This is a genomic window from Haladaptatus sp. R4, assembly GCF_001625445.1.
In the GTDB taxonomy this organism is placed as follows: Archaea; Halobacteriota; Halobacteria; order Halobacteriales; family Haladaptataceae; genus Haladaptatus.
Map to the genome: position 1 here is coordinate 335,498 of NZ_LWHG01000028.1, position 114,175 is coordinate 449,672.

Here is a 114,175-nt window from a genome sequence, read left to right on the forward strand (position 1 = left end):
GCTCGACAAGGGCGTCGTCATCAACGCCGATATCGTGGTCACGGTCGGCGAGACGGAACTGCTCGGCGTGAAACTCCGGGCCGCCATCGCGTCGTTCGAGACGGCGGCACAGTACGGTCTCGAATTTCCGGAAGGAACCGACATGAAGCGCGTCGAGGAGGCCGCAGGCGTCGAGGAACTGCCCGAATCCGAAACCGTGACGGTCGGCGTCTCCCCCGACGGGGAAGAGGACGACGAAGCGGCGGCCAGTGACGAGGAAGGGGACGACGAAGCGGAAGCCAGTGACGAGGACGACGAAGCGGACGGGGAGGAAGAAAAAGCGGAGGCGAAAGCCGAAGCGGAGGCGGAGCATGACGGCGATTGAAGTGGACGGCGACGACGCCGGGAAGGGACTCGTCGCGCTCGTCATCACGGTGGTCGAACTGCTCGTCGAGGCGATGGAGCGCGAGGCGGTTCGACGGATGGAGTACGACGACCTCACGCCCGAGGAAATCGAGCGGCTCGGGACGCAGTTGGCGGCCATCGAGGACGAGTTGGAGCGACTGAAGGAGTCCGAGGGGATCGAGGAGGGCGTCGATACCCTCCGCGACGATCTGGACGACCTGATTTCGGACGCGCTGATAGACCTCGCGGACCGCGAACCCGGCATGGAGGAGTACGGTGGCTGATTCCGAGTTCGAGGAGGGGCGATACCTCTACTGCGTCGTGGATGCGGGAACGGACGAAGACGCGACCGGTTTTTCGGAGGCGGGTATCGACGGCGGTTCCGTCTCGGTGATCGTTCACGACGGACTGGGTGCGGTCGTCCAGTCCTGTGATTCGCCGTTCGATTCGGACGACCTCGGGCGGGTTCGGGAGTGGTTGCTCACCCATCAGTCCGTGGTGGACGCCGCCGGTGAACGGTTCGGAACCCCGCTTCCGTTCCGCTTCGATACGATTCTCAAGGGCGACGACGACGCGGTGATGGAGTGGCTGTCCGACCAGTCCGAGACCCTCGAAACCCATCTCGACGACTTCGCGGGACACTGGGAGTACCGCGTCGGCGTCGCGTGGGACGAGGACCGCGTGCAGGACGAACTCGAAGCCGACGACGAAAAGCTGGCCGAACTGCGTGGGAAGGTCGATGAGGCGGGCGAGGGGACCGCGTTCCTGCTCGAAAAGCAGTACGATAATCGGCTTCGTGACCTCCGACGGGCGCGGCAGAAGGAACTGACCGCGCGGCTTAGCGACGGACTCGACCCCCTCGTGCGCGAGTTCGAGGTGTTGGATTCGAACCGCGGGGTTCTCGACTCGGACGACTCGAACACGCCGGACGAAGTCGTCCAGGTCGCGTTCGTGGCCCACGAGGACCGCGAGGAGGAAATCGGCGAGCTATTGGACGAGGTGGCGGCGGACCCGGGTATCGAGATCAGGTTCACCGGGCCGTGGCCGCCGTACTCGTTCGCACCGGAGTTGGACGCATGAAACTCCCACTGGTGGTGAACAAATGAAACCGACGAAAGACGACCACGCCGTCGTGGACTTGCTCGACGTGATCCTACGGGACGGCGTCATTCTACAAGCGGACGTGGTCATCACAGTAGCGGACATCCCGCTCGTCGGCCTGAGCCTTCGGGCGGCCCTCGCGGGCATGTCCACGATGACTGATTACGGCTATTTCGAGGAATGGGATGCCGTCCAACGGGAACTCGCACGTGCGCCGGACGACCATCCATTGCTTCCCGACGACGGGTGAGACATCTATTGCTTCCCGACGACGGGTGACGCCCCCGAAATCGTGGAAGCGGATAAGGCCCTTGAACTCGCAACCAGCGACGGTTCCCGGCGAACCGACGAGTTACGAACGCGATGACAACGCAAATCACCGACGACGACGAGGGGAAGAAAGTCGTGGACAACTCCGGCGACCAAGTCGGTATCGTCTCCGACGTACAGCACGGTACCGCGCACGTGGACCCCGACCCCGGCATCACCGACAAGGTGAAGTCGAAACTCGGGTGGGGCGACCGGGACGAAGACACCTATCCGCTCCAGGAAGAGATGGTTTCGTCGGTCACCGACGACGAAATCCGACTCCAAGCGTAGACGAATTCCGTTCGGACATCCTCGTTCATTTTCGTTCGTCTTTTTCGTCCGACCGCGCTTCGTCCGGGGGATTCGACCCGATGGAGAGCGACGAGGTCGGCGTCACGCGTCGGCCGTGGACCAAGTCACCGAAGACGATGTCGGCGAACTGCACGACGAGCACCAGCACCAGCGGCCCCAGAAAGATGCCGTACCAGCCGAACAGAACGCCGCCCAGAATGTAGGCGAACATCACGAGTCCCGTGTGCGTCGTCCGGCCGGAGATGTACGGTCGGACGACCGTCTGTGGGAGAAGGTCGAGCAGCACCAGCGAGACGAGGAAGAACGCGAGCGGAAACCAGAGCAGTTTGGAATCGACTTCGAACGCCTCCCATCCGAAGTACAGCGTGAGCGGGACGTACACCAGTTTCCCGACGACGATGGGGACGAACGTGGCGAGGCCGGTCAACAGGGCGAAGACGGTCGGCAGGGGAAATGCGACCCCGTCGGGGGAAATCGCGGCGAACCAGTTGTACAGAAGCGTCGCCGCGACGCCGACGAGGAGGACGGTGAGGACGTTCCCGAAGTACACGATTGCGAGGTCGCTATCGACCGCCGAAACGTACGCCACGACGGCGCTGTCCTCGCCCATCTCGCCGCGGAACCAATCCGCCAGTCGGTTCCCGTCCCGGAGCGCGAAGAAGGCGAAGGAGACGGAGAGAAACAGGGTGAGCAGGCCACGGGAAACGATGCCGAGCGATTCGATGGCGGTCGTGAAATCGCTCCACAGGCTCCGGAAATCGGACGTGAGCAGTCGTTGTGGATGGGCGAGGAGATCGGGAACGGACGTCGCCCCGGGGAACAGGTGGGAGTAATACGTCCCGATGGCGGCCCCGGTGTACGCGCTGAGTTCGCGCACGCCGACGGCGACGGTGTAACCGACGAGCGCCAGCGCCGGAAGCGAGAGCAAGAAGATGGTCCCCGCGGCCGCGAGCGTCTTCGATTCGACGTGTCTCGTCACCCGTCGATAGATCGGGCGTGATCCGTAGTAGATGAACAACCCGAGGACGAGCGTGCCGACGAACGCGTAGGCGACGAAGGCGAGCGCGGCCGCCAGCGCGATGGCGAGTGCCCACCACCCGACGCGCGAACGCTCTTCGGAGAACTCCATCGTCACCCACACACGACGGCCGTACAGAAGGGTCTGTCTGCCGCGAGAAGGGTCTGTCTTCCGAGGGTACCGTGTCAGAACGAGTCGTTCGGTCGATTATCGCGTCTGGAGGTCGTCCTCGTCCTTGATGATTTGCGTCTCGGCCTCGCCGCTCGTGTTCTCGTTCACGAGGTCGTAAAACTCGTTCTGCATCCCCGCGGGGAAGGTCATCACGCCGACCCACGAGCCGTCGTTCTGCCACTCCTCGCGCTCCAGTTCGCCGAACTGTCGAATTCGGGCCTGTGCGCTCCCGGCGTAGTTGGCGGGTACCTGCACCGCGATGGTCACCTCGTCGAACCGGATCGGGATGACCGGGCGCAGCGCGTCGAGTGCGTCGTCGACCTGCTGGTCAGCGGGCTCCATCGGGTCCACCGAGAATCCGGCCTGCTCCAGCGCGCTCTCGATGCGGTCCGGCGGGTGCGGTGCGTTGTCCATCTGCGGGTTGACCGCGTTGCGCGCGATTTGGGTGACCAACTGCTTGTGCTTCTGTTCCTGCATCTCCTTTCGCTGTTCGGCCGTGATCTGGATCTCCCCGCGCTCGATGACTTCGGGGATGATTTCGAGCGGGTCCGTCGTCTCGAAGACCGTCTCCAAATCCTCTTCGGCCGGTCGATCCCCTCGGCTCGCGTTCTCGAACACGTCCTCGGCGGCGATGATGTCCTCGATGTCCCCATCGAACTCGCCGCGTTTCATCGCCAGCGCCGCGTCCGGATCCACGAGGACTTCGAAGCGCGCACCGTGCGATTCGAGACGCGCCGTCACCGCCTCTTCGAGTGATATCATACCCGAAGGTAAACGCGCCCACCTAAAAGATGTTTCCCGCAAAAAACGTCGAAATTACTCTTCCGGCTCTTCGTCGTCCTCGGTTTCGAGGAGGTCGAGTTCGTCGAGGTAGCCCTCGACTTCGTCGTCGTCGAGCATACGGAACTGCTCGGTCTCGACGTCGACGGTGGCGAGGCCGACACCCGTCGGCGAAAGTGCGTCGTCGTTGACGGTGCCGAGGCCGCTCAGGGCGAGGTCGATACCGCTGTCCAGATCCATTCCTTCGCTGTAGTTCGATTCGAGGTAGTCCTGAATCTCGCCGCGGTCGGAACCGACGGCGAGCGCCTTCCATTCGTACGGCGTTCCGGACGGGTCGGTCTCGTAGAGACGCGGTTCGCCGTTCTCGATGCCGCCGATGATGAGCGCGACGCCGAACGGTCGTGCGCCGCCGACCTGCGTGTACTGCTGGATGTGGTCGGTGACTTCCTTCGTCAGCGTCTCGACGCCGATTGGCTCGCCGTAGCGCAGGCGGTTGACCTGCGACTGACGGCGGGCGAAGTCGATGAGTTGTCGGGCGTCGGCGACGTGGCCCGCGCTGGCGATACCGATGTGGTCGTCGGACTTGTGGAGTTTTTCGACGCTCGTCTGCTCCATGAGCGGCGACCGGGTGTGTTTGTCTACTGCGAGGACGACGCCACCTTCGGTCCGGACACCGATGCTGGCGCTTCCTCGTTTGACGGCCTCTCGTGCGTATTCGACTTGGTAGAGACGGCCGTCCGGGGAGAAGATCGTAATCCCTCGGTCGTACGCCTGCTGTTGGGCTTGTCCCTGCATAGTATCACTCGAAATCGAGTTCCGTCGCGCCTACGAACGAGTCGTCGACCTGAATGTCGAAGACGCCGTCCCGAACGACAGCGGGTCGTTGCTCGTCCGCGAACACGACGCTTCTCTCGCCCGAAAGTTCCCTGCGGCGACCTAAATACTTTTCTTCACAACCTCGGACCGTCCCGCTTATACCACGGACGAACACGCCGACGGAATCGCCCTGTATCTCTTCGATACAGGCCAACACCGCCCGCGCCTCGTCGGTGTGTCCGCGCCGAGCGCGCACCAGCGCTTCACCCTCGCCGTCCTCGAACTCGAAACTGTAGACGGTCAGGTCGGCGTCGGCGCTCCCGGCGTCCCCGAGGAAGTTCTGGGCGGCGAACCAGATGCTCCGCTGGAACGAACGACGGTCGATGTCCGCGTCGGGCCACCCTTCGAGGCCGACCGCGAGATAGCGCCAATGCGGCCTGATGTGCTTCGGGAGATGTTTCATTCGGGCTTCTGCTGTGGGTTGGGGATGGACGAATTTGAATGATTTGAATGGGGACGTTCTCGTGTCGAAAGTCGGTTCGTATCGCTCAGTTCTTTCAGTCGGATGGCGCAACAAGCGGCTCGGCTACTGTCGTCTCGGAAAATGGAACTTCCCTCGAAAAGTCGATCACACGGACCGGAACCTACGATCACGAAAAAACCTGACCCGCTCGAAATTTGCAGCTATTCCGTCAGGCCGTAGCCGCGGCGGAACAGGAACACGTCGATTGCCACCACGATGATCGTGAGCCCCGTCAGGACGCCCAGCGAGAGGTTGGGGTCGAGTTCGGACGCGCCGAGGAAGCCGTAGCGGACGCCGTCCACCATGTACACCATCGGGTTGAGCATGGTGAGCGTCCGGAGGAGTTCCGACTTGAGGCTGTCCAGCGTGTAGAACACGCCGCCGAAGAAGACGAGCGGGCGGACGATGAACTGGTTCATCATCGTCAGGTTGTCCCAGTCGTCGGCCCAGAGGCCGCCAACGACGCCGAAGCTCGAAAACAGCAGCGTGATGACGACCGCGAAGGCGAGCAGGTAGAACGGTCTGGCGACCCCGACGGACGTGAAGAACGCGCCGAGGACGGCGATGAGCGCGCCGACGAGCAACCCGCGCGTCGCCCCGGAGACGATGTAGGAGGCGACCATCCGCGAGTAGGACATCGGCGAGGTGAGCGTCTCCTCGATGTAGCGATTCCATCTCCCGTGGAAGATGGAGAAACAGGAGTTCTCGAAGGCGTTCGAGATGGCTCCCAGCACGACCAGTCCCGGGAGGATGAAGACGATGTACGGGACGGCGTGGCCGTCGAACTGCATCTTCCCGACGCGGCTACCGAGAATGACCCCGAACACGGAGAAGTACAGCACGTTCGTGACGAACGGCGGGACGAACGTGTTCCGCGGCCGCCGCAGGAACCGCAGGATTTCGCGGCGCGTCAGCGTGATGAACCCGGTCAGTCCCTCGTTCGCGTTGCTCACGCGTCGTCACCTCCGGCGATGGCGGCGAGTTCGGAATCGTCGCGGTCGAAGTCGTCCGTCTTCCCGTCTCCATCGCCCGCCCCTCCGTTTCCATCGCTGGTGCTCTCGTTCGCCCGCGTCATCTCCACGAACACCTCTTCGAGCGAGGTGCGCGAGATGTCGAAGTGGATGATCTCGAACCCTTTCCGGTCGAGTTCGCGCACGAGTTCGGGAGCGAGCAGTCCGGCCTCCGGAGCGGTAATGACGAGTTCGTCGCCCGATAGCTCCACCTCCTCGATCTTGCCCCGACCGGCGGAGAGCTGCGGCGCGGATTCGGGCGGGTTGCGGAGCGAAATCGTGATCTTGTCCGGGCCGCGACCCATCAGTTCCTCCGGGCTCGCCACCTCGACGATACGGCCCGAGTCGAGGATGGCGACCTCGTCACAGAGGCGTTCGGCCTCCTCGATGTAGTGGGTCGTGAGCAGAATCGTGGTCCCGGCTTCGTTGAGTTCGGTGATGAGGTCCCACAGGTCGTGGCGCAACTGCACGTCCACCCCGGCCGTCGGTTCGTCGAGAATGAGAAGATCCGGTTCCGTGATGAGTGCTCGCGCGAGGACGAACCGCCGCTTCATCCCGCCCGAGAGCCAGTCGAAGCGCGTGTCGCGCTTGTCGTAAATTCCCACGCGCCGAAGCACTTCGTCGGCGCGTTCGCCCGCTTCCTTCCGCGAAATTCCGTGGTAGCCCGCCTTGTGCTCCAGTACCTCCCGGATCGGGAAGAAGCGGTCCACGTTGAACTCCTGAGGCGCGAGGCCGATTCGGTCGCGCGCCTCGCGGTAGTCGTCCTCCACGTCCGCGCCGAACACCTCCGCCGAGCCGCCCGAGTTCTTCACCAGTCCGACGAGGATGTTGATGAACGTCGTCTTTCCCGCCCCGTTCGGCCCGAGCAGGCCGAAAAACGAGCCCTTCGGAACGTCGAGGTCGATTCCCTTGAGCGCTCGTACCTCCCCGTATTCTTTCTCCAAATCACGTATGCGTATCGCAGAATCCATCGGACGACCCGTAACAGTCGGGCACGGTTAAGGGTGCTGAACCCGGTCAAAGGTTCCCAAACACGTCGTCCGCGGCGTCGAGATATGCGGCGAGGTTCCCCTCGTCGTGGGCGAACGAGAGGTGATGGCGCTTGTACGGGTTCGGCGTGAAGAAGTGACCCCGGTTCCGCATGCCCGCGGCGAACTCGTGGAACCGCTCCTCGTCCAGTCCGAGGATGTCCTCGTAGTTTTCGGGGTCGCCCGTCACGCCGAACTGGACGCTGAAGATGCTCCGGTGACCGACGACCCTGCCGTCGATTCCGTGATCCGCCAGCAGATCGCGGAGTCCGGCCCTGTACTCGTCGCCGAGGTCCGAGACGTGGCCCTGGACGTCCTCCGCCACGATGGTGTCGATGGTCTCGCTCGCCGCGGCGAGTCCGGGGAGGTTGCCCGAGTACGTCCCGCTGATGACGACGCCGGATTTGTTGTCGCCGCCCGCCTGCGAGAGCAGGTCCTCGCGGCCGCCGACCGCGGCGACCGGATAGCCGTTCCCGAGCGCTTTGGCCACGCACGTCAGGTCGGGCGTGACGCCGAACTCGCCCTGTGCACCGTTGGGCGAGTGACGGAACCCGGTGATGACCTCGTCGAAGATGAGCGGCACGTCCGCATCCGCGGTGACGTCCCGGACCGTTTCGAGGAACTCCTGCCGGGGGAGGAGACACCCGACCGAGTGCGGCACGGGTTCGAGGATGACGGCCGCGAGGTCGTCGCCGTGTTCGCGGAGTATCTCCTCGACGGCCTCGCCGTCGTTGAACGGGGCGACGAGCGTGTTTTCCACGGCGGCCGGGAGCATTCCCGCTGATTCGGGGTGTCCCTCGCCGAGTCCGTCCTCCGGCGGGTAGACGCTCACGTCCACGTAGTCGTGCCACCCGTGATAGCAGCCCTCGAATTTCAGGATCTTGTCGTTCCCCGTGTACGCCCTGGCGAGACGAATCGCGTGGTAGGTCGCCTCGCTTCCGCTGTTACAGAAGTTCACCTGCTCGACGCTCGGCAGGAGGTCGACCAGTCGCTCGGCCACTTCGACTTCGAGCGGGGCCGTTCCGGTTCCGTACAGCACGCCGTCGTCGATGGCGTTCCGCGCCGCCTCGTCCACCGCCTCGTGGCCGTGTCCGAGAATGATGGGACCGAATCCGAGATGATAATCGGTGTACTCGTCGCCGTCGACCGTGGTGAGCGTCGCGCCTTTCGACCGTTCGAAGGCGACTTCTCCGGTGTCGTACGCTTGCGCCCGAAGTCCGGTCTGTGCGCCGCCCGGAATCACCTCGCGGGCGCGCTCGACGATTCGTTCGCTTTCAGTCGTCTCGTTCGTCGTTTCGGAGTTCATAAAATATGTGTCGTGTCTGTCGCGTTGGTCGAGTCAGTGTCGTGTCTGTCGCGTTAGTAGCGTCAATCGTCGGTTTTCGCCGCCGTTGGGACGTCTCCCATTCCGGCGTCACCGTCGGTCCAGACACCGGTGCTGAAGTCGATAGCGTCGTTCCACTTGGCGACGAGCGTCGTCACCGCGAGGTCGCCGGTGACGTTGTTCATCGTCCGCAGACGGTCGAGGAGCGGATCGACCCCCGCGACATCGCGATGGGTGCCAGCGGCAGACCGACCTGCTGGAACACGACGGTCATCATGATGAGACTCGCGCCCGGAACGCCAGCGGTACCGACGCTGGCGAGCAGTGCCGTCAGGAGGACGCTCAGTTGTTCCGTGAACGTCAGCGATTTCCCGACCACGTTGGCCGCGAAGATGGCGGCGATGCCGAGATACATGGCCGTTCCGTCCATGTTGATGGTCGCGCCGAGCGGCAGCGAGAAACTGTACACGTCGTCCTCGATGCCGAGGTTCTCGTCCGCGTTCGACATCGTCACCGGGAGCGTCCCACTCGAAGAACGAATGCTGAGCGCCGTCATCATGGCGTCCCGACTCCCTTCCACGAAGTCGAACGGGGACTTCCGAACGAGTCCCATGAGGATGATGAGGAAGTACACCACAGACATCTGAACGGCGACGGCGATGGCGAGCGCGGCACAGAGCTTGAACAGCGAGGCGATGGCGTCGATACCGATTTCGCCGAAGAGGGCGGCCATCAGCGCGAACACGCCGATGACACCGTACTCCATCACGCCCCAGACGACCTTGAACATCACCTCGGTACACACCTCGACGCGTCGAAGATGTCCCCGACGCCGCTTTCCAAGGTCGAGCCCGGTTCGGCCTCGTCACGAACGACGGTCAATCCGACGCCGAAGACGAGGGCGAAGAAGATGATGCCGAGCATCTGCCCCTCGGCCATCGCGTTGATCGGGTTCTCCGGAACGATGTTGAGGAGAACGTCCATGAGCGGCGGTGCCTGTCCGGGATCGACGTGTGCGTTTTGCGGGAGATGGATGCCGACGCCGGGGTTGATGAGGTTGGCCACGCCGAGACCGACGGCGATGGCGATCATCGTCGTCAGCAGATACAGTGCGACCACCTCGCCCCCGATCTTCCCGAGGTTTGTCGGCGAGAGGTGCCGCGCCGCCATCACGAGGGTGAAGACGACGATTGGGACGATGACCATCTTCAACAGTCGGACGAAGAGGTCGCCGAGCGGTTGAAGATTCGTCGCCGGTTCCCCGACCACGAGGCCGACGATGGACCCGAGGACGAACGCCGCAGCGATACGATAGATGATGGGGACGGAGCGATAGCTTCCCCATGCCCGTTGTACAGTTCCTGCCATACGTCCCGGACATGACTCAAAAATACCGTAAAAAGTCTTTGGCCTCCGAAAGATATGTTCGGAAGATAGTAATATTCTAAAATGAATTGGATATGTTATGGAATTCTGCAATCAATAAAAAGTATCGTCTCGGCGCGTCCCGTCTCCGACCCCGCTCGAAGGGGAGTTACTCCCGTTTCACGCCGGGGTTCGTCACGGCACCGTTCGCCGCCGAACCGAACGCGGAGCCGTATTTCGCCAGCACCCCGGAGGTGTACTGCGGCTTTTTGGGTTCCCAATCGTCCAATCGCCCGTCGAGTTCGTCGTCCGAAAGGTCCACTGAGAGTTCGCGGTTGGGGATGTCGACGGTGATTTCGTCGCCGTCCTCCACGACCGCGATTGGACCGCCAGCGCGCGCCTCCGGAGCGACGTGACCGACCATCGGGCCGCGGGTCGCACCAGAAAAGCGGCCGTCCGTCAGGAGCGCCACGTCGTCCTCGTGCCCCTGTCCGACGACGGCCGCCGTCACGCCGAGCATTTCGCGCATGCCGGGACCGCCGCGCGGACCTTCGTTCCTGATGACGATGACATCTCCCGATTCGATGCCACCTTCCTGCACGTACTCCATCGCGTCCTCCTCGTTCTCGAAGACGCGGGCCGGGCCGGTGTGGTGGAACTTGTCCTCCCCCGTCACCTTCAGCACAGAGCCGTCGGGCGAGAGATTCCCTTTGAGGATTTTGATGGCTCCCTCCTCGTGGAACGGGTCGTCCACCGGACTGAGGAAGTCGACGTCCGCCTCCCCGGAGACCCCCAGATGGTCGAGTTCCCCCTCGATGGTGCGGCCCGTCACGGTCATCGTGTCCCCGTGAATCAGGTCGGCGTCGAGCAGGCGGCGAAGGATGACGGGGATACCACCGATGTCGTGGAGGTCCTTCATCACCCGCGTGCCGCCGGGTTGGAGGTTGGCGATTTTGGGCGTCCGACGCGAAATCTCGTCGAAGTCGTCGATGTCGAGTTCGATACCGGCCTCCGCCGCGAGTGCGAGCAGGTGGAGGACAGCGTTGGTCGACCCACCCATCGCCACCTGCACCGCGATGGCGTTCTCGAAGGACTCTCGGGTGAGGATGTCGGAGGGCTTGCGGTCGTTCTTCACCGCGTCCAGCGCGATTTCCCCGGCCTGTTCGGCGACCGTGTACCGCTCCGGTGATTCGGCCGGTGGGCTGGCGGAACCGAGCGGGGCGAAGCCGAGGACCTCGCTCATGGTCGCCATCGTGTTCGCGGTGAACATCCCGCCGCAAGACCCCGCGCCGGGACAGGCGTCGTGTTCGAGTTCGACCAATTCCTCCTCGGTCATGTCGCCGTGGGAGACCGCACCGACGCCCTCGAAGACGTTCTGGACGGTGACTTCCCGCCCCTCGTGTTCGCCGGGCATGATGGAACCGCCGTACAGAAACACGCTCGGAAGGTCGGTTCGGATGGCCGCCAGCATCATGCCGGGGAGGTTCTTGTCACAACCCGCGACCGTGACGAGGGCGTCCATCCGCTCGCCGAAGGCGACGAGTTCCACGCTGTCGGCGATGACCTCGCGCGAGATGAGGCTGGCCTTCATCCCCTCGGTCCCCATCGAAATCGCGTCCGAGACGGTGATGGTGCCGAACTCGATCGGCATGCCGCCCGCCGCGTTCACGCCGTCGATGGCCGACCCCGCGACGTCGTTCAGGTGAACGTTACAGGGCGTCACGTCGGCCGCCGGGTTCGCCACGCCGACCATCGGCGAGGAGAGGTCCTCGTCGTCGAACCCCATCGCACGAAACATCGCCCGGTGCGGGGCGCGTTCCGGCCCTTCGGTGACTTCTCGGCTTCGTAACGACTCGTCTTTCTCCGTGCTGTTTTCCATGGCTGTGAGTATGGGTAACGAGGTGTGTTAAAGCCTCCCGAATCGACAGACCTTGCTGTCGAATCCGCGAGGGGGATTCGACGGGGTTCACGACCGATGCTGAGCGCGGGAGACCGACGATCCGGTCGGTTTGAGCACGCGCCACGCGGTTGATGGACGGAACAGCGACGTCGGCGGTCGCTCCATCATCATCACACGAAGGAACCGATGACCGCCGATACTGATGACGGATCGTTCACCGTACTTCCGATAGCACCTCGTCCACCACCTCTCGCGCCCGTTCGACGTGTTCGTCCGCTTCCTCGCTCCCGGTTTCATCGACGTGCGAGAGCAGTAAAGCGGCTTGTGAGACGCGCTTTTCCACGACCGGTTCGGGCGCGCCTCTGGCGTCTCCGACGATCGCTTGCGCTTCCCCGAGGTACTGACTCGGGCGTGTGGCGACCGGCAGGGATGCCGTCGCTTCCAGATGATGGTACAGGTCCTCGACAAGTTCGTGACGGTCGGTGATGGTCTGTTTTCGTCGCCGCCGAAAAAGAAGCTACTCCTCGCCGGTCTCGATGGGTGCGCGTACCAAGTTCCCCCACTCGGTCCACGACCCGTCGTAGTTGCGTACGTCGTCGAACCCGAGCAAGTCGTGGAGCGCGAACCACTCGATGGCGGATCGTTCCCCGACGCGGCAGTAGGCGATGACGGATTCCTCGCCGTCCACGTCGTGGTCGGCGTACAACTCGCGCAGTTCGTCGGCGGACTTGAACCGGCCGTCTTCCTCGAACACTTCGGCGACCGGGATATTACTCGCACCGGGGACGTGGCCGCCCCGTTGTGCGGTTTCCTTCTGCCCTTCCGGTGCGAGGATTTCACCGGTGAACTCCTCGGGGGAACGCACGTCCACCAGCGGAAGACCGGAGTCCATCGCCTTCTCCACGTCGTCCCGGTAGGCCCGAATGCTCTCGAACGGTCCTTTGGCGGTGTAGTTCACTGACGGATGGTTCGGCGAGTCCGTGGTCATCGGGTAGTCGTTCTCGACCCAGTAGTCCTTCCCGCCGTTCAACACGCGGGCGTCCTCGTGACCGTAATATTTGAACTCCCAGTAGGCGTACGTGGCGAACCAGTTCGGAATCCAGCCGTCACCGTAGAACACGACGGTCGAGTCCTCGCCGATTCCGTACTCGCCGACCACCTCTTCGAAGTCCTCCTTTTTGAGGATATCCCGTTCGGTTTCGTCCGAGAGGTCCTCGTCCCAATGCATGCCGATAGCCCCGGGGATGTGCCCGTCGTCGTACCGCGACGGGAAGTCGGTATCGGGAATCTCGGGGCTGTTCACCTCCACGAGTCGGTACTCGGGGTCGTCGCTTTCGAACGCCTCGATGTTGTCCTCCACCCAATCCGCCGAAACGAGAACGTCGGTTGCGTACTCTGACATCGAACTCTGGACGACGCCCGTCGGCAAAACTGTCCCGGCCAAGGTCGCACCGAATGGATTGCAGGACGACAGCCAGCAGTACTACTTTCGTCGACGGCGTTGGGGGAGGTATGTCACTGGAGTCGATACGCGAGACGGTCTCGACGCTTCGGGAATCGCGCGAAGCGATTCACGACGGCCGAATCGCCATCGAGGAGGCCAAAGTCGACCTTCACGCCCGCTACGACCGAGCCAAGCGCCGCATCGAGCGAATCGACCGTGCTATCGACGTGCTTCGGCGGGACGGACCGGACGCCGACCTCCGGGAACTGCTCGACACGCTCGACGGTGATGTCGGGATGACGGAAATTCCGATCGGTTCCCGATGATCCGAAACGGGACTCCCTGACGACCGGTACGAACGTGCAGTCGTCTCCGTCCGTTGGCCGGTACGCTCATACTCCATCTATACGTTCAGTGATGTATCACGTGGTTCTACCACGATCACGAACCGGAAAGCGTAGAACGAAGGGAAACAAACGGGGTTTCTCACCGACACCGCGGGAGAATAAGTGTCGAATTTTACATGTCATATTGCCTCTCGGAGTTCACCATCGGAGAAAATTATTTACTTAGATGGAAACTTGAGAGGGTAGTTATGAAAGTGAAGGAAGAGAATAGACAACATAAGCGGCAAATTTATAAACAATACCTCTCATATCCCACGTACAGGAGAGCCAGTTAATGTCCGAGGATACAGCCAAATACGGCAACAGAAAATCTGATTACGAGACGCACGGCGTCGAGAAGCCGACGCTGACCACGAACGGGGGAATCTCCCGATGACGCGTCAGACCGACCGCGATTGGTGGCCGAACCAATTGAACGTGGAACTCCTCGATCAGAACGCTCGGGACGTCAGCCCGATGGACGAGGAATTCGACTACGGCGAGGCGTTCGAGTCGCTCGACTTCGAGGAAGTGAAGTCGGATATCGAGGACGTGATGACGTCGTCTCAAGACTGGTGGCCAGCGGACTACGGCCACTACGGACCGCTGTTCATCCGGATGGCGTGGCACAGCGCAGGGACGTACCGTACCAAGGACGGCCGCGGCGGTGCGTCCGGCGGACGCCAGCGTCTCCCGCCGATCAATAGCTGGCCGGACAACGTGAACCTCGACAAAGCACGTCGGCTGCTTTGGCCGGTAAAGCAGAAGTACGGCCGCGCGCTCTCGTGGGGGGACCTGATCGTCCTGACCGGGAACGTCGCGCTTGAGTCGATGGGATTCGAGACGTTCGGCTTCGCGGGCGGACGGGAGGATTCGTTCGAGCCGGACGAGGCCGTCGACTGGGGACCGGAGAACGAGTGGGAGACGACGTCCCCCGACCGGTTCGACGAGGGAGGCGACTTGGAGAATCCGCTCGGTAACACCGTGATGGGTCTCATCTACGTGAACCCGGAAGGCCCGTACGGCGAGCCGGACACCGAGGGATCGGCGCACAACATCCGAGAGACGTTCGACCACATGGCGATGAACGACGAGGAGACCGTCGCACTCATCGCTGGCGGGCACACGTTCGGGAAGGTCCACGGCGCGGCCGATCCCGAGGAGCACATTGGCCCCGAGCCGGAAGCGGCCCCCATCGACGAACAGGGCCTCGGATGGGAGAACGGCTACGGCGAAGGCGTAGGGACCGACGCGATTACCAGCGGCATCGAAGGGCCGTGGACCAGCGCACCGGTCCAGTGGGACATGGGTTACATCAACAACCTGCTCGACTACGAGTGGGAAGCCCACAAGGGTCCCGGCGGCGCGTGGCAGTGGCGACCGGTCGACGACGAGGCCAAGGAAACCGTCCCGGACGCTCACAACTCCGACGATTCGGTCGACCCGATGATGCTCACGACCGACATCGCGCTCAAAAAGGACCCGGACTACCGCGAGGTCTTGGAGCGCTTCCAAGACGACCCATCCCTGTTCCAGGAATCCTTCGCGAAGGCGTGGTACAAACTCATCCACCGCGACATGGGCCCGCCGACCCGTTTCCTCGGTCCCGAGGTCCCGGACGAGACGATGCTCTGGCAGGACCCCATCCCCGACGCCGACTACGACCTGATCGGCGAGGACGATATCACCGCTCTCAAACAGGAAATCCTCGACTCGGACCTATCCGTCTTCGAACTGGTCAAAACCGCTTGGGCGTCCGCATCGACGTTCCGCCACAGCGACAAGCGCGGCGGCGCGAACGGCGCGCGTATCCGCCTCGAACCGCAGAAGAGCTGGGAGGTCAATGAACCGGAACAGTTGGAGAGCGTGCTGGACACCCTCGAAGGCATCCAAGAGGAGTTCAACGGCTCGCAGTCCGACGGAACGAAGGTGTCGCTCGCCGACCTGATCGTTCTCGGCGGCACGGCGGCCGTCGAACAGGCGGCGGCCGACGCTGGATACGACGTGGATATCCCGTTCGAACCGGGACGGACGGACGCCACGCAGGAGCAGACCGACGTCGAATCCTTCGAAGTCCTCGAACCGGACGCCGACGGATTCCGCAACTACCTCGGCAGCGAGAACGACCGCAAGCTCGAAGAAATCCTGATCGACGAGGCCGAACTGCTGAGCTTGACCGCTCCCGAGATGACGGTCCTCGTCGGCGGCATGCGAACGCTCGGTGCGAACTACGAGGACAGCGACCTCGGCGTCTTCACCGACGAGAAGGAAACGCTGACCAACGACTTCTTCGTGAACCTGCTCGGCATGGACCACGAGTGGGAACCGGTCTCGGACGACGAACAGGTCTTCGAGCTCCGTGACCGCGAGACGGGTGACGTCGAGTGGGAGGCGACCCGCTTCGACCTCATCTTCGGATCGAACTCCCGACTCCGCGCCGTCTCGGAAGTCTACGGTGCCGAGGACGGCGAGGAGAAGTTCGTGCGTGACTTCGCCGACACGTGGAGCAAAGTGATGAAGCTCGACCGCTTCGACCTCGAGTAATCGCGGCGCTATCCAGAACCGACGCATCGACGGACGGTTTTTTCTTTTTCGTGGAAACGGACACTGCTTCGAGTGCCGACGATACTTTTCCAGAATTGCAATAGTAAAAACAGAAGCGGAATTCGGGAAACATTGATGTCCCGACACACCAAAGTCTACTTCGATGACAGGAATTTTCTCGCTCGAAGCCCTCGCACGTCTGCCCGAGTTCAACAGTCCGGTGGCCTCGCCCGACGGCGAACACGTCGCCGTCTACTACGACGGCACCGGGAGGAACGAACTCCACCTCATAGACGTTTCGACGGGAGAAATGCGGCAGGTGAGCGACGGCGAGGTTCCCCGAAACGCCCGGCATCCGCTCGAATGGGGACCCGACAGTGACCGGATTTACTTCCACTTGGACGACGCGGGCGACGAACAGAACGACATCTGGGAGATGGACCTCGACGGCAACGCCGCACCCGTCGTCGAGGACTCCGGGCAGTGTCGTCTCACCGACGTTCACGACGGGACACTGCTCTACACGAGCAGTGTTGGCGGGCAGATGAACCTCTATCGGTACGACCGCGAGACGGGAACGAGCGAACGACTCACGAGTACGACTTCGGGGCGTACTCCGGGTTGTCCGCCCCCGACGGCGACCGAATCGTCTATATGACGAACGAGTCGGACGATATGGCCAACGTAGACGTGTACGTCGCCGACGCGGACGGATCGAATCCCCGTACTCTCGAAATCGGCGTCGACGGCAGCGAGAGTTACGCGGTGGACTGGTCCCCCGATGGGAAGAAGCTCCTCGTCGCCGACAATGCACCGGACAAGACGCACTGTGGCGTCTACGACCTCGAAACGGAGTCGGTCGAATGGTTCGGCGACGGCGAGTACGTCGAAGATGCCATCGCGTTCCTCCCGGACGAAAACGGCTTCCTCGCGCTTCGCAGACGACGTGCCGCCGTCGTTCCGCTGGTGTACGACTTCGACGGAACCGCGACGGAACTCGACATGCCGACGGGTGTCGCCTCGTTCACCAGTTACGGGGACGCCGCGCTCGTCGGCGACGAACGCGTCTTAGTCCACGGAACGACGCCGACGCAGCGACCCGCGCTGCTCGTCCACGACCTCGAATCGGGGGCGACGGAGACGCTCATCGAACCCGTCTACGGCGATATCGACCCCGAGACGTTCATCGGCGCCGAATACGTGACGTTCGAGTCCCACGACGGAACCGAAATCGGCGGACTGCTGTACGATTCCGGCGAACGCCCGTCCAAAGCGGTCGTGAAGGTTCACGGCGGTCCGGCATCACAGGACGTACGGAGCTTCAAACGGCGAACGCAGTTTTTCCTCGACCGGGGCTACACGGTGCTGGAGATCAACTATCGTGGCTCCACCGGACGCGGCCGTGAGTTCAAAAACAGCCTCATCGGCGACTGGGGCGGTGCCGAACAGGACGACGTCGCCGAAGGGGCACGATGGCTCCGTAACAAGGATTGGGTCGACGAGGACGAAGTCGTCGTGTACGGAGGGTCCTACGGCGGGTACAGCGCGTACTGGCAGATGGTTCGATATCCCGAACTGTACGCGGCGGGCATCGCGTGGGTCGGCGTCACCGACCTCCACGACATGCACGAGAACACGATGCCACACTTCCAGACCGGCCTGATGGAGAAGTACATGGGCGACCCGGAGGAGAACCACGACCTCTATCGGGAGCGCAGTCCGGTCGAGTACACGGAGAACCTCAGTTCCCCGTTACTCATGGTCCACGGCGTGAACGACCGTCGCGTCCCTGTCTCGCAGGCGAGACTGTTCCGTGACGCGTTGGAGGAGGACGGCTTCGTCGAAGGCGAGGACGAAGACTTCGAATACGTCGAACTGGGCGAGGAGGGACACGGAAGCACCGACATCGAACAGAAGATCCGCTCGATGGAACTCGTGGCCGACTTCCTCGACCGGCGAGTTGCGGCGAACTGAGTATCACTTCACCGTTCGCCCACGACCGCCAACCCGCGTGCCGTCATCCGTTCGAATTCGGTCGGCCACTCCGCGACGATTCCTTGCCACGTCGTTCCCGCGTTCTCCGTTTTGAAGGGGCCGCGGTTGTTGACGGCGAACACTTCGCCGCCGGACGTCCCGCGCGCGAACACGGTTCGTGTCACTCCTTCGCCCGTCGGGAGGCCGTCCAGTCGCTCCCACTGCTCGCCGTCGTGCTTTCGATAGACGGCCGAATCCGCGGAATCGACGTTGTGTGCGCTTCGCGGACCGGTCGCGCTGGAGAGCAGGACGGTGCTCGGGTCGTCGGGCGCGAGTGCGACGCTCCAGCAGTACCGACGGTCGAGACCCTCCTGCGGGTACTCCCACGTATCGCCGCCGTTTTCGGATTCGGCGTAGCCGTCCCCGGCGGCCGACCAAACTCGCCCCGGTGCCTCCGGGTGCGTCGTGAGCGAGTGGTTGTCCACGCGGGCGGTCGGTACTTTGTCCTCCCACGTCTCGCCCGCGTCGTACGTCTGAACGAGCGCTCCGGCCTCGATTCCGACGTAGAGGTGGTCAGGGTCGTACGGATCCGGTTCGATCCAGCGGACGTGGTGCGTGTGGGGACGCGGCGGGAACGACCAGTTCGGTTCGGAGGGGAGGTCGGTCAACCCCTCCCGCTTCTCCCACGAATCACCGCCGTCCGTGCTTCGGTAGACGGCGCTCGGTTCCGTACCGACCCACACGGTGTCCGGGTCCGTCGGATCGATGGCGAGCGACATCACCGACTCCCGGATCGTCCCGTCGCCGACCGAGTGGAACGACTCGCCGCCGTCCTCGCTCCGGAAGAGACCGGCGTCGAACGTGCCACAGAAGACCCGCTCTCCGGTCGCGGCGACGCACTCCAGGTCGTGGTCCGTCAACCGCACCGCCGCCGTTTCGGTCCCGTCCGTGACGAACAGTCCGTTTCGCATCGCGGCATACAGTCGCATACGTTGAACGACGGGTCCGAACCGCCTGAATCTACCCCTAAATCGTAAGTAATCCTACTTGATTGTGTTTCAGGAAACCCTTTATCCACTCCCTTTCGTACTCGAATTCGGACACGATGTTGCGCGGGTCGCGGCCGTCGGCGGTTTACAAATACTACTGCTATCAGGCCACCGTTTCGTTCGGGTTCTTCTCGCCGATCTTCACCCTCTTTCTGCTCTACCGAAACCTCGATTACACACAGATCGCCCTTCTGAGCACGCTCTATTCGTCGTTGACGATCCTCGGTGAGGTTCCGACCGGCTACGTCGGCGACCGAATCGGCTGGCGAAACAGCCTCGTCGTCAGTTCGATCTGCATGACCTGTTCCGTCCTCGGCTTCGTCGTCGCTCGGTCCTTTCTCGCGCTCGCCGGACTGTACGTCCTGTGGACGCTCGCGCTCGTCTTCCGGTCGGGAAGCGGCGATGCGTGGCTCTACGAGTTCCTCCGCGACGAACTCGGGACCGACCAGTTCGCGCGGGTTCGCGGGCGGGGCATGGCGGTCAACCGTGCCGTCACCGTCGTGACGACCCTCGCCGGTGGCGTGCTGTACGGATTCGATCCGGAACTGCCGTTTTTGGCGTCCGGAATCCTGAACGGAGCGGGCGTGCTCGTCCTCCTTTCGTTCCCGCGAAACGAGGCGTTCGTCGATGGCGACCGCGACGCGTTGGGGCCGCTCGATGCGGTTCGCGTCGTCCGTCGTCGTCTCTCGAAACCGCCGCTTCGGTCGTTCGTTGCGTACGTCGCACTGTTTTTCGCCGCGACGAACGCCGTCGAGAGCTACGTGCAACCCATCGCGACCGGAACGCTCTCCATTCCCGTCGAGTTCATGGGGCCGCTGTACGCCGGATTCACGCTCGTCTCCGTCGGACTGAGCTACTACACCGGAACGATAGCGGACCGGTTCGGCCTCCGTGCGACGGCGGTCTTCGTCCCGCTGATTCTCGGCGCCTCCCTGGTCGCACCCGTGTTCGCGCCCATCCTCGCGTTCCCCATGTTCTTCGTCCGAACAGGCTCGAACACGCTCCTTCACCCGCTGGTCAACCAATACATCAACGACAACTCCGAAACCGTCGGGCGCGCAACCGTTCTCTCCGCCGCGTCGATGGTGTACGCGCTGGTCAGGCTTCCGCTCGTTCTCGTCGGCGGCGTTCTCGCCGACGCCTATTCGCCCATCTTCACCGTCGCGGTCGTCGGTGGCGTCGTCCTCGTCGGACTCACGTCGATCTATCTCTGGGAGTCACCTGTCGAGAGCGATGCCGAAACGCCCAGTTCGTCGTAGGTCACTCGACGGTGCGTGGTGGCTCCCCATCCCGCCTCGTGATGTATCCCGCGATCTTGTTTCGAACGCTCTTCGAGTCCACGTTCGTCAGCGCCGTCACGCTCTCCTTGTTCCGGTCGAAGTCGTCGGTAAACGCTTCGGGGTATCGTTCCAAGAGGACGGTCGCTACTTTTTTGACGTAATCGGGTTGGACTGGCATTGGGAGGTCGTCAACCTACGCCGGGAAAACCGTTGGGGAGGCGGGACGATTCGTAGCCAACCCGTCGTCTTTTGGTGGTCGGCCGAAAAGAAGACCTCATGAACGCAGACGATGTCGCGGAACTCATCGAAGCAGGACTGGAAGATGCGGACGTCACGGTCACCCATCCGCGCGGTGTGCACGACGAGGATCACCTCGCTGCGACGGTCATCTCACCGGCGTTCGACGGGAAAACGCTGGTCGAACAGCACCAGATGGTGTACGACACGCTCGGGGAGCACATGACGACGGACATCCACGCGCTCGAACTGAAGACGTACACGCCCGAAGAGTACGACGAGTAAATCGGTAGCCCCGACCGGTCGCGGCGTTCGAACGACGCAACTAACGGATCGGACGAGTAGTGACCATCCCCGCCGCTGTTAGAAGGGAACGAACCGACTGAAACAACGAGAAACGAAAAACTGGGTTAGCGGTTCGGAAGCGTCGCTTCCTGATCGAGGCGGCGGTTACGAAGCGCCGCTCCTGTTTCTGTGTCGAACAGGTGTATCGCGTCCTCCGGGATTCGGGCCACGACTTCCTGGCCCTCCTCGATGCTTCGCATGCCGCTCAGCGTGGCGACGAACGTCTGGCGTTCCTCCATCGTTTTCGATTCGTCGGCATCGGCAAATCGGAGGTAGACGTTGTTCTCGTTCCCCATCGGTTCCACGACGTCCACGACCGTTTCGAAATCGTGTTCGTCGCTGCCGTTGGAGACGAGTTCCACGTCCTCCGGCCGAACGCCGAGCGTCACGCGCGTCGAATCGCCGAGTTCGTTCGCCGTCTCGGCCGACAGCGCGTATTCGAACTGCTCACCGACGAGTTTCGACCCGTCCAGATCCATCTCGAAGAAGTTCATCGACGGCTCGCCGATGAATCCCGCGACGAAGAGATTCGCCGGTTGGTGGTACGCCTCTATCGGCGTGGCGACCTGCTGGAGTTTCCCGTCGTTCAGGATGGCGATTCGGTCGCCCATCGTCATCGCTTCCGTTTGATCGTGGGTGACGTACACCGTCGTCACGCCGAGGTCCTCCTGAAGTCGCTGGAGTTCGGTCCGCATCTGCGAGCGAAGTTTGGCGTCCAGATTCGACAGCGGTTCGTCCATCAGGAACACTTCCGGGTCGCGGACGATGGCGCGGCCGAGTGCGACGCGCTGTTGTTGCCCGCCGGAGAGTTCGCCCGGTTTCCGGTCGAGCAGATCAGGCATGCCGAGCATTTCGGCCGTCTCCTCGACGAGCGAGTTCATCTCGGCTTTTCCCATGTCGGTGGACTCTTCGAGTCCGAACCGCATGTTCTCCCGCACGGTCATGTGCGGATACAGCGCGTAGGACTGGAACACCATCGCGATGTCCCGTTCGCCCGGCTTTTTCTCGTTCATTCGCTCCCCACCGAGGCGCATCTCGCCGCTGGTTATCGTCTCCAAGCCCGCAACCATGCGGAGCGTGGTCGATTTCCCACAGCCGGATGGGCCGACGAGTACGAGAAACTCGCCGTCGTCGATATCCACCGTGAAATCGGAGACCGCGACGATTTCGCCGCCACCGCCCTCACGGAACACCTTCGTCACACCGTCCATTTCGAGGTTCGTCATTGTGTAATCACCCTGTTGTGCGAACTGCTATCTGTTACTCGAACGTTCAGTACTCGCTTCACAAGTACGTTCATGTTGCGACCCCCTCCGCGAACTGGTCGCCGAACATGATGTACACCAGCAACGTCGGGAAGGCGGCGATGAACGCACCCGCCATTCGGATACCGAACCCGACGTTCGTGAGGCTCGCGCCGAGCTGTGCCAGCGGAATCGTCACCGGAGACGCCGGTCCCGGACCCATTATCACCAGCGCGAACAGGAGGTCGTTCCAGACCTGCGTGAACTGGTAGATGAGCGTCACCGCGAACATCGGGCCGGACAGCGGCAGGATGATTCGACGATAGATGCCGAACGCGCTCGCACCGTCGAGTTCCGCCGCCTCCAACATTTCCGTCGGGATGTCCTTGTAGTACGTCCGGAACAGGAGCAGCGTGATGGGTATCCCGTAGGCGACGTGTGAGATTATCAGTTCGATCAGTTGACCGTACGTCCCGAACAGGTTGTGAATCGGGAAGTAGATCGCCCAGAACTGCGAGAGCGGAATCAACACCGCCTGATACGGGATGAAAATCCCGGCGATGAACAGCGTCAGAAACGCCGCTTTGTACCGCCACGTGAGGTTCGTCAACCCGTACGCCGTGATGCTTCCGATGAACGCCGATAACACCGTCGCGGGAATCGCGAGGATGAAGCTGTTGATGAGACCGGAGGCGAGTTGGGAGAACGCGTCGCTCCAGTGAACGAACGTGAATCCCGACGGTCCGGGCGGGAAGTACGGGAGTGAACCGAGAGCGTCGGATTTGAGCGACGTCATGAGGCCCGTCTCTATCGGGAGGAGATACAGTAACACCAGCGCGACCACCGTCGCGTAGAGGAGGATACGGGAGTATCCCATCCTCGACAGATTGCTTACATCGAATACGGACGTGTCGCTCGAATCAGTTGCCATGGTTATAGCTCACCTCGTTTGTACTGGTACGTGAGATACGGCGCGATGACGACGAGCGCGAGCAGGAACAGCATGATGCCGATAGCCGCCGCGTACGCCGTGTTGTTCGGCGAACCGAACGCCTGTCGCACCATCATCGTCGCCAGAATGTCCGACCCCTTCGGCGGGTAGTACGACCCGGTCAGCGAGTAGAGGAAGTCGAACGCCTTCAGCCCGAACACCATCAGAACGACCGAGGCGCTGATCGTTGCGCCTTTCAGTTGTGGGATCACGACCCGTCGATACAGCCGATACGTCGATGCACCGTCGACCCGTGCGGCCTCGAAGTGATCGTTCGGAATCGCGCGCAGTCCGGCGAGATAGACGACCATCGCGTAGCCGCTGAACTGCCAGACGAGCGCCAAAATCACCGAACCGAGAACGATACTCGGGTCGCTGATCCAGTGCGGTGGGTTCTGGATTCCGATCCCGCGTATGATGACGTTGATCGGTCCGTCGCTGTAGTTGTACATCCAGAGCCAGAACTGTGCGGTGACGACGAACGAGAGGCTCATCGGGAGCAGATAGATGGTTCGGAACGTGTTCTCGAACCGTATCTTCTGGTCGATGAGTATCGCCAGCCCGAGCCCGACGAGTAGGCAGAAGACGGTGAACACGACGAGTAACACGAACGTGTTCTTCGTAGCTGCGATGAACGTCGGGTCGCTGAACGCACGCGTGTACATCTCGAAGTCGAGATGCGAGTAAGTCGGCGGGACGAAACTGTTGTAATCGGTCAACGAGACGAGGAAATTCCAGCCGATCGCTCCGTAAACGAAAAAGCCCATCACCAGAAACGGCGGTAGCCAAAACGGGAGCGACCTGAGGAAATCCGGACCCATGTCGAACCGACTGGACGTGCGCTCCGTCGCGGTTCCGCCGTCCGTCCGGAGGTCGTCGGTATTCCCGGTCAGTTTTCGGTATGTGTCTCTCAATTGTTCTATCATAATAACAACGTAAGATGTGGAAAGCTGTCGTTCAGTTCGACGAGGACGAAATCGCGTCCTTCCACTGCTGCGCGACTTTGTCCGCCGACGAAGCCTTGTACGACGAGAAGTTCTGCGAAACGGCGCTTTCGAGCTTCGCCTGAACGGTCGGGATGACCGCGAGGCCGTGTGCGACCGACGGCGGCTGTGCCTTCGATTTCTTGAAGGCCGCGTATTGGTCGGACTGGAACTCGGGGAACTTCTTCATCGACACGTCGGTTCGTGGCGGAATCGAGCCTTTCTTCGAGTTGAACCGGACCTGTGCGTCCTTGGTTCCGGCGTATCGGAGCCACTTCTTGGCGGCATCAGGTGCGGGCGTGTTCTTCGGGTACACCCACGAGTCCATGTTCATCGCGTAGTAGCCCTCGGTACCGGGGAATGCGACGTAGTCCCAGTCCTTCTTGTACTCGAAACTGTCGTCGGCGGCGTACATGCCAGCCACCCAGTCACCCTGCTGGATGAACGCCGCGTTTCCGTTCATCACTTTCTTGTTGCCTTCTTTGAAGCCGATGGTGCCCGCGTCGTCCGAGAAGTACTTGCTGTAGTCAGCGAGCGTCTTGAACGCGTTGGCGATGGGTTCCTTGCCGATGGAGCCGTCCATGAACTTCTGGTAGCCGTCCCAGCCCTGCTGGCCGAGGAACACCGCTCCCCAGAGTTGAAGCGTCGTCCACGGGCTCTTGGTCGATTGCGCCATCCCGACGGCGTCCGTGTTCTTGTCGACCTTCTTCATCGCGTCGGTCAGATCTTTCGGACTCTTGAGGTCTCCCGGACTGACACCCGCCTGCTTGAGGACCTTCTTGTTGTAGAAGACGTTGTTCATCCGGTGAATGTTCGTCGGAACACAGATGTACGTCCCATCCGGCTTTCCGGCGTTACGCGGCCCTTTCGCGTAGGCCTTCTTCATCTTGTTCTTGCTCCAGACGGAGTCACCGATGTCACCGAGGATGTTACCGTCCTTCGACTGGAACTGGAGCAGGTTCTTGCCCGGCCAGTCGGCCCAGCTTCCCGGCGGGTTCTGTTTCTTCAGCCGGTTGTTGATGACGGTGTTCAGGGTCGTGTTTCCGCCGCCGCTGATGCCCTTGAGTTTCGAATCGACATCGGGGTACTCCTTCTCGAACCCCTGGTACATGTTCTTGATAGCACTGAGTCCGTCCCCGGGACTCCAGCCGTGCATGAGCAACAACTGCTTGTTGCCGCCGCCACCCATGAAACTCGAACAGCCGGAGAGACCAGCCAGACCGGCAGTTCCGGCCAGTCCGGTTGCTTTCATATAGCTACGCCGCGATAGGTTGTTGGATTTTTTACCTGTCATATCTGCGCATCATCCACGTCTACCTTTACCATTTGTCACGGGGTACTTAATCATTTTTGGATTACTTCGTCACCGAGTGAATTTTTCTGTGACAATTCTTGTGGAATCAATGCCTCCTTATCCTTCCGAAACCAAATCAGTCCCGTTTCGGTGGGTTTTACGCCCGCCCACATCGACCCTCCAAACGCATGAGCGACGAGGATTATCGAATCGAAGAGGACAGCCTCGGGGAGATGCAGGTACCGACCGACGCTTACTGGGGTGCACAGACCCAGCGTGCGGTCGAGAACTTCCCTATTTCGGGGATCACGTTCGGGCGACGGTTCATTCGCGCGCTCGGCATCGTCAAGAAGGCGGCCGCGCAGGCGAACCGCGACCTCGGAATGATCGAGGAGGACGAAGCGGACGCCATCATCGAGGCCGCGGACGAGGTCATCGCGGGCGAACTCGACGACCAGTTCCCGGTGGACGTGTTCCAGACCGGGTCCGGCACGTCCTCGAACATGAACGCGAACGAAGTCATCGCCAACCGCGCCGCCGAGATTTACGGGGCGGAAATCGGGGACCGCGTGATCCACCCGAACGACCACGTCAACTTCGGGCAGTCGAGCAACGACGTGATTCCGACCGCGATGCACGTTTCGGCGCTCGAAGCCGTCGAGAAGGACGTGCTCCCGGCGCTCGACACCCTCCGCGAAGCCCTCGCCGAGAAGGAAGAGGAGTACGACGGGGTGGTGAAGACCGGCCGCACGCACCTACAGGACGCGACGCCCGTGCGCGTCGGACAGGAGTTCGGCGGCTACCGCTCGCAGATCGAAAAGGGACTCGCGCGCGTTGACTACGTCCGGGAGCATCTCAGCGAACTCGCGCTCGGCGGAACGGCGGTCGGGACCGGGCTGAACACCCACCCCGAGTTCCCCGGCCTCGCCGCCGAGTACATCAGCGAGGAGACCGGCATCGAGTTCCGCGAGGCGGACAACCACTTCGAAGCCCAGGCCGCCCACGACGCGATGGCCGAAGCACACGGCGCACTCCGCACCGTCGCTGGCTCGCTCAACAAGATCGCAAACGACCTGCGACTGCTGGCGTCCGGCCCGCGCAACGGACTCGGGGAGATCGACCAGCCGGAGAACCAGCCCGGCAGTTCCATCATGCCCGGCAAGATCAACCCCGTCGTCGCCGAGGCGGTCAATCAGGTTCACAAGCAGGTCGTCGGCAACGACACCACGGTCGAGTACGGCGCGGCGGAGGGACAGATCGACCTCAACCTCTACAAACCCGTTCTCGCCCACAACTTCCTCGAATCGGCCGAACTCGTCTCCAATGCCAGCCAAGCGTTCGCGGACAAGTTCGTCGACAAGCTAGAGGTCGACGCCGAGCACTGCGAGGAGAAAGTCGAGCAAAGCATGGCCCTCGCCACCGCTCTCAACCCGCACATCGGCTACGACAAGGCCTCGAAAGCGGCGAAGGAAGCGCTCAAGGAAGGAAAGACCGTCCGGCAGGTCGTCGTCGAGAAGGGCTACCTGAGCGAGGAGGAGGCGGACGAAATCATCGACCCCGAAGCGATGACTCACACCGGTATCCTCGGACGGGAAGAATAAGTCGGATCTTCTTTTCGAGTAGCCAGTCGAAAGCGTGGTATCGACTCGAAACGCGGCCTAGAACAGACTGGTGAAGAACGACACCACCGATTCTATCAGCGAGGCGAAGCCGCTCCAGAGCTTTCCGAAGAACCCTTTGCTTCCGCTGGACGGTGGAGTGGTCGTCGTCGTCGAGGACGTGGTCGAGCCACCGGTGGTGGTGTTCTCCGTCGTTTTCTGGGTCGTCGTTTGAGTCGTCGTCTCGGCCTTACACGACTGCGAGCTGATGGTTACCGGCTTGTTCATGTTCAGCTTCGTACGGGTGGGGTTGTTCACGTCTCCCGACAACACCTCCCACTTCTTGATTTTCCCTTGGTACACGCCGTTCTGTTCCGACTCTCCCGCGAGAACGGCTTTCTCGTTGAACTGTGGGTTGATGGTGATGTTGAAGTCGTTTCCGATGCCGCGATAGGCCATCCCGTCCGCGCGACCTTCCTGCCAGGTCCAACTGACGTTCGCGCTCGCGGTTTCCTTACCGTTCCAGTCGCGATGTTTCGAGTAGTCGAACGTGTCGAGGTTCGTCTGGGCGTCGTAGGAGTCGTCCTCGACCACGAACTTCCCGTTCACGGGAAGGTTCGTGATGCGGAACGTCACCGCGCCCCCTTTCCCGGCATCTATCTTGTCGTGAATTGCGACGAGGCTGAGTCCTTGTGGACCCTTGTAGAGGAAGAGGATGCTGGTGTCTTCTCGTTGGAGGTTCTGGGTCCCGAAGGAGGCGTACTTGTACGACGACGGGTCCGTATCGGGCGTGCGGTAGTCGTAAAATTCCTTGATCGGCAGCCCCTGCATCGAGAGGGGTGTGATAGGGATACACTTACCGTCCTGTTCGAGGGAGTACTGCGGGGTATTCCCGGACTGTTGCGCATCTGCCGACGAGATGCCACCGAGTATGGCGGTCGAGGCGACTGTCGCCTGAACGAATCGGCGGCGGTTGATAGTGGGCGAGTTCTCGGTCATGCTGTCCACGAAGGGTACGATTTCCCGGCGTCTTTGTTCCACGCCGACTGACTGAAATCAGTGCCAACCGAACGAAACGGTAGGAAGACCATTCTTTCCCGGTAGGGGTGCTATGCCGGGACGATAGGGAAGACATTCTCTATCAGGATCGAAGGCCGGTTCTTGGAGGCGATTTTCCGCGAAATCCATGCGTACGCCACACCTACTTATATACAGTCTCCGTTCGGTCATGTGCGTATGGAGACACTCAACCCCCGTGTTCGTCTCGGTTGGCTTGCGGGCGTCCTCGTCGCTGCAGCACTCGTTGGGGGACTCCTCGTCGGGGTGCGGCGGTTCGTCGTCGCGTTCTCGCTCCCCCTCGTCGTCGCCGGGATTCTCGTCGTCGCCGTTCTCGGAATCGTCTATGTCGTACTCAACTATCGGGCGTGGCGCTTCGAGATCCGCGACGACGACCTCTATCTCGAACACGGCGTTTTCACCCGTGTTACCACCGTCGTCCCCTTCGTCAGGGTCCAACACGTCGATACGCAGCGAGGTCCCGTCGAACGCCTGCTCGGTCTGGGAAGCGTCGTCATCTACACCGCCGGTTCGCGCGGGGCCGACGTGACGATTCCCGGCCTCACCCCGGAACGGGCGAGCGAACTACAGGGACGTCTTCGGAACCTCGCGGTCGAGAGCGAGTACGAGGATGCGGTATGAAACTTCACCCGCTCTCGCTCCCCTACCGAATCGTCACGCGCGGTGTGCAGATTCTCTCGACCGTACTGTTCGCCGGACTCGCCGCCGTCGGCGCAGTGAAGGCGCTGACACTCGGACTGTTCGCGCTCATCGTCGTCGTCGTTTTGCTCGGCATACTCGGGTGGGAGTTCGCCTATCACCGGCGATTCGAATACGAACTCACGAACGACTCGCTCGACATCGATTCGGGGGTCATCTCGCGCCGTCGCCGGGAGATTCCCCTCCGCAGGATTCAGAACGTGGACATCCACCGAAACGTGATTCAACGGGTCGCCGGAATCGCGTCGGTCGGATTGGAGACCGCGGGTGGCGGCGATACCGAGGCGAGCCTCGAATACGTCGCCTACGAGGAAGCGAGACGGCTCCAGCGGGAGATTCAACGCCGGAAGAACGGCGATACGGAGGCGGCGTCTCCGAACGAGTCGGAGACGCGGCACCCGGAGGACGTCCTGTACGAGATCAGCGCCGAGGAACTGCTGTTGCTTTCGGCCGTCTCGATCGAACCGCGGGCCATCGGTCTCGTCTTCCTCGTCATCCCGTTCGTGATGGACACGATGGATTCGTTCGGGAGCGTGGTGTTCCTGTTCGGCTTCGTACAGATCGTGTTCTCCGCGCTCGTCCTGTGGGTGAGTAGCGGGGCGATCACCTTCGCGCGTTACTACGACTTTCGGCTGACACGCGTCGGCGACGAACTCCGGTACGAACGCGGCTTGCTCCAGCGCTACGACGGAAGCATCCCGCTCGACAAGATCCAGACGCTCACGATGCAGGAAAACCCGATCATGCGCCGATTGGGATACGCCACGCTGTCGGTCGAAACGGCTGGATACAGTCCCGGAAACGGGTCGTCCGGCGGTTCCGAGGCGGCGATCCCACTCGCCGTCCGTGAGCGCGTTCTCGTCCTCGCACACTCGCTCGAATCGTTCGAGGACCCGACGTTCGAGCGTCCACCGCGTCGGGTCCGGCGGCGCTACGTCCTTCGCTACGCCATCGTGGTCGTCGTGCTCACCGGCGTCACGTACGGCTTCGACCGCATCACGGGACTCCTCGGGTTCTGGTACGTGCCGCTCGTGCTTCTCGTGGTGACACCCCTCGCCGGTCACTATCGATGGAAACATCGCGGGTATCACGCCGGGGACGACCACGTCGTGACGCGCGACGGGTTCTGGCGGCGGACGACCCACGTCGTTCCCTACTACCGGGTACAGACGGTCGTTCAACGGGAGACGATCTTTCAGCGTCGATGGTCGGTCGCCACGGTTATCATCGACACCGCCGGTTCCATCGGTTTTCGAACGAGGGATCCACACGCGACGGACATCGAGACATCCGATGCGAACGAACTCCGCGAACTCGTCGCCCGTCGTCTCGGTCGGCAGGTAAAACGAAACCGGCGGGAACGACGCCGGAAGCGAACACTGGCGGAATCGGCGTCGGGAAACGATCCGTGAGAAATCATTCGCCGTCGGATTCGGTCGTATCTTCGATGATCGAGACCATCCGTTCGACGTCACCCTCCTCGGAGTACACCGGTGCCCCGTTGACCGAGAATTGACGCCACTCCCCGTCGGGACGTCGATACCGAATCGTAGCATCGCGAACGGTCGTTTCGTCCTCGAAGACGCTTCTCATCGGATGGTCATCCTCCGAAAGCGCGGTACCGTTCTCGTCCGTGATCTCCCACTCGCGGGAGTTGTAGTTACGGTTCATGATCGCTTCCTCCGACAAACCCAGCATCTCGACCGACCGTTCGTTGGCCCGCTGGATTTCCCCGTCCGTTCCGAGGATCACGATACCGACGGGACTCGTCTCGAACACCCGTTCGAGCAGTTCGCGCTCCCGGCGGTGTTCCTTTCGAATCCGCGTCTCGTCGGTGATGTCACGGAAGTAAACCGACAACCCCTCCGTCGAAGGGTAGGCGTGCACCTCGAACAACGTTTTCAGCGGGTCGAAGTAGGCTTCGAACGTCGTCGATTCCTGTGTTTCCATCGCCGCTCGATACTCGTCCTCGAACGCCGAATCGATCGATTCGGGAAACACGTCCCAGACGGAGTTGCCGAGCAGTGCCGATTCCGGCCGGTTCAACAACTCCTCGCCCCGCTCGTTGACGAAGGTGAACCGCCAGTCAGTGTTCAGCGCGAAGAACGCGTCTGTCACTCGGTCGTAGACGGCGGCCATCCGTCGCTGGTACGCTCGTGCTTCCCGCTCCGCGTGATATCGATGGACCACGTTTTCGATACGGTTCGCCAACACGGCGTATCCGTCCGGACCGCCTTTCTGGAGGTATTCGGTGACGCCCGCGGAGATGGCCTCGCTGGCGATTTCCTCGCTCCCTTTGCCGGTAAAGAGGATGAAGGGAAGTTCCGGGAGGCGGATCCGGACGGCCTCCAGAAACTCCAAGCCGTCCATCGCTCCCATGTCGAAATCGCTGACGATACAATCGGCGGTGAAGTCGTCGAGTCGCTCGATAGCGTTCGACGGTTTCGTCTCCGTACGAACGACGATGTCCGGTATGTACTCCGACAGGAGGGCTTGAGAAAGGCGCAATCGCGCAGGGTCGTCGTCGACGTGGAGGACTCGTATCGGCTCCGTTGGATTCCTCGACGCGAGGAACTCGGTCATACACGAATCACTGTGGACTTCAGATATATAGGTATTGAATCACCAACGAGGAACAGTTATACATTCGTAAAATCGCTGCATAATATCGTCCGTATCGGAACATTCCTTCGCATTTTTATTCGTTTGTACTTTACGTTCCGAAAAGAACGGTTCCACGTCTCTCGAAACCTCTCGGAACTGAGAACTGTCGGTTCGGCTCGATTGTATCGAAACGGCGCCGAGACACCGCTCCGACCGACGACCACGAACGGTCGCGCTCCGTGGCGGAACTCGCCCGAACTGGTCGGTTTTTTACCCCTCCATCTCTCATGTCCGATCAATGAGTGAGTACGACTACGAGGACCTCGGTCTCGTGGCGGGGCTGGAGATTCACCAGCAACTCGACACCGAGGAGAAGTTGTTCTGTGGCTGTCCGACCGAACTCCGCGACCCCGAGGAGTCGTCCCGAACGTTCACCCGGTATCTCCATCCGACCCGGAGCGAACTCGGGGAAATCGACGAAGCCGCGCTCGAAGAGAGCCAAATAGACCGCGAGTTCGAGTATCTGGGCTACGACACGACCTGTCTCGTGGAAGCCGACGACGAACCGCCACACCGTCTGGACGAGGAAGCACAACAGGTCGTCCTCGAAATCGCACAACTGCTCGACATGACCGTCATCGACCAGGCCAACGTCATGCGGAAAATCGTCGTAGACGGTTCGAACACCTCGGGATTCCAGCGCTCGACGCTCGTTGCCACCAGCGGGCAAATCGAGACGAGCGACGGCCCGGTCGGCGTCGAAGACCTGATGTTGGAAGAGGAAAGCGCCCAGCGCGTCGAGGAGCGCGAGGACGGCGTCACCTTCAGTCTCGACCGACTCGGCATTCCGCTGGTCGAAATCGGCACCAGCCCGGACATCAGTTCGCCCCAGCAGGCCCGCGAGGCGGCCGAACGAATCGGAATGCTCCTCCGTTCGACCGGCCACGTCAAACGCGGTCTCGGCACCATCCGGCAGGACGTGAACGTCTCCATCGCGGACGGCGCACGCGTGGAGATGAAAGGCGTTCAGAGCCTGGACGACATCGACGACCTCGTCCGGTTCGAAGTCGGTCGGCAGGTCGAACTCCTCGCCATCCGCGACGAACTCCAGTCCCGCGATGCGGCGGTCGGCGAAGTTCAGGACGTGAGCGACGTGTTCGAGGGGACCGAAAGCGGCGTCATCGAGGGCGCACTCGACAGCGGCGGCAAGGTCACCGCCGTTCCCCTCTTCGGCTTCGACGGCCTCGTCGGCCGGGAAATCCAGCCGGACCGTCGCCTCGGTACGGAGTTCTCCGACCACGCAAAACGCCACGGCGCGGGCGGCATCTTCCACACCGACGAACTGCCCGCGTACGGCGTTACCGAGGACGAAGTCGAAGCGCTTCGGGACGCCGTCGATGCGGGTGACGAGGACGCGGTCGCCATCGTCGCGCCAGCCCGGAAGTGGCCGACGGCGCGATCGAAGCCGCCGCTGAGCGCGCCGAAGTCGCCATCGAGGAGGTTCCGGAGGAGACCCGCGGGGCGAACGAGGACGGCACCTCGCGCTACCTCCGCCCGCTCCCCGGTGCGGCGCGGATGTACCCCGAAACCGACGTGCCGCCGGTCGATCTCGACCCCGAGGAGGTCGAGACGCCCGAACTGCTGACCGAAAAGGTCGAGCGCTACCAGTCGGAGTTCTCGCTCGGCGCGGGACTCGCCGAACAGGTCGCCTACGGCCGCCGAATGCCGCTGTTCGAGCGGGCGGTCGAAACCGGAGCGGACCCGACGTTCGTCGCCGGATTGGTCGAGAGCACCGTGACGGAACTTCGGCGTGACGACGTTCCCGTCGAGAACCTCACCGACGACCACTTCCTCGCCGTGATCTCGCTCGTCACCGACGGCGAGTTGGCGAAGGAGGGGGTCAACGACGTGATGACGCTCCTCGCGGAGAACCCCGAACTGACGGCGGAGGAAGCGGTCGAGGAAGCCGGACTCTCTGGCGTGGGCGACGAGGAAGTCCGCGAGGCGGTCGTCGAAGTGGTCGAACGGAACGACGAGCAGGTCGAAGAAGAGGGAATGGGCGCGTTCTCCGGCCTGATGGGCGAGTGCATGGGAAGCCTCCGCGGAAAGGCGGACGGCGACCTCGTCAGCCAACTCCTGCGCGAGGAAATCCAGAAGCGAGCTGAACTACGTTCGCCCACACCACTTCGCCCACTCGGTTACGATTTCGCGTCGCCCCCGTCGATGTGAACATCTCCCAAACGACGGTGGCAGTTGCTCACTTTTTGTTCGGTCTGTCAGCTTTTCGCCAGCCTTGGGTAGTTACCGTGCGACGCTAGAATCACGGCGACGGTCCGACCGCGGCGCGTCCGGTCTTATCGTTCGGTCGTTCGCCGGACCGCCGCGAGGGCCTCCCGTGAGACGACCGACCAACGCGGCTCGCTGAACTGCCGGGAGAGGGTGTAGGCGCAGGCGACGAGGACGAGCGCGAAGGCGGCGTCGGTCAGCCAGTGGACGCCGAGATAGAGCGTCGAGATGACGATTGCCGCCGCGAGGAGCGCGATGGTGTAGGCGTACGTGGTATCCGCCTTCCGGGCGTAGAGCGCGGCGAGTACGGACAAACCGGTGTGGAGGCTGGGGAAGGACTTCACCAGCGTGTCGGTGGAGAAGATGCCGTACTGAATCGCCGGACTGAGTTGGTACATCAGCGGTTGGACGGAGGTCAGATACAGCGACGACACCTTCACCGGGAAGAAGACGAAGAACGGAACGGAGAGGACGACGAGGATGACGTACGCCAGCGCGTAGCGGTGTGCCTCTTCCTCGTCGTGTGCCTTCAGTTTGAAGTACGTGAACAGCACGGCGAACGGGAGGCCGACGAGATACACGCCGGTAAACGCCAGCGTGAGGGGCTTGGACGCGACAATCTGGAACGTCGCGACGGACGCCCCTTCGATGGCGTAAACGAATCCCGTGAACGTCCGCCCGGCGTGGAAGTGCAACGCGACAGAGTTCACAACTTGGGTAACGACCCACGCGACGCCGAGGTATTTCCAGTCCGTTTTGAGGAAATCGACGAAGAGGGTCCTAAGCCGCTCGTCGGGCAAGAACAACTGCTTACCCACGAGCATGACCAATACACTCGGGACAGAGACGAGAAGCGTAAACTGAGTCCCCAGTGGCAGAGAATGAAATTGGAGGGGGGGAAGCATGGCTACACCCTACTCTAGCGACAGATTATAAAGAAGTTATGTATCGTTTCGCCTCGGTCGATGCGAGTCCGATGACGACGCTCGTTCGTTTGCTCGCCGAACGATGCCGCGCAGTGTTGCGATTTCCCGGCCAGTCGGATGTGCTCGACCGAACAGTCTGCGGATCATTCGCATGTTTTTGTCGTGCTTTTCGGCGGGTTGGCCGACGGTGTCGAGCAGGTCGGAAAAGGCCCCGTAGAAGCCCTCTATTTCCCCTTCGTCGGCGCGCTCGCGTTCCACGTCCGGTAACTGGTACTCGTCCACGGTCAGCGTCCTGAGTTCGTAGAGGGTGACGGTCGCGGCTTGCCCGAGGTTCAACGCGGGATACGCCGCGCTGGCGGGAATCGAGCATACCTCGTCGATGCGTGCGAGTTCCTCGTTCGTCAACCCGTTCGCTTCCCGTCCGAAGATGAGGACGGTATCAGTCTCCACCGTTTCGAGGTTCTCGGCGAGTTCCCGCGGTGTCGTGAACGGGAATCGGACGTGATGGCTCGCGTCCTCGTTCGTCGTCGCCGTCAGTCCGACGGTGTGGTAGTTTTCGACCAGTTCGTCGAACGTGACGTCGTCGTAGTTCGGAAGGACGTCCTCGCGGGCCTGTCCGGCAAAGCCGTAGGCCTCGCTGTCGCGTCCGAACTCCGGCGGGTTCACGAGTTTCAGGTCGTCCAAGCCGAAGTTTTTCATCGCGCGTGCGATGGTTCCGATGTTTCCGGGCGTCTTCGGTTCGACGATAGCGACTGCAGGTTTCATGTACGATACTCCCCTCTCGCGTCGAATCGCCACCCGCGAAGACCGACGTTCACGGTACTCATTACGCCCTCGTAGCAACCGGACCGACAAAAAGAGCGTGTTGTCGAGGAGCGGAGGGCCCCGATTCGTGAACCGATGGCGAAGACGAACGGAATGGACGACTGATTTCCCCCTATTTTTATCCGAATTTTTATTATCGTACAATCAAATTACACATCCAACAATGCCGTCTTCAGGGATTTCGTTCCGAGGGGGTAGTGGATCACCGGAGTTCCACGACGTGCTCGCCGATTTCAAGCAACGAGGCTGTAACATTCTCGTCACGGGGCGGGTCTCTGAAACGACGACGAACCGGACGACGATGCAACTTCTCGGGGCGTCAACCGAGGAACGAAAGCGGGTTCTCGTTCTGACCGACACGACGGCCCGGTACGCGAACTCGAAACTCCCCGGCGGGACGAACGCGGGCGACCCGGACGTGTGGGTCATCGACTGGGGTGACGACGAGCGGTCGGTATCGGGATCGGGATCGATGGCCGTACCAGAGACGCCGCGACTGACGACGTCCCCCGAGGACTCGATTCGCGAACTACGGAGCGACATCGTCACCGCCGTCAGTTTCTTCGACGAGTGGGCGGACGGGTTGACGCCGTCGGAACTCCGACTCTCGTTCGACTCGCTCATCAAACCGCTCGAACGGTGTGATCAGGAAGCGGTCGAACGGTTCCTCCGAACCGTCATGGCGCTCGTCCGCGGCGTTTCCGGAATGGCCCATTATCACCTTCCGGTTCCGACGTCCAACCCGGTCGTTCAGGAGTTGACGCCGTTGTTCGATGCGCGCGTCGAACTCCGCCAGTCGAACGGCCTCGTTCCGGAACAGCGCTGGCACATTCCTGAGTACGACCAAACGACCAACTGGGTTCAGCTATGAGCCACGACGAACGAACGAATCCGAACGCACCGGTGTTCGAATCGAACCCGGATGCGTCGGGGATTCGGATCTGGGACCCCATCGACAAGGGCAGTTTCGTGTTTCATACGCCCGTTCCCGTCTCCCTCGAACGGGCCGATACCGACACGTTTCCCGTCCCGATCGATTCGGCGGTCAGGTTGCGGACGAACCGTCTCGACGTCCCCGAACGGGTCGATTTCAACGTCTGGGATTCGGATGGGTCCATTTCTGACCTCGTAAACCCGTGTGACGGTGACTGGCACTCCGAACAGGTGGCCTACCTCGAAATACCGACGTCCCCGATGAAACTGTACGTCCACGTCGACTGTCCGCTCTCCATTCGGGAACGGAACGGGGGCGTTCACATCGATCTGGGCGAAGAACGAACGATCTTCATCGGCAGTCGATCACACAGCGATTCGCCCGTCGGGACGATCACCGTCACCGACAACGTAGAGGACGTGATGCGTGCGGTCTCGCTGCTCGGGTCCTCGCTGAAAACCCTCGACCCCGAACGCTCGTTTCCCACGCTTCGTGGCCACCCACCGCTCATCGAGCGCGGTGACGAGTTTTCGGTCCCCCCGAACATCGTTCGTCCCGAAACGGAGGTACGACTGGTACTGCCACCGGAGCGACGGTACGTCTACGCCGCGACGTCACTCGCGTACTATCTGGGCGCGAACGTGGTTCCCGGCGATTCCCCGCGACTCGAAACCCCAAATCGTCGGTATTCGCTGGATGGAACGGGAGGGTTCGACGGATTCGAAGCGGAAGTGTCCCGCGTCTTTCAACACCTCTTCTTCCTCGACTGTATCATCCGGGACGAAGGCTCGTACGACATCCCCGTGCAGGAACGCGAAGCGGTCGAACCGCTCCTGGATTTCGACTGTTCCAGCCTCTACGAACGGTCGCTGGCGGAACAGGTGGACACGTATCTCGACGTCCCGTTCGACGTTACCGAACCGCATCTTCCCAAATGGTGCCTGACGACCGACCTGGTGCCATCGGAAGCGAACGTTGGTGCGCTCCCGTTCATCGCGGACGAGCTCTCGTTAGTTCGGTGCCCCACACCCACCACTCACGTGCAACCGGCGGCGGAGGCCCCCGAAATAGCTGATTTCTGTCGAAGCATCCAGACCCCTTCCGAATCGGGGGGGAGTACGCCCGCCGTCAGTCCTCAACCGACGACGTCGAAGGAACACGTTTGGATCGGTGACGGCGTTCCCGTCGGCGGCAACAAGGCGACGGTGGACTCCTACCGTCGCCGCGTCGATCACGATTCGTCGGAACGCTCGACGATTCGGGTCCAGATCGTCTGCAACGACACGAACATGAAGGACGAGGGAGAGGTGCGCGAACAGTACAGTTTCCGGGATACGAGTCGTCACGAGGTGGATATCGCCTACGACTTGACCGTCGAGGAACTACGAACCGTATTCGCCGCCGACGTCGATTACCTGCATTACATCGGCCACGTCAATCACAGCGGTATCGAGTGTGCCGACGGCGTGCTCGATACCCGGACGTTGGACGCGGTGAACGTCGAGTCGTTCCTGCTCAACGCCTGTCGCTCGTACGAACAGAGCGCCACCTTGGTCGAAAAGGGGTGCCGGGTCGGTGTCGCAACCCTGTCGGACGTGTCCAACGACCCGGCCACGAAGATCGGGTGTCTGCTCGCCCGCGGACTCGGTGCGGGCCTTTCGTTCTGGAGCGCGCTCTCCATCGCCCAGTCGGAGACGCTGTCGGGCGACCAGTACGTCGTCATCGGGGACGGGAGTCTCACCCTCTGCCAACCGTTTTCGAGGATCAAGCCGATGCTGTTCATCGAGACGGACAGTGATGGAGGGTACACGATTCGGATCAAACCGTTCTATCCCCCCTGCGACAGCGCCGGTTCGATGTTCGGATCGGTGTGGGACGACGACATGACACAGCACCTCCAATCGGACTGGATCGGCGACTTCCACTTGGAGGCGGAGACGCTCGACGAGGTATTTCGAGAGGAGTCGATGCCGATCAAATACGACGGCGACCTGTACTGGAGCGACGACATCACGACGAAGGATTTGCGGTGATCGATTCGGTTTTTATCGATGAGTGCCATCGTTGCGATATGATTGTTCGTTCCACCACGATTCTGACCGACGTTTCGGTGCGATTCGGACGATTCGAGCGGACAGTCTCCGGAACGAACACCGGGGAATCATGACGCGGGGCGAAGATCGGTCGATGGGAACCGAACTACAGGTCGAACGCGTTTCGGACGGGTGTGGAATTAGAATCTGGGATCCCATCGAAAAAGCCGCCGTCGTATTACGGACGCCGTCTCGAATCGACATTCAACGAGGTTCGACGGACGGATTCCCGTTTCCCGTCGAGACGGCGGTCGAATTCCGAACGGATCGGATCGATATCCCCGCAGGTATGTCGTTCAATGCCTGGAATCGTTCCGACGAGGTACGCGATACCATCCATCTGGGCGACGGATTGTGGGAATCATCGTTCTGCGTCGACCATCTCGAATTGATCGGCGCCGCAATGCGGTTTTATATCCATGTCGATTGCTTTCCCACGATTCGATCCGGAGACACCTCCTCGACGGTCGAGTTCGGAAAGGAACGGCGTATTACCGTCGGTGTCGGGTCGATGCATCGATCCCCCGAGGGAACGATTACGGTCACGGACGATCCCGAGGACGTGATGCGTGCGGTTTCGCTGTTCGGATCGGCGCTGGATACCCTCTCGCCCGAGCGCTCGTTTCCCACGCTTCGGGGTCACCCCCCGCTCGTCAAACGCGGCGACGATTTCTCAGCACCGTCGAAGCTCGAACGTCCGGATACCGGGATTCAACTGGTCGTTCCTCCCGAGCGGGAGTACGTCTACCCGATAGTCTCGTTGGCGTACTATCTGGGTGCGAAGGTGGTTCCGGGGAATCGCCCGCGGCTCGAAACCCCCGATTCCAAGTACAGATTCGGTGGTACTGCACCATTCGAACGACAGGTCAACGAACTACTCCGTCACGTCTTTTTCTTCGATTGTCTGACTCGCGAAGAGGGTTTTTACCCGGCACCGCTTCGAATCCGTCCTGAAGTAGAGTCGCTAGTAGACTTCGACTTCGAGGAACTCTACGAACGGTCACTATCGAAACAGATCGATGCATACTTGGACGTGCCGTTCGACCGGGTCGACCCGTATTTCCCCGATTGGTACGTCACGATAGCGCTGGAACCGACGACACGAAACGTCGAAGCGCTCCCGTACGTTTCATCCGCCCTCGCGTTCGTTCAGTGTCCCTCTTCGACTGCACGGACGCCGCATGAAGCGCCACCACAGACCGTTTCTGACTTCTGCCGGAGTCAAGTGTTGACTTCGGAAAAAGCGAGGAAGACGACAATAGTGGACATTCCCGAGACGACGACCATCCACGACGAGTGGCTCGGCGAGGGTGTTCCGATCGGCGGCAATAAGATCACCCTCGATTCGTATCGTCGTCGAACGGAGAACGCGAAACCGAAGACGTCGACCATCTCGGTCAAAATCGTCTGCAACGACCCGCGGATGAAAGCGGAGGGGAAAGTGACGAACCTATACGGATTTCGGGAGACTACCGACCACGTGATCGATATCGTCTATGACCTCTCCGTCGAGGAACTCGCCTCGGTGTTCGCCGCCGACATCGACTTCCTTCACTACATCGGCCACGTCAGTGACGAAGGTATCGAGTGTGCCGACGGCGTGCTCGATACCCGAACGTTGGACACGGTAAACGTCGACTCGTTCCTGCTCAACGCCTGCCGCTCGTACGATCAAAGCATGGTGCTGATCGAGAACGGATGTCGAGGCGGTATCGCCACGCTTTCGGATGTTTCGAACGGCCCTGCGACCGAGGTCGGTTCGTGGCTTGCCCGTTTGCTTGGGCAAGGATTCGCGCTCCGTGATGCACTTTCCACTGCACGGACAACGACACTGAGCGGAAACCAGTACGTCGTCCTTGGCGATCCCTCGACGACCGTCTGTCGGGCATTCCAGTCGTCAAATCGCAGTGTTCACGTCGATTCGTACGCGGACGGGATATATGCCGTAAATCTGGAAACCCACTTCGCCCATGACTACGGTCTGGGCGGGTTTTACGAGCTCACACAGGAAGACAGTGAGCGCCACTATCTGTCCCCCGAAGTCGCACGGAAGGAGATGACCGCCGCCGAACTCGATGAACTCTTCGATCTGGAACCGATGCCGGTCGAATACGACGGCGACCTGTACTGGAGCGACGACATCACGACGAAGGATTTGCAGTGACCGATTCGGTTTTCATCCGTGAGTACCATCGTTGCCGTATGATTGTTCGTTCCACCACGATTCGGAGACGCGTTTGGCTGCAATCCGGACTGGTTGGCGGGGCCGTTACCGGGTCCGGGCTAAGTGAATCATGACGCGGGGCGAAGATCGGCCGAAAGGGACTGGAATACAGGTCGAACGCGTTTCGGACGGATGTGGAATTAGAATCTGGGATCCCATCGAAAAGGCGGAAGTCGTGTTACGGACCCCGTCACGAATCGATCCACGACAGGGTTCAACGGAGGGTTTCCCGTTCTCGGTCGAGACGGCGGTCGAATTCCGGACGGATCGGATCGATATCCCTTCCGGAATATCGTTTAATGCGTGGGATCGTTTCGATGAGCTACGCGATACCGTCCAGATGGACGATGGAACGTGGGAATCGTCGTTCCACGTGAGCCATCTCGAGTTCAAAACGGCTCCGGTGCGACTGTATGTTGCCGTCGATTGCCCACTCACAATCCAATCTGGCCATTCTTCCTCCACGATCGAATTCGAGACAGAAAAAGGAGTCACCGTCGGCGTTGGATCGATGCACCGGTTTCCCACTGGTACGGTCACCGTTACCGACGACATTGAGGACCAGATGCGTGGAATTTCATTGTTCGGATCGGCATTGGATACGCTCTCACCGGAGCGCTCGTTTCCGACGCTTCGTGGCCACCCGCCGCTCCTCGAACGCGGCGACGAGTTTTCGGCTCCGTCGCACCTCCAACGGCCGGATACCGGAGTTCGGTTGATCGTGCCGCCGGAGCGGACGTACGTCTATCCGGTCGTATCGTTGGCGTTTTATCTTGGTGCGAAAGTCGTACCGGGAACGCCTGCGCGGCTTGAGACTCCCGGTTCGAAGTACGTGTTCGGAGACGACGTCACGTTCGAACAGCAGGTCAACGAACTGCTCCGCCACGTTTTCTTCTTCGATTGCCTGATTCGTGAGGAGGGGTTCTATCCGGTACCACTTCACATCCGTCCGAAAATTGAACCGCTGGTGGATTTCGACTTCAAGATCCTATACAATCGGTCGCTATCCGAACGACTCGACACATATCTGGACGTCCCGTTCGACCGTGTCGATTCGCTCTTCCCGGATTGGAGTCACACGGTAATACTCGAACCGACGAAACGAAACGTCGAGGTACTGCCGTACGTTTCGTCGGATCTCGCATTCATTCGGCATCCGTCTGCTACTGCCCGGATATCACAAGTAGAGCGACCACAGACGGTCACTGACTTTTGCCGAAGTCAAGCAAGTGCTCCTGGAAATGTAGCGGAAGCAAAAGTCGTGAGTACGCCGGAGACGAAAGCCCTTCACGACGAATGGCTCGGCGATGGCGTTCCTATCGGAGGCAATAAGGTTACACTCAATTCATACCGCCGTCGAATCGAAGACACGAAACCGAGGACATCCACCATCTCGGTCAAAATCGTCTGCAACGACCAGCGGATGAAAGCTGAGGGAAAAGTGACGGATTTATATGAATTTCGAGAGACCACCGATCACGAAATCGATATCGTCTACGATTTGACCGTCGAGGAACTCGCCTCGGTGTTCGCCGCGGACATCGATTTTCTGCATTACATCGGGCACGTCAGCGACGAGGGGATCGAATGTGCCGACGGCGTCCTCGATACACGGACGTTGGAGACGGTGAACGTCGAATCGTTCCTGCTCAATGCCTGTCGGTCGTACGAACAGAGCATGGAACTAGTCGAGAAGGGTTGTCGAGGCGGCATTGCCACGCTTTCGGACGTCTCGAACGGGCCTGCGACCGAGGTCGGTTCGTGGCTTGCTCGCCTCCTCGGGAAGGGATATACACTTCGTAGCGCGCTCTCAATCGCACGAACGACGACACTAAGTGGGAACCAGTATGTCGTCCTTGGAGATCCTTCAACGAGCGTTTGCCAATCATTCGGTTTGGCGAACAGCAGCATTCACATTGATTCGTATGCGGACGGAGTATACACGACAGATCTGAAGGTCCACATGATGAATGAAAACAATAACGGCTCTTTTTATGAAATCGCACAGGAGGACAGTGGACGATTCTATCTGTCTCCCGTTATCCGGAAAAGTATGACTGCCACTGAACTCGATGAATTCTTCAAAATGGAGTCGGTGCCGGTCGAGTACGACGGCGACCTCTACTGGAGCGACGACATCACCGCGGCGGACCTGCACTGAAAGGGCCGATTTTTAACCGTGCTCGCCCTCGTTTTCGGATATGCAGAACGTTTCCGCCGCGGGACTCGGAATCGGGCCGGAACATCCGCCGCGAATCATGGGCGTGTTGAACGTCAGCGAGGAATCGCCGTACGACCCGAGCGTGTACGACGACCCCGCCGACGCCGCGGCGTACGTGGATGCGGAACTCGTCGCGGAAGGCGCGGACATCGTGGACGTCGGTCTCGAATCGGCGAACAAACGGTTCGACGTGCTCTCCGCGGAGGAGGAACTCGACCGACTCGATACCGCGCTGGAAGCCATCGAACAGGTGGAAGGGAACCCCGTCTTCTCCATCGAAACCCGATATGCGGACGTGGCGGATGCGGCGCTGTCGGGTGGCTTCGACATGGTGAACGACATCTGTGGTTTCGCGGACCCGGAGATGGCGACGGTCTGTGAACGCCACGACGCCGCCGTCGTGAAGATGGCGAGTCCGCCGGACCTGACCCGTCCCGGCGCGATCGAGCGCGTGGACGACATTTACGACGCGCTCGCCGCCGAACCGCTGACGGACAAGACCATCCTCGATCCCGCGTTCGGCGGATGGAGCGAGGGGAAGACGCTCGCTGACGACCGCGAGACGTTCCACCGACTCGGCGAGTTACGAGAACAGGGGCGGCCAATCCTCGTCTCCATCAACCGGAAGAACTTCTTGGGTGACGTGGTGGGCAGGGACACCGAGGAGCGACTCCCGGCCAGTCTCGCAGCGACCTCGCTGGCCGTCGAACGCGGGGCCGACGTGATCCGAACGCACGACGTGGCCGAAACCCGTGACGCGGCCGTTATCGGCCACGCGTTCGGCCGCGAACGGCAATGAAGTTCGACGAGTGGGACCCCGTCTACCGCGCGATTCTCGCGGATTTCGGCTTCCCCCGAGCGGACGACGAACGCGCCCGCGACGACCTCGCCGAACTCGCGGTTCCGTTCGACCGCGCGAAACTCGACCGGATCACCGGGAACACCGTCGCAATCGCGGGAGCGGCCCCCTCGCTGGCCGACGAACTCGACACGGCACGAGGAGCGGAGTGCGTCGTCGCGGCCTCGACGGCCGCCGACGTGCTCCTCGATGCGGGTATCGACGTGGACTGCATGGTGACAGACCTCGACAAAAACCCGGAAACGGCGCGGGAGTTGAGCGAATCGGGGATTCCGGTCGCGGCGCACGCACACGGGGACAACATCCCGGTGATACGCGAGTACGTCCCGACGTTCGACCCGGAGAACGTCCTCGCCACGACGCAGGCGGAACCGCACGGACCGGTCGAGAACTTCGGCGGCGTTCACGGACGGCGACAGGGCGGCGTTCCTCGCCGACGAGTTCGGCGCGGCCGAACTCGTCTTTCTCGGATGGGATTTCGACGACGCTACCGTGAACCCGATGAAACGGAAGAAACTCGACTGGGCCGAGCGGTTGCTGTACTGGTTGGAACGGCGGCGCGACGAGCGGTTTTCGATTTTGGATGGCCGACGGGCGGAAATCGATTTCGACACCGGCCTATTTGAATCGGGGACGTAAACCGTCACGCGATGGTCTCCGAGAAGGAAAAGATGCTGGCGGGCGAATTGTACGACCCATCGGACGCCGAACTCGTCGAGGGGCGACAGCGGGCGAGACGACTCGCGCGACGGTTCAACACGACGGCGGTAACGGAGGCGAACGAACGGGAGTCCCTGCTCCGGGAACTGTTCGGCACCGTCGGTTCCTCCCCGCACGTCGAACCGCCGTTTCGGTGTGACTACGGTTCGAACATCCACGTCGGCGACGGCTTCTACGCGAACTTCGACTGCGTGATTCTGGACGTCTGTCGGGTCGAGATGGGGGACGACTGTTGGCTCGGACCGGGCGTCCACATCTACACGGCAACCCACCCCCTCGACGCGGAAACCCGTGTCGAGGGACCGGAGTACGGAAAGCCGGTGACGATGGGGGACAACGTCTGGGTCGGCGGGAGGGCGGTCATCAACCCGGGCGTCGAAATCGGCGACGACGCCGTCGTCGCCTCCGGAGCGGTCGTCACCGCCGACGTTCCGGACGCCGTCGTGGTCGGTGGCAATCCGGCGACGGTCGTCAGGGAACTGGATGGTGATGGTGAATCGGACGATTAGGGAAGCCGCCAGAACAGCTTTATTTCATCGCGCGCCGAGTGCTATCGTATGGCGCACGATTGTTCGTTCCTCCGCGACCTGCCGCTTCCCGACGACCGATTTTCCTTCGGCGACTCGCACCGCACCGGGCACGCGGGGGATTTCGGAACGATGGAGGCCGACGAGGTGGAACCGGACGCGGTCGTCTGGCCGGAATCGACCGAGGAGGTATCGACGGTGCTCGCGGCGGCAGACGAGCGGGGCGTTCCGGTGACGCCCTTCGCCGCCGGGACGGGATTGGAAGGGAACGCGACGCCGACCCGTGGCGGAATCAGCCTCGACATGACGCGGATGGATTCGGTGCTCGACGTTCGTCCGGACGACTTCCAGGTGGACGTCGAACCGGGAATCTTCGGGAAGGAAGTGGACGAAGCCGTCGCCGGGGACGGGCTTTTCTTCCCGCCGTTGCCGTCGTCGGGCGACATCTCGACGATCGGTGGGATGATCGCCAACGACGCGAGCGGGATGAAGACGGTGAAGTACGGCGAGGTCCACGACTGGGTGCTCGAACTCGAAGCCGTCCTCGCGGACGGTTCCGTCATCACCGCGGGGAGCAAGGCGGTCAAAACGTCCAGCGGTTACAACCTCAAGGACCTCATCGTCGGCAGTGAGGGGACGTTGGCCGTCGTCACCCGTGCAACCCTCGAACTCGCGGGACGACCACAACAGATTCGCGGGGGACGCGCTGTCTTCGATTCGCTCTCGGACGCCGTGGACGCGATTTCGGACGCGGTTCGGTCGGGCGTGGACGTGGCGAAGATCGAACTCGTGGACGAGACGAGCGCGACGATGGCGAACGCCTACACCGGGTCGTCGCTGCCGGACGTGCCGATGGTGTTCGTGGAGTTCCATGCGAACCACGGCATCGAGGACGAAATCGAGTTCTGTCGGTCGGTGTTCGAGGCACACGACGTCTCCCAGTTCGAAATCGCCGAGGGGGAAGAGATGAGCGAGCTATGGCAGATTCGGCGGGAGATGGCCTTCGCGGTCGAAGCCTACGACCTCGACCTCTCGCCGCTCCATCTGGGCGACGTGACCGTCCCGATCAGCAGATACCCCGAGATGGTTCGGCTAGTCCGGCGACTCGCCGACGAGCACGACCTGCTGATTCCCTGCTTCGGCCACGCCGGGGACGGCAACCTCCATTACACCGTTCTGGTGGACGAATCGGACGACGAGCACGTCGAACGCGCGAAGGAGGCCCAAACCGAAATCGTCCACACGGCCATCGAGTGGGGCGGAACCTGCACCGGCGAACACGGCATCGGACGCGGAAAACGCGAATACCTCGAACTCGAACACGGTGCGGCGAGCATCGACGTCATGCGTCGGATAAAGCACGCGCTCGACCCGAACGACACGCTCAATCCGGGCAAGATGTTCCCCGAGACGGTCGATGGCGGTCGGGTCGGAAACTGAGTCAGAAATCGTCGGCGAAGTCGCGTTTCGGCACTTCTCGATAGCGTTCACGCCCGACGGGCGTTCGCGTCCGCACGAGGTAGGTCTCCTCGGTGAGGTCGTACACCGTCTTCCGTCGTCCCGTGTCGGTGGTTTCGGTCACCCGCGAAACGTCGTCGGAGTTCGAAAGGTGGTCGCCTAGCTGCCAGCTAATCGGGGTGCCACGGGGACCGGTCTGAGGGCGGTTCGCTTCGGACGCACGTGTGCCGTTCTGCCATTCCCCACGCAAATCCATGCCAATGGGAACGATATAAGGTGATAAAACGATATCGACATCGGACTATCACGGAAAATTTATATCTTCGGGAGAGGCAACCGGCGTTTTAGGTATAACCGACGTTTTACGTATGGGGTTCGTAGAACCGTGAATGGATCCCAACAGCGTCCGCCAACAGTGGGAAGAACGGTCGGGAGAGTACTCGCCGGACTACTACGCTTACTACGGGCCGAACGAGACGAGCGAGTTGATCCGCGCTCGCCTCGACTCCGCTATCGAATCGGACGCGACCATCCTCGAACTCGGCTGTAGTTCGGGACGGCACCTCGCACACCTCCACGACGGGGGATACGAGGACCTTCACGGCATCGAAATAAACGGCGAGGCGCTTTCCGTGATGGAGGAAAACTATCCCGAACTCGCCGCGGACGGAACGTTTTACATCGACGCCATCGAGGACACCGTCACCGAGTTCGACGACGATCATTTCGACGTCGTGTTCTCCGTCGAGACTCTCCAGCACGTCCACCCCGACGGGGGAGTGTTCGAGGAACTGGAACGAATCACCGCCAACCGCCTCATCACCGTGGAAAACGAGCGAAGAGCCGATGAGAACGGGGGAGAAGGAGACGACGGGTCGTCTGAAACCCCCGTGAACTACGTCCACGACGAGTTCCCGCTCTACTTCAGGAACTGGAATCGGGTGTTCACTGACCGAGGATTCACCGAGATTTTCTCCGAACAGACCGACCGGGACGTGTTTCGGGAATTCCACCTCGACGGCGGGGATGACGCGACCATTCAGTCGTGAACTAGCACGTCCACGACGCTCGGTCCGTCCTCGTCCAACGCCGTTTCCAACGTCTCCGCTATCGTATCGGGTGACTCGACGAGATAACCGCTCGCACCGTGGCTCTCCGCGTTCTTCGGGATATCGACCGGCGGTTCGAAATCCATGCCGACGTACTCGTGGTCGGCGTCCTCGCCGCCGAGCAGTTTCAGCGTGTTGTCCTTCAGGATGCGGTAGTTGCGGTTGTCGGAGACGACGACGGTCACGTCCACGTCGTATCGCGCCGCCGAGTAGAGCGAATGTGGGTAGTATAGATACGACCCGTCGCCGACGAAGCCAACGACCTGCCGCGGGTCGTCCCGCTCGGCTTCCGCCATCGCGGCCCCGATAGCGGCGGGGAGGCCGTAGCCGAGACCGCCGCCCTTGTTCGAGATGTAGGCTTCCCGCTCGAACGCCCAGCGAAGGAGCATGACGTACTTCGACGTGATGCCCTCGTCCACGATGTACGGGGAAGAAAGAGTCTCCCGAAGGGTATCGACGAGTTCGGCCTTCGAGGCGCGCGGGTCCGTCGGTGTCGTCGCCCTCTCCCATCGACGCCATCTGTCCCTTCGCGAACTCCTTGAACTGCGCGACGCGTTCCAACCGTCCCGCGAGTTCGTCGTCCCCTATTTCGACTTCCTCGGCGAGTTCGTCCATCACGAGTCCCAGATCACCCGTCACGGCGACGTCGGCGGGCGTGTTCTTGCCGACCTGCCACGGTTCGTCGTTCAGGTCGATGATGGTCGCGTCCTCGGGGACGAGGTCACGGTCGTGGCGCGTCAAGGTGGTATTCGTCGAACACCCCGCGAACACGACGGTGTCGGCGTTCATCGTCGCCGCGGCGATACCCTCGTCCGGCGGGATGTGGGACACCCACTGGTCGTGCGTGCCGGGGAAGTCCACCTCGCACGCCAATATCTCGGCGTGAACCCGCGCGCCGGTCGCTTCCGCCAACTGGACCGCCGCGTCGAGCGAGTCGACCTCGGAGTACGCGTTGTGCCGGGGGATGTGGTCGCCGACGACGATGACGGGGTCCTCGGCGTCTTCGAGCAGGTCGGCGGCGTGCGCGATGGCGGCCGGGTCGCCGGAACCGGGGTTCTGAATCCGCCCCAATCGTTCGGGTTCGGCGTCGGTCTCGGCCATCATCACGTCCAGCGGGAGCGAGAGGAAGACCGGACCCGTCGGCGGCGTCTGGGCCACGCGGAACGCCCGCCGGAGCATGGTCGGGAGGGCTTCCACGTCCGATACCTCCGCGCTCCACTTCGTGAACTGGTCGGTCATGGCGAGCACGTCACCCGAGAGGATCGGTTCCTCGTGGCGGAAGTCGAGGCTGTGTGCCCCGGCCGTGACGACGAGCGGCGCGCCCGTCACCGACGCGCCGTAGAGGTTGCCAAGTCCGTGGGCGACGCCCGGCGCGACGTGCAGGTTGACGACGCCGACCGGACTGTCGTCTTCGGTACCTCGATAGTTCTTCGTGCTCGCGTATCCCGCGGCCATTCCCACCGCGATGTCCTCGTGCGGCGCGAGGACGTACTCCAGTTCGCTCTCTCCAAGCGCTTCCATGACCGGGAGTTCGGTCGTTCCGGGGTTGCCGAACACGTGTCGAACGCCGTAGGCTTCGAGCGCGTCGGTGAACAACGTCGCGCCCGTGCGTGTGTCTGCCATGCCGATGACTGGTCGTGAACCCCCAAAGGATTTCCGGGGGAACATAACGGTCCGAAACTGTTCCGTGAGGGCGTGTACCGTGGTATCGTGTCTTCGAGAATTTTCAAGTGTACCCGCACACTACCAGCGTCACCAACTGAATACAGGTGTTCACTCTCGCATGATTCCGTCACGATATCGAAATTCGGTACTGTTCGCTCTGCTCGCGGTGATCTGGGGGTCGTCGTTCGTCGCCATCAAGTCTGGCTTGCACGCGTTCCCACCCGTCCTCTTCGCGGCGTTCCGGTACGACGTCGCCGGTGCGGCCCTGCTGACCGTCGTCGTCGGCCTCGGCCTGCGAAACGACGACTTCCAGTGGCGACCGACGACACGAACCGACTGGACGCTCGTCGGCATCGGCGGGACGTTCATGTTCGGTGCCTACCTCGCGCTCCTCTTCACCGGCCAGCAGTACGTCACGAGCGGCGTGGGTGCGGTCATCCTGAGCCTGAAACCCGTCGTCACGCCGCTGTTCGCATTGGCGCTCCTGCCGAACGAACGGTTCAACGCACTCGAAGTCGTCGGCGTCCTGCTCGCGCTGGTCGGCGTGGTCGTCGTCGCCGACCCCACCTCGATCGGCGGTTCGACGGTCGGCATCGCCCTGCTGCTCGTCGCGGCGCTCGTCTTCGCGTTCGCGTCGGTGGTAACCCAACGGCTCCGGACGACGCTCCCGGCGTTGACCCAGCAGGCGTGGATGATGGTTGTCGGCGCGCTCGTCCTCCACGCGACGAGCGCCGCCATCCGCGGCGTACCGTCCGTCACGTTCACCCGCCCGGCGCTCGTTTCGCTCGCGTACCTCGCCTTCGTCGCCAGCATCGGCGGGTACGTCATCTACTTCGACCTGCTGGAACGAATCGGCGCGAACGAGGTCAACCTCGTGAACTACGTCGTTCCGGTGGCCGCCACCCTGTTCGGGTGGGCCCTCCTCGGCGAACCCATCACCGAATCGACTGTTTCGGGCTTCCTCGTCATCGTCGCCGGGTTCGTCCTGCTGAAGTGGGCGACGCTCAAACGCGGCGTCGTCGCCGTCCAGCGGCCGTCCCGACGCATTCCCCAGGGAGGCTCGGAAACCGTCGTCGTCTCCGGGAACGCCTACTATCGCGGGTAGTAGGGCGGTGCGGTTGCGGTATGTTGTGGCTCGGCGGTCGTCCCTGAAAAACCAAACAGAACCGTTCGTAGTGAGCACGGAAGGGGTTCTCAAAATCATCGTCGCAGTGGTCCCAATCACGGGAAAATAAAATCGGATTCGCTCCTTCTCGCCCGAACGTACAAGTGCGAACCCGTCGTGGCGAATTCTACGATGATTCGTCCCGAGTACGAGCGAGACAGCACCGCCTGGAGGTCGTCACAGTGCCGATAGAAGGATGGCGGCGGCGGGAGGATTTGGAGGGTGGCAAACAGATCCGAATCTGGTTGCGCGACGACGGCACCGAGGAGCTGTACGTCGAAAATCTGACCTACCGAGACGAGGGCTACGCGGTTTACGTCTACGATGTGGAAGAAGACGAGTGGGAGACTATCGCCGAGACCGATTCACGAGCGGACGCCGTCGAGCGGGCGACGGATTGGGCGGGGAATTAGAAACGGACGCTCAGAGGAGCGCCCGCAGTTCGTCGCTCGGTCCGAGGGTGGAAAGCTCCGAGTCCACGTCGAGGGTCGAAAGCGTGTCGTCCCCGTCCGCCCTGTCCGCCGTGTTCGCCATCGCGCTGGCGTGAAAGAGGTACGAGAGCCGCAACAGCCAGAGCGCACGCTCCACGTCGTCCGGACCCTCGACGTGGAACGTGGTCCACCCGGATTTCGGGTAGATGTGATGCGGCTCCGTTTGCCCTTCCGCGACGAGTTCGTCGCGGACCCGACGCGGAAACGCGATGTCGAGGATACCCCACTGGTGGACGTGGCCGATTTCCCGTTCCCCGAGGGTGAACTCCGTGCCCCCGAATCGGTGTTCACCGACCTCCACGCCGTCCCATTCCGATACCTCCGTGACGACCGTCTCGATTGCTTGCGTCATGGTTTCCGTTCACCGTCTCCCACAGTATGTGACTAGATCACACGGAGGTTTGCTCCTTTCGCAAAACGAGGACGACGGCGGAAACGGCTGGAATCGAGTTGGACTCGAAGTTGGTACTGACCAGCGTACTGAAAGGCAATACAGGGGGTAGCCCCGGAAGGCTACCCATCGCGGTTGCACTGTCCTATGAGGCACTTGGGGCAGCTATGACGCCCCGATCTATCATCATCGATCTAGATATAAATCGGCAGTTCCTAACTCGTTTGGTCGGGCACCGATTTACGGGGCCAGCGCGGCCATCGTCTCGCGTGCGTCCTCGACCGTCGCGCCGCGGGGGAACCCGACGGCGACCGAATCGACGCCGTCGATTTCGGCGAACTTCTCGAACGCCTCGCGGGCGCGTTCGGCCGTGCCTGCGGCGGCGAGGTCGTCCAGCAGGTCGTCGGTCACCAGTTCGGTCGCCCGCTCCTTGTCGCCGTTCGCCCACGCTTCCGAGATGTCGTAGGCGACGTCCTCGTACCCCTGTCGGGCCAACGAATCGCGGTAGTAGGTTCCCATCCCGCCGATGTAGAATGCGGCGTGTTGCCGTGCGAGGTTTCGGGCGCGCTCGCCGTCCGAAAGCGCACAACAGGTCAGCGAGAGCGTCACTTCCACGTCGTCCGCGTCGCGGTTCCCGAGGTCCACACCGCGCCGCAGGTCGTCGAGTCGGTCGGCCATCCCGTCGGGCGTGAAGAGGGTCGCGTGCCACCCGTCGGCGAACCGTCCCGCCAATTCCACCGACTTCGGTCCCATCCCGGCGGCGTCTATCGGCGGCGGCGTTTCCGGTGGCTCACACCGCAGTCGGAAGCCACCCAGCGTGAAGCAGTCACCGTCGTAGTTCACCGTCTCGCCCGACAGCACCTTCCGAACGATGTCGATGGTTTCGCGGGTGCGCCGTAGCGGGCGGTCGAACGCCTCGCCGTGCCACCCCTGAATGACGGCCGGTCCGCTCGGACCGATGCCGAGCCGAAATCGCCCGTCCGACACTTCCTGTAGCGTCGCGGCGGTCTGCCCGATGAGCGCGGGCGACCGCGAGTAGACGTTGACGATGGACGGCCCGAGACCGATTTTTTCCGTACCGAGCGCCATCGCGGTCAGGCTCGTCACCGCATCGCGCCCCCACGTCTCCGGAAGCCACGCGTGTTCGTAGCCCAGTTCCTCGGCCTGCTGTGTCAGTTCGACGAGCGTCTCGACGCTCGGTTGCGCCGCGACCGGGAGATGAACGGTTCTCTTTGCAGCCATTTCCTACGAATCGTTCGTGTAGTTACCTATCGGTGTCGATATTCACGATTTACGGGTTTCCGAGAGTTGTTCGCCGACGGGGACCGATAGGTATCGAGGAGTGGTGTTCGAGGGAATCACCCGGCCGACGGAAGACAGTGTTCACGTCCCGAAGGAGTTGGGTTCGACGCTCGTGACCGGCGGGAACTCGCGGAGTGCGGGCACGACCAGCCAATAGCCGACGAGCAAACAGTACCCTATCGCGGAGAACCCGATGACCGTCGCACTTCCGTATCTGTCTCCGAACGCCCCACCGATGAGATACCCGAGCGGACCGACGGCCGCGACGAGACTTCCGGTCGTGGAACTCACCCGCGCGAGCAAGTCGTTCGGAACGCCGGTCTGAATCGTCGCGCTGACGAGGACGTTGTAAATCCCGATTGGGATGGTGGCGATTCCGTAACAGAGGAGCACCGCCGGGAGCCAACCGACCGTGACGATGCCGAGTTGGCCGACCGCGGTGATCAGAAAGCCGACGATTACGAAGCGGCCGAACCGAATCGTCTCGAATCGAGATGCGACGAGCGAACCCACGAGGAGACCGACGGTCATGGCCGCGATGAACAGTCCGTACGTCTCCGCGCCGCCGAGCGAATCGGCGAACGCCGGGAGCACTGCCGTCGAACCGGCAGTGAACGCGCTCACGAAGCTCGCCGCGACGACCATGTGCCCGACGACCGAGTTCCGAATCAACTCGAACCCCTCGCGCATGTCGGCGAGGTACTCCGTAACGCTCGGTGACGTTCCGGTCTTCTCGGTCGTGGGAACGCTCAGTAGGGCGAAAAAGACGGCACTCACGACGAACGTCGCCGCGTCGAAGGCGAACAGCGCGACGGCACTGAACACGGCGATGAGCGCCCCCGATAGGGCTTCTGCCACCGCACCGATGGTCTGATGCGTCGCCGATTCGAGCGAGTTCGCACGCGGCAGGAGTTCGTCGTCCACGAGTCGAGGAAGGGCGGCTTTCTCGGCCGGAGCGTTGAGTCGTCCGAGAAGGGCGAGCAGTCCGACGACTGCGAGGACGAGGGAGACGCTCACCGTGTGAACGCGTGCGACCACGGGAACCGAAACGACGACGATGGCCTGTGCCGCCCCGACCAGAACGAGGAGTCGGGAGAGGCGTGAGCGGTCGACGATGGGACCGAACAGAAACCCGAATACTATCGGAAGCCGGGACAGAAATCCGGCGAGTCCGGTATAGAACGTCGAACCGGTCAGCTGATACACCAACCACATCGACGCGATGGAGTACAGTTTGTCGCCGACGCGGTTGACGATGCGAGCGAGATACAGCCGACGAAATCCGGTATTGGCGAGGAGCGTCCCCGTCTTGGATGCCCTGAACCGTCCGCGCCATCCCGTCGATTTCGCCGACGAGTCGATGTCAGCCATACGCACTGTCGAGCCGAGTGAACAATCAAGCTTCGGCGAACGCCAGTTCTGTAAGAGTTCTTATTGTTTTTCGGGGGATTGATGGCGAGGGCCGTCGAAAGCACCGCTATGACGTATGGGACGGAACCCTCGATGGACGCGCTCACCGTGCTGGGCAACGAGATTCGCATGTCCATCCTCCGGGAACTCGCCGACGCCGAGGAGTCGCTTTCCTTTACCGAACTCCGCGAGCGCGTCGGCATACGTGACACCGGGAAGTTCAACTACCATCTGACGAAGCTCTGTGAGTACTTCGTCCGGCAGACGGAGTCCGGGTACGAGTTGGGGCACGCCGGAACGCGGGTCATCACGGCCGCGAATCCGACGGCATCGAGCGAGGACGGCGCAGGCAACGACGACAGTGCGTGCCCCGTCTGCGGCGAGCGGGACTGCGAGAAGTTGTTTCACGTCCATCTGACGCCCGGTTCGTTCTGACTCGGTTCGTGAAGCGTTCGGAACAAAGTATAATTCTACACGGTCTTTCGATTTGGTATGGACGATTCCTCGGAGCCGTTCGGCCCGAACCGACAGAACGAGGTGTTCGCTGGCGGCATGCTCGCCGATCAAACGCCCGATTTGCCGACTTCCCCCGAAGCGCTCGCCGAACTCGCACGCGAGAACCTCTCCCCGGAGGCCCACGCCTACGTCGCCGGGTCCGCCGGGTCCGAAAGCACGAAGGACGAGAACCGCCGCGCCTTCGACCGCTGGCGTATCGTCCCTCGGATGCTCCGCGACGTGTCCGAACGCGACCTCTCGGTCGAAATCCTCGGCCAGAGGCTTCCCGTCCCCGTCATGCTCGCACCGGTCGGCGTTCAATCCATCATCCACGAGGAGGGCGAACTCGCCACCGCGCGGGCCGCCGCCGAACTCGACGTTCCGCTCGTGTTGAGTTCCGCTTCGTCCGAGACGATGGAGGCCGTTTCCCAGGAACTGGGTGATACGCTCGGGTGGTTCCAACTCTACTGGAGCGCCGACAGGGACGTCGCCGCGAGTTTCCTCTCGCGGGCCGAGGACGCGGGCTACGAGGCCGTCGTCTCACGCTCGACACACCGATGATGGGGTGGCGCGAGCGCGACGTGGACCACGCCTACCTTCCGTTCCTCGACGGCGAGGGTGTTGCGAACTACCTCAGCGACCCCGCGTTTCGTGCGTCGCTCGACTCGCCACCGGAGGAGGACACCAGTGCCGCCCTCTGGCGGTTTACCGAGATTTTCGGCGACCCGTCGCTGTCGTGGGACGACCTCGCGTTCCTCCGCGAACACACCGACCTTCCCATCGTGCTGAAGGGAATCCTCCATCCGGACGACGCACGGGAAGCGATCGAGCGTGGCGTGGACGGGGTGGTCGTCTCGAACCACGGCGGGCGGCAGGTGGACGGCGCTATCGGCGCGCTCGATGCGCTCCCGGCCATCGTGGACGAAGTCGGTGACGAGGTTCCCGTCCTCTTCGACAGCGGCATCCGTCGCGGCGCGGACGCCGTCCGCGCCGTCGCGCTCGGCGCGGATGCGGTTCTGCTCGGCCGACCGTACATCTACGGACTCGGAATCGCGGGCCAAGACGGCGTGCGGGAAGTCCTGCGAAATTTCCTCGCGGATCTCGATCTGACGCTGGCGCTGTCCGGACACACCTCGTTCGACGAACTGTCCCGTTCGACCCTGCGCGAAATCGAGCGGTGACGGGGGTCGGGCGAGGAAACCCTTTGGGGGTCGCGGCCGTATCGGAACGGGCTATGGGGGAACACGGAACGTGATGCGGGGAGAGGACTCGTACGACATCGAATCGTGGGAGCCACGGACCCTGATGGATCGGTTCTCGTTGCGGTTGTACGGCTTCCTCGCCGAGGCGGTCCGCGGCGCCACGCTCGTGCTCGCGCTGACGTTCGTGTTCGTCGAACTCGGGTTGGTAGCGACGACGCTCGAAAAACGTCCGATCCTCGGCTTGCTTTCGTTCGTCTCCATCGTCCCGGCGCTCCTCCTCGCACTCTACATCTGGCGCGTCGATCCGACGGAACGGGAACCGATTCCCACGCTCGTCGCCACCTTCCTCCTCGGCGTGGTGTTCGCCGCCTTCGCCGCGATCATCAACACCTTCGGGATGGGCGTCCTCGACGACGTGGGTATCGAGACGCTCGCCATCGTCCCCTTTTTCTTCCTCGTCGTCGGGCCGGTCGAGGAGACGGTGAAATGGCTCGCCGTTCGGTTCCACGCCTACCGCACGCCGCACTTTCAGACCGCCGTCGACGGTGCCGTCTACGGCGCGATGGCCGGATTGGGCTTTGCGACCATCGAAAACCTGACCTACGTCGTCGGATCGGTCGGAACCAACGGCGGTACCGCCGTCACCGTCTCGGGTGTCGCAGTGACGCGCGCCATCGTCGGCCCGAACCACGTGCTCTGGGCGGCCATCTCGGGGTACTACCTCGGACTTGCGAAGATAGTCTCCTCGAACCGCGGGCCGATAATCGTCAAAGGAATCGCCATTCCCGCGTTCCTCCACGGGTTTTACAACTCGACCGCCGGGGTCGTGACGAACCTGCTGTCGTCGATATTCGGCGGTGACGCGTTGGCCTGGTTGCTCGTCTACGTGCTCGTCTTCTCGGGACTCGTCGCGTCATACCTGTTCCGGAAGATTCGGCGGGCGCGCGAGTATTACGAGGATCAAATGCGATTGGGGTGGCAGTGAGACGAAGATCAAATGCGATTGGGGTGGTGTGAGTACCGAGGATTTCCAGTCAGGCACCCGACCGACGCTGGCGCGTCGGATCGAGACGCTCGTGCAACCAGCCACCCACGAACCCGCAGGCCATCCCGACGAACAGCAGGACGATAGGCGTGATGAGCAAAGTAACGACCGCCGCCGCGACCGAAATCACGGCCATCAGCCACGAATTCCCGACGGCATCGACGAGGACCGGATTCCCCCACCACTCATCCAACCCGATTCCGGCGTTCCAAACGGCGATGGGAACCCCGCCGACGATGCCGGTCACGGCCCCCACACGAGTTCCGCGTATCGACCGCGGGCCGTAGCGATAGCCGGAGAGTACACAGGCGACGGCCAGCGGTGTCACCGAAACGGGGTCCGGAGACAGTAGCCAGTTGTAACCGACGGTAAACGGGATGGAAGCGACACCGAGGAGGACGGCAGTTCGGAACCGGTCGTCGTGCAAATCTCGGAGGGTTCGGGACGCGATCATCGGTTGAATATTTATCAGTTTGTGGCTTAGCTCTTTTCCGTTCGCGGACGAAAAATCGATCTTCTCCGGTCGTCGATCTTCTCCGGTCGTTACTGTTGTTGCAGTTCGAACTTCTGCACCTTCCCGGTCGTCGTGCGCGGGAGTTCGTCCACGAAGACGACTTCGCGTGGGTGTTTGTACGCCGCGAGGTTGTCGAGGCAGAATTGTTGAATCTCGTCCTCGGTCACGTCAGCATCCGGCGTGAGGACGACGAACGCTTTCACGGTCTCGTTTCTTCGTTCGTCCGGGATACCGACGACGGCGACGTCGGCCACGGCGGGGTGTTCGAAGAGGAGTTCTTCCACTTCGCGCGGGTAGACGTTGTAGCCCGCCGTGTTGATCATGTGCTTCTTCCGATCCACGACGTAGAAGAAGCCGTCCTCGTCCCAGTACCCGATGTCGCCGGTGTGGAACCACCGCTTTCCGTCCGCTTCGGTGAACGCATCCGTCGTCGCATCCGGCAGGCTAGCGTAGCCCCGCATCACGTTCGGACCCGCGATCACGATCTCGCCGGTCACGTCGTCCAGTTCCGCGTCGTCCTCGGCGAGCGGCCCTTTCTCGACGGGCGGCAGTTCCTCGAAGTCGTCGGTCACGATGCGAGCGCTGACGTCGTCGATGGTTCGACCGATACTGCCCACCCGACGGCCCTTGTCGGGCGTGTTGAAGTGCGTGACTGGACTCGTCTCGGTCAGGCCGTACCCCTCGTAAATCTTCGCGTCGTACAGTTCCTCGAATCGCCGAAGTACTTCGATGGGGATGCCACCGCCGCCGACACCGGCCATCCGGATGGACGAGAGGTCGAACTCGGCGGCGTTCGGTTGGTTGATGATGTCGTTGTACATCGCGGGAACGCCGTGCATCATCGTCAGTTCTGCGTCCTGAATGAGCGAGAGCGCCTGCTGGGCGTCCCACGTCGGCAGCGGATAGAACGTCCCGCCGCTGAACAGCGTCGCGTTCATGCAGACCGTCATGCCGTAGATGTGGAACAGCGGGAGGACGCCCAACAGCGAGTCGTCCGGTCCGACGCCGCCCGGAGCGAGGGCCGCCGCTCCGTGCGCGTTCGAGGTGAGGTTTCGATGGGTGAGTTCCACCCCTTTCGGCGTGCCCGTCGTTCCGCTGGTGTAGGGTTGAACGGCGAGGTCGTCGTCTTCGCGCGATTCGACGTCGCCCTCCCCCTCGGCGAGGAAGTCACCGAAGAAGGTCGCGTCCCCCGGACCGAGCGAAACGATGTGTTCCACATCGGTTTCGTCCCGGACCTCCTCCACGAACGGGACGAGGTCTGGAAGCGTCACGACGACTTTCGCGCCGCTGTCGGCGAGCAGGTGGCTGATCTCCCGCGTTCGATACTGCGGGTTCATCGGCACCACGACGCCGCCCGCCGCGAGCGTCCCGTGGAACGTGACCACGAATTCGGGCGTGTTCGGAAGGTAGACGGCGACCCGGTCGTCCACCCCGACGTCCCGTTCCGCCAGTCCCGCGGCGAACCCGCTGATCTGCGCCCAGAGATCTTCGTACGTCAACTCCCTATCGTCGGTGACGATGGCCAAATCGTTCGGCTGTTCGGAAACCGTGTCCCTCACCGACGTGGTAAGATTCACCATGAACAACTGTAAGAAGGGCACCCTCATAAAACATCATTGTAAATTCGTGTCGAATGGTTGATCTGCTGTGGCGCTCCAAGGGGAACCCTACAAAGTGGGTTCGCTCGTTAAGAGGGTCGTCCTCGTTCCCTCGCCCATGCACCTTCACTGGCATCGGCGCGACCTCCGGGTCGAGGATAACCGGGCGCTCTCGATGGGTGACACCGTCCTCCCGGTGTTCGTCTTCGACGACGAGGTTCTCTCCCACGCGGCCCCACCTCGGGTGTCGTTCATGTGCTCGGCGCTCGAATCGTTGCGTGAGTCCTACCGTGAACGCGGCGGCGACCTGCTGATCGTCCGCGGCGACCCCCGCGAGGAATTGCCGCGAATCGCCGAAGCGTGTGACGCCGACGCCGTCGTCTGGAACCGGGATTACTCCGGGTTGGCGAAGGCACGCGACGCGGACGTTCGGGACGCGCTGGATGACGCGGAAATCGAGCATCGAGCGTTTCACGACGCGCTCCTTCACACGCCGGGTTCCATTACGACGAACAAAGGGGAGTACTACTCCGTCTACACCTACTTCTGGAAGAAGTGGCGCGACCGGGACAAGGACGCGCCGTTCGACGCGCCCGACGAAATCGTCTCGCCGGAGGAAGCGGTTGGCGAGGCCGACGGCGCGATTCCGTCCCTCGCCGACCTCGGATTCGAGGAACCCGAGGGGAACATCCCTCCCGCCGGAACAGAGGCGGCCCGCGACCTCGCGGCCGAATTCTGCGACCGGGACGTGTATCGGTACGACGACGCCCGCGACTATCCCGCCCGCGAATCGACTTCGCGTCTCTCGCCGCATCTCAAGTTCGGGACCATCGGAGTTCGGGAACTGTGGGAGACGACGGAGGAGGCGAAAAACGACGCCGAAAGCGCGAACGATGCCGACTCCGTCGAGGAGTTTCAGGGCCAACTCGCGTGGCGCGAGTTCTACATGCACGTGTTGGACGACAACCCGGACGTGGTCGTGGAGAACTTCAAGGACTACCAGTACGACATCGCGTGGCGCGACGACCCCGACGGCGTGCGGGCGTGGAAGAACGGGGAGACGGGCTATCCCATCGTGGACGCCGGAATGCGCCAACTGCGCGAGGAGGCATGGGTGCACAACCGCGTTCGCATGATCGTCGCCTCGTTTCTGACGAAGGACCTGCTGGTGGATTGGCGCGAGGGCTACGACTGGTATCGGCAGAAGCTCGTGGATCACGACACCGCGAACGACAACGGCGGGTGGCAGTGGGCCGCTTCGACCGGCACCGACGCACAGCCTTACTTCCGCATCTTCAACCCGATGACGCAGGGCGAGCGCTTCGATTCCGACGCGACGTACATCAAGCGGTTCGTCCCCGAATTGGAGGACGTCCCCCCGGACAAGATTCACGATTGGAACGAACTCGACCCGGACGAACGGGAGAAACTCGCGCCCGAGTACCCCGGTCCAATCGTGGACCACTCGGAGCGCCGGGAGATGGCCATCACGATGTTCGAAAACGCGAGGGGGTAGTCGGGGAATCGGAAATCGTGGTGGCACCGTTCACGAATCCAAAGGATCGAACGGTGATGAAGCGTCGTCTTTTATTCAGGTAACTATCTGTTGTTCGACAGTAACCCGCGTTGACCGTCGAGTGACTTGCTCACGGAGCGGATCGGTAACCGATACTACGGTCGGTTTAACCACGAACACGGGAGTTAGCGGGCGGCATACGACGCTCAACGGTGGCCGGGATTGAAATACGACTCTCCCGACGAGCGACGACAGGGTCGCACCCATCTCACGGAGGAAGGAGGTGGGACTCGCGCCCAAGAGGCAACCATGAAAAAAACGATCAAGATACTACTCGTTGCAGCTATGGTCGGCAGTGTGTTCGCGATCGGCTTCGCGGGCAACGCTGCTGCATTCGCAGACGACAACCAGGTACAGGTCAACGGCCAAGCGGCATCGTCTAACGTGGACCAAGGCCAGGCCGTCGCACAGGGTAACTACAACTCGCAGGAGGACAACTACGCGGTCTCGGGTGCGCTCAACGTGGGCCTGGATGACGGAGAGAGTGGTGCGTCGTCCGGCAACGCCGTCGCGGTCCAAGCGAGCGCCCAGAGCAACGACAACTCGCAGTTCGCCTGGTCGAACGCCCAGAACGCCAACTGGCAGAACCAGGACGACTAAACCTCGGTCATCGACGCGACCGGGACTTTGAAGCCTATTTTCTGAGCCACCTCGGACCGTCGCCTCAACACTTAACATCACGACCGTTGACCACTGTCCGGGGGTTACCAATGGCAACGTACGAACTACCGGAATTGCCGTATAGCTACGACGCGCTCGAACCGAGTATCGATGCGCACATCATGGAACTGCACCACGACAAACACCATCAGGGCTACGTCAACGGTGCGAACGCGGCGCTCGACACGCTCGAAGCGATGCGGGAGAACGACGAGTGGGGGGACGTGAAAGGCGTCGAACGAAACCTCGCGTTCAACCTCGCGGGCCACATCAACCACTCCGTCTTCTGGGAGAACATGTCCCCGGACGGTGGGGGCGAACCGGGCGGCGAACTCGCCGATGCGCTGGACGACCAGTTCGGGTCGTTCGACGAGTTCAAGGCCAACTTCTCGGCGGCCGCGAAGGGCGTCGAAGGCTCCGGGTGGGGGATGTTGCTCTACGACCACGTCGGTGAAATCCCGATCGTGACCATGGCCGAGAACCACCAGAATCAGTCACCGATGGCAACGCCGCTGTTGGTACTCGACGTGTGGGAACACGCCTACTACCTCCAGTACGAGAACAACCGCGGCGAGTACGTGGACAACTTCTGGGACGTCGTCAACTGGGACGACGTAGAGGAGCGCTACGACGAAGCGAGCAGCAGGTGACGACCGAGCAATCGCCCTGAAATCGGTCTATTTTGCCGCCGTATCGTGTGATATGTTAGCTAACATCTCCTCAAGGTTTAACAGGCTAAGACGAGATACAGTTAGTGGAGGTAATTCATATATGCCAGAAAAATCGAACGCGGAACTACCACCGCTCCCGTACGACTACGACGCGCTGGAACCGCACATCTCCGAGCAGGTTCTCACGTGGCACCACGACACGCACCATCAGGGCTACGTAAACGGCCTCAACAGTGCCGAAGAGACCCTCGCGGAGAACCGCGAGTCCGGTGACTACTCCAGCACGGCGGGTGCGCTGGGTAACGTGACCCACAACGGCTGTGGTCACTACCTCCACACCCTCTTCTGGGAGAACATGGACGAGAACGGCGGCGGCGAACCCGAGGGCGAACTCGCCGACCGCATCGAGGAGGACTTCGGTTCCTACGAGGGATGGAAGGGCGAATTCGAGGCCGCCGCGAGCGCCGCAGGTGGCTGGGCACTCCTCGTCTACGACCCCGTCGCCAAACAGCTTCGCAACGTCAAAGTTGACAAGCACGACCAAGGCGCACTCTGGGGTAGCCACCCGATTCTCGCGGTGGACGTGTGGGAGCACTCCTACTACTACGACTACGGTCCGGACCGTGGCGACTTCATCGACAACTTCTTCGAAGTGGTCGACTGGGACAACGTCGCAGAACAGTACGACAACGTCGTGTCGCGCTACGAATAGGTCCGAACGCACCGATATTTTTCGAGACAGCGAGGGAAGCGACGGCTATTTCTCGTCCGACGTTACCGTCGGAACGTCGTATCCGGAAGCGATGTCGCTGACGTGCCGATAGAGCGATTCGTAATCGTATCCGCCGGGTTGCAGGTCGAAACTGGCGAATACGCCGACGTTTCGCTCGTCGTCGTCGAAGAACATGCGGAACTGTTCGAAGTCGGTGAATCCCCTGACCGTGTACTGATAGCTGGCGTAGTAGAGTTGGTCGTAGGTGTCCCGGGTGATGAATCCGAACCGTTCGTTGTCCACGAACTTCTCCACGTCGACGGTTTCGAGTTTGTCAGCGACGTCCTCACGGAGAAAGAGCATCTCGAAGTCGTGTTGGTCGAACAGCCAGATATCTCGCAGATAGGTACCCCCGAACTCGGCGAAGGCCGAGACGAGCGCTTCTTTCGTCTCGCTTCCCGATTCCTCATCCATGTCGTTTTCTATCTCTAATGCACCAATATAAAAACTCGGATATAATGCTCATTTATTATATTTGTTCGAGTATGATCGAACGATAGTACGCTCACGCATATCACATAGCTCGTCGACGCGCTTCGATTCGGGAGCTTTTACGCTCGGTCGGACGTAGGCACACGTATGCCGAAGCCAAAAGACGATTTCGAGGAGTTGTATCCGTGTGATTTCTACGAACCGGAAGAACTGCTCGACGAAGAGTTGATGTACTCGGTCTATGAAATCGCCCGCCTGCTTCAGGGTCTCGACCCCGACGCCGAACTCGACGTCGAAACCGAGGAGATACTGCTGGATTGGGCGATTCCGTGGGTGATGCGAAACTCCGAGCGCCTGGTCGTCGGCGAACCGCCGAGCGACGAGGAACCGGGGTACTACGGGCTAAAGGAATGACGATACTCGTCGCCGGAAGCGACCGCGTGGACGCCGGGAAGACGACGTTCACGGTCGGACTGCTCGCCCATCAGGACGCGGTCGGATTCAAACCCCGTGCGGGCAACGACTTCTGGTTCGACCACGACGACGCCGTGCGCGCCCTCTCGGACGGACGACTGTACGGCAAGGACGCCAATCGACTGGCAGACGCGAGCGCCGGGAATCACGCACCGGAGGACGTGAATCCGGTGCACCGACTGTGGCGGCCCGCACCCGGCAAAGGAAACGGGTTGCTCGGACAGTCCCGACGCGAGTTCCTCGTGGACCGCGTCGGCGAGGGGTTCGTCGTCAACGGAACGGTCTCGCTCCCCGAAGAAGTACACGAGAACCTCCCGCTCTCGGATGCCGTCGTCGTGGATTCCCTGAAGGAGTTGAACGACCAGACCGAGCGGCGCTATCTCCCACACCTTCGGGCACTGGCCGAACGGATTCGAGCGGAAGACCGGGCGGTCGTGGAATCCTACAGCGACATCGCCCTGCCGATACGGGATCTCGAATTCGACGCTGTCGCCGTGGTCGAACCGCGGCGCGTCCGAATCTACGACGGCGCACGCTACGCGAAGGCCTGCGAAGTCGCGGACAGCAGCGTCCACGACGGAACGATGGAGAAACGCGTGGAAGACGTCGTGAGCCTGCTCGACCCCGCCGAAACCATGACGCTCGAACCGCTGGCGAAAGAGGAGCGGAACGACCCCGAAAAAATCGCGTCAGTGTACGGGGATGCCTACGAGGCGCTTCTGTAACCCTGCTTCTCACCGCATCCGCGCCGCTTGCGACGCCAATTCGACGTCCTGATACGGATTCGTCGTCACGCTCGGCCCGTGGCCGACGTGCATCTCCGCCAACTCCTCGTCCACCGTGTCGATGACGGAATCGATGCTCTCGATGAGCACTCGGCGGTCACCCTCTTCAAGGTCCGTCCGGCCGAAGCCGCCGTTCTGGAAGATGAGGTCGCCCGCGAACAGGATTTTCGGGGAGTCGGCGTAGAAGCAGAGATGGTCCTCCTTGTGTCCCGGCGTGTGGAGCGCGAGGTAGTCGTGGTCCCCGATTTTCACCGTGTTCCCGTCCTCGATGGCGATATCGACCCCGGGTTGGTCCGTGTCGAAGCCGAACGCTTCGACGTCGAACGCGTCCTTGACGGCCTCTAGATTGCCGACGTGGTCCGGATGGGTGTGCGTGATGATGACCGCATCGAGGTCGTCCACTTCCGCTTGGACTCGACCCACGGCATCGAAGTTCGATCCGGTATCCACGAGGACGGTCCGCTCTCCGTCCACGAGGAACGCGTTGCTGGTAAACGCCTGCACGCCCGTTGCGATGTTTCGAATCATGTTTTCTCTCATTTACTCACATATAACCGATCTACTCACAGATCTCTTCCTCTCTAAACACTCACCAGAATCAACGACAGACACACTGTGAAGGTGGGTCGCCGCTGTCATGGGATTGTATTTACCGACTTCAGTGAAAGCGATAAAGCCATCGGAATTTCAGCGGTGTTGCGGGGACATGTGTGAGGATGGGCAGTCATGTGACACGCCGCCGCGATGAGGTTGGTTTACAGTGGTGGGACGAGAGTTTTACCTCAGTCACGTTCATACCCGTAATGTTCTACGTCGATCTTATACTTTCTGAATTGCTGTATCACGATGATGGGGATTGCACTTATAGCATGAAAAATGAAGTGTGTATTCTTATCTTCACAAGAATGTGGGAACTACCAGATTGAATCCGCGCGTTTATTAGTAATATCGACGATTAACTAACTGTCTGTGAAAGCGAGAGTAAGTAGCAGACGACGAACGATGGAAGCAAACGCATCGACGTTGATTGCTTCCAGCCTAATCGGAGGTGGTTGCACGATAGTGAGCGGTGGTCACACGCCGGGCTATCTGCTAATCATCTTTGGTATCATGGTATGGAAGCGCAACGGGGATGGTTCCTAAGCCTTCAAATCCCCGTTGAATCCACCTATTTCTTCGTCAGGCGGATACCACGCGTCTCCAGGTATCCAGTTGCCACTATGTTGCCGTGGCAAATTAGTCTTTCCACTAATTTTCACGGAATTACACTTGTCACTCCCGTTCAATCGACATCGAATCGCCGTCCGGCCGCGAAAGCAAGGTAATAACCGCACTCACAGACACGAGAGAGGTTGCCAAACGTATCCGCACGGAGTGCAATTATAAGTGATAATATAGGTAGGAAAGAACCGTTCGACCGGGGAGTGACGGAAGAGAATCCATCGCGGTCTCCCGAACGAGTGATGTAATCAAGCCGTGGATACGCCAGTATCGTCATCCCCATACCCCACTTCCCCTTTTACGACTGTTCGGCACCATCGTCGTGGTAGCACGCTCAGCAGCGGAACCGATGTCTCCCGAAGAGGGTGGAAACGGTGACCTGGCGGGAACGGTGGGACGGCCCTACTCCTCCGCGAGTTCGTCGAGCAGGGTGTCCAAACTGTAGCTCTGGAGCACCCGGTGGGAGTCACGAAGGGTGGAGATGACGAACGTCGAGTTCGTCCGCTCGACCTCCTCGATACGTTCGAAATCCCCGATGAGGCGTTCGACCATCTCGCGCCCGGTGAGGTGCGCGACGACGATGAAGTCGGTTTCGCCCATGGTGAAGTACGCCTGTGTGACCCCTTCGATGTCGAGGATTTTCTCCCCGAAGTCCGAGTACGACCCGGTGTAATCGGCGAACACCTCGACGACGACGGTGACGCCGAGTCCGAACTGTTCGAGGTCGATGTCGTACAGGTCGTTTTCGATGACGCCCGCCTCGCGCAGGTTGTTCAACCGGTAATGAATCGTCGAGACTGGGATGTCGGTCTCCTCGTGTAGCTTCTCGGGACTGCCGGTCTCCAGATCCGAGATGGCCTTGAGCAGTGTAACGTCACGTTCGTCCATTGATTTCGAACTATACGTCGGTCATACTTAATATCACGACTTCGGCGGGGCGACGAATGGTGATGCACGAGGAGTGATCTCCTCTGCTGTTTGGCAACCTATGTCTATAACGATTCAATACCAAGAATTTACTCTAACTGTCTCAATAGATCTTGTATGTGATTCAGTTGCAACGCTGTTCCTTGTAGAAGGGTTTAACAATGGCGGGCTGTTACAGTTGGATAGAAATCTATGAATACGACAAAGCTTGGAAGATATCTTCCGATGAATGGAGTGATGTTCGGATTACTGGCCCTCTTCTGGGGTGGCTCGTTCGTCTCCATCGACGTCGGGTTGCACCACTTCCCGCCGCTCCTGTTCGCGGCGGTTCGCTACGATGCGGCCGGTGTGCTCATCCTCGCGTACGCGGCGTTTACGACCGACCGCTGGAAACCCCGGACGCGCGGTGACCTGCTCGCCATCGCCACTATCGGCGCGTTCATCATCGCGGGTCACCACAGCCTGCTCTACCTCGGACAGGAACACGTCCCCGGCGCGCTCGCGGCCGTCATCGTCAGTCTCTCTCCGGTTCTCACGGCCGTCTTCGCCAGTGCGCTCTTCGCCGACGAACACGTCTCACCCCTCGGTGCGCTCGGTTTGGTGCTCGGCGTCGCTGGCGTCGCCATCGTCGCCAACCCGACCTCCGCGAACCTCCTCTCGACGGACGCGGTCGGAATCGTCCTCGTCTTCCTCGCCGCGGCGAGTTTCGCCCTCGGTTCGGTGCTGAGCCAACCGTTCGAGACGACCGTCTCGATTCCCTCGCTTCAGGGCTGGTCGATGCTGTTCGGTTCGATCATCATCCACGGCGTCAGCTTCGCCAGCGGCGAGTCGCCTGCCGCCATCGACTGGTCGTTTTCGGCCGTCGCGTCGTTGGGATACCTGGTGCTCGTCTCCGGCGTCATCGCGTTCCTCATCTACTTCCACCTGCTCGACTCCATCGGCGCGACCGAACTGAACCTCGTCGGCTACCTCGAACCCGTCGTCGCTACCCTCCTCAGCTGGATGCTGTTGGGTGAACTGGTCGCCAACACCACCATCATCGGTTTCGCCGCCATCTTCGCGGGCTTCGCCCTGCTGAAACGGCACGCGCTCTTCGACTTCGTCCGCATGGCCTCGCCGAACGTCGGACGCGCGTAAGCGGAAAAACGTACTCGTACGAAAAGCGGAGTTTTTCGACTATTCTTGCACGCGTTCGGCGACCAGTACCCCGACCTGCTCGTGAACCCGCTCGACGGCGGTCAACGAGAAGCCGTTGTCGGTCAACACGTCGGCCAGATGGCCGACGTCGAGGGGTCGTCCACCTCGGGACTGTAAAACGGGACCTCCGGGTCGGGCGTGCCGAAAAACATCACGTCGCCCAACACGAACTTTCGCGGCCCCAATTCGGCGATTGCTTCGATGGCTTCGCTCTTTTCCTCGTCGGAGAGGTGGTGCATGGCGAAGTTCGATACCACGATATCCACATCCTCGCCGACGTTCGGGTCACGGAAGCGCCCCTCGCCGAACTCGACGTTTCCGATGTCGTTCTCCTCGGCCTTCGTTCGCGCCTCGTCCATCATCCCTTCGCTGATGTCACGGCCGATGACGCGCTTCGCGTCGGGGGCGAGCGCGAGGGCGATTGCGCCCGTGCCGGTCCCCAAATCGAGGACGACGTCGTCCGCACCGGGGTCGGCGTGATCCACGACCAAGGAGACACAGGCGCGGTACTCCTCGCTGTCCTGGGAATCGTCGTAGTCGCCAGCGATGTCCGAAAAGCGGTCGGCGTGTTCCTCAATCGTCTTCTTCATACCGCCCACGTTTCACGCCGGGCGCAATGAAATCGTCGGACTGAATCGTCCGGTTTCGGTCGGCGAGGTGACCCCACTCGCGCAAGCCATCCTCGATCTGTTCGGGCGAAAACCCGATGATCTCGCCGACTGCCGTGAGTTCGCGGGGTGCCCGCAGTTCGAGGTGCGTACTCGGGTTGGCGCTGACGACGAACGGGGCGTCGTATTTGACCACCAACTCGCGGAGTTTCCGGAGGTCTTGGATGGCCTGCACTCGCGGGCCGCCGTCGGTACGGAGGACACGAGAGAGGTCGAACTCGACGCGAACGCCGTGTTCGGCGGCGGCCTTCGCCAGCACGTGGTTGAAATCCCCGCGCCCGCGCATCGGGTGGGCCAACACGTCGATCCGCTCCTCCTCGACGGCGAACCGGTTTAGCTTCGCCGTGCCGCCGTGGAGCAGGAGGATGGTCGTCTTCGGGCGAAAGTTACCGACGTGGCCGCTGGCCTGCGATGGGTTGTCGGCGCGGATTTCGAGGCCGTCCACCACGTCCACGCCGAACTCGTCGCTGACGGTCTCGGCGTCGAACTCCGCCCGTGAATCGCCGTGATTGCGAACGACGACGCCGTCGAACTCGTACTCACTCGCCGTGGCCGCAAACCGCGCGACGGTAGCTTCCCCATCCGGGACGGCGTGGACGCCCTCGTACATTCTCGTGTTCGAGTGCGGGGTGGTGAGACTTGGTGCTTGCGACTCTCGGTCCAGGGAGACGGCGTCACCGGGAGTCGGAACTGATTAGCCGCTCCAGCCAAACCGGAGTGGTAAGCCCAAGGGGTTTTCACGTCTCAACCCGGAAGGAAGGTTCAATAACAGAATGGATAACCAGCCACTGACCTCCGCGACCGCCGACGAGCCGCCAGGGGCAGACATCGAATGGTGTCACCAAGCGGTTCAAGGTGTCTCCCGCACGTTTGCCATCACTATCGACCTGCTCGATACGCCGATGGCCGACGCCATCTGCGTCGGATACCTCCTCTGCCGTGTCGCGGACACGATCGAGGATGCGGGCCACATCCCGCCCGTCGAACAGGTGCGTCTCCTCCACCAGTACGACGCCGTCCTCGACCCGACCGATGCGACGACGGTCGAGGAGTTCCGTGAGAGTGTAGACGAGTGGATTCCCGACGATGTCGACGGCGACGATGCCGATTGGTCCGTCGTCAGTCACGCCCCCCGCATCGTGCGAACGTTCGATACGTGCTCGCCCTCGGTCCGGCAAGCGGTTCGACCGCCGGTTCGGGAACTCGTGAACGGGATGGCGATGTTCGTCGAACGGTATGCCGACACGGGTGGTCTTCGAATCGGAAGTAGAGCGGAACTCGAAGAGTACTGCTACTACGTTGCGGGAACCGTCGGTGAACTCATCACGAACCTGGTCTGCCAGGATGCGGATTCGGCGCAGGCGAGCCGTCTGCGCGAAACCTCGGAATCGTTCTCGCTCCTCCTCCAACTCGTCAACGTGACGAAGGACGTGTACGTGGACTACCACGACGAGAACAACGTCTACCTTCCCGAGACGTGGTTGGACGAGGCCGATGTCCCGCAGGACAAACTCTGTGACCCCGAACACAGCGACGACGTCGCGGACGTCGTCGCCCGAACCGCGGACCACGCACACAGCTTTACCGACGACGCCCAGACGTATCTGGAGACCATGCCGCGCGAGCGGGGCAACCGACTCGTCGCGTGGACGATTCCCTACTTGCTCGCTGTCGGGACGCTCCGCGAAGTCAGAAAACGACCGGAGGACGCGCTTCGCCGGGCAGGTATCAAGGTTTCACGCGAAGAGGTACACTCCCTCATCGCCTCGCTCTCCGGCGGCGTCGATCGAGAGACGCTCGGCGAACTGCGGCGAACGATCTCCGAGAGGCCGTTTCACCGGTCTCCGAATTCGATTTAGCGACCGGTTTCGACGGAAACCGAAAGACGACCGACGGCGTCCGTAACCCACCCGGACAGTAAGAACACCCACGCCGTCGTACAGGCGACGCCGAATCCGACCGCGACTGCCTCGATGGCGAACGGCGGCCGTCCGCCGAACGCGTTTCCGACGACGACGGACGCGACGGAGACGACGATAATCGGCCAACCGAGGACGAGGCCGAGGAGGCGGACTACGAAGTCGAGTTCACCGGGGAGAAACGGGAATCCCGTAACCGCGTAGCCGCCGAGCGACAGCGAAACGACGGCGAACACGGCGAGCGTTTCGTTCGACGGGGAGAACAGGGTTCGAACGATTCTCGACCGGGTGCCGTCGGGATTCACCGCGGCAACCACGAGGACTGCGAGCAGATAGCTGATGGCAACGGATGCGACGCCGAGTGCGACCGTTCGGGGAGCGATCCCGGAAATTTCCGTGTCCCGGTTCACGAACCACAGGAGGGCGGACGCCGTCACGGCAAACGGAAAGACGTGGCTCCGGTGCGGGCGGACGCTGGAGAGGGAAGGCATAGAACAACCGTTGGGTAGCAACTGTTATCGATCCTTCGACAATAGGGAAAAAGCGAAGTGGGAGGTTTTGGAGTTCCCTATCGGTTCGACGCGACGGATCGACGACTTCCGCCGGTCAGACGTCGTCGGCCCGTCCGGTCACGATGTCCGCGACCCGTCGTTTGTCGAACAGCGCTTCGTCCTTCGAGAACTTCGGATACGGCTGGCTCTCGGCGAACTTCGGCCACTCGCCGAACACGTCGGGGTACAGCTGTTTGGCCGTCATCTCCAGTTGGAAGAGGTTGACGAGCGGGCCCTGATAGCGCATTCCCTGCACGAACACGCGGTCGTTCTTTACCGCCGAGATGTTCGAGGCGACGGGGTCGCTTTCGAGTATCTTCCGTGTCTTGGACATCTCGTGGTTCGGTGCCATGCCGCCGAGGACGAGTAACACGTCCGGATTCGCCTCCAGCATCGCCTCGAAGTCCACTTTGTCGTTCGAGGAAACCTTGCTGCCGAAGGCGTCGGTTACCCCGAGCGGACGGATGTGTGCGCTGAGGAATCCGGGCGCGTTCAGCTTGTAGGCCCAAATATCGGAGAGGTCCGCGGACCCGGTGACCATGATCGCCGTCGGTCGTTCGTCCTCGGGTGGTAGCTTCGATTCGATGGTCGAAACGAGGTCGGCGTGAACCGTCGCGAGCGCCTCGTAGCGCGCTTCCTCGCGGAACGCCTGTGCGACCTTGCCGAAGATGTCCCAGAGGGAGTAATACTCGTAGTCATCGCGCCAGCCCTTCGGCGGCTTCCGGTTGGCGTCGCTGTAACTGTTGCCGAACCACGGGCCGACGTTCTTGGCGATTTCGTTCACGTCCGAGCGCGACCAGTTCTTCATCGACACCATCTCCGCCGGGTCCGCGAGGTGAACGTCGCTGTCGAGTTCGTACAGTTCCTCTTTCGGTGCGCCCCACGACGAGAAACAGTCCGACCAGTCCACCGAGACGCCGTCGAGGCGCTCGTAGTAGAGGTTCATCACGGTGTCGTAGTACTCCGGCGCGTGGAGTGCGTTGACGCCGTCGCCGTGGCCGAGCGCGACGGCCATCCCCGCGTGGTGGGTGAGGACGGTGAAGATGTCCTCCGGAACGGCGTCGAACGTCACTTTCCCCATCGGCGACATCGACACCGAGTAGCTCCCGTCCGCGGTATCGGACGTTTCCGTTTCGGTATCGGTCGTCTCGGCCGAGGTCGTGGAACCCTGATCGTCGGATTTCGACCCCTCGTTTCCGTCGCTACTGCCGGTACAGCCAGCGAGGAGGGTGGTGGCGGCGACGCCAGTGCCGACTCCGAGAAACCGCCGACGCGTCGGACACCACTGCCCTGCTTGCGTGTCTCGTGCCATGGTTTTAGGCTCGCCTAAACCTTGATAACTGTTGCGAATTTTAGGCGAGCCTAAAGGCATTTCGAGTCGTCGGTGAGTTTGCTACCACAGCGATAATACCGCGAAACTGCGGACGTGAGAGCCATTCTCAGGGAATGGTAATGGTTGATGGGGATTATTTATTTTTGTGCTGTACTGATGGCGTTGGTAATAATGAACGATCCCCGCCCAACACGACCCGGACGAACTGGCCCTCGAACGATGCTGCCACACTCGGTGAACGAGACGGTCGGCGGTGAACGCTGATGCGGTCACGATTACCGCTCCTCCTCGCCGTTTGTCTGGTGCTGGCAACCGTCAGCGGTTGTGTCGGACAGTTGCCCGATGACGACGCCGGTGCCGGTGTCGAAACGACTTCCCCGACGACGACTACAACGACCGATACGAACACGACACAACGGACACCGACCGCGACGTTCAGCGACGCGAAAGCCCACGAGGTCGTGGACGACATCCGCGCGAAGCAGGAGAACATCAGCACGTACCACGCTGTCGAGGTGGAAAAACGGATCTACCACCTGCCGAACGGCAGTACGTATACTCGAACGAAGAAAGTCGATCGTTCGGAGCGGTACGCGGACGGGACGAAGCTTCTGCGAGTGGAATACCTCCACCCGACCAGGAACAGGATCATCATCGAAAACCGCACGAATACGATAGCGTACGAAAGTGCGACGAACACGTACGACGTGAGTGACCGGCGCGACGGCCCCGCGCACTACTACATCAGCGGCGTCTACGAGGCCAAACACGAGTTCGAAGCCGCGTTCGACCACGACGCGCTCACGTACCACGGGAAAACGCACGTACTCGGCCACGAGGTGTACGTCATCGAGTTCGACAATCCGAAGAAGCACTCCGAGAGAGCGTCGTGGTACAACTCGACGCTCTGGATAGACGCGCAAACCGGTGCACTCGTCAAGAGCAAAACGAACTATCCGCTACCGATCGATCAGACGCTCGATCAGCTCAAGAACAGGTTCGAATCGGGCCATCAGAAATCGAAGAACGCAACCGTGATCCACAACGGAACGGTCGTCTCCACCTATCGTGACCTCGCCGTGAATCAGAAACTGCCCGAGGGAACGTTCGCACCGCCGAAGAACGCGACCCGAGAGGACTGATAACGGCGTCCCGCCGTTTTTTAGTACTCGTAGAAGCCCTTGCCCGTCTTCTTACCCAAGTCGCCCGCATCGACTTTGCGCTTGAGCAGGTAGGCTGGCTTGTATCGGTCGCCGAGTTCCTCGAAGAGGGTTTCGCTGGCGTCGAGACAGATGTCCAGTCCGATGTGATCGGCGAGCGTGAGCGGTCCCATCGGGACGTTCGTTCCGAGCGTCATTCCCTTGTCGATGTCCTCCTTGCTGGCGACGCCTTCGTCGTAGGCGCGGATGCCCTCGTTGATCCACGGCATGAGGATGCGGTTGGTGACGAAGCCGGGTTTGTCGTCGGACTCCCACGTCTCCTTGCCGAGGTCCTCCGCGAGATCGTGGGCGAGCGTGACGACGTCCTCGTCCGTCTTCTCGCCGACGACGAGTTCGACGCCCTTCATGATGGGGACGGGGTTCATGAAGTGGAGGCCGACGATTTCGTCCTCGCGCTCGGTCACGCTGGCGATGGTCGTGATCGAGAGCGTGCTGGTGTTGGTGGCCAGCACGACGTCCTCGGGGAGCACCTCGTCTAGGTCGGCGAAGATGTCCTGTTTGATCTCCATGTTCTCGACGGCCGCCTCGACGACGAAGTCACAGTCCGCGAGGTCTTCGAGGTCAGTCGTGCCCGTGATTCGGTCGACGGCGGCCTCGGCTTCCTCCTTGCTCATCTTCTCCTTGCCCACGAATCGGTCGAGACTTCCCTCGATGGTGTCGAACCCGTGCTGGACGAACTCGTCCTTGATGTCGCGCATAACCACGTCGTAGCCGTTCGTGGCGGCGACCTGCGCGATGCCGCTGCCCATCGTCCCCGCGCCAACTACGCCGATACTGTCGATGTCGGAAAGCGAACGCATGATGGCAAGTGCTGCCGGAACCGTTGTAAGGATAGCGGAACGCTGGCGAGAAAGCCGAACCGAACTGCCGTGATATCTGAAATGTGCGACATCTCCGGACAGTAACGAAACGGATAGGTCGTGTACGAAACATTAATGGGGGTCGGGTGGGAGAAAGAAACGAATCGGTGAGGGACGTGAGGGAACACGAGACACGCGAAACGGCCGAGACCGAAACGACGGACGTGAAATACGTCGGGCCAGCGACGGCGGCGGTCATCGAGGACGCGCCGTTCGACGTAACGGATATCCGAAATCGCACCGCCTCCTACGAGATGTTGCGCGAGGCAGGCGTCCATCCGGGCGTCGCTGGCCATCTGCGCCGGGAACACTCCCTGTCGTGGTCGTTCGAGTCCGGCAACGACCTGACGGACCGTTCGAGTCAAATCCGTGGCCTGCAGGACGGCGAGCGTGCGTGGATTGCCGCCAGTTCAGGCGATTGGGAGGCCGAGACGACCGAAACCGCGACGGACGGAAGCGGTGACGCCGAGGCGGAAGAGGCAGCGTGGCGCGACCGGAGTAGCCCGGACCCCGTGACCGACGTGCCGGAAATCGACGACGAACTGGCCGGTGAACTCGCCGAAGCGGGCATCACCTCGGTTCGAAGTATGGCCATCGCCAACCCGGAACGCGTGGCGGACTCGTTGGCCTTCGATTTGACTCGTGTCGCGAAATGGCGCGATTCGGCCCACGAGCTATTGTGAATTTACTACTATCGTAGTTTCCCATTCTCACAATAGAGCTACTGAGAACCCCGAAATCAATCGTTTAGGTTCGACCGTTACCAGTACACTCTTATATATCGTCGGCGCAGTTGCGCATGATGATTCCGCTGACTGACTCGCAAGTCACGCGAGACGGCAAAGCACTTATTCTCGCCCACGATCACGGCCTGGAACACGGGCCTCGGCCGACTTCGGTTCCGTTCCGGAGACGCTGGACCCCGAGAAGGTTTTCGAAACCGCAACCCACGACGCAGTTACGTGTCTCGCGGTTCAGAAAGGCCTCGCGGAGACGTACTACCCCTCCTACGAGGACGACGTCAACCTCCTCGCCAAACTCAACGGGACGAGCAACCTCTGGATGGGCGAACCGTACTCGCCACAGAATTGGACGGTCGATTACGCCGCCGAACTCGGCGCGGACGCCGTCGGTTACACCGTCTACTCCGGGTCGAACAACGAGACGAGGATGTACGAGGACTTCCGCGACGTGCAGGAACGGGCACACCGCGAATACGACATGCCCGTCGTCATGTGGTCGTACCCGCGTGGACAGGGTCTCAAGAACGACACGAAAGAGAGCACCATCGCCTACGCGACCCGAATCGCGCTCGAAATCGGCGCAGACATGGCGAAGGTCAAGTACCCCGGAAGCCGCAAGTCGATGGAATGGGCCGTCAAGTCCGCCGCCGACATGCCGGTCGTCATGAGCGGCGGGTCGAAGACCAGCGACTACGAGTTCCTCTCCAGCGTCGAAGCCGTGATGGACGCCGGTGGTTCCGGACTCGCCGTCGGTCGCAACGTCTGGCAGCGTGATGACCCCGAGCGAATCCTCGACGCACTCGAAAAGGTCATCTTCGACGGCGCGACCGCCGACGAAGCGCTCTAACGATGGAGACGGTTACAAAAATCATCGATGTCGTCGCGGCCGCCGCGCCGGAAATCCGTGGCGGTCTCACCGGCCGCCGTCGAAAGGCGGACGAGGAAAACCCAAGCGGGGAAATCCAGATGGCCGCAGACGTCTGGGCCGACGAGTACCTCGAATCGGAACTGACGGCTATCGACGGCGTCGGCGAGTTCGCCAGCGAGGAGCGAGAGGCGGTCGTCGATTGCGGCGACGGACTGTCGGTCGCTATCGACCCGCTCGACGGCTCGTCCAACCTCAAATCCAACAACTCGATGGGGACCATCGTCGGAATCTACGATGCGCCGCTCCCGGCGAGGGGAACGGACCTCGTCGCGTCGGCGTTCGTCCTCTTCGGTCCGATCACGACGATGATGGTCGCCCGTGACGATTCCGTGACCGAGTACGTCATCGAGGATAGCGCGGTGCAAGGCACCGCCGATAAGTCGAGCGGTGAAACACCGCGAGACGGGGAACACCGGGTCGTCACCGAGGACGTGACGCTCCCCGACGACCCCACGGTTTACGGGTTCGGCGGCCGCGTTCCGGATTGGCCCGAGGCGTTCACCGCCTACGCGCGAGGGATCGAAGACGAACTCAAACTGCGCTACGGCGGCGCAATGATCGGCGACGTGAACCAAGTGTTGACCTACGGCGGCGTGTTCGCCTATCCCGGTCTCGAATCCCGCCCGGAAGGAAAGCTTCGCTTGCAGTTCGAGGGGAACCCGATGGCGTACATCATCGAATCCGCCGGTGGCCGGTCGTCCGACGGCGAGAAATCCATCCTCGAAGTGACGCCCGAGCGACTGCATCAACGGGTACCGCTCCACATCGGGAACGCGAACCTCATCGAACGACTCGAAGCCGCGCTGTAGTCGGATTTCGGTTTTCGATCTTTTTCGTTAGCTGCTATTCGTCGGCGTCGTCCGTGGCCCGGTCGTCGTCGCAACGGTCGTCGGAGCAGCAGTCGCCGTCGGTCCGCCGACCGTCGTCCGTGCCGCAGTCGTTCCATTCGTGCCGCTCACCTGTCGGATACACCTCTGCACGTCGTTTTGCTGCACGGTCGCGACGTCTGGTTGTTCGAATCGAAGAACGTCGCGTTGACGAAGACGTATCCCGGAACGCCGAGGTTCGCCGTCGAGTTCGTCCACGTCACGTTGCCGTCGGCCGCCGGTTGGAAGTCCCCGGCGGAGATGTTCTGTGTCACCAGCACGCCCGACTGCGGGTTCGAGGCGTTGACCAACAACGCCTGCATTCGGTAGTCATCGGGTTGCGTCGCGTTCGCCGTGATCCGGGTGCAGGACAGGTTCGCCGATAGCGGTGCGGTCGGCGGTGCGGTCGTCGTTGTCGTGGTGGCGTTCGGTGTCGTAGTGACGTTCGGCGTCGTTGTCGGCGTCGCGGTGGCGTTCGGCGTGGTGGTCGTGGTAGCGTTCGCCGTCGTGGTTGGTGTCGTCGTGACGCTCGTGGTAGCGTTCGCCGTCGTGGACGGCGGTGCGGTCGTCGATGTCGTTGTCGGTGTCTGTGTCGACGTCGTCGCGGGTTGTGCCGATGTCGTGGTCGGCGTCGCTGTGGTCGACGTCGAAGTCGGCGACGGAGTCGCCGTCGCCTCGCCGCCCGCTCCCCGTTGTGCCACCGACTGGAGCGTTTTCGGCGGAGCGTTCGCCCCCGACTTCACTCGGTTTGCCGCCTGTTCGGTCCCCGAAACCGCCGTTTGCTGAATCTGGCCCGCGCTGTTCACGTTCCCTTGCGTGGCGGACTGCGTCGCACCGGCGGCCGCGCCGAAGGTAATCGCCTGAATCTGCGTGACCGAGGCTTTCTGCACCTGCGTGATTCCACCCACAGCGGCACCCTGCGCGCGGCTTGTATCTGCGTGACGTTCGCCTGCTGGCTCTGGGAAACCGCGCCGTTCGCCGCACCTCGCGTCGCTGCCTGCACCTGTGAGATGCTCGCCTGCTGGCGCTGACTCGCCACGACGCCGCCTTTGCACGCCCCTCTTGCGGCGGCTTGCACCTGCGTGACGCTCACCTGTTGGCTCTGGGTAATGGCCCCTGCCGCCGCCCCAGCACAGGCCGACTGAATCTGGGTGATTCGAACGGTCTGCACCTGCGTGACTCCGCCCTGTGCCGAACCCTTCGCGGCGGCCTGAATCTGTTTGACGTTCACGACCTGCTTCTGGACGGCACCTTGGGTCGCACCTTGTGCCGCCCCCTGCGCGACGATTTGAATCTGCACGATGTTCACGACCTGCACCTGCGTGATGCTCAACGCCCCAACCGCCGCACCGCGACAGGCCGACTGAATCTGTGAAACGGTGGCTCCCTGCGCCTGTGTGAGTCCACCCGTCGCCGCGCCTTGCGCGGCGACTTGTATCTGTGTGACGCTCACCCGCTGGACTTGTGAGACGGCCCCCGCCGCCGCACCGCGGCAGGCCGCTTGAATCTGTTCGACGTTCACCTGCTGAATCTGTGTCGCACCCCCTCTCGCCGCGCCCATCGCGGCGACTTGAACCTGCTTCGCGTTCGCGGTCTGTGCTTGTGCGGCCCCGGTCGCCGCGCCCTGTGCCGCCGCCTGCACCTGCTGGACCGAAACGCTCTGACGCTGGTCGAGCGCGCCGAACGCCGCACCCTGTCCGGCCTCCTGAATCTGTGAGACGCTCGCTCCCTGATTCTGCACCGCACCGGTCGCCGCACCCTGTGCGGCACCCCGCGCCGCCACTTGTACCTGCGTGATTTTCACCCGTTGGCTTTGAGCGACTGCACCGTGGCACGCGCCGAACGCCGCGGCTTGTATCTGCGTGACGTTCGCCTGTTGAGTCTGGGAAACCGCGCCGGTCGTTGCCCCCTGTGTCGCTACCTGTATCTGGGTGACGTTCACGTCCTGACTCTGGAGGAGTGCACCGTGTGCGGCACCGCGTGCCGCGGCCTGAACCTGTTCGACGCTCGCCGATTGATTTTGTGAGACAGCCTGCGTCGCCCCCTGTACTGCGGCCTGTCGCTGTTCCTGACTGATGGAGACGCCTTGTCGCTGTGCCAACGCGGCCCCCTGTGTGGCACCGCGAGCGGCCGCCTGCTCACGGGTCGAACGGTTCGAATCGGCCTGTAACAGTTCACTCCTTCCGTCGTTCACCGACAGTACGGGGAGCGTTGCCGCCGACTCCCCGACCGGGGGTGCCGACGCCTCCATCGACTGGGTGGATGACGCCGTGCCGGAGTTGGTGGGAGAAACGACGGCGATGCTTGCGATGCTGACGAGGAAGACGAGTCCGACCGCGACTACTGCCCGTGTGAATCGGTCCATAATATACGACTCACACGCGCGAGACGCACGTCAACCGGAGCCATCGTTAATTCCGTTTCCTCACGTCCCCGGCCGGTTGTGATCGTTGACACGAGGTAGCGTCGCCCGACGATTCCGGCAATCGTTGCGAGCCATCGTGGTAATCGAAATTTCGCGCTGACGAGTGACAACCGAATATAGTCGGTGGTGTACTTATTGGAAATAAATTTATTCGGGCCGATGATTTCATCTCAGTTGGCACGTTTCTAGGTGTCTAGATTCACCATTCTTTATCTATGCTGGTCAACTCCTCTTGAGCGTCGCATGAGCAATGAGTCACCATACCGTGACGACTCGGGGAACCGCCCGTCGGGACATCCGCCCCACGTACTTCGTGCCGAACCAGGAGTGAGTAGACCGTCTTTCGACGACATCTTCGAACTCCTGTCGGACAAGCGGAGACGATACGCAATCCACTACCTTTCAACGACTGCGGATGGCGTAGCAACGCTGTCCGACCTCGTAGAACAGGTCGTCGAGTGGGAAACGGAAACGTCGCCCAACGACGTTCCGGACGATTACCGACGACGTATCGAAGCATCCCTTCATCACACACACCTCCCAAAACTCGCTGACGCGAACATCATCGATTACGATGCACGGAGCGAATCACTTCGGTACTGGGGGCAACCAGTGCTCGAAGAGTACGCGGAGCACGTCGCGGCCATGGAACTGCCGGACCAGTAACCACGTCTCGACCCCGCTCCGGTCGCCCTTCTCCCCTTAGACGATTCTTTCTCCACTCTCCCCCGTCTCCGCCCCTCGCTCGAAAATATTGTCGCGATAGAAAGGGAAAACGGTTTGAAATCCCTTCGCGCATTCTCATTCATGAAAGTCCGTATCGGTGAAGGGGCGACCGACGAGGAAGCCTCGGCGATCGCCAGTGCACTCGCCGAGCACGTCGGCAGCGAGGTGGAAGTGTTCGTCGGTGACGAAACGGAACCGACCGTCACCTGGGACGACCCCGGCGAACCGCTGGAGGACGACCTCGGACCGACCGAGCGCGAGGAACTGCTCTGGGAAGAGATCGAGGAGATCGAGTTGGGCGGTCCGGAGAAGTACAAGGAGCGCCTCTCCGAGAAGGGAAAGCTATTCGTTCGGGACCGACTCGACCTCTGGTTCGGTGAAGCGGGAATCAAGTTCGAGGACGGCCGGTTCGCCGAGTTCGACGCGGACGACCAACTGCCCGCCGACGGCCTGCTCACCGGCGCGGCCACGTTCGAGGACCGCGACCTGCACTTCATGGCGAACGACTTCACGGTCAAGGCCGGAAGCATGGCCGCCAAAGGAGTCGAGAAGTTCCTGCGCATGCAACAGCGGGCGCTTCAGAACGGGAAACCAGTCCTCTATCTGATGGACTCCTCGGGCGGGCGTATCGACCAGCAGTCCGGGTTCTTCGCCAACCGCGAAGGTATCGGGAAGTACTACTACAACCACTCGATGCTCTCGGGGCGTGTTCCACAGATCTGCGTGCTCTACGGGCCGTGTATCGCCGGTGCGGCGTACACCCCCGTCTTCGCCGATTTCACCATCATGGTCGAGAACATGTCCGCGATGGCCATCGCCTCGCCGCGGATGGTACAGATGGTCACCGGGGAGGACATCAGCATGCAGGACCTCGGCGGCGCGCACATGCACGCGGCGGAATCGGGAAGCGCGGACCTCGTCGCCCGCGACGAGGAACACGCCCGCGAACTCGTGGCGGACCTCATCACGTATCTCCCCGACAAGGCACACGAGAAACCGCCTCGAAGCGAACCGAAAGCGCCGAAACTGTCGCCGGACGGCATCGACGAGGTCATCCCGTCGAGTCCGAACCGGGCCTACGACATGACCGACCTCGTAGAGCGCGTGGTCGATTCGGATTCGTACTTCGAACTCAGGCCTGAGTTCGGCGGCGAAATCATCACGGCGTTCGCCAAAATCGACGGCCGTCCGGTCGGCATCGTCGCCAACCAACCGGCACAGCGCTCGGGTGCCATCTTCCCGGACGCGCCGAGAAGGCGGCCGAATTCATCTGGAAGTGTGACGCCTTCGAGATTCCGCTCCTCTACCTCTGTGACACGCCGGGATTCATGGCCGGGTCCGGAGTCGAGAAGGACGCGATCCTGGAGAAAGGCAAGAAGATGATTTACGCCACCTCCTCGTCCACCGTCCCCAAAATCTCAGTCGTCGTCCGGAAGGCGTACGGTGCGGGAATCTACGCCATGTCCGGCCCCGCGTACGACCCCCAGAGCGTCATCGCGCTCCCGTCCGGCGAGATCGGCATCATGGGTCCCGAAGCGGCGATCAACGCGGTGTACGCGAACAAGTTGAACGACATCGAGGACCCGGAGGAACGCGCCCAGCGCGAGCAGGAACTCCGCGAGGAGTACCGCGAGGACATCGACGTGCACCGCATGGCGAGCGACATGGTCATCGACGACATCGTCCCGCCGAGTACCCTCCGCGAGGAACTCGTCCAGCGCTACGACTTCTACGCCGGTCTCGAAAAGGACCTCCCGGACAAGAAGCACGGGACAATCCTGTAATCGGACGACGGGAACCGACATCTACTTTTCACGTCCGAACGGCGAAATGACCGTATGAATATTATTCGAATCAGACAGTAGCACCCACTTGAACACCGGGTGAGCCGATAAGGCACTTCATAATAAAGCACCGTTCAGGCGTATCCGAGATGACGTGGAACTACCGCGCCATCACCTATGAGTCATCAGCAGTTCTCTTACCGCTATCAACGCACTGGTTGGTTCGATTTCGGCGACGTGGAACGACTGCTCTGGGCCGTCGTCCTCCACGCGCTGGTCGGCGACCTGGTTACGACGTACGTCGGGTTACAGGTGGGACTCGCCGAATCGAATCCGGTCGCGCGCGGCGCGCTCGGCCGATTCGGATTCCTCTCGCTCGTCGGCCTGAAGACGTTCGCGTTGGCCGTCGGATTCGTCTGCCGGACGCTCGTTCCTCGACAGTACGTCACGCTCGTCCCCGCCGGACTCGCGTTCCCGTGGGTGTTCGCCGTCGTCGTCAACCTCTCCCTGTTCACCCGACTGTGAAACCTCCTCTGTCTACTCGGCGTTCGCCTTTTTGAGCGACAACGCCGTCCTGTCGAACTCGCAGACGAGCGTCTCGTCCTCACCATCGATCTTGAACACCTCGACGTGCATGGTGACGACTCCGCGCTCGCCGTCGCTCGTTTCGCGTTTGTCGGTCACGGTGGACTGTGCCCGAATCGTGTCGCCGTGGAACACCGGGTTGGGGTGCGAGACGTTGTCGTAGGAGAGGTTGGCGACGATGGTTCCGTCCGTCGTGTCCGGGATCGAGACGCCGACCGCGATGCTCATCGTATAGAGACCGTTGACGAGGCGCTCGCCGAACTGGGTGTCGGCCGCGAACTCGGCGTCCAGATGGAGCGGCTGTTGATTCATCGTCATATCACAGAATTTCTGATTGTCGGCTTCGCTGATAGTGCGCCGCCTCTCGTGTTCGATAGTCCGGCCCACCTCGAACTCCTCGTAGTACAGTCCGGTCATGGCAAAATTTGGGTCAGCGGTGGGAAAAATCCTGTCGGTCTCCGCCGGGTCCGTTGCAACCGTTCCAACCGTTGCACGGCCGATAGCGGGGTGTAACCGGTTCATAACAAAGTAGACAGTATTCGAGTATCTGGACAGTCAGGCGGAATTCAGGTCTGGAGGAATATGAAAGATTACAGTACACGACAGTCGGCGACGGACGACACGACGTTCATTTCGGATGGCGGCACCGATTCGGGTTCGAAGCCCCCTCGACCGTCCACCGACGGCGGTATCGACTCGGAACCGGATATCCGCCCCGGCCCCGTCGATCCCGGGAGCGAGGAGGAACCGACGACGCCGACGACTCCGATGACACCGTTGAGCGACAGCAGGCGCGTTCACGCGCGGTGGTTCGCCCAAGTCGGTGGGCCGGTCGAAACCGCACCCGTCGTCAGGGACGGGTCGATGTACGTCGGTACCGAGAACGGGTTCGTCTGTAGTATCGACCAGCAGGATGGCGTGAGCAACTGGCTGTTCCAAGCACCGAACGCGGTCGGGTCGCCGACGCCGGGTGGGGACCTCACCTACGTCGGTGACAGGAGCGGGAACCTGTTCGCACTCGACGGGACGAACGGAACGCGTGAATGGTGTTTCGAGTCGGATGCTGGCGTGGAGGAAGCGCCGATACTCGTCGGGAACACGCTGTACGTCGCTTCGCGCGATGGACAGGTGTCCATGCTCGACGCCGAAACGGGTGAGTTGAAATCGTCCTTCCGAACCCCCGCACGAGCGCTCACGTCCATGCAGATAGCGGGTAATACCCTCTACGCGACCGGACTCGACGGTGGGCTGTTCGCCCACGACGTGGACGACGGGGAGGAGTTCTTCCGCTTCGCGCCGTCACTCGCCATCGCGGGCGCTCCCACCGTCGTCGGTGACACGGCCTACGTCGGGACCGTGGACGGCGACCGAATCTACGCGCTCGACGCCGAAACGGGCAAAACCAAATGGCGGTATCAGACGGACGCCGGTGTCTGGTCGTCGCCGGTCGCCGTCGGCGGTATCGTTTACACCAGTTCCGCGGACGGGAATATCTTGGCGCTCGACGCGCGGGAGGGGACCGTCAGGTGGTGTGTCGAAACCGACGCCCGCGTGTGGGGGTCGCCCGTCGTCACGAACGAACTGGTTTACGCCTGCAACGACGACGGCTTGCTGGTCGCGCTCGACCGCGCCGACGGCCGCACCAGGTGGCATTTCCGAGCACAGGACTCGCTGGTCGGATCGCCAGCGGTCAGCAGCGAATCCGTCTACGTCGGTGACGTGGCCGGGATGGTCTACGCCCTGCCGCAGTAAGTCGCTGTCACCGGACTTTCTCCCGATTTTCCCCAGCAACGGCAACCGTCTTCCTCAGTATCGTGCCGTGGTATCTCATGCCGACGCAACGACGGATGACAAGGCATTTCTCGTATTACTACCGACTAAACTGGCAAGCCTGTCGGAGGCGTCCAACTATGGCATCTACTGGGAAGCAGACTACGGACGAACCGGAAACGGCGGTTGAAACGGCACGACGACAACTGGAGCGCGCGGCGGCGCACCTCGACGTGGACCGCGGCACGATCGAGCGCTTGAAGCACCCCGACCAAGTACACCGGGTTTCGGTGCCGCTGAAGCGGGACAACGGTGACACGGATATCTTCACCGGCTACCGCGCCCAACACGACAGCGTGCGCGGACCGTTCAAGGGCGGAATGCGCTACCACCCCGGCGTCACCGAAGACGAGTGCGTCGGCCTCTCGATGTGGATGACGTGGAAATGCGCCGTCATGGACCTCCCGTTCGGGGGCGCGAAGGGTGGCATCATCGTCAACCCGAAGGAACTCAGCAACGAGGAAAAAGAACGGCTCACCCGCCGCTTCGCCGAGGAACTGCGCGACTTCATCGGCCCGATGCGCGACATTCCCGCGCCGGACATGGGAACCGACGCGCAGGCGATGGCGTGGTTCATGGACGCCTACTCCATGCAGGAAGGCGAAACGCAACCCGGCGTCGTCACCGGTAAACCGCCTGTCATTGGCGGGTCCTACGGCCGCGAGGAGTCGCCCGGTCGCTCGGTCGCCATCATCGCCCGCGAAGCGTGTGAGTATTACGACTACGACCTCGAAGACACGTCGATCGCCATCCAAGGGTTCGGGAGCGTCGGCGCGAACGCCGCCCTCTCGCTCCACGAGTGGGGTGCGAACGTCGTCGCCGTCTCCGACGTGAACGGTGCGATCTACGACGAGAACGGACTCGACATCGACGCGATTCCGACCCACGAGGAGGAACCCGAGGCGGTCACGACGTTCGACGGCCACGAGGCGATTCCCAACGAGAAACTCCTCGAACTCGACGTCGACGTGCTCATCCCGGCCGCAATCGGGAACGTCCTCACCGAGTCGAACGCCCACGACGTCGAGGCGGACATCATCGTCGAGGGTGCGAACGGTCCGACGACGACCACCGCGGACGAGATATTCGAGAAGCGCGGTATCCACGTCATTCCGGACATCCTCGCCAACGCGGGCGGGGTGACGGTCTCGTACTTCGAGTGGCTACAGGACATCAACCGCCGCCAGTGGTCGCTCGAACGCGTGAACGAGGAACTCGAATCCGAGATGCTCACCGCGTGGGACGACGTCCGATCCGAAGTCGAAGAGCGCGGCGTGACGTGGCGTGACGCCGCGTACATCGTCGGCCTCTCGCGTATCGCCGAGGCTCACACGGCGCGCGGACTCTGGCCATAAAACGGCAAGCGTCCTTCGGGACGTTTACCAGCGAAATTTTTCTGTCGTCGTCCGGGGGCAGAACCATCACCGGTCGGACATCCCGGCACCGAGCGCTACGCCGATAGCGATTCCGACCCCCATTCCGAGTGCGATATTATCCAGTGCGACACCGATACCGGCACCGAGAGCGACGCCAATGCCGATACCGAGCCCCATGTTGGTGTTCGAATCGCCTTCTTCGTCCGCGTCCGACTCTTCCCTTCCCGACCCTTCCGTTCGTTCCATGCCGACGTACCGAAGGGTGACGGGATAAACCTATCTGGGGAATTTCCGATTCGATACGCTCTTCGAACGCCGAGATCGGGACGCCGAGGGTGCACGAACGAACCCGTTCGGTGGGTTGAAATCGACGCCACGCGTCGTTCCCGTATGCCACGACGAAGCGTCATGTTCACGCCGGGCGACCGCCCGGAGATGATGCGAAAAGCACCCGGAGCAGGGGCCGACGTGATCGTGTTCGACTTGGAGGACGCGGTCTCCCCCGATCGAAAGGACGAAGCCCGCGAGGCCGTCCGTGACGTGCTCACGGACCCGGCGTTCGACCCGGACTGTGAGGTGTGTGTTCGCGTCAACCCGACGGGGATCGCGGCGGACGACGACCTCCGTGGAATCGCCGACGGTGCCGACGCCATCGATTCGGTCATGCTGCCGAAAACGGAATCGGGCGACGATACCGAGACGCTGGTTCGACTGCTCCACGAACACGACTGTCGGGTCCCGATCCTCGCGCTGGTCGAGACGGCGAGCGGGGTTCTCAACGCCGCGGAGATCGCGGCGGTGGACGAAACGGCCGCACTCGTGTTCGGGGCGGAGGACCTGTCGGCGGACATCGGCGCGACTCGAACCAACGAGGGGACCGAGGTGCTCTACGCCCGGGAACACGTCGTCATCGCGGCGAGCGCCAACGGCGTCGACGCCATCGATACCGTCTACACCGATTTCGGAGATACGGAGGGGTTGAGCGAGGAGACGGAGTTCGCCATCCGACTCGGCTACGACGGAAAGATGGCGATCCATCCGGCACAGGTCGCGCCCATCAACGAGGCGTTCACGCCCGACCCGGAGCGGGTGGAGTGGGCCGAAGCCGTCCTGACGGCGAAAGCGGACGCCGACGAGGACGGACGCGGCGTTTTCAGAGTCGACGGTGAAATGATAGATGCGCCGCTCATCGCCCAAGCGGAGCGTATCGTGGAGTACGCGGACGCTGACAACTGACCCTCTTCCTTATACCTCATTTAGGTATAATAGTTCATGGTTATTTCGTCACGTTTAACAGTGGGTGGGTGGGACTGACATACGATGTCCGAACAAGCTAATCCGTTCGAGAGCTTGCAGGAACAGATAGACGACGCGTCCGAATATCTCGACGCGTCCCCTGACGTTTTCGAGCGGCTCAAGCACCCCCAGCGGATTCTCGAGACGAATCTCTCTGTCGAGATGGACGACGGGTCCATCGAAGTGTTCAAAGCCTTCCGTTCGCAGTTCAACGGCGACCGCGGCCCGTACAAAGGTGGCATCCGCTACCACCCCAACGTCTCCCGCGACGAAGTGAAAGCCCTCTCCGGGTGGATGGTCTACAAGACCGCCGTGGTTGATATCCCCTACGGCGGCGGGAAAGGCGGTATCGTCATCGACCCCGACGAGTACAGCGAGGCCGAACTGGAGCGTATCACGCGTTCGTTCGCCAAGGAACTCCGCCCGTTCATCGGCGTCGACCAGGACATTCCCGCGCCGGACGTGAACACCGGCCAGCGCGAGATGAACTGGATCAAGGACACCTACGAGAAACTCGAAAACACGACCGAACCGGGCGTCATCACGGGTAAAGCGCTCGAAAGCGGCGGCAGCGAAGGCCGCGTCGAGGCGACGGGTCGCTCGACCATGCTCACCGCTCGTGAGGCGTTCGACTACCTCGGCAAGGAGATGGACGGCGCAACCGTCGCCGTGCAGGGCTACGGGAACGCCGGATGGATTGCCGCGAAACTCATCGAAAACCTCGGCGCGAAGATAGTCGCCGTCTCGGACTCCAGCGGCGGTATCTACAACCCCGACGGACTCCACGCCCGCGACGTCAAGGACCACAAGAACGAGACCGGTAGCGTCGTCGAGTACGCCGGTGCCGAAGAGGAAATCAGCAACGAGGAACTCCTCACGCTCGACGTGGACCTGCTCGTTCCCGCGGCGCTCGAAAACGCCATCGACGGTGACCTCGCGAAGGACGTTCAGGCGGACGTCATCGTGGAAGCCGCGAACGGCCCGCTCACGCCGGACGCCGACGACGTGCTCACGGAGCGCGACGTCCACGTCTTCCCCGACATCCTCGCCAACGCGGGCGGGGTGACGGTCTCGTACTTCGAATGGGTCCAGAACCGCCAGCGCTTCTACTGGTCGGAAGAGCGCGTCAACGAGGAACTCGAAGACGTCATCGTCTCCGCGTTCGGCGACCTGACGGACGCCTACGAGGCGAACGACCTGCCGAACTTCCGGACCGCGGCCTACGTCGTCGCCCTCCAGCGCGTCATCGACTCCTACACCGAGAGCGGCAACTGGCCATAACAGCCGAATAACGCCTCTCCCACGGCGGGTTTCGACTGACAGAAGTTCGATTCGAACACCTTTTTCGGCCCGGCAGTTGCGTGCGAACGGAGAGCATCCTCCCACCGAAGCGTACTTTCCACCGGGATAGAGATATCATCTAATGACGACTGCCGTTTACTTCGACCTCGACAACACCCTCCTCGAATACACCGCTTCGTTCGGGGAGATAACTGCGGGGTCGTTGCCCGTCGAACCGACCGAGGAGATGCTGGTACGGTACTCGGATGCGGTGTTGGGGGCCATTACGGAACTGCAATCGAACCCGTACGAACGCGCCTTCGCCGCGGTCTGTGAGGAACACGGTCTCGATTCGGACCCGAGTACGTTGGCGACACGGCACATCGAAAACGAGGCCGAAGCCACGCGCATCCAACCGGCCGTACGGCGGTTGGTCGAAACCGTTTCCGCTCGACACCCGACCGGAATCCTCACGAACGGGGACGGGCGGGCACAACGGCGAAAGATCGAAGCGCACGGACTCGAAACGCTCGTCGACACCGTCATCGTCTCGAACGAGTTCGGTGCCCGGAAACCCGACCCGGAAATCTTCGAGGAAGCGAAACGGCGACTCGACGCGGACGAGTACATCTATATCGGCGACACCTTCGAAGAGGACATCGTCCCCGCCCGCGAGCAGGGATTCGGAACGGTGTACGTCGGCGACGAATCACGACCGGCGGCCCCGGTCTCGGCCGCCGATATGACGGAACTCGCGGACGTACTCCTCCCGTTGATCGAAACGAAGGGGAAATAAGAGAACCATCAGAAGCGAACGGAGAAGGACCGTCGAAAGCGGACGGGAACGAGGAGTCTGAAAGGGAGACGAAAGGGCGTCATCTGCCACTGAGCACACGACAAATTAAAGGTTTAGAAGCGTCTAATCCCCGGTAGTGATGCTGAGCGACGTGATGGAGGACTACTTGAAGGCCATCTATACGCTCCAGACGGAGGACGGGGGTCCGGTAGCGACCTCCGAAATCGCGGACTATCTGGGAGTAACACCGCCGACGGTCACCAGTATGGTCGAAAAGTTGACCGACCGCGGACTGCTCGATCGAGAGAAGTACAAGGGGGTGGAACTCACCGCCGAGGGCGAGACGGTTGCGCTCGAAGTGCTCCGTCACCACCGACTGCTGGAAGCCTACCTGACGGAACATCTGGACTACTCGTGGAGCGAAGTCCACGCCGAAGCCGACCGCCTCGAACACCACATCAGCGAGGAGTTCGAACAGCGCGTCGCCGAGCGCTCGGGAATCCGACCATCGACCCCCACGGGGACCCGATTCCCGACGCGAACCTCTCGCCCATCGAGGAGGACGACACGACGCGGCTGAGCGAACACGAGGCCGGTCAACACGTCGTCGTGGCGCGCGTCAGCGACCGCGAGACGAGGAGTTGCGCTACCTCGCCGAAGCGGGTATTTCGCCGGGAACGGAACTCGAAATCGTCGACGTCGCCCCGTTCGGCATGGTAACCGTGTCCGTCGTCGGTGGCGAACAGAGCCTTCCGGAAAGCGTCGCTCGGTCGATTCGCGTCCGGGCAGTCGTCGAAGAAATCGCCTGAGATGGTCGGAGAACCGACGCCGTTAGCGGCGGGTCTCCAAGGGATCATCCACCGCTACGACGGCTACGGCCCGCTCCTCGCCGCCTTTCTCGCCAACCTGCTCGCCACCTTCGGGGACAAAGGACAACTCGTCGTCGTCACCCTCGCGTCACGCTACGACGCGAAGAAGGTATTTCTCGGCGCGATGGCGGCGTTTTCGTTGTGGAGCACCGTCGAAATCGCGTTCGGTCACATCGTCGAATCCACCCTCCCCGGGAACGCGATCACGGTACTGACCGGCGGTTTGTTCGTCATCTTCGGGCTCTGGACGTTGACGAACGCGGTGCCGAAGTTCGCCGAGGACTCCTCGTCAGACCCGCCGCTCGTAACCGGCGGCGGAATGGACGTGGGTACGACCGGGAGGCTGATTCCGGACGGGTTACTGAATCGGATGGGTGCCTACGGCGGCGTGCTTTCGACGTTCGTCTTCATCATGTTCGCCGAGTTCGGCGACAAGACCCAACTGCTGACGATCAACCTCTCGACGACGTTCCCGCACTCGCCGCTTTCGATATTCGTCGGCGTCATCGCGGCGCTCGGTCTCAGGACGGGACTCGACGCCTTCATCGGCGAGCGCTTCGAGCGCGTCCTCCCGACGAAGTGGCTCGAACTCGTCGCGTCGCTCGTCTTCCTCGCCTTCGGCGCGCTCGTCTTCGCCGAATGGCTCGGGTTCCCGTGACCTCCCCGCGCCACTCACCTCTTTCCCCTAACCGCGGTCTTTTACTCACCCCAACCCAAACTGGGTGACAGATGCTTGCCGCACTCGTCTCGGCGTTCGCGGGGGTCGTTCTCGGACTCTCGCTCGCCGCACCACCGGGTCCGATGAACGCGGTCATCGCCGAGGAGAGCGTTCTCCGCGGGTGGCGGTCGGGCTTTTTCGCCGGACTCGGTGCGATGACCGCCGACGCGTGCTTTTTCGTCCTCGCACTCGCGGGCGTCGTCACGGTCGTTCGGGAAGCCCCGCTCGTCCGCGGACTCATGGTCGGTGTCGGCGGGGTATTGATGCTGTATTTCGCCTACGGCGCGGCGAAGGACGCCACCTCCACGTTCACCACGGACTCAGTGGACGAGGACGCGAGGGGGTTCCGGAAGGCGTTCGCGCTCGCCATCACGAACCCGTTTCAGATCATCTGGTGGCTCACGGCCGGCGTCGGTCTGCTCGACCCCGGTCAGTTCGACGTGCTCTCGGGACTCCCCGGACAACTCACGGTTTCGACCGGCGGGCCGATAATCATCGTCGGTTTCTTTTTGGGCATCGCGTGCTGGATCACCGGTTTTCCGGCGGCGCTGTCCGCGGCAGAAAAGCGGATCGACTCGCTCGCACCGGCCGTCGCCTACATCAGTGCGGGAATTCTCGCGCTGGCGGGGGTTTCGTTCCTCTACGACGCCGTGACGACGCTCGCATAAAATAGTCGGATTCGAATACGATCTTCCGTCCAGTCAGCGTCCGGTGCCGCGGGGCGACCCCGACGGTTCGGCGTCCATCTCTGGGACTTCGTCTTCGAGCCATTCGCGGAACCACTTCACGCGCTTGAGTCTGCGGTGAGCGATGTCCTGTGCCGTCTCGCTCTGCACGCGGGAAGACGCGTCCTTGCCGCGTTCGAGGACTCGGTCGACCATCTCGGCGGCGGCCATGTGCGTCCGCGCCTCGTATCCCATGCGCAACAACATCAGTGCGGTCCCGTTCGCGCCGACCTTGTCGAGCATGTCGGCTTCGATGAGGGACTGGGCCTCCTTCGAGAGGCGCGAGAGGTCGCCCTGATAGGAGTGGTCTTCGACGGCTTTGCACACCTGATCGACGAACGATTCGGGGAACTCGCCGTGCGATTCGAGATACTCGCGGGCGACCCGCGCACCTTCCTCGGCGTGGACTTCCTGATCCGCGTCGAGTTTGGCGATGTCGTGAAACAGCGAGGCGACGCGGGCGACGTCCACGTCTGCCCCTTCGCGTTCCGCAATCGTTTCCGCGAGGTTCACGACGTTGAGAATGTGGTTGAATCGGTAATCCGCGGAGTGCCACGGGTACCACCGCATGCGTCCCCCTCCCTCCTCGTTTTGTACGCTCGCATCGAGATACTCGTACACGAACGTCTTCATCTCCTCGAATTCGGGATCGGAGACGGGTGAACCCTTAATTTCGACACCCACAAAAATCCCTCCATCGTTCAGTATTCGTACTCATTACTGATACAAACGCACGATTCGCTCTTTAGCGTTACGACGAGGTCATTAAGTCCCGGGTGTTCTTCTCCCCGTGTATGACCGATGCGTTGTACCTCGAAGCGACCGAGGAACGGGAATTCGAAGCCACAGTCGAGCGCGTCGTCGACGACCGCGTCGTGCTCGACCGAACGCTGTTCTACCCGGAAGGCGGTGGCCAACCCTTCGATACGGGGGTTCTCGTAGCCGACGGCGAGACGTGGAACGTCACCGACGTACAGAAGAAGGACACCGTCTACCACACCGTCGATGGAACCCCGCCCGAAGCGGGGACGACCGTCACCGGACGAATCGACTGGGACCGACGCTACGCCCACATGCAGTATCACACCGCCCAGCACCTCCTCTCGGCGGTGTTGTTGGACGAGTACGACGCGAGCACGACCGGAAACCAGTTGTACACCGACCGCGCCCGAATCGACTGTGCCTACGAACGGTTCACCGACGAGGAGTTCGCCCACATCGAGTCGGTCATGAACGACCGCATCGAGGACGGACTGGAAGTCTTGTGGTACGAACTGGACCGCGAGGAAGCCGAGTCCTCCCTCGACCCGGAGCGAACGCGGATCCACCTGCTTCCCGAAAGCATCCGCGAAATCCGTATCGTGGAGATCGAAGCGTTCGACAAAACCGCCTGTGCGGGGACACACGTCCGACGGACCGACGAACTCGGGGAGTTCCGGATTACCGGCCGGGAGACCAAAGGAAGCGACGAAGAGCGATTGAAGTTCGTGCTGGATTAGTGGGACGCCAATAGCCGTTCGTCCACGAGCGGCAACGAGTCGAGTCGCGCCGCCGTGATCTCGGCGAGGGCATCGCTTCGGGCGGAATCCTTCTTCGCGTGCATGTAGGCTTCACTCGTGCCCTCCGGACCTGCCGTGGGAACGAACCGAACGGTCGTCCCGTGTCGGTCGATGTCGAACAGAAGGTACGCCTGTGGGAACGAACACAGCGACGGGGCGAGGAGTTCGCGTACGCCCATCGTCTCTGCGGTCGCCGGGACGTGCAAGTGACCGGAGACGTGGAGCGGAACGTCGTGTCGGGAGAGGAGTTCTGCCAGGTCGCTCGCGTTTTGCATCGGGAACGACGACCGCCACGAATGAGCGTCGGTCTCCTTTGCGAGACCCGGGAGGTTGTGATGGGAGACGACGATTGGGGCGTCCGTCTTCGGGAGCGTTTCGTCCAGCCACGCGAGTTGGTCGGCGGAGATACAGCCGTCGTGGCAGTCCGACAACGTCCCGGTCGGCGTCGATGCGCTGTTCAATCCGATGACGTCCACGCCGCCAACCTGCCGATGGAACGGGAGTTCGTCGGGTGTGAAGTTCGATTCGAACGAGGAGAGCGCCGGTGTCTCGTGGGCGTCGAACGACTTCGGAACATCGTGATTGCCGGGGACGGCCACGAACGGAACGTCGAGGCCAGCGAGGATCGATCGGACGGTTTCGAAATCCGCGACGGACCCGTCCTCCGTGAGGTCGCCCGCGAACACGACCGAATCCACCTCACGGCTGTTTACGTCCTCGATAACGGTTCGGAGGCGGTCGCGTGTTCGGTGGAAGACCTTCCACGTACCCTGCTTTTCGGTAGAGACGTGCATGTCGGAGACGAGCGCAATCCTCGTTCGCGTCTGACTTCGAGGATGCGAGAATCGAGCGAACAGCGGACCGGAGTCGGTAGTCGCCTCGGATGATTCGATGACCGCGTCAGTCGGGCTGGATTTCCCGTTGATTTCCAGCGCCATCCCCTCTTCGAGCATCACACGTGTAGACTGCCGCGAGAAGTATAAATCTAGCGTATAGAATATATATCTAACACCATATTCTATATAGATTCGGCCGAATAGTCTATTAGGGTTCAGGTCACGTTCGGCACACATGTCTGACTGACTTTCATTACGTCACACGTCGAAACGGAAGGTGAGGATGAGCACGAGAAGCCTCCAAGGAATCGGAACAACGAGGACGACGACGACAACGGAGTCGTCGTCTTCCTATCTCAACAAGATTCTACTGTTGATGGGGTTGTTTTTCTTCATCAACGGGATCTATGTAGCGTTTTTCTCGGATAACATATTCACGGCGTTCGGCTACTACTTCGTGGTGATCGCTGCCGTCTGTGCGATACTGTCACGGGCAATCTCGCCGGAAGAACCACTCATTTCCAAGGAAACGCAACGCAAAGTTCGACAGCTAGCTGGCGGTTCGACGTCGACCCAGACACCCCGTTCCGGACACCAACGGTCGGGACGACAAAACGAGTTCGACGTTCGTCGGTATCTTCGTAAGGTCGTGAAAGCAGTAGAGCGAATCGACGTGGGCGGATCGACGTCGCGTGGCAACGGCCGCGACCGTCTCTAAACCTCTATTTTCCATATTATCGCACAAATTCGGATCACTCGCTATCGAAATCACGTTCCCCCATACTGGCCGTTTTCAGCAACGAGACCGCTCGTAGAGAGTCAACGTTCCGTCTTCGACAAAATCGTCCCCATCGTACACACTTAGTTTAACGTACCCCTTCGTGAGCAGTTTGTCCAACGGTGGTGTCTCGCTCGGATCGAAACGAAGTGACAGACACAACGAACCGTCCTCCTCGAACTGTGCTTTTTTTACTGTCATCCCATATCGCCCATGTTGTCTATATTCCATAATGTATCTCGATTGGTGGTAGATATTACGGAAGTAACGCGAGGGTATATGTCTTGTTTCTATTTGTCATCGAACCTATTCACTTGTCTGTAGAAAGGACATATCCAAATACAACTGAACGAAGGCTGTAACGGACTGTTTCGGCGATATCGATCCGTGTTACTTTCGACGCTCTGGTGTGTGCTACCGATAGTCTGACGTCTTCGAATCGTCTTATAGTGGAATATTTGTCAGTATCGGGTAGGGAGATTCGACTCGCTTGTGGACGAACCGACGAGCGTGCGCGACCGGTTCAGAGTCGAGTAACGTCCCCCTACTGACGAATGATCACGTTACTCTCCCCCTGACTGGTTTCGAAACGAGGAAATGGCAGATTAATTACTGACAACAGGATATTTATGGAGCATCGCGTATATATGAACATACCACATATGAATCGGAATCGTTCAATCGCAATCGTCCTCGTCATCTCCGTGCTCCTCGCTGGTTGTGCTGGTCTCGGTGGTTCGGATACGACGAGTTCGAGTACGGCGACGACGACCGCGACCACGACGAGCGCCCCCACATCGACGAGTTCGAGCGCATCGACGACTACGGCGACGACTACGACCACCACGACCACCACGACGACGGAGGAAACCACGACGACTGAAGAGGCTTGGGAGCCGCCAAAAGCACCGAACACGCCGTTCCAACATAAGGAGGACCCCACCCGCTTGAAGAGCGTCAAACTCGTGGACAAGGTGAAAGCCAAGAGCGGTAACGGCTACTCCAACTTCAACGTCGAAGTCGTCGCCAACACGTCCATGAAGAACGTGGACCCGGAACCGCTCGTCGACGGTGACCCGTACTTCCTCGTCCAGATCAACGGCAAGAACGTCGGTCGGACGGGCGTCCGGTTCCAACACGACGAAGGGACTTACCCCGTCGAAATCGACGAGGGCGCGTTCGAGCAGTTCGACGACGGCACGCTCCACGTGACGGTGTACCTGCTCGACAAGGACCACGAGCACGACGACGTGTACGCCAAGTGGACCGGCACCATCCAGTATAGCTCGAAGTAAGCGGTTCGATTCTTTTTTATAGTTTTTTAGCTCGTGATGAGTAGCACTCCGCTATCGCTACTCCGGATGCATCGGTGGCAGAATTCGTTCCGACTACCGACAAAGCACTTACCACGACTGTTCCAAAATCCGGACATGATCGAAGTCGGAAAAACGCTCTTCGGACTCGTACTCCTCGTCGGAGGTGTGTTTGCGTACCGGTACGCCTATGAGCTGTCACGGTTGGGTGAACGTCTCGATTCCATCGGGAGCACGACGCCGTGGGACGAAGTCGAACCGACAAACTGGCGGGTCCTCCTCAGTCAGATCACGAGCGTCATCGTGGCGGGCGTCGGCGCACTGATGGTGCTCGGAGGAATTTTTTGATTCCCCGAATTATCGAGAATTGGCCGGAACACGTGCCACGGCGAGCATTTCTCGGGAAACGTCTACGACCGTTCGGTCCTCACGAAGTTCCCGGAGGAGTTCTCGCACCGTCCCCCGAGCCTCTTTTTCGTGAGTTTCGAAATCGACGTCGAGCATCGTGCAGAGACCGTTGAACCCTGCGGTCCGCTCTACGCGCAAGTTGGCTCGCTCGAACTCCGCTTCCAGTTCAGCGAGGCGGTAGTAGTGGCACTCGGTCCAATCCGGTTCGTCGTACGTCTGCATGGCGAGTTCACGGGTGTAGTCACCCGAGCGTGCCTCGGGAAGCAGTAACGGATACGTCGTCTCCAAATTCCCTTCGCGAAGGATGATTTCGAGGTTCGCCAACCGCCCGAAGACGGAGACGACGATAGGTGAACCGGGAGTCGCGACCCGACGGAGTTCGTCGAGCGCCGCTGCCCTCCCGTCGGCATCGAGAACATGTGAGAGCGCACCACCGAGACAACACACGCCGTCGAAGGTGTCATCGTCGAACGGAAGTCCACGGAGGTCACCTTGAACGGTACGAACCCGATCAGCAACGTCGTGCTCGGCGATTTTCTCACGCCCGGTACGAAGCTGTGTTCGACTCACGTCGAGGAGAACGGGGCAGTTTCCACGCTCGGCGAGTCGGATCGAATACCGACCGGGGCCGCCACCCGCATCGAGAACCGATCCGTCCTCCGGAAAGAACTCATCGAGATACTCGAACGTTCCTTCGAACGCTACCTCCGAGAGGAACGAACCCCGGCGTCGGCCCCACTCCCAGTCGGCTTCTTCGTTGTAGAACCGACGGGGGTTCATCGAGTCGAACATACTCGTTCTGTGAATTCTTCAGTTATAATCTCTTCCGTAGGAATTGAAATTTCGTTCAGATAGTCTTCTGGATTTACTCCGCGACAGAAGTCACTGTGTCATGGGATAGATTGCTGTAGAATTTCTAATAGTCCCGGGCGGATTCGAACCGCCGTCAATGGCTCCAAAGGCCATTATGATTGGCCACTACACCACGGGACTGCACTCACTTCGATCTCTCACCTTCTGCTACGAAGGCTACGTCGTCACGTAATTCGGGTGGCTACTTGAACGTAACGCATGCGCTTCGTCGTGAAATTCGATAGCCCGCGCTCAGTCCGCGAATCCGTCTTCGACCAGATGTTCACACATGTCCTCGTCGGCGTAGAAGCAGTCCGGACACTGGGGTTCGCGGTCGATGATGGTGTCCAATCGGTTCGCGACGGTTTCGTCGATGACGCTTTCCAGTTGTTTCGCCTCCATCTGGAAGTCATCGACTTCGAGGACGTTGGCGAGGAAGCGTTCCAGAATGCAGTAGGTCTGAAGCGCGTCGCTGGCACGGGCTTCGCCCTCTTCGGTAAGCGTAACCCCGCGATACTTTTCGTGTTCGACCAACTCCCGTTCCTGGAGTTTGCCGACCATTTCGTTGACGCTCGCGGGACTCACGCCGAGTCGGTCCGCGAGTGCGCCGGTCGCCGCCGGGCCGTCTTCGATACGCTGGACGAGATAGATCGCTTTGAGGTACTGATCTGCTGTGTTCATTCTGCGTCCTCCATCAATTCCGCGACTTCTTCGGCACCCGCCGCTTCCTCCGCTCGAATCCCCGAGAGCGTTTCGAGCAGTCGCTCCCGCTCGACGCCGAACGTCGTCTCGCTCTCCTCGATGGCGACGATGAGGTCGTCGTAGAACTTGTACGCCGTCTCCTCGCCGTGCAGTTGGTCGTAGAGCACGCCGTCGAAATCGTCTGGGGCGGTCTGTGCGTACTGCTCGCCCACCAACAGTTCGATCTCCTCGAACGGAATCGTCTCGGCATCGAGTTCGTCGATCAACGATTCGAGTCGACCCCTGTGTTCCGCCGATTCCTCGCGTGCCTCCGCGAGCATCTCGCGTATGTCCTTGTGAAGCTCGTCCTGTTCCTCCGAAGGGAGGGTCTCGAAATGACGCGCAGCCCGTGCCTCGACGACTTCTTCTAGAACGACGCCGATTTGGAGCAAGCGCGCGAGTTGGCGGTCCGACGAGACGCGCTGACTCACACTCATATCCGTGAAAAAGTGGTGGGGAAACTTAACACTCCCTGATGTCGGTCGGGAAAACGAAGGAAAAGAAAACGACGGAATTCAGTAGTCGAGTCGTTCGACGATCTTCGCGTCGAGGTCCTCGCGGAGTTCCTCGACTTCGACTTCGTCGAGAACGGGGACGAAGAACCCTTCCACGAGCATGTTCTTGGCCAGTTCGTCCGGCACGCCGCGCGATCCCATGTAGAACAGGTCCTCCTCGTCGACCTGTCCGACCGTCGCGGAGTGGCTGGCTTCGGTGTCGTGGTTGTTGATGATGAGTTTCGGCGAGGCGTCGGCTTCGCTCTGGTCCGAGAGCATCAGCGTGTTCTCACGCTGGTAGGAACTCGTGTCCCACGCGTCCTTGCCGACGTCCTGCACGCCCTCGTAGACGGAGCGTGCTTCGTCGTCGAGCACGCCGCGAGTGACGAGGTCGGCCGTCGTGTGTTCGTTCTTGTGCCAGACGCGAGCAGCGACGTCGAAGTGCTGGTCGTCGTGGCCGAAGAACGCGCCGACGGTCTTCGTCTCCGAACCCTCGCCGTCGAGCAGCGTCTCGACGGAGGACTTGGTGAGTCGCGAACCGACGTTTCCTTCGACCCAATTGACGGTGGCGTGGTCGGCGGCGGTGCCGCGCTTCAGCGTGTAGGTGTACGTCTCCTCGTCGACGTCCTGTAGGGAACCGTACTGGACGTGGCTGTTCTCGCCAGCCGAGATTTCGACCAAGCCGCTGTAGTAGCGTTCGCCCTCCAACTCCTCGCTCTCCTGGCGTTCCAGGATGGTCACCGAGCTCGATTTCTCGGTGACGACGAGCGTGTAGTTGAACAGCGACTGACTCTGCATCGTCGTCCGAATCGTCACGTCCTCCGCGTCGACGCTTTCGGGGACGTAGACGAGCGTACCGGACGTGAACAGCGCCGTCGAAAGCGCCGTCAGGTAGTTGTCTTTCGGGTCGATGACGGAGCCGAAGTACTCCTCGACGATGTCTTCGTGCTCGTCCAGCGCGTCGGACAGCGAGAGGACGGAGACGCCTTCGGGTTCGACGCGTTCTTTTTCCTCTGCGGCCGACAGCGGGTCGACGAACTCGTCGTAGTCGAGCGCATCGAGGTTCGTCCAGTCGCGTCCCGGCGTTCGGATGACGTCGGGCATGTCGATGTCGTCCAGCGCTTCGAGAGCGTCGAGACGAGTTTCGAGCAGCCACTCGGGCTCGCCGAGGTCGCTCGAAATCTCGCGGACGGTCTCCTCCGAGAGGGTGCTGTGAACCTGCGTGCTCATCCGAGGCTGCCCTCCATTTCGAGTTCGATGAGGCGGTTGAGTTCGACCGCGTACTCGATGGGGAGTTCTTCCGTGATGGGTTCGATGAACCCGCTCACGATCATCTGTTTTGCGTCGTCGTCGTCGAGACCGCGGCTCTGGAGGTAGAAAACGTCCTCGTCACCGATTTTCCCGACGGTCGCCTCGTGGGCGACGTTGACGCGGTTTTCGTTGATCTCCATGTACGGCATGGTGTCCGACGTGGACTCGTTGTCGAACATCAGCGCGTCACACTCGACGGACGTTGACGAGTCCACCGCACCTTCGCTGATGTGAACGAGGCCGCGGTAGTTCGTGCGGCCGCCGTCCTTGCTGATGGACTTCGACTCGATGGTCGAGTTGGTGTTCGGCGCGTTGTGGTACACCTTCGCGCCGGTGTCGATGTTCTGTCCCTCGCCCGCGAAGGCGATGGAAATCTGGTTCGCGGACGCGCCGCGACCCTTGAGGATCGAACACGGGTAGAGCATGGTGGATTTCGACCCCATGCTTCCGGAGACCCACTCCATGCGGCCACCGGCTTCGACGATGGCGCGCTTGGTGTTGAGGTTGTACGTGTTCTTCGACCAGTTCTGCACGGTCGAGTACTGGACGTGAGCGTCCTCGCCGACGAAGACCTCGACGCCGCCGGAGTGGAGGTTGAACGCGGAGTATTTCGGTGCCGAACAGCCCTCGATGTAGTGGACTTCGCTGCCCTCTTCCGCGATGATGAGCGTGTGTTCGAACTGGCCCATTCCTTCGGAGTTCATGCGGAAGTACGCCTGCACCGGCATCTGGACGGTCACGTCCTCGGGGACGTAGACGAACGACCCTCCGGACCAGACCGCGCCGTGGAGCGCCGCGAACTTGTTGTCGCTCGGCGGCACGCACTTCGTCATGAAGTACTCTCGGACGAGGTCTTCGTGCTCCTGGACCGCCTGGTCCATGTTGCAGAAGATGACGCCCTTCTCCTCCCACTGTTCCTGCATGTTCTGGTAGACGACCTCGGACTCGTACTGGGCACCGACGCCGGAGAGCGCGTTGCGCTCCGCCTCCGGGATACCGAGTTTGTCGAAGGTGTCCTTGATGTCGTCCGGGAGATCGTCCCAGTCGTCTGCGCCGCCGCGTTTGTCGACGTCGGGGCGGATGTAGGGGACGATCTCCTCGACATCGAGTCCCGAGAGGTCGGGCTGGCCGGGCCAGTCCGTCGGCATGGGCATGTTCTGGTAATGTTCCAGTGCGCGGAGACGCCGCTGGAGCATCCATTCGGGTTCGTCCTTGTCCTCGCTGATGAGGCGGACGACCTCCTCGGTAAGCCCCTTGTCGGACTTGACCGCGGCTCGCTGTTCCTTCTTGAACTCGAACCGTTCTTCCGTATCTGTCTCTTTCAAGTGGTCCTGATCTGAACTCATGATATCACCTTATGCGGTCTCGTAGACCTGGTCGCGGACCCAGTCGTACCCCTTGTCTTCGAGTTCTTCGGCGAGTTCCGGGCCGCCTTCCTTGACGATTTCGCCGTCGAGCATGATGTGGACCGTGTCGGGTTCCACGTAGTCGAGGATACGCTGGTAGTGGGTAATCTGGAGGATGCCAGTTCCCTGCTCGTCGCGGAGTGCGTTGATTCCTTTCGATACGTCCTGCAGACGGTCGATGTCCAGCCCCGAGTCGATCTCGTCCAGCACCGCGATGGACGGTTCGAGGATGGCGGCCTGCAGCACTTCGTTCTGCTTTTTCTCACCGCCGGAGAACCCGGCGTTGAGGTAGCGCATGGCGAACTTCTCGTCCATGTCGAGCAGTTCCATCTTCTCCTTGAGGAGTTCCTGGAACTCGGCGACGCCGACTTCACCGTCGTCGGCCGGGCCTTCCATCGGACTGGTGTCGTAGCCGGACTCTTCGTCTTCGTCTTCGACTTCGTCCTCTTCACTGAAGAGGTCTTCGCGCTCTTCGAGCTTCGCGTTGAGTGCGGTGCGGAGGAAGTTGGACATCGTGACCCCTTCGATTTCCGCGGGGTACTGGAACGCGAGGAAGATGCCGAGCGCCGCGCGCTCGTTCGGTTCCAGTTCGAGAAGGTTCCACGTTCGCATGTCCTCGGGAATCTCGATGTCGCCGAACTCACCTTCTTCGATGTGAAGGAGTACTTCTCCCTCGGTGACTTCGTACGCGGGGTGGCCCGCGATGACTTTCGACGTCGTCGATTTTCCGCTGCCGTTCGGTCCCATCAACGCGTGGATCTCGCCGGACTTGACTTCGAGATCGACGCCGTTGAGGATCTTTTCGCCTTCTTCCACGACCTCTGCGTGGAGATTTTTCAGTTCGAGCGTTGCCATTGTTAGGTTCACCTAAGTCATTTGGAGCAAGGGTAGGTCCGCCCATAACCGTTTCGCATTCCTGTGCAATCGATTTTCGTAAAGGAAAAAATTGTTTCCCAGATCGGAAAATGGGTGCGTCCCATCGCGGGCGGAACGGGAAATAAAAACGGAACTGACCAGATAAAAGACGGAATCGACCCGATTACATGAAGCTGCTGAGGCCGGTCTGCTGTTGGCCCGTCTTCACTTCCTCCCACGAGACGTCGAGCGCCTCCAGCACGCGCTCGATGGGACCCTTGAGCGTCTTATCGAGCATCTTGTCCCAGTCGATTTCGAACTCTTCCGGAATCTGGTCCGCGTACTCGAAGCAGATGACGTCCTGTTCGTGTTTGAACTCCCCGTACAACGTATCCGGGCGAGCGTCGAAATCACCTTCGCGTTCGATTTGCTCGAAGTACGCCGGATGTACCTTCTTCAGATACAGTCGTTTCGGCTTGCTTCCGCGCTGGAAGTTGGTTCCGAGCAGGAGGTTCGCGTACTTCGCGCCGCGAACCTGTGCCGTGTCCGTGTCGTAGTTGTCGAGTCGTTTGCCGATACCACCCGGGATGGCGACCTCGTTCAAATCGACGTTTCCGTCCTGGAAATCCACGATGATGTCGTGGACGTACTCCTCCACGTCGTCCAAATCTTCCCCGGTCACGATCATCTCGATGACCTGCCGCTGGACCTCCTTCGTGATGGGCGCGATGTCCGAGCGTTTGTACTCGAACCCGGTGATGTCGATGTCGTCTACGTCCTTGCCCTCCTTCCAGACGATGTACCCCGCGTACCGCTTTTTCTTGCCCGCTTGGAAGAACCGCCGGTACAGTTTCTCGAACTCGATCTGGAAGCGGTGTTCGTTCGCGTTCAGTTCCTCGCGCGCGAACTCGTCGTACCTCGAATTGATGTGCTCCTCGATGCCGAAGGATTGTTCGAGGGCCTCGTCCTTCGCGATATCGCCGCCGAGTTCGAGCATCACGGAGTCGGTGTCCCCGTATGCCACTTCGTAGTCGATTTCGTTCGCCGCCGTTTCGGTGAACTCGATGACTTCCCGACCGGTGGCGGTAATCGCCGCACCCATCTCCTTGTCGTAGAGACGGAACCGGTCCCATCCCAGCACGCCGTACAGCGAATTCATGATGACCTTCACCGCGGCTTGCTGCCGGTCGTAAATCCCGTACTCCGCACTGCTTGGGTCGTGTTGGTTCCGCAGTCCCTTTTTCTCCTCACGCTCGGCCAGCGTTTCCGTGATGATGTCGCGGATGATGCCGTCCTCGTCCTTCCGGAAGTGGGTGCCGTTCGGCGCGACGTAGGTATCCCCGTCGAACGTTTCCGGGTCCACCTTCGTCTCGGGGGACGCGTTGATGGTCGCCATCGACATCGGATACAGGGATTTCAGGTCCAGCACCGTGACGTTCTCCCTGACGCCTGTAATCGGGTCGAACACGGCACCGCCCTCGTAATCCTCGCTTTCGACCTGCCCCTTCGACGGGAGTGCGAACTGGCCGTGGGCTTTGTGGAGAACGTAAACGTCCACCGCGTCGCCGGGCGTCGTCGCGTCTTCGAGTTTACACCCGACGAACGAGGCGACTTCCCGCCAAAAGGTGACGATGTCCTGTTTCTTGTCGAGTTCGACGCAGAGTTCCACGTCCCGAACGTTGTATTCGAGCAGTCGGGTCGGGTTCTGTTCCCAGAGGTCACCGATGTCGCCCGCGTAGCGCTCCTTCCCGACGCCGAGTTCGACCTCGCCGACCGCGTCCAGTCGATAGGAGTCGAGTTCGCTGAACTGCGTCCGCTTGTACGCGTACAGCAGGTCGAAGACGACGCGACCCTTGACCGTCGGGCCGCCCCAGTCGCTCCGCCAGACCTCGTTCACGCGCGACAGTCGGTTGTAGTTGAGGTCGTAGTCGTGGTGCGGCCCCTCCAACCGTTCGAGTCTGTCGAGGAAATACGGTGCGTCGAAGTCCTCGAAGTTCCACCCCGTGAGGACGTCGGGGTCGGTGTCGTCGATGTAGTCGAGGAACGAAGCGAGCATGGCTTCTTCCGTGTCGAACGTCCGGACGTCGATGGACGGTTCCTCCCGAAGCGGTTCGTATTCCGGGAGGTCCGTCGGCAGGTCGGCCTCGCCGTCGGGCGCGTCGAACAGCCACGCGATGTACTCGTCGCGGTAGGAGTCGTGGCTCGTCAGACAGATGATCGGTTCCTCGCCGTCCTCCGGGAAGCCGGATCGGTCGTCGACTTCGATGTCGAAGGTGTGTACCCTGAGATTTGCCTGCACCTCGGCCGCTTCGACTTCGCTTTCCTGAACGACGAGGCCGCCGTCCTCCCGCCGTCTCTCGGGAATCCGAATCCCGCTGTTGATGTCCTTGTCGATGAGAAACCGGTTGGGAAAGAGGATGTCAGCCTCGAAGTGCTCGAACTCGTCTCGGATGTTACCGACGTCGCGCGGCGTCCGACCGAAGATTTTTGTCAACTGCTCGCCACGGATACTCTCGTATCCTTCCTCCGAACCCGTAATTCGGCCATCGTTCAGTTTCCCGTCGTTCAGCGTCTTCGTCGGCGCGTAGAAGTACGGTCGAAAGCCGACGACGCGGACGTGTTCCTGTTCGTCGTCCGGCGTCCGGCCGAAGACGTGGATGATGGGTTCCTCGTCGTCGCCGTTCCCGTCGATGGTGTAATCTACCTGTGTCACCGCGAGTTCGATGGTTCCCTGCGAGTCCGGGAGCCAATCGGTGTCGGCGTCCACGACGTGCGCCGTCGTGTCGTTCGCTCCTGCAACGGCGTGGGCTTCCGCTGCGGGGCGTTCCTCGCCGCCCGCAAAGTCGCCAAGCCCGGATTGAGTCATGTCGATTGTTTTTGGCGCTTCCGGGTAAAAACCCTCCCGTTTGTGCCAGTCCCGGAAGGGGAAAGAGATTTAATGTGTTAACTCATAGCACAGGTTGAGGTCAAGCCAATGTCTGACCGTGCAACAGAAGACGGAACGCTGGACTGCGCAGAAACCGAACTACCGGTTCCCGACGAACCGATGAGTTCGATTGAGGCCTATGAGACGGAGGACGGTGTCGTATTCTACGACGCCAACAATCCACTCGGTTGGCTTAAGGCGTCCAGCACGGTCACGCTAGAAAAACACGTCTGAATCGACTCCGAACGCTTTTCCCTTTTATCCACCAACGTTCGACACCGTGTCCGACGACTTCGGCGATGACGATGAATCCTCGGAACCTGATGAGGCTTCGGAAGGGGGTCTATTCCCGAAAAACCCGGCCGACTGGTTTCAGGTTGGTGGGGTGAACGACAGTGATTACAACGGGCCGACCGTCCGCGATTACAGCGAGGTGGACGCACCTTCCGAGATCAAAAACGAGTTCTGGAGACAAGTGCTGTTGTTCAATATCGCCATCTTCTGTCTCGCTCTCGGTGTCTTGCTCATCGCTTTCGAGCAACGATGGGCCTTCGGCGGCGGATTGCTCGCCGTCGGCATCGTGGCGTTCGTACGCGGCTACCGCCGTTATCAGGCGTTCCAGAAGGACTAACCCGCCCGCCGCCGCTAGAACGACCGTATGCGAACCGTGCGCGACGAATCGGGGAAGTCGTATCTGCTGGTCAAACGGTCGAGCGAGTCGAGCCTCGTCCGCGACCCGAAAACCGGAGAGGAGCGATACCTCGAAAACGATAGTCTCGACCCCGTCGAGGGGGAACCCCCGCTGGAAACCGCTGCACGCCGAGTACACCCACCGGTCAGACGAATACTCACCGCCGTCCCGAACGAACGCGCGCTCGGCCTGTTGGTCGAGTTATTCGATCGGGGGGCGGTTCCGGCACGAACCCTCGTCTCGTCGTACGACCTCTGTGAAAGCGATCTGCACGGCTTGCTCGCCGAATTTCGTGCGGCAGGGCTCGTGGAGGAACGCAAAATCGTGGGTGAACGTGGATACGGATTGACCGATATCGCACGGGAGGGACTGGAACTGTTAGTCGGCGACGCCGAGCAGTGAATCGAGTTCCTCGACGTGCGATCGATTCGTGGTCGAATCCTTCTCCACGCGCACGAGGTTATCCGCGCCGCCGACCAACTCGTCGTCGTGGCTGACGACGATGATCTGTTCGACGCCCAACTCTCGCATCGATTCCACGAGTTCGACCAACTGCGAGACGTGTCCCGAGTCGAGGAACACCGTCGGTTCGTCCAGAATGAGCGGGGGCATCGGCGCGCTTCCTTCGATCCCCTCCGCGAGCAACCGATAGATGGCACAGCGCAGGCTCAGGTTGAACAGCGCCCGTTCCCCTCCTGAAAGCTGTTGTGGGTCGAGCGGTTCCCCGTCCTTCTGATAGATCGTGAGACGGTACTCGCCGTCGAGAGCGATACGCGCGTACGAGTCGTTCTGGTACACCAGATCGAACACTTCGTTCAGCATCCGTTCGAGGCTCCGAACGTTTCGCTGGCGGAGTTCCGACCGGAGATCGCCGTACATCGACTGGAGGTCGGCGGCCTCGTCGTACAGCGATTCCAGCGCCGAAACGCGGGCTTCGATGTCTTCACGCCGATCCCGAAGCGCCTCCAACTCCTCGATTTCGCCACGAACGCCGCCGATTCGGTCCATGAGGTCGTCCCGCCGCTCGCGGAGCGAAGACAGTTTATCCGTAACCTGTTCGAGGTAGTTCTCCGCCCGTTCCTCGTCGTCACGGGCTTTTTCGACCGCCGACTCGTCGTACGCTTCGCGGAGCTCCGACTGCCGCGTCCGTTTGTCCGAGAGGCTCTCGCGGCGCTGATCGTTGAGTTCCTCCAGATGGCTTCGCGTTTCCGCTAGCCGTTCGAGCTCCGATTCCGCGTCCGAGATTTTCCCCTGTATGGTTTGTATCCGCTCGATTCGCGCCTCGCGCTCGGCTATCGCCTCGCGCTTCGTTTCGAGCGTTTCGGCTTCTTCCCGGTGGGTCGCCGCCTTCGCTTCGAGTTCGTCCACGTCCGAACGGCGCTCTTCTGCATCCGATCCGAGCGCTTCGGCTTCCTCCCGAAGCTTCTCGGCCTCTTCGCGCTTTTCCTCGACGGTTTGCGCCCGACTTTCGACCAACTGTTCGACGCTCTCCCGGTTGTCCTGCTGTTGTTGCACGCGGTTCTCGGCGGTGACGAGTTCCTCCGCACGCTCGATTTTCGTCTCCAGTTCCGTGCGCGTTTCCCGAAGCGACTCCACTTTCGCTTCCAGTTCCGCTACCCTGGATCGGTCCTCGTCCACGGTATCGACGTGCGGGGATTCCTCCACGGGTTGCCCACACTCCGGGCATTTCCCGGCATCGAGGAGGCGCTCCGCTTCCGCGACTCGCTCCTTCGCGGTTTGTAGTTTCGCCCGAACGTCCGTCTCTTCCTCGCGGCAGTCCGCGAGGTCCGAGCGAAGCGATTCGAGGTGGTCCTTCGCCTCGCCGAACTCTATGGGGGTATCCGTGAACCGCTCCCGATACGACTGTATTTTATCCTCCAACTCCGCCAATTGCTCGCGGCTGGTTTCGAGTTGTTCGGTCGTCTCCTCGACTTCCGCGTCGAGTCGCTCCGCTCGCTGGCGCTTTTCGTCCGCTCGCGATTCGAGGTCGTCCGCGCGCTCGCCGAGGTTCGACGCCTGGTTGTCGAACATCTGGGCTTTCATGCGGTGGTCTTCCAACTCCTCCGCGACGGATTCGTCCTCGGAATCGAGTTCCGCCAATCGCGCGTCGAGCACGTCCTCGTCGGCCGTTTCGAGGGTCGTCTCGGCGAGCAGTTCGTCGGCGTTCGATTCCAACTCCGAGAGTTTCTCCCGAATCTCGCTCGCCCGCGTTCGGCAGTTCTCGCGTTTCCCTTCCGTCTCGGTTATTTCGGCTCGTAGCGATTCGATGTCCTCGGAAATCGATTCCAGTTCCTCCCGTTTTTCCTCGGACGTTTCGAGCGTCTCCCGTGCACCTTCGAGCGTCTTCCGCGCCTCGTCGCGGTTCCCTTCGAACCGCTCGATTTCCGACTCCATCTCGTTGCGCTTCGATTCGAGGTCGTTCAGCAGGTCGTGGAGGTTCTTCTCCTCCTTGCTCTCGATTTGGGATTCGAGTTCCGACAGACTCCCGCTCCGGTCGTCGAGGACGCTTTTCACCCCGAGGCGGGCGTCGCTCGCACGCTCCCGGTACTCCTCCAGTTTCCCGAGTTGGAGGAGGTCGTCGATCATATCCTGTCGCTGTGACGGCGTCGCGTTGATGAGTTTGTTCACCTCTCCCTGTCGGACGTAGGCGCAGTTGACGAACGCCTCCGCGTCCATCCGGAACAGGCCGACGATGTGGTCGCGGACGTCGCGGGCACCGTCGAACGTCGCGTCGGGGGTTTCGAGTACGCATTTCGCGGTCTGGGCGTTCTCCCCCGTCGCACGGATTCGGCGGTGGATGTGGTAGTTCCCGCCAGCGTGCTGGAACCAGAGTTCGACTTCCGCGTCCTCCGCACCGATGGTGACGACGTCTTCGAGCGTTCTGTCGAGCGCTCGCGCGCCGTACAGCGCGAAGAAGCACGCTTCGAGCAGGGAGGATTTGCCGCTCCCGTTGAGACCGTGGATGACCGTGATTCCGGAATCGAGAGTGAGGTCGGCATCCTCGTAGCATTTGAAGTTCGACAGCCGAACGCGTTCGAACTTCACAGGTAGTCCTCCATCGAAACCTGCCCATCCGTTCCGTCAGCAGCGTCGGCGGCGTCAGCCTCGGCCTCGGCGTCACCGGTGTCGTCAGCGCTCGCCGTATCTGCCGTACTTTCCGTTTCGGCCGTACCTTCCGCATCCGCGGTGGACTCCACGGGTTGAGATTCTGCGATCGATCCTTCGGCCGAATCCTGCGACCCTGCTTCGGACCCGTCGTCGGTCGAGGAGTCGGAGGTCGATTTCACCGCGACAGCCGTTCCATCTTCGGGATCCGAACTCACCGAAACGGAAATATCGGACCCGTCCGTCTCGGATTCCTCGTCCGTCGATTCCGATCCTTCGCCTTCCATCGGTTCGAACGCCCCGACGTCGTCCGCGATGCGGGTCGAAACGTGATCTTCGACGGCCGCCCGGACGTTCGAATCCGCGACTTTGCTCGCGCGAACGAGTTCGTCCAGTTCGTGTGCGGCCTCGCTGAGTCCCATCTCACGGACGCGCTGCCGCACGGCGTCGTCCGGGTCGGCGAACGAAACCGACAGTTCGTCGGCTTCGGCTTCGATCTCCCGCCGGTCGGTGATGCGGGCGACGAGCGCCCCCGCCTCCAGCGCGAACTCCTCCACGCGGGCGGGCGTGACGTCCTTCCCTTCGCCCTCGATCGAGATCAGGACGACCGAATCTTCCACGTCGTACTCCCGAATCGCGTCACGCACGCGGTCGATACCATCGTCCTCGCCGAGCGTCACCGAGACATACACGAAATCGCGAGTCTGAATGCCGCGCCGAGTGATGGTCACGTCGTCCGAAAACTGGACGATGTTGTATCCTCGGTCGTCGCGCTCGCTCGCGCTGGCGCGCTCGGTCGAACCGCAGTAGGTGACCCACGCGTCGGCGACCTCCTCCCGTTGTGGTTTGTGGTTGTCGCCGAGCAACATCGCGTCGAACTCGACGGACGCCTCGGTCAGCACTTCCTCCGCGTCCCAGTTGCCGAACTCGAACGGCTGAAACAGGCCGTGAGCGACGAGTGCGGCGGCATTCGCGTCGTGTTCGTCGAACTCGTATTCGAGTTCGTCGCGTTTCGAGAGCGGAACGTGGTCTAAGCCGTAGAAGGCGGTGTCGCCGACGATGGTCGGCGACGGTCCGAGTCGCGTCGCAAGCCCGAGCGTCTCGAAGAGGTCGAGCCACTGTTGGCCGTGCGTGCTCTCGTGGTTCCCGACGATTGCGAGAAACGGGATGTCCGCCCGATTGAGTTTCCGAAGGACGGAAATCGTCCCGTGGAGGTCGATGAGTCCCGGTCGGCGGTCGTGAAACAGGTCACCGGCGTGGACCACGGCGTCGACGTTGTCCTCGATGGCGTCCTCGACGACCCTGTCGAAGGCGGCAAGAAAATCGTCCCGTCGCTCGGGCGAATGGTACTGGCGATACCCGATGTGAGTGTCGCCCGTGTGAATCACCCGTGTCATTGCTTTCGGTAGGTTCCCTTCTCATAAATTGTTTCCGTGACGGTCGCGTTGAGAGGTGCATGACGTTTCAGACGGCTCACATTCGAGCCGACCTGCTCGCCGACCTCGACGGAACGGTCGCCGTCGCTGACAGCGGTTCCGACGATTCGATCCCCGTCCATTTCCCGTTCACCGGCGAACAAATCGGCAGCGTTCCGGCGGCGACCGAGCGGGACGTTTCCGAGGCGGTTTCGCGTGCGCGGGCGGCCCAACGCGAGTGGTCGTCGTGGTCGGTCGAACGACGGGCGAGCGTTCTGTCCCGATTTCACGACCTCGTGCTCGACAGGCAGAACGAACTGCTCGACGTGATGGGGTTGGAAAGCGGAAAAGCACGGCAGCACTCCTTTGAAGAAGTCCTCGACGTGGCGACCAACGCCCGGTACTACGCGAACCGTGGGGCGGACTTCCTGCGCCCACGTCGGCGAGATGGAGCGATTCCGCTCGCGACGAAGACGAAGGAGTACAGAACTCCCGTCGGCGTCGTCGGGATTATCGCGCCGTGGAACTACCCGCTCACGCTCGCCGTCTCGGACGCGATTCCAGCGCTGTTGGCCGGAAATTCGGTCGTCCTGAAACCGGCAGAGGAGACGCCGTTTACCGCACTGTTCGCCGCGAAACTGCTTCGGGAGGCTGGAGTGCCGGAGACGGTCTTCCAGGTAGTGACCGGTCGTGGGGGTGAGGTCGGCCCGGCGCTCATCGACGGCGTGGATTTCGTGGGGTTCACCGGCAGCACCGAGTCGGGGCGGACGGTGGCGAAGCGCGCAGGGGAAAACCTCGTGAAGTGCTCGCTTGAACTCGGCGGAAAAAATCCCATGCTCGTTCTCGACGATGCGGACGTGAGCGAAGCGGTCGAGGGCGCGATTCGTGGCTGTTTCACCAACGCCGGACAGCTCTGTCTCTCCTTCGAGCGACTGTACGTCCAGGACGGCGTGTACGACGCGTTCCTGCGTCGATTCGCGGAACGAACCCGGAACCTCACGATGGCCCCATCGCTCGACTACGATATCGAGGTCGGATCGCTCGTCTCCGAAGGGCAGTTCGAGAAAGTACGGACACACGTCGATGACGCCGTGGAGAAGGGAGCGACGCTCGTGACGGGCGGAAACGCGCGGCCGGACCTCGGGCCGTACTTCTTCGAGCCGACGATTTTGGAGGGGGTGACGGACGGGATGGTTATCGCCCGCGAGGAGACGTTCGGACCGGTCGTCTCCGTCACCCGGTTCTCGAATGCGGCGGAGGCGATTCGACTCGCCAACGACTCCGAACACGGTCTGAACGCGAGCGTCTGGACGACCGATTCCGAGCGAGGATGGAACGTCGCCCGGCAAATCGACTGTGGGACGGTAGGGATCAACGACCCGTATCACGCGACGTGGGCGTCGGTCGACGCACCGATGGGCGGCATGAAGGCTTCGGGTGTCGGTCGACGTCACGGCCGCGAGGGGATTGTGAAGTACACCGAATCGCAGACGGTCGCCGAACAGCGGTTCGCCTCGCTCGCGCCACCGCGACGGATTCCGACGGAGTGGTACACACGAGCGATGACTGGCGTGATGCGTGCGTTCAAGTGGATCGAGGGTGGTCGATAGATGTCCGTCTTTCTCACCGGATTTCCGGGATTCCTCGGGTCGGCGCTGACAGAGCGGTTGGTCGCCCGTGGGCGTTCGGTTACCTGCCTCGTGCAGCCGAAATACCGGCGGAAAGCCGAGCGACGGGCACGGAAAATCGAACGCGAGTCGATGGGGAACGAGTCGGGAGGCATCGAACTCCTCGCGGGGGACATCACCGAATCGGACCTCGGTCTCGGCGAAGAGATGGATCCGTTGCAGTCCGATACCGACGCCGTCTACCATCTCGCGGCCACGTACGACCTCGCCGTGAGTCGGGAGGTCGGAATGGCAGTCAACGTCGACGGGACGAAAAACGTCCTCGATTTCGCGGACGGTTGTGGAGACCTCCGGCGGTTCCAGTACGTGAGCACCTGTTACGTGAGCGGGCGCTACGACGGGACGTTCACGGAGGACCACCTCGTGGAGGGGCAGCAGTTCAACAACTACTACGAGACGACGAAGTATCTCGCCGAGGTGGCGGTACAGGAGCGGATGGCCGACGGGTTGCCCGCGACCATTTACCGCCCGGGAATCGTCGTCGGGAATAGCGAAACCGGCGAGACACAGAAGTACGACGGTCCGTACTACCTGCTTCGGTGGCTTCTGCGTCAACCCTCGGTGGCCGTCGCCCCGGTCCTCGGAAACCCGGCGGCGTACGAGGTCAACGTCGTCCCACGGAACTTCGTGATCGATGCGATAGCCGAACTGAGCAGAGTGGACGAATCGGTCGGAGAGGTGTACCAGCTCTGTGATCCGAATCCCCTCACGGTGGACGAGATGCTTCGAGTCTTCGGACGGGCGACGGGGAAACGGGTCGTCCGGGTGCCGGTTCCGAAGAGCGCCCTGAAACGGGTGCTTTCCAGCCTGCCGGAGTTGGGTATCGAACCGGCAACACTCGATTACTTCGACCAGCCGACGAGCTATGCCTGTGAGAACGCGCTTGCCGCGCTCGAAACGATCGACGAACCGGTTCGCTGTCCGGCGTTCGGGTCGTACGTCGGGAATCTGGTGTCGTTCGTCCGCGAACACCCGGAAATTACGCCCGACGCGATGGTGTGACCGTGGAGCAACGGAAGCGGGAATTGGTAAGATAGCTACCGTTGTAAACGGCGAAGTGAGCAAAACAGAGTGAGTAGACGGAGTGGTGGAGGCAGGGTGAGTGGAGGGGGTGAGGGGAGTGGTGGAGGCAGGGTGAGTGGAGGGAGTGAGGGAAGTGGTGGAGGCGGGCAGGGTGGAAGGAGTGGGGAAAGTGGAGGAAGCGAGGGGAGTAGAGGGAGTGAATCGAGTGGATGGCGTCAGTCGATCGAGAGGCGTATGGTCTGGTTGTGCCACGGGTGGCTACCGTTGGCCGCGCCATGAGATATAAACCCTCAGGTGGGTCGGGGAGTTAGAGGTCGAGCGTGTAGAGGCGCTTGCGGGCGTCGGAGAACGAAAACCGTGAATCCACGAGGTCTTCGTCTTCGAGACGGGTCAGGGCGTAGCGAACGGTTCGCGGGGGCAGTAGCGTCTCGTCCGCGAGTTCGCTCTGGGTCATCGTCTCGTTGTATTCCAGCACCTTTGCGACTAACTTTGCGCTCGGAGGGAGGTCGCGGATGGTGGCGGTCGAATCCACGTCCTGAAGCCGAGTATCGGTCGTTCGTGATAGCTCTGGGGCACTCATCAATCGTCCATTTCGGATACAGCGTAATAATATTTCCCATTCGTTTTTATTACCTTCAGGAATTAAAATGCAGGGATGGTCCGCGTGTACCAACAGGTCGGTCACCCGAAGCCTCTTAAGATGCAGGCTCTTATCCGGAACTGATGACCGATACTGTGGATGACGTAGAACTCCCATACGACGAGGAGAGTACGTCACAACAGGAACAAATAGAGGCTCTCCAAGAGCGTCTCGACGTCCTCGAATCCCAGAACGAGGAAATGCGGGACAAGCTTCTCGACGCGAACGCAGAGAACAACAAGTATCAGCAGAAACTCGAACGGCTCACTCACGAGAACAAGAAGCTGAAGCAGTCACCGCTGTTCGTCGCCACGGTACAGGAGATTACCGACGAAGGCGTCATCATCAAACAACACGGCAACAACCAGGAAGCGGTCACCGAAGTGACCGAGGAAATGCGCGAGGACCTCGACCCCGACGCACGCGTCGCCGTGAACAACTCCCTCTCTATCGTGAAGACGCTAGACGACGAGACTGACGTGCGCGCTCGCGTGATGCAGGTCACGAAGAGTCCCGAGGTCACCTACGCCGACATCGGCGGACTCGAAGAGCAGATGAACGAGGTTCGGGAGACCGTCGAGATGCCGCTCGAACACCCCGAGATGTTCGAAGAGGTCGGTATCGAACCACCGAGCGGTGTGCTCCTCTACGGCCCACCGGGAACCGGGAA

Annotated in this window: 103 protein-coding genes, 1 tRNA gene and 11 pseudogenes (2 of these 115 cut by a window edge); 61 read left to right on the forward strand and 54 right to left on the reverse strand. The window is 61.5% G+C overall.

Going from position 1 to position 114,175, the window contains the following annotated elements; genetic code table 11:
- The 5 genes from gvpJ to A4G99_RS16765 form a co-directional block, all read left to right on the forward strand.
- Positions 1-364: the 3' portion of a gas vesicle protein GvpJ gene (gene gvpJ, locus A4G99_RS16745; protein ID WP_066146118.1), read on the forward strand. It extends 59 nt beyond the left edge of the window; only the last 364 of its 423 coding nucleotides appear in the window; its start codon lies off the left edge, out of view; the stop codon is at positions 362-364.
- Positions 351-668 carry a gas vesicle protein K gene (locus A4G99_RS16750; RefSeq protein ID WP_066146122.1) on the forward strand — a complete coding sequence of 106 codons (318 nt, stop codon included), beginning with the start codon at positions 351-353 and terminating at the stop codon, positions 666-668. Before gvpJ ends, A4G99_RS16750 begins: the two co-directional genes overlap by 14 nt.
- Complete coding sequence (gene gvpL / locus A4G99_RS16755; RefSeq protein WP_066146125.1) at positions 661-1,464, forward strand: gas vesicle protein GvpL; 804 nt, start codon at positions 661-663, stop codon at positions 1,462-1,464. Before A4G99_RS16750 ends, gvpL begins: the two co-directional genes overlap by 8 nt.
- A gap of 22 nt (positions 1,465-1,486) precedes the next feature.
- The gene (gene gvpM / locus A4G99_RS16760; protein WP_066146128.1) at positions 1,487-1,735 is read left to right on the forward strand and encodes a gas vesicle protein GvpM; all 249 of its coding nucleotides are present in this window, start codon (positions 1,487-1,489) and stop codon (positions 1,733-1,735) included.
- 113 nt (positions 1,736-1,848) lie between these two features.
- Positions 1,849-2,085 carry a hypothetical protein gene (locus A4G99_RS16765; RefSeq protein WP_066146131.1) on the forward strand — a complete coding sequence of 79 codons (237 nt, stop codon included), beginning with the start codon at positions 1,849-1,851 and terminating at the stop codon, positions 2,083-2,085.
- Between the two features lie 25 nt (positions 2,086-2,110).
- Here A4G99_RS16765 and A4G99_RS16770 read toward each other — a convergent pair whose 3' ends face one another.
- The 11 genes and pseudogenes from A4G99_RS16770 to A4G99_RS16820 form a co-directional block, all read right to left on the reverse strand.
- Positions 2,111-3,235 carry an AI-2E family transporter gene (locus tag A4G99_RS16770; RefSeq protein WP_066146134.1) on the reverse strand — a complete coding sequence of 375 codons (1,125 nt, stop codon included), beginning with the start codon at positions 3,233-3,235 and terminating at the stop codon, positions 2,111-2,113.
- A 96-nt stretch (positions 3,236-3,331) separates the two neighbouring features.
- The gene (locus A4G99_RS16775) at positions 3,332-4,057 is read right to left on the reverse strand and encodes a ribosome assembly factor SBDS (protein WP_066146137.1); all 726 of its coding nucleotides are present in this window, start codon (positions 4,055-4,057) and stop codon (positions 3,332-3,334) included.
- A 54-nt stretch (positions 4,058-4,111) separates the two neighbouring features.
- Positions 4,112-4,870 (reverse strand): archaeal proteasome endopeptidase complex subunit alpha, encoded by a 759-nt coding sequence (gene psmA, locus A4G99_RS16780; protein WP_066146140.1) that lies wholly within the window; start codon positions 4,868-4,870, stop codon positions 4,112-4,114.
- A 4-nt stretch (positions 4,871-4,874) separates the two neighbouring features.
- Positions 4,875-5,354, reverse strand: a complete 480-nt coding sequence (locus A4G99_RS16785; protein WP_066146143.1) for an Rpp14/Pop5 family protein — start codon at positions 5,352-5,354, stop codon at positions 4,875-4,877.
- Between the two features lie 221 nt (positions 5,355-5,575).
- Positions 5,576-6,367 (reverse strand): ABC transporter permease, encoded by a 792-nt coding sequence (locus tag A4G99_RS16790; protein WP_066146146.1) that lies wholly within the window; start codon positions 6,365-6,367, stop codon positions 5,576-5,578.
- A complete protein-coding gene (locus A4G99_RS16795; RefSeq protein ID WP_066146149.1) occupies positions 6,364-7,395 on the reverse strand; it encodes an ABC transporter ATP-binding protein in 1,032 nt (343 codons plus the stop codon). Before A4G99_RS16795 ends, A4G99_RS16790 begins: the two co-directional genes overlap by 4 nt.
- 46 nt (positions 7,396-7,441) lie before the next feature.
- Positions 7,442-8,758, reverse strand: a complete 1,317-nt coding sequence (locus tag A4G99_RS16800; protein WP_066146152.1) for an aspartate aminotransferase family protein — start codon at positions 8,756-8,758, stop codon at positions 7,442-7,444.
- Positions 8,759-8,820: 62 nt separating this feature from the next.
- A pseudogene (locus A4G99_RS16805) lies at positions 8,821-10,144 on the reverse strand (dicarboxylate/amino acid:cation symporter).
- A gap of 166 nt (positions 10,145-10,310) precedes the next feature.
- A complete protein-coding gene (ilvD, locus tag A4G99_RS16810; protein WP_066146155.1) occupies positions 10,311-12,020 on the reverse strand; it encodes a dihydroxy-acid dehydratase in 1,710 nt (569 codons plus the stop codon).
- Between the two features lie 235 nt (positions 12,021-12,255).
- Positions 12,256-12,384, reverse strand: coding sequence for a hypothetical protein (locus A4G99_RS28850; RefSeq protein WP_255359114.1), 129 nt, complete (start codon positions 12,382-12,384; stop codon positions 12,256-12,258).
- Positions 12,385-12,558: 174 nt separating this feature from the next.
- Positions 12,559-13,443 carry a sulfurtransferase gene (locus A4G99_RS16820; RefSeq protein ID WP_066146710.1) on the reverse strand — a complete coding sequence of 295 codons (885 nt, stop codon included), beginning with the start codon at positions 13,441-13,443 and terminating at the stop codon, positions 12,559-12,561.
- Between the two features lie 110 nt (positions 13,444-13,553).
- Here A4G99_RS16820 and A4G99_RS16825 point away from each other — a divergent pair, with 110 nt between their 5' ends.
- From A4G99_RS16825 to A4G99_RS16835, 3 genes and pseudogenes are all read left to right on the forward strand, one after another.
- Positions 13,554-13,811: a hypothetical protein gene (locus A4G99_RS16825; RefSeq protein ID WP_066146160.1), complete on the forward strand. Its 258-nt coding sequence runs from the start codon at positions 13,554-13,556 to the stop codon at positions 13,809-13,811.
- Between the two features lie 453 nt (positions 13,812-14,264).
- Positions 14,265-16,415, forward strand: a complete 2,151-nt coding sequence (gene katG / locus A4G99_RS16830) for a catalase/peroxidase HPI (RefSeq protein ID WP_066146162.1) — start codon at positions 14,265-14,267, stop codon at positions 16,413-16,415.
- A 163-nt stretch (positions 16,416-16,578) separates the two neighbouring features.
- A pseudogene (locus tag A4G99_RS16835) lies at positions 16,579-18,389 on the forward strand (S9 family peptidase).
- A gap of 8 nt (positions 18,390-18,397) precedes the next feature.
- Here the strand turns inward: A4G99_RS16835 and A4G99_RS16840 are convergent.
- The gene (locus A4G99_RS16840) at positions 18,398-19,378 is read right to left on the reverse strand and encodes a hypothetical protein (protein ID WP_066146165.1); all 981 of its coding nucleotides are present in this window, start codon (positions 19,376-19,378) and stop codon (positions 18,398-18,400) included.
- A 116-nt stretch (positions 19,379-19,494) separates the two neighbouring features.
- Between A4G99_RS16840 and A4G99_RS16845 the strand changes: the two genes are divergently transcribed.
- Positions 19,495-20,697: an MFS transporter gene (locus A4G99_RS16845; protein WP_066146168.1), complete on the forward strand. Its 1,203-nt coding sequence runs from the start codon at positions 19,495-19,497 to the stop codon at positions 20,695-20,697.
- Between the two features lies 1 nt (position 20,698).
- On the opposite strand, the gene A4G99_RS16850 is transcribed toward A4G99_RS16845, so the two are convergent.
- Positions 20,699-20,896, reverse strand: coding sequence for a 30S ribosomal protein S17e (locus A4G99_RS16850; protein WP_066146170.1), 198 nt, complete (start codon positions 20,894-20,896; stop codon positions 20,699-20,701).
- Positions 20,897-20,994: 98 nt separating this feature from the next.
- Here A4G99_RS16850 and A4G99_RS16855 point away from each other — a divergent pair, with 98 nt between their 5' ends.
- Entirely contained in the window at positions 20,995-21,240 is a 246-nt protein-coding gene (locus tag A4G99_RS16855) for a BolA family protein (protein WP_066146712.1), read from the forward strand.
- A 125-nt stretch (positions 21,241-21,365) separates the two neighbouring features.
- On the opposite strand, the gene A4G99_RS16860 is transcribed toward A4G99_RS16855, so the two are convergent.
- The 4 genes from A4G99_RS16860 to A4G99_RS16875 all read right to left on the reverse strand — a co-directional run bounded on the left by A4G99_RS16860 (position 21,366) and on the right by A4G99_RS16875 (position 25,770).
- On the reverse strand, positions 21,366-22,526 hold the full coding sequence (locus tag A4G99_RS16860; RefSeq protein WP_066146172.1) for an ABC transporter ATP-binding protein: 1,161 nt from the start codon (positions 22,524-22,526) through the stop codon (positions 21,366-21,368).
- Positions 22,527-22,596: 70 nt separating this feature from the next.
- A complete protein-coding gene (locus A4G99_RS16865) occupies positions 22,597-23,475 on the reverse strand; it encodes a carbohydrate ABC transporter permease (RefSeq protein ID WP_066146175.1) in 879 nt (292 codons plus the stop codon).
- 2 nt (positions 23,476-23,477) lie between these two features.
- Positions 23,478-24,461: a carbohydrate ABC transporter permease gene (locus A4G99_RS16870; RefSeq protein WP_066146178.1), complete on the reverse strand. Its 984-nt coding sequence runs from the start codon at positions 24,459-24,461 to the stop codon at positions 23,478-23,480.
- Positions 24,462-24,492: 31 nt separating this feature from the next.
- A complete protein-coding gene (locus tag A4G99_RS16875; RefSeq protein ID WP_082837867.1) occupies positions 24,493-25,770 on the reverse strand; it encodes an ABC transporter substrate-binding protein in 1,278 nt (425 codons plus the stop codon).
- Between the two features lie 230 nt (positions 25,771-26,000).
- On the opposite strand from A4G99_RS16875, the gene A4G99_RS16880 reads away from it, so the two are divergent.
- The gene (locus A4G99_RS16880; protein ID WP_066146184.1) at positions 26,001-27,413 is read left to right on the forward strand and encodes an aspartate ammonia-lyase; all 1,413 of its coding nucleotides are present in this window, start codon (positions 26,001-26,003) and stop codon (positions 27,411-27,413) included.
- 57 nt (positions 27,414-27,470) lie between these two features.
- Here the strand turns inward: A4G99_RS16880 and A4G99_RS16885 are convergent, their stop codons facing one another.
- Entirely contained in the window at positions 27,471-28,409 is a 939-nt protein-coding gene (locus A4G99_RS16885; RefSeq protein WP_066146187.1) for a hypothetical protein, read from the reverse strand.
- A gap of 237 nt (positions 28,410-28,646) precedes the next feature.
- Between A4G99_RS16885 and A4G99_RS16890 the strand changes: the two genes are divergently transcribed.
- Together A4G99_RS16890 and A4G99_RS16895 are read left to right on the forward strand one after the other, a co-directional pair.
- A complete protein-coding gene (locus A4G99_RS16890; protein WP_066146190.1) occupies positions 28,647-29,108 on the forward strand; it encodes a PH domain-containing protein in 462 nt (153 codons plus the stop codon).
- Positions 29,105-30,598, forward strand: a complete 1,494-nt coding sequence (locus A4G99_RS16895; RefSeq protein WP_066146194.1) for a PH domain-containing protein — start codon at positions 29,105-29,107, stop codon at positions 30,596-30,598. Before A4G99_RS16890 ends, A4G99_RS16895 begins: the two co-directional genes overlap by 4 nt.
- A gap of 4 nt (positions 30,599-30,602) precedes the next feature.
- On the opposite strand, the gene A4G99_RS16900 is transcribed toward A4G99_RS16895, so the two are convergent.
- Entirely contained in the window at positions 30,603-31,769 is a 1,167-nt protein-coding gene (locus A4G99_RS16900) for a PAS domain-containing protein (protein ID WP_066146197.1), read from the reverse strand.
- 319 nt (positions 31,770-32,088) lie between these two features.
- Here A4G99_RS16900 and gatE point away from each other — a divergent pair.
- Positions 32,089-33,953: pseudogene (gene gatE / locus A4G99_RS16910) on the forward strand (Glu-tRNA(Gln) amidotransferase subunit GatE); the annotation flags it as partial.
- A 191-nt stretch (positions 33,954-34,144) separates the two neighbouring features.
- On the opposite strand, the gene A4G99_RS16915 reads toward gatE, so the two are convergent.
- Positions 34,145-34,900: a phosphatase PAP2 family protein gene (locus A4G99_RS16915; RefSeq protein ID WP_223301944.1), complete on the reverse strand. Its 756-nt coding sequence runs from the start codon at positions 34,898-34,900 to the stop codon at positions 34,145-34,147.
- Between the two features lie 117 nt (positions 34,901-35,017).
- Complete coding sequence (locus A4G99_RS16920; RefSeq protein WP_066146206.1) at positions 35,018-35,767, reverse strand: RNA methyltransferase; 750 nt, start codon at positions 35,765-35,767, stop codon at positions 35,018-35,020.
- Between the two features lie 223 nt (positions 35,768-35,990).
- On the opposite strand from A4G99_RS16920, the gene A4G99_RS16925 reads away from it, so the two are divergent.
- From A4G99_RS16925 to A4G99_RS16960, 8 genes and pseudogenes are all read left to right on the forward strand, one after another.
- Positions 35,991-36,698 (forward strand): hypothetical protein, encoded by a 708-nt coding sequence (locus A4G99_RS16925; protein WP_066146209.1) that lies wholly within the window; start codon positions 35,991-35,993, stop codon positions 36,696-36,698.
- Positions 36,695-38,794, forward strand: coding sequence for a hypothetical protein (locus A4G99_RS16930; protein ID WP_066146212.1), 2,100 nt, complete (start codon positions 36,695-36,697; stop codon positions 38,792-38,794). Before A4G99_RS16925 ends, A4G99_RS16930 begins: the two co-directional genes overlap by 4 nt.
- Before the next feature lie 130 nt (positions 38,795-38,924).
- Positions 38,925-41,018 carry a hypothetical protein gene (locus A4G99_RS16935; protein ID WP_082837868.1) on the forward strand — a complete coding sequence of 698 codons (2,094 nt, stop codon included), beginning with the start codon at positions 38,925-38,927 and terminating at the stop codon, positions 41,016-41,018.
- A 625-nt stretch (positions 41,019-41,643) separates the two neighbouring features.
- Entirely contained in the window at positions 41,644-43,239 is a 1,596-nt protein-coding gene (locus tag A4G99_RS16940) for a hypothetical protein (RefSeq protein WP_150123140.1), read from the forward strand.
- 40 nt (positions 43,240-43,279) lie between these two features.
- Positions 43,280-44,092: pseudogene (gene folP, locus A4G99_RS16945) on the forward strand (dihydropteroate synthase); the annotation flags it as partial.
- A 2-nt stretch (positions 44,093-44,094) separates the two neighbouring features.
- Positions 44,095-44,797, forward strand: a pseudogene (locus A4G99_RS16950) (6-hydroxymethylpterin diphosphokinase MptE-like protein).
- An 11-nt stretch (positions 44,798-44,808) separates the two neighbouring features.
- Positions 44,809-45,387: a maltose acetyltransferase domain-containing protein gene (locus A4G99_RS16955; protein WP_066146220.1), complete on the forward strand. Its 579-nt coding sequence runs from the start codon at positions 44,809-44,811 to the stop codon at positions 45,385-45,387.
- A 48-nt stretch (positions 45,388-45,435) separates the two neighbouring features.
- Positions 45,436-46,845, forward strand: coding sequence for an FAD-binding oxidoreductase (locus tag A4G99_RS16960; protein ID WP_066146223.1), 1,410 nt, complete (start codon positions 45,436-45,438; stop codon positions 46,843-46,845).
- A 1-nt stretch (position 46,846) separates the two neighbouring features.
- Here the strand turns inward: A4G99_RS16960 and A4G99_RS16965 are convergent, their stop codons facing one another.
- Positions 46,847-47,119 (reverse strand): hypothetical protein, encoded by a 273-nt coding sequence (locus A4G99_RS16965; protein WP_066146227.1) that lies wholly within the window; start codon positions 47,117-47,119, stop codon positions 46,847-46,849.
- 133 nt (positions 47,120-47,252) lie between these two features.
- Between A4G99_RS16965 and A4G99_RS16970 the strand changes: the two genes are divergently transcribed.
- Positions 47,253-47,912 (forward strand): bifunctional 2-polyprenyl-6-hydroxyphenol methylase/3-demethylubiquinol 3-O-methyltransferase UbiG, encoded by a 660-nt coding sequence (locus A4G99_RS16970; protein WP_066146230.1) that lies wholly within the window; start codon positions 47,253-47,255, stop codon positions 47,910-47,912.
- Here the strand turns inward: A4G99_RS16970 and A4G99_RS16975 are convergent.
- Positions 47,903-49,595 (reverse strand): annotated as a pseudogene (locus tag A4G99_RS16975) (thiamine pyrophosphate-binding protein). The gene A4G99_RS16970 and the pseudogene A4G99_RS16975 overlap by 10 nt on opposite strands.
- A gap of 160 nt (positions 49,596-49,755) precedes the next feature.
- Between A4G99_RS16975 and A4G99_RS16980 the strand changes: the two are divergent.
- Both A4G99_RS16980 and A4G99_RS16985 read left to right on the forward strand, forming a co-directional pair.
- A complete protein-coding gene (locus A4G99_RS16980; protein WP_066146234.1) occupies positions 49,756-50,742 on the forward strand; it encodes a DMT family transporter in 987 nt (328 codons plus the stop codon).
- Positions 50,743-50,984: 242 nt separating this feature from the next.
- Positions 50,985-51,215 (forward strand): hypothetical protein, encoded by a 231-nt coding sequence (locus A4G99_RS16985; RefSeq protein WP_066146718.1) that lies wholly within the window; start codon positions 50,985-50,987, stop codon positions 51,213-51,215.
- A 10-nt stretch (positions 51,216-51,225) separates the two neighbouring features.
- On the opposite strand, the gene A4G99_RS16990 is transcribed toward A4G99_RS16985, so the two are convergent.
- The 3 genes from A4G99_RS16990 to A4G99_RS17000 form a co-directional block, all read right to left on the reverse strand.
- A complete protein-coding gene (locus tag A4G99_RS16990; protein WP_066146237.1) occupies positions 51,226-51,645 on the reverse strand; it encodes a luciferase family protein in 420 nt (139 codons plus the stop codon).
- A 279-nt stretch (positions 51,646-51,924) separates the two neighbouring features.
- Positions 51,925-52,926, reverse strand: coding sequence for a TIGR04024 family LLM class F420-dependent oxidoreductase (locus A4G99_RS16995; RefSeq protein WP_066146240.1), 1,002 nt, complete (start codon positions 52,924-52,926; stop codon positions 51,925-51,927).
- A 141-nt stretch (positions 52,927-53,067) separates the two neighbouring features.
- Positions 53,068-54,357 (reverse strand): MFS transporter, encoded by a 1,290-nt coding sequence (locus A4G99_RS17000; RefSeq protein WP_066146243.1) that lies wholly within the window; start codon positions 54,355-54,357, stop codon positions 53,068-53,070.
- A 108-nt stretch (positions 54,358-54,465) separates the two neighbouring features.
- Here A4G99_RS17000 and A4G99_RS17005 point away from each other — a divergent pair, with 108 nt between their 5' ends.
- The 3 genes and pseudogenes from A4G99_RS17005 (at position 54,466) to A4G99_RS17015 (ending at position 57,078) form a co-directional block, all read left to right on the forward strand.
- Positions 54,466-54,831, forward strand: a complete 366-nt coding sequence (locus tag A4G99_RS17005; RefSeq protein ID WP_066146246.1) for a helix-turn-helix domain-containing protein — start codon at positions 54,466-54,468, stop codon at positions 54,829-54,831.
- Between the two features lie 57 nt (positions 54,832-54,888).
- A pseudogene (locus A4G99_RS17010) lies at positions 54,889-56,072 on the forward strand (lactate 2-monooxygenase).
- Between the two features lie 73 nt (positions 56,073-56,145).
- Entirely contained in the window at positions 56,146-57,078 is a 933-nt protein-coding gene (locus tag A4G99_RS17015) for a PrsW family intramembrane metalloprotease (protein WP_066146249.1), read from the forward strand.
- A 49-nt stretch (positions 57,079-57,127) separates the two neighbouring features.
- On the opposite strand, the gene A4G99_RS17020 is transcribed toward A4G99_RS17015, so the two are convergent.
- Entirely contained in the window at positions 57,128-57,592 is a 465-nt protein-coding gene (locus A4G99_RS17020) for a DUF5518 domain-containing protein (protein ID WP_066146252.1), read from the reverse strand.
- An 89-nt stretch (positions 57,593-57,681) separates the two neighbouring features.
- Positions 57,682-59,232, reverse strand: coding sequence for a long-chain fatty acid--CoA ligase (locus A4G99_RS17025; RefSeq protein WP_066146723.1), 1,551 nt, complete (start codon positions 59,230-59,232; stop codon positions 57,682-57,684).
- A gap of 136 nt (positions 59,233-59,368) precedes the next feature.
- On the opposite strand from A4G99_RS17025, the gene A4G99_RS17030 reads away from it, so the two are divergent.
- From A4G99_RS17030 to sod, 4 genes are all read left to right on the forward strand, one after another.
- Positions 59,369-60,766 (forward strand): deoxyribodipyrimidine photo-lyase, encoded by a 1,398-nt coding sequence (locus A4G99_RS17030; protein ID WP_066146726.1) that lies wholly within the window; start codon positions 59,369-59,371, stop codon positions 60,764-60,766.
- Between the two features lie 222 nt (positions 60,767-60,988).
- Positions 60,989-61,426, forward strand: a complete 438-nt coding sequence (locus tag A4G99_RS17035; protein ID WP_223301945.1) for a hypothetical protein — start codon at positions 60,989-60,991, stop codon at positions 61,424-61,426.
- 110 nt (positions 61,427-61,536) lie between these two features.
- Entirely contained in the window at positions 61,537-62,136 is a 600-nt protein-coding gene (locus A4G99_RS17040; protein ID WP_066146258.1) for a superoxide dismutase, read from the forward strand.
- Between the two features lie 121 nt (positions 62,137-62,257).
- A complete protein-coding gene (gene sod / locus A4G99_RS17045) occupies positions 62,258-62,869 on the forward strand; it encodes a superoxide dismutase (protein WP_066146261.1) in 612 nt (203 codons plus the stop codon).
- Between the two features lie 45 nt (positions 62,870-62,914).
- Here the strand turns inward: sod and A4G99_RS17050 are convergent, their stop codons facing one another.
- Positions 62,915-63,343, reverse strand: a complete 429-nt coding sequence (locus tag A4G99_RS17050; RefSeq protein ID WP_066146264.1) for a hypothetical protein — start codon at positions 63,341-63,343, stop codon at positions 62,915-62,917.
- A gap of 165 nt (positions 63,344-63,508) precedes the next feature.
- Here A4G99_RS17050 and A4G99_RS17055 point away from each other — a divergent pair, with 165 nt between their 5' ends.
- Both A4G99_RS17055 and A4G99_RS17060 read left to right on the forward strand, forming a co-directional pair.
- Complete coding sequence (locus A4G99_RS17055) at positions 63,509-63,775, forward strand: DUF5827 family protein (RefSeq protein ID WP_066146267.1); 267 nt, start codon at positions 63,509-63,511, stop codon at positions 63,773-63,775.
- Positions 63,772-64,560 carry an ATPase gene (locus A4G99_RS17060; protein ID WP_066146270.1) on the forward strand — a complete coding sequence of 263 codons (789 nt, stop codon included), beginning with the start codon at positions 63,772-63,774 and terminating at the stop codon, positions 64,558-64,560. Before A4G99_RS17055 ends, A4G99_RS17060 begins: the two co-directional genes overlap by 4 nt.
- A 9-nt stretch (positions 64,561-64,569) precedes the next feature.
- Here A4G99_RS17060 and A4G99_RS17065 read toward each other — a convergent pair whose 3' ends face one another.
- The gene (locus A4G99_RS17065) at positions 64,570-65,148 is read right to left on the reverse strand and encodes an MBL fold metallo-hydrolase (protein WP_066146273.1); all 579 of its coding nucleotides are present in this window, start codon (positions 65,146-65,148) and stop codon (positions 64,570-64,572) included.
- Between the two features lie 1,095 nt (positions 65,149-66,243).
- Entirely contained in the window at positions 66,244-66,729 is a 486-nt protein-coding gene (locus tag A4G99_RS17075) for an Lrp/AsnC family transcriptional regulator (RefSeq protein ID WP_066146279.1), read from the reverse strand.
- A gap of 276 nt (positions 66,730-67,005) precedes the next feature.
- Between A4G99_RS17075 and A4G99_RS17080 the strand changes: the two genes are divergently transcribed.
- Positions 67,006-67,905 (forward strand): DMT family transporter, encoded by a 900-nt coding sequence (locus tag A4G99_RS17080; RefSeq protein WP_223301946.1) that lies wholly within the window; start codon positions 67,006-67,008, stop codon positions 67,903-67,905.
- A 39-nt stretch (positions 67,906-67,944) separates the two neighbouring features.
- Here the strand turns inward: A4G99_RS17080 and A4G99_RS17085 are convergent.
- Both A4G99_RS17085 and A4G99_RS17090 read right to left on the reverse strand, forming a co-directional pair.
- A pseudogene (locus A4G99_RS17085) lies at positions 67,945-68,555 on the reverse strand (class I SAM-dependent methyltransferase).
- Positions 68,539-69,243: an RNase P subunit p30 family protein gene (locus tag A4G99_RS17090; protein WP_066146283.1), complete on the reverse strand. Its 705-nt coding sequence runs from the start codon at positions 69,241-69,243 to the stop codon at positions 68,539-68,541. The pseudogene A4G99_RS17085 and the gene A4G99_RS17090 overlap by 17 nt, the downstream one beginning before the upstream one ends.
- Before the next feature lie 163 nt (positions 69,244-69,406).
- On the opposite strand from A4G99_RS17090, the gene A4G99_RS17095 reads away from it, so the two are divergent.
- Positions 69,407-70,492 (forward strand): phytoene/squalene synthase family protein, encoded by a 1,086-nt coding sequence (locus A4G99_RS17095; RefSeq protein WP_066146286.1) that lies wholly within the window; start codon positions 69,407-69,409, stop codon positions 70,490-70,492.
- Here A4G99_RS17095 and A4G99_RS17100 read toward each other — a convergent pair.
- A complete protein-coding gene (locus A4G99_RS17100) occupies positions 70,489-71,043 on the reverse strand; it encodes a hypothetical protein (RefSeq protein WP_066146289.1) in 555 nt (184 codons plus the stop codon). The two genes, A4G99_RS17095 and A4G99_RS17100, sit on opposite strands and share 4 nt — an antisense overlap.
- A 115-nt stretch (positions 71,044-71,158) precedes the next feature.
- Positions 71,159-72,415 (reverse strand): ABC transporter substrate-binding protein, encoded by a 1,257-nt coding sequence (locus A4G99_RS17105; protein ID WP_066146292.1) that lies wholly within the window; start codon positions 72,413-72,415, stop codon positions 71,159-71,161.
- Positions 72,416-72,699: 284 nt separating this feature from the next.
- On the opposite strand from A4G99_RS17105, the gene A4G99_RS17110 reads away from it, so the two are divergent.
- Positions 72,700-73,578 carry a hypothetical protein gene (locus A4G99_RS17110; protein ID WP_066146295.1) on the forward strand — a complete coding sequence of 293 codons (879 nt, stop codon included), beginning with the start codon at positions 72,700-72,702 and terminating at the stop codon, positions 73,576-73,578.
- Positions 73,579-73,598: 20 nt separating this feature from the next.
- Here A4G99_RS17110 and A4G99_RS17115 read toward each other — a convergent pair whose 3' ends face one another.
- A complete protein-coding gene (locus A4G99_RS17115; protein WP_066146298.1) occupies positions 73,599-74,456 on the reverse strand; it encodes a 3-hydroxyacyl-CoA dehydrogenase family protein in 858 nt (285 codons plus the stop codon).
- 167 nt (positions 74,457-74,623) lie between these two features.
- On the opposite strand from A4G99_RS17115, the gene A4G99_RS17120 reads away from it, so the two are divergent.
- The 3 genes and pseudogenes from A4G99_RS17120 (at position 74,624) to A4G99_RS17130 (ending at position 76,996) form a co-directional block, all read left to right on the forward strand.
- Positions 74,624-75,199, forward strand: a complete 576-nt coding sequence (locus tag A4G99_RS17120) for a hypothetical protein (RefSeq protein ID WP_223301947.1) — start codon at positions 74,624-74,626, stop codon at positions 75,197-75,199.
- 119 nt (positions 75,200-75,318) lie between these two features.
- Positions 75,319-76,106 (forward strand): annotated as a pseudogene (locus tag A4G99_RS17125) (class I fructose-bisphosphate aldolase).
- 2 nt (positions 76,107-76,108) lie between these two features.
- Positions 76,109-76,996, forward strand: a complete 888-nt coding sequence (locus tag A4G99_RS17130) for a class 1 fructose-bisphosphatase (protein ID WP_066146300.1) — start codon at positions 76,109-76,111, stop codon at positions 76,994-76,996.
- A 27-nt stretch (positions 76,997-77,023) separates the two neighbouring features.
- Here the strand turns inward: A4G99_RS17130 and A4G99_RS28855 are convergent, their stop codons facing one another.
- The 3 genes from A4G99_RS28855 to A4G99_RS17135 are packed head-to-tail and all read right to left on the reverse strand — an operon-like array spanning position 77,024 to position 79,418.
- Positions 77,024-77,146 (reverse strand): hypothetical protein, encoded by a 123-nt coding sequence (locus A4G99_RS28855; RefSeq protein WP_255359115.1) that lies wholly within the window; start codon positions 77,144-77,146, stop codon positions 77,024-77,026.
- Positions 77,143-77,943, reverse strand: coding sequence for a hypothetical protein (locus A4G99_RS27440; protein WP_223301948.1), 801 nt, complete (start codon positions 77,941-77,943; stop codon positions 77,143-77,145). The genes A4G99_RS28855 and A4G99_RS27440 overlap by 4 nt, the downstream gene beginning before the upstream one ends.
- Positions 77,856-79,418 carry a hypothetical protein gene (locus A4G99_RS17135; protein ID WP_223301949.1) on the reverse strand — a complete coding sequence of 521 codons (1,563 nt, stop codon included), beginning with the start codon at positions 79,416-79,418 and terminating at the stop codon, positions 77,856-77,858. Before A4G99_RS17135 ends, A4G99_RS27440 begins: the two co-directional genes overlap by 88 nt.
- Before the next feature lie 387 nt (positions 79,419-79,805).
- Between A4G99_RS17135 and A4G99_RS17140 the strand changes: the two genes are divergently transcribed.
- From A4G99_RS17140 to A4G99_RS17150, 3 genes and pseudogenes are all read left to right on the forward strand, one after another.
- On the forward strand, positions 79,806-80,144 hold the full coding sequence (locus A4G99_RS17140) for a hypothetical protein (protein WP_066146303.1): 339 nt from the start codon (positions 79,806-79,808) through the stop codon (positions 80,142-80,144).
- A 141-nt stretch (positions 80,145-80,285) separates the two neighbouring features.
- Positions 80,286-81,988 (forward strand): annotated as a pseudogene (locus A4G99_RS17145) (acyl-CoA carboxylase subunit beta).
- Positions 81,989-82,165: 177 nt separating this feature from the next.
- A complete protein-coding gene (locus A4G99_RS17150) occupies positions 82,166-82,513 on the forward strand; it encodes a DUF5658 family protein (RefSeq protein WP_066146306.1) in 348 nt (115 codons plus the stop codon).
- 12 nt (positions 82,514-82,525) lie between these two features.
- On the opposite strand, the gene A4G99_RS17155 is transcribed toward A4G99_RS17150, so the two are convergent.
- On the reverse strand, positions 82,526-82,990 hold the full coding sequence (locus A4G99_RS17155; RefSeq protein ID WP_066146308.1) for a MaoC family dehydratase: 465 nt from the start codon (positions 82,988-82,990) through the stop codon (positions 82,526-82,528).
- A 165-nt stretch (positions 82,991-83,155) separates the two neighbouring features.
- Between A4G99_RS17155 and A4G99_RS17160 the strand changes: the two genes are divergently transcribed.
- Both A4G99_RS17160 and gdhB read left to right on the forward strand, forming a co-directional pair.
- A complete protein-coding gene (locus A4G99_RS17160) occupies positions 83,156-84,325 on the forward strand; it encodes a PQQ-binding-like beta-propeller repeat protein (protein WP_066146311.1) in 1,170 nt (389 codons plus the stop codon).
- Between the two features lie 158 nt (positions 84,326-84,483).
- Positions 84,484-85,758, forward strand: a complete 1,275-nt coding sequence (gene gdhB / locus A4G99_RS17165) for a glutamate dehydrogenase GdhB (protein ID WP_066146314.1) — start codon at positions 84,484-84,486, stop codon at positions 85,756-85,758.
- Positions 85,759-85,824: 66 nt separating this feature from the next.
- Here the strand turns inward: gdhB and A4G99_RS17170 are convergent, their stop codons facing one another.
- Positions 85,825-86,025 (reverse strand): hypothetical protein, encoded by a 201-nt coding sequence (locus A4G99_RS17170; protein WP_066146317.1) that lies wholly within the window; start codon positions 86,023-86,025, stop codon positions 85,825-85,827.
- Between the two features lie 144 nt (positions 86,026-86,169).
- Between A4G99_RS17170 and A4G99_RS17175 the strand changes: the two genes are divergently transcribed.
- From A4G99_RS17175 to A4G99_RS17200, 6 genes and pseudogenes are all read left to right on the forward strand, one after another.
- A complete protein-coding gene (locus A4G99_RS17175; protein WP_066146320.1) occupies positions 86,170-87,015 on the forward strand; it encodes a CoA ester lyase in 846 nt (281 codons plus the stop codon).
- Between the two features lie 84 nt (positions 87,016-87,099).
- A complete protein-coding gene (locus tag A4G99_RS17180) occupies positions 87,100-88,356 on the forward strand; it encodes a Glu/Leu/Phe/Val dehydrogenase (RefSeq protein WP_066146325.1) in 1,257 nt (418 codons plus the stop codon).
- A gap of 142 nt (positions 88,357-88,498) precedes the next feature.
- Positions 88,499-89,152, forward strand: a complete 654-nt coding sequence (locus A4G99_RS17185) for an HAD family hydrolase (protein ID WP_066146327.1) — start codon at positions 88,499-88,501, stop codon at positions 89,150-89,152.
- 139 nt (positions 89,153-89,291) lie between these two features.
- Positions 89,292-89,961: pseudogene (locus A4G99_RS17190) on the forward strand (metal-dependent transcriptional regulator).
- 1 nt (position 89,962) lies between these two features.
- Positions 89,963-90,679 (forward strand): TMEM165/GDT1 family protein, encoded by a 717-nt coding sequence (locus A4G99_RS17195; RefSeq protein ID WP_066146331.1) that lies wholly within the window; start codon positions 89,963-89,965, stop codon positions 90,677-90,679.
- Between the two features lie 71 nt (positions 90,680-90,750).
- Positions 90,751-91,407 carry a LysE family translocator gene (locus A4G99_RS17200; protein WP_066146333.1) on the forward strand — a complete coding sequence of 219 codons (657 nt, stop codon included), beginning with the start codon at positions 90,751-90,753 and terminating at the stop codon, positions 91,405-91,407.
- 33 nt (positions 91,408-91,440) lie between these two features.
- On the opposite strand, the gene A4G99_RS17205 is transcribed toward A4G99_RS17200, so the two are convergent.
- Positions 91,441-92,148 (reverse strand): HD domain-containing protein, encoded by a 708-nt coding sequence (locus A4G99_RS17205; RefSeq protein ID WP_066146336.1) that lies wholly within the window; start codon positions 92,146-92,148, stop codon positions 91,441-91,443.
- Positions 92,149-92,258: 110 nt separating this feature from the next.
- Here A4G99_RS17205 and A4G99_RS17210 point away from each other — a divergent pair, with 110 nt between their 5' ends.
- Positions 92,259-92,963 carry an alanyl-tRNA editing protein gene (locus A4G99_RS17210; RefSeq protein ID WP_190303792.1) on the forward strand — a complete coding sequence of 235 codons (705 nt, stop codon included), beginning with the start codon at positions 92,259-92,261 and terminating at the stop codon, positions 92,961-92,963.
- Here the strand turns inward: A4G99_RS17210 and A4G99_RS17215 are convergent.
- Positions 92,960-93,976 (reverse strand): metallophosphoesterase, encoded by a 1,017-nt coding sequence (locus tag A4G99_RS17215; protein ID WP_066146341.1) that lies wholly within the window; start codon positions 93,974-93,976, stop codon positions 92,960-92,962. The genes A4G99_RS17210 and A4G99_RS17215 overlap by 4 nt on opposite strands.
- Before the next feature lie 166 nt (positions 93,977-94,142).
- Here A4G99_RS17215 and A4G99_RS17220 point away from each other — a divergent pair, with 166 nt between their 5' ends.
- The 3 genes from A4G99_RS17220 (at position 94,143) to A4G99_RS17230 (ending at position 96,298) form a co-directional block, all read left to right on the forward strand.
- On the forward strand, positions 94,143-94,577 hold the full coding sequence (locus A4G99_RS17220; protein ID WP_223301950.1) for a hypothetical protein: 435 nt from the start codon (positions 94,143-94,145) through the stop codon (positions 94,575-94,577).
- Positions 94,578-95,299: 722 nt separating this feature from the next.
- Entirely contained in the window at positions 95,300-95,932 is a 633-nt protein-coding gene (locus A4G99_RS26080; RefSeq protein WP_190303793.1) for a hypothetical protein, read from the forward strand.
- Positions 95,933-96,067: 135 nt separating this feature from the next.
- Complete coding sequence (locus tag A4G99_RS17230) at positions 96,068-96,298, forward strand: hypothetical protein (protein ID WP_066146347.1); 231 nt, start codon at positions 96,068-96,070, stop codon at positions 96,296-96,298.
- A 9-nt stretch (positions 96,299-96,307) separates the two neighbouring features.
- Here A4G99_RS17230 and A4G99_RS17235 read toward each other — a convergent pair whose 3' ends face one another.
- The 8 genes from A4G99_RS17235 to A4G99_RS17270 all read right to left on the reverse strand — a co-directional run bounded on the left by A4G99_RS17235 (position 96,308) and on the right by A4G99_RS17270 (position 104,883).
- Positions 96,308-97,150 (reverse strand): class I SAM-dependent methyltransferase, encoded by an 843-nt coding sequence (locus A4G99_RS17235; RefSeq protein WP_066146350.1) that lies wholly within the window; start codon positions 97,148-97,150, stop codon positions 96,308-96,310.
- 128 nt (positions 97,151-97,278) lie between these two features.
- A tRNA-Gln gene (locus A4G99_RS17240) sits at positions 97,279-97,351 on the reverse strand.
- 111 nt (positions 97,352-97,462) lie between these two features.
- Positions 97,463-97,891, reverse strand: coding sequence for a metal-dependent transcriptional regulator (locus A4G99_RS17245; RefSeq protein ID WP_066146353.1), 429 nt, complete (start codon positions 97,889-97,891; stop codon positions 97,463-97,465).
- Positions 97,888-98,388 (reverse strand): rubrerythrin, encoded by a 501-nt coding sequence (locus tag A4G99_RS17250; RefSeq protein WP_066146357.1) that lies wholly within the window; start codon positions 98,386-98,388, stop codon positions 97,888-97,890. The genes A4G99_RS17245 and A4G99_RS17250 overlap by 4 nt, the downstream gene beginning before the upstream one ends.
- A 78-nt stretch (positions 98,389-98,466) precedes the next feature.
- Positions 98,467-99,675: a Fe-S cluster assembly protein SufD gene (gene sufD, locus A4G99_RS17255; protein ID WP_066146360.1), complete on the reverse strand. Its 1,209-nt coding sequence runs from the start codon at positions 99,673-99,675 to the stop codon at positions 98,467-98,469.
- A complete protein-coding gene (gene sufB, locus A4G99_RS17260; protein ID WP_066146363.1) occupies positions 99,672-101,102 on the reverse strand; it encodes a Fe-S cluster assembly protein SufB in 1,431 nt (476 codons plus the stop codon). Before sufB ends, sufD begins: the two co-directional genes overlap by 4 nt.
- Positions 101,103-101,111: 9 nt before the next feature.
- Positions 101,112-102,017 carry an ABC transporter ATP-binding protein gene (locus A4G99_RS17265; protein ID WP_066146365.1) on the reverse strand — a complete coding sequence of 302 codons (906 nt, stop codon included), beginning with the start codon at positions 102,015-102,017 and terminating at the stop codon, positions 101,112-101,114.
- Between the two features lie 184 nt (positions 102,018-102,201).
- Positions 102,202-104,883 (reverse strand): DNA-directed DNA polymerase, encoded by a 2,682-nt coding sequence (locus A4G99_RS17270; protein WP_066146368.1) that lies wholly within the window; start codon positions 104,881-104,883, stop codon positions 102,202-102,204.
- Positions 104,884-104,991: 108 nt separating this feature from the next.
- Here A4G99_RS17270 and A4G99_RS17275 point away from each other — a divergent pair, with 108 nt between their 5' ends.
- The 3 genes from A4G99_RS17275 to A4G99_RS17285 are packed head-to-tail and all read left to right on the forward strand — an operon-like array spanning position 104,992 to position 106,036.
- A complete protein-coding gene (locus A4G99_RS17275; protein ID WP_066146371.1) occupies positions 104,992-105,177 on the forward strand; it encodes a hypothetical protein in 186 nt (61 codons plus the stop codon).
- A 46-nt stretch (positions 105,178-105,223) separates the two neighbouring features.
- Positions 105,224-105,574, forward strand: a complete 351-nt coding sequence (locus A4G99_RS17280; RefSeq protein ID WP_066146375.1) for a hypothetical protein — start codon at positions 105,224-105,226, stop codon at positions 105,572-105,574.
- A gap of 27 nt (positions 105,575-105,601) precedes the next feature.
- Positions 105,602-106,036, forward strand: coding sequence for a hypothetical protein (locus A4G99_RS17285; RefSeq protein ID WP_066146379.1), 435 nt, complete (start codon positions 105,602-105,604; stop codon positions 106,034-106,036).
- On the opposite strand, the gene rad50 is transcribed toward A4G99_RS17285, so the two are convergent.
- Entirely contained in the window at positions 106,013-108,679 is a 2,667-nt protein-coding gene (gene rad50, locus A4G99_RS17290; RefSeq protein WP_066146383.1) for a DNA double-strand break repair ATPase Rad50, read from the reverse strand. The genes A4G99_RS17285 and rad50 overlap by 24 nt on opposite strands.
- Positions 108,676-110,136 (reverse strand): DNA double-strand break repair protein Mre11, encoded by a 1,461-nt coding sequence (gene mre11 / locus A4G99_RS17295; protein WP_066146386.1) that lies wholly within the window; start codon positions 110,134-110,136, stop codon positions 108,676-108,678. Before mre11 ends, rad50 begins: the two co-directional genes overlap by 4 nt.
- A 59-nt stretch (positions 110,137-110,195) precedes the next feature.
- Here mre11 and A4G99_RS17300 point away from each other — a divergent pair, with 59 nt between their 5' ends.
- Positions 110,196-111,764 carry a succinic semialdehyde dehydrogenase gene (locus A4G99_RS17300; RefSeq protein WP_066146389.1) on the forward strand — a complete coding sequence of 523 codons (1,569 nt, stop codon included), beginning with the start codon at positions 110,196-110,198 and terminating at the stop codon, positions 111,762-111,764.
- Positions 111,765-112,844: an SDR family oxidoreductase gene (locus A4G99_RS17305; RefSeq protein ID WP_066146392.1), complete on the forward strand. Its 1,080-nt coding sequence runs from the start codon at positions 111,765-111,767 to the stop codon at positions 112,842-112,844.
- A gap of 328 nt (positions 112,845-113,172) precedes the next feature.
- Here the strand turns inward: A4G99_RS17305 and A4G99_RS17310 are convergent, their stop codons facing one another.
- Positions 113,173-113,445 carry a helix-turn-helix domain-containing protein gene (locus A4G99_RS17310; RefSeq protein ID WP_066146395.1) on the reverse strand — a complete coding sequence of 91 codons (273 nt, stop codon included), beginning with the start codon at positions 113,443-113,445 and terminating at the stop codon, positions 113,173-113,175.
- A gap of 143 nt (positions 113,446-113,588) precedes the next feature.
- Between A4G99_RS17310 and A4G99_RS17315 the strand changes: the two genes are divergently transcribed.
- Positions 113,589-114,175, forward strand: partial view of a proteasome-activating nucleotidase gene (locus A4G99_RS17315; RefSeq protein WP_066146398.1) — the beginning only. Its footprint extends 631 nt past the window's final position; only the first 587 of its 1,218 coding nucleotides appear in the window; the start codon lies at positions 113,589-113,591; its stop codon lies beyond the right edge, outside the window.

Bases quoted from the DNA above. Each gene is read 5' to 3' on its own strand.
- A4G99_RS17245 (WP_066146353.1), bottom strand. From the start codon at position 97,891: ATGAACACAGCAGATCAGTACCTCAAAGCGATCTATCTCGTCCAGCGT.
- A4G99_RS17310 (WP_066146395.1), bottom strand. From the start codon at position 113,445: ATGAGTGCCCCAGAGCTATCACGAACGACCGATACTCGGCTTCAGGAC.
- A4G99_RS16770 (WP_066146134.1), bottom strand. From the start codon at position 3,235: ATGGAGTTCTCCGAAGAGCGTTCGCGCGTCGGGTGGTGGGCACTCGCC.
- A4G99_RS17155 (WP_066146308.1), bottom strand. From the start codon at position 82,990: ATGACCGGACTGTACTACGAGGAGTTCGAGGTGGGCCGGACTATCGAA.
- gdhB (WP_066146314.1), top strand. From the start codon at position 84,484: ATGGCATCTACTGGGAAGCAGACTACGGACGAACCGGAAACGGCGGTT.
- A4G99_RS16925 (WP_066146209.1), top strand. From the start codon at position 35,991: ATGCCGTCTTCAGGGATTTCGTTCCGAGGGGGTAGTGGATCACCGGAG.
- sod (WP_066146261.1), top strand. From the start codon at position 62,258: ATGCCAGAAAAATCGAACGCGGAACTACCACCGCTCCCGTACGACTAC.
- A4G99_RS17080 (WP_223301946.1), top strand. From the start codon at position 67,006: ATGTTCGGATTACTGGCCCTCTTCTGGGGTGGCTCGTTCGTCTCCATC.
- A4G99_RS17135 (WP_223301949.1), bottom strand. From the start codon at position 79,418: ATGGACCGATTCACACGGGCAGTAGTCGCGGTCGGACTCGTCTTCCTC.
- A4G99_RS17110 (WP_066146295.1), top strand. From the start codon at position 72,700: ATGCGGTCACGATTACCGCTCCTCCTCGCCGTTTGTCTGGTGCTGGCA.
- sufD (WP_066146360.1), bottom strand. From the start codon at position 99,675: ATGAGCACGCAGGTTCACAGCACCCTCTCGGAGGAGACCGTCCGCGAG.
- A4G99_RS16915 (WP_223301944.1), bottom strand. From the start codon at position 34,900: ATGCTCGTGGGTAAGCAGTTGTTCTTGCCCGACGAGCGGCTTAGGACC.
- A4G99_RS17020 (WP_066146252.1), bottom strand. From the start codon at position 57,592: ATGATCGCGTCCCGAACCCTCCGAGATTTGCACGACGACCGGTTCCGA.
- A4G99_RS16895 (WP_066146194.1), top strand. From the start codon at position 29,105: ATGAAACTTCACCCGCTCTCGCTCCCCTACCGAATCGTCACGCGCGGT.
- A4G99_RS16820 (WP_066146710.1), bottom strand. From the start codon at position 13,443: ATGTCAGAGTACGCAACCGACGTTCTCGTTTCGGCGGATTGGGTGGAG.
- A4G99_RS17060 (WP_066146270.1), top strand. From the start codon at position 63,772: ATGACGATACTCGTCGCCGGAAGCGACCGCGTGGACGCCGGGAAGACG.
- A4G99_RS16995 (WP_066146240.1), bottom strand. From the start codon at position 52,926: ATGGCTGCAAAGAGAACCGTTCATCTCCCGGTCGCGGCGCAACCGAGC.
- A4G99_RS16750 (WP_066146122.1), top strand. From the start codon at position 351: ATGACGGCGATTGAAGTGGACGGCGACGACGCCGGGAAGGGACTCGTC.
- A4G99_RS17130 (WP_066146300.1), top strand. From the start codon at position 76,109: ATGGAGACGGTTACAAAAATCATCGATGTCGTCGCGGCCGCCGCGCCG.
- A4G99_RS17015 (WP_066146249.1), top strand. From the start codon at position 56,146: ATGCGGGGAGAGGACTCGTACGACATCGAATCGTGGGAGCCACGGACC.
- A4G99_RS17170 (WP_066146317.1), bottom strand. From the start codon at position 86,025: ATGGAACGAACGGAAGGGTCGGGAAGGGAAGAGTCGGACGCGGACGAA.
- gvpM (WP_066146128.1), top strand. From the start codon at position 1,487: ATGAAACCGACGAAAGACGACCACGCCGTCGTGGACTTGCTCGACGTG.
- A4G99_RS17095 (WP_066146286.1), top strand. From the start codon at position 69,407: ATGGATAACCAGCCACTGACCTCCGCGACCGCCGACGAGCCGCCAGGG.
- katG (WP_066146162.1), top strand. From the start codon at position 14,265: ATGACGCGTCAGACCGACCGCGATTGGTGGCCGAACCAATTGAACGTG.
- A4G99_RS16860 (WP_066146172.1), bottom strand. From the start codon at position 22,526: ATGACGAACCTCGAAATGGACGGTGTGACGAAGGTGTTCCGTGAGGGC.
- A4G99_RS16875 (WP_082837867.1), bottom strand. From the start codon at position 25,770: ATGAAAGCAACCGGACTGGCCGGAACTGCCGGTCTGGCTGGTCTCTCC.
- A4G99_RS26080 (WP_190303793.1), top strand. From the start codon at position 95,300: ATGAATCGGAATCGTTCAATCGCAATCGTCCTCGTCATCTCCGTGCTC.
- A4G99_RS17185 (WP_066146327.1), top strand. From the start codon at position 88,499: ATGACGACTGCCGTTTACTTCGACCTCGACAACACCCTCCTCGAATAC.
- A4G99_RS17250 (WP_066146357.1), bottom strand. From the start codon at position 98,388: ATGAGTGTGAGTCAGCGCGTCTCGTCGGACCGCCAACTCGCGCGCTTG.
- A4G99_RS17305 (WP_066146392.1), top strand. From the start codon at position 111,765: ATGTCCGTCTTTCTCACCGGATTTCCGGGATTCCTCGGGTCGGCGCTG.
- A4G99_RS17055 (WP_066146267.1), top strand. From the start codon at position 63,509: ATGCCGAAGCCAAAAGACGATTTCGAGGAGTTGTATCCGTGTGATTTC.
- A4G99_RS17040 (WP_066146258.1), top strand. From the start codon at position 61,537: ATGGCAACGTACGAACTACCGGAATTGCCGTATAGCTACGACGCGCTC.
- A4G99_RS17180 (WP_066146325.1), top strand. From the start codon at position 87,100: ATGTCCGAACAAGCTAATCCGTTCGAGAGCTTGCAGGAACAGATAGAC.
- A4G99_RS16980 (WP_066146234.1), top strand. From the start codon at position 49,756: ATGATTCCGTCACGATATCGAAATTCGGTACTGTTCGCTCTGCTCGCG.
- A4G99_RS17065 (WP_066146273.1), bottom strand. From the start codon at position 65,148: ATGATTCGAAACATCGCAACGGGCGTGCAGGCGTTTACCAGCAACGCG.
- A4G99_RS16795 (WP_066146149.1), bottom strand. From the start codon at position 7,395: ATGGATTCTGCGATACGCATACGTGATTTGGAGAAAGAATACGGGGAG.
- A4G99_RS17005 (WP_066146246.1), top strand. From the start codon at position 54,466: ATGACGTATGGGACGGAACCCTCGATGGACGCGCTCACCGTGCTGGGC.
- A4G99_RS17090 (WP_066146283.1), bottom strand. From the start codon at position 69,243: ATGTACGAGGGCGTCCACGCCGTCCCGGATGGGGAAGCTACCGTCGCG.
- A4G99_RS16930 (WP_066146212.1), top strand. From the start codon at position 36,695: ATGAGCCACGACGAACGAACGAATCCGAACGCACCGGTGTTCGAATCG.
- A4G99_RS17235 (WP_066146350.1), bottom strand. From the start codon at position 97,150: ATGTTCGACTCGATGAACCCCCGTCGGTTCTACAACGAAGAAGCCGAC.
- A4G99_RS17230 (WP_066146347.1), top strand. From the start codon at position 96,068: ATGATCGAAGTCGGAAAAACGCTCTTCGGACTCGTACTCCTCGTCGGA.
- A4G99_RS17300 (WP_066146389.1), top strand. From the start codon at position 110,196: ATGACGTTTCAGACGGCTCACATTCGAGCCGACCTGCTCGCCGACCTC.
- A4G99_RS17025 (WP_066146723.1), bottom strand. From the start codon at position 59,232: ATGGTGAATCTTACCACGTCGGTGAGGGACACGGTTTCCGAACAGCCG.
- A4G99_RS17150 (WP_066146306.1), top strand. From the start codon at position 82,166: ATGAGTCATCAGCAGTTCTCTTACCGCTATCAACGCACTGGTTGGTTC.
- A4G99_RS16800 (WP_066146152.1), bottom strand. From the start codon at position 8,758: ATGAACTCCGAAACGACGAACGAGACGACTGAAAGCGAACGAATCGTC.
- A4G99_RS16880 (WP_066146184.1), top strand. From the start codon at position 26,001: ATGAGCGACGAGGATTATCGAATCGAAGAGGACAGCCTCGGGGAGATG.
- A4G99_RS17000 (WP_066146243.1), bottom strand. From the start codon at position 54,357: ATGGCTGACATCGACTCGTCGGCGAAATCGACGGGATGGCGCGGACGG.
- A4G99_RS16870 (WP_066146178.1), bottom strand. From the start codon at position 24,461: ATGATAGAACAATTGAGAGACACATACCGAAAACTGACCGGGAATACC.
- A4G99_RS17075 (WP_066146279.1), bottom strand. From the start codon at position 66,729: ATGGACGAACGTGACGTTACACTGCTCAAGGCCATCTCGGATCTGGAG.
- A4G99_RS17175 (WP_066146320.1), top strand. From the start codon at position 86,170: ATGCCACGACGAAGCGTCATGTTCACGCCGGGCGACCGCCCGGAGATG.
- A4G99_RS17105 (WP_066146292.1), bottom strand. From the start codon at position 72,415: ATGGCACGAGACACGCAAGCAGGGCAGTGGTGTCCGACGCGTCGGCGG.
- A4G99_RS16775 (WP_066146137.1), bottom strand. From the start codon at position 4,057: ATGATATCACTCGAAGAGGCGGTGACGGCGCGTCTCGAATCGCACGGT.
- A4G99_RS17265 (WP_066146365.1), bottom strand. From the start codon at position 102,017: ATGGCAACGCTCGAACTGAAAAATCTCCACGCAGAGGTCGTGGAAGAA.
- A4G99_RS16955 (WP_066146220.1), top strand. From the start codon at position 44,809: ATGGTCTCCGAGAAGGAAAAGATGCTGGCGGGCGAATTGTACGACCCA.
- ilvD (WP_066146155.1), bottom strand. From the start codon at position 12,020: ATGGAAAACAGCACGGAGAAAGACGAGTCGTTACGAAGCCGAGAAGTC.
- A4G99_RS17195 (WP_066146331.1), top strand. From the start codon at position 89,963: ATGGTCGGAGAACCGACGCCGTTAGCGGCGGGTCTCCAAGGGATCATC.
- A4G99_RS16865 (WP_066146175.1), bottom strand. From the start codon at position 23,475: ATGGCAACTGATTCGAGCGACACGTCCGTATTCGATGTAAGCAATCTG.
- A4G99_RS17030 (WP_066146726.1), top strand. From the start codon at position 59,369: ATGCACCTTCACTGGCATCGGCGCGACCTCCGGGTCGAGGATAACCGG.
- A4G99_RS16845 (WP_066146168.1), top strand. From the start codon at position 19,495: ATGTTGCGCGGGTCGCGGCCGTCGGCGGTTTACAAATACTACTGCTAT.
- A4G99_RS17115 (WP_066146298.1), bottom strand. From the start codon at position 74,456: ATGCGTTCGCTTTCCGACATCGACAGTATCGGCGTAGTTGGCGCGGGG.
- A4G99_RS17100 (WP_066146289.1), bottom strand. From the start codon at position 71,043: ATGCCTTCCCTCTCCAGCGTCCGCCCGCACCGGAGCCACGTCTTTCCG.
- A4G99_RS16935 (WP_082837868.1), top strand. From the start codon at position 38,925: ATGACGCGGGGCGAAGATCGGTCGATGGGAACCGAACTACAGGTCGAA.
- A4G99_RS16920 (WP_066146206.1), bottom strand. From the start codon at position 35,767: ATGAAACCTGCAGTCGCTATCGTCGAACCGAAGACGCCCGGAAACATC.
- A4G99_RS16785 (WP_066146143.1), bottom strand. From the start codon at position 5,354: ATGAAACATCTCCCGAAGCACATCAGGCCGCATTGGCGCTATCTCGCG.
- psmA (WP_066146140.1), bottom strand. From the start codon at position 4,870: ATGCAGGGACAAGCCCAACAGCAGGCGTACGACCGAGGGATTACGATC.
- A4G99_RS17050 (WP_066146264.1), bottom strand. From the start codon at position 63,343: ATGGATGAGGAATCGGGAAGCGAGACGAAAGAAGCGCTCGTCTCGGCC.
- A4G99_RS17270 (WP_066146368.1), bottom strand. From the start codon at position 104,883: ATGACTCAATCCGGGCTTGGCGACTTTGCGGGCGGCGAGGAACGCCCC.
- mre11 (WP_066146386.1), bottom strand. From the start codon at position 110,136: ATGACACGGGTGATTCACACGGGCGACACTCACATCGGGTATCGCCAG.
- A4G99_RS16855 (WP_066146712.1), top strand. From the start codon at position 20,995: ATGAACGCAGACGATGTCGCGGAACTCATCGAAGCAGGACTGGAAGAT.
- A4G99_RS16890 (WP_066146190.1), top strand. From the start codon at position 28,647: ATGGAGACACTCAACCCCCGTGTTCGTCTCGGTTGGCTTGCGGGCGTC.
- A4G99_RS17275 (WP_066146371.1), top strand. From the start codon at position 104,992: ATGTCTGACCGTGCAACAGAAGACGGAACGCTGGACTGCGCAGAAACC.
- sufB (WP_066146363.1), bottom strand. From the start codon at position 101,102: ATGAGTTCAGATCAGGACCACTTGAAAGAGACAGATACGGAAGAACGG.
- A4G99_RS17215 (WP_066146341.1), bottom strand. From the start codon at position 93,976: ATGCTCGAAGAGGGGATGGCGCTGGAAATCAACGGGAAATCCAGCCCG.
- A4G99_RS16990 (WP_066146237.1), bottom strand. From the start codon at position 51,645: ATGACGCAAGCAATCGAGACGGTCGTCACGGAGGTATCGGAATGGGAC.
- A4G99_RS17285 (WP_066146379.1), top strand. From the start codon at position 105,602: ATGCGAACCGTGCGCGACGAATCGGGGAAGTCGTATCTGCTGGTCAAA.
- A4G99_RS16765 (WP_066146131.1), top strand. From the start codon at position 1,849: ATGACAACGCAAATCACCGACGACGACGAGGGGAAGAAAGTCGTGGAC.
- A4G99_RS16825 (WP_066146160.1), top strand. From the start codon at position 13,554: ATGTCACTGGAGTCGATACGCGAGACGGTCTCGACGCTTCGGGAATCG.
- A4G99_RS16850 (WP_066146170.1), bottom strand. From the start codon at position 20,896: ATGCCAGTCCAACCCGATTACGTCAAAAAAGTAGCGACCGTCCTCTTG.
- A4G99_RS16840 (WP_066146165.1), bottom strand. From the start codon at position 19,378: ATGCGACTGTATGCCGCGATGCGAAACGGACTGTTCGTCACGGACGGG.
- A4G99_RS16940 (WP_150123140.1), top strand. From the start codon at position 41,644: ATGCGTGGAATTTCATTGTTCGGATCGGCATTGGATACGCTCTCACCG.
- A4G99_RS17210 (WP_190303792.1), top strand. From the start codon at position 92,259: ATGACCGATGCGTTGTACCTCGAAGCGACCGAGGAACGGGAATTCGAA.
- A4G99_RS16960 (WP_066146223.1), top strand. From the start codon at position 45,436: ATGGCGCACGATTGTTCGTTCCTCCGCGACCTGCCGCTTCCCGACGAC.
- A4G99_RS17160 (WP_066146311.1), top strand. From the start codon at position 83,156: ATGAAAGATTACAGTACACGACAGTCGGCGACGGACGACACGACGTTC.
- A4G99_RS16970 (WP_066146230.1), top strand. From the start codon at position 47,253: ATGGATCCCAACAGCGTCCGCCAACAGTGGGAAGAACGGTCGGGAGAG.
- A4G99_RS16900 (WP_066146197.1), bottom strand. From the start codon at position 31,769: ATGACCGAGTTCCTCGCGTCGAGGAATCCAACGGAGCCGATACGAGTC.
- A4G99_RS17220 (WP_223301950.1), top strand. From the start codon at position 94,143: ATGAGCACGAGAAGCCTCCAAGGAATCGGAACAACGAGGACGACGACG.
- A4G99_RS17200 (WP_066146333.1), top strand. From the start codon at position 90,751: ATGCTTGCCGCACTCGTCTCGGCGTTCGCGGGGGTCGTTCTCGGACTC.
- A4G99_RS16965 (WP_066146227.1), bottom strand. From the start codon at position 47,119: ATGGATTTGCGTGGGGAATGGCAGAACGGCACACGTGCGTCCGAAGCG.
- A4G99_RS16885 (WP_066146187.1), bottom strand. From the start codon at position 28,409: ATGACCGAGAACTCGCCCACTATCAACCGCCGCCGATTCGTTCAGGCG.